Here is a 115,343-nt window from a genome sequence, read left to right on the forward strand (position 1 = left end):
AAGGGGTTTTTATAACTGATTCAAAGCTGAAAGCTTTACGGAACCTCCAGCCTAGCTGGAGGTTTTCTGTGCACAAAAAGGCGAGAATATCTGAGTATTCTCGCCTGATATCACAACAACTGCGCTTATGCGTTATTTAAATAACCCACGCAAGTTATGCGGTTCGCAACGTAAGTATTGAGGTGCAACTTTAATGGTAGCGCCTAATTTAGCCGCCGCATGCCATGGCCATCTTGGGTCATAGAGAATACCACGAGCCAGTGCAATAAAATCAGCCTGCCCAGTGGCAATGATAGCTTCTGCCTGTTCCGGTTCAGTAATCAAGCCTACGGCCATTACTGGGGTTTTTACGGCTTCGCGAACTTTCTGTGCCAATGGCACTTGATAATTCGGGCTAACAGGGATTTGCTGATCCGGCGACAATCCCCCACTGGAAACATGAATATAATCACAGCCTAACATTTCCAATTGCTTTGCCAGCACGATAGATTGCTCAGTATCCCAACCCCCCTTAACCCAGTCAGTGGCTGAAATTCTCACTCCTACGACGATCTTTTTGTCGATGGCTGTACGGATTTCGTGGAATATCTCTAACACCAGCCGCATACGATTTTCCAACGATCCGCCATAATTATCGTCGCGCTGATTTGATAACGGCGATAAGAATTGATGCAATAAATAGCCGTGCGCCGCATGGACTTCAATCAATTCAAATCCTGACTCAACTGCGCGTTTTGCCGCAGCAACGAAAGCTGATTTTATCTCCGTGATACGCTCAATAGAGAGTGCCTGAGGGATATGACGATCACCAAAAGGCAATGCTGATGGCGCAACAGTTTGCCAACCACCTTGATCAGTAGGAAGTTCATTGCCCCCAAGCCAGGGTAGATTAGAAGATGCTTTACGCCCTGCATGCCCCAACTGAATACCCAATTTGACCGGCGAGTAACGGCGAATAGCCTCGACCACTGGACGAAGCGCCTGCGCATGCTCATCATCCCAAATCCCAAGATCTTTATCACTGATGCGCCCTTCTGGCTCCACCGCAGTAGCTTCAAGAATTAGCAAGCTGGCACCAGATAGCCCCAAATTACCTAAATGAATCATATGCCAGTCGGTTGGAAACCCCCACTGCGCCGAATACTGGCACATTGGGGCGACTACAATTCGGTTTTCCAGCGTCAACTCACCCAGCTTTGCCGGAGAAAATAATTGGCTCATACATTTACCCCTAGATTGCTTATTCCCGTGCGGCCTGAGGAGACTGCTGCAACGTCCAGTTCAGTACTTGTGCGGCCAACTGATTGCTAGCCAAACCAAAAGCCTCAACAACTTCGTTCATTTGTGCGCCTTTAATCGGCTGGCGGATTTCAAAATGGCGGGTCGCAATAATTCGACGGTCAGAAATCCTTACCAGACGGGCATCGAAGCTGATTAGCACTTCACTGTTCCCGGCCTGATATACCCCTTGAAACGCCGATAAATCGCCACTCAACTCAACATCAGCCTGAAGGCTGTCATCGTCACTGCTGACGGCGGGAATACGGCCATCAGTGCGGAACTCTTGAATCAGGCGATTACGTACCAAAATAGGTGCAGGATCAGTCCAACGTGAGTTTTTATAGACCGCGATTTCCTGCCCATCTGGCTGAACAGCAATACGTGAGCTATTAATAAACTGATTGGTCGCGGGTTGTGAAACCCGTAATGACCAGTTGACTGTCGGCGCACGCGACGTATTTGCCGCAGGTGGTACGGGCAATAGATAGACTTGTGATACTGGCGCACTGGGCAAAATAGTACAGGCTGACAGTAACATAACCAGCATTGATGCCGTCAATAACCCTGCACCACGGCTAACAACATGCATTACCTTAAGAGATATCATCGAGGCGTAAACTCCTGTGTTCTTTCACGGCCACGCAGCAGAGCCGCAGGGTTTTCTTCCAAACGAGAAACAGCGGCACGCAATGTCGCTAATGTTCGACGTAACTCATCAACAGCCGGCCCGAGCTCATTCATCCCTTGCATACCATTATTGAGTGATGTCTTATTTTCATTGACCAATTTATTGAGGATGATGCTGGTATTTTGCAGCGATGCCATGGTCTTCGCAGCATCATTAACCAACTGTTTCCCCTGACCATCCATCAGTCCATTAGCATTGCGCAGCAGGCGATTAGTTTGAGTTAACGTCTCATTAGCTTGCTTACTGGCCAGCGCCAATTGTTGCAACATGGTACGAATGTCTTGGCGTTGATCAGCCACCGTCTGAGTGACCAGAGAAAGATTATCCAATGTGGTGATTAGGCGCTGTTGGTTATCCGGTGCCAGCAGTTGATTAAGCCGCACTAAGACTTCATTAGCATTGCCCATAAAGTTCTCACCGTTAGCCAGTAACTGACTCATCGGCGACGGAGTGGCGATAATAACAGGTACTTCGCCATCTTTGCTTTCCAGCATGGGGCTGACCTGACTGCTACTACTGAATTGAATATTTGACGTCCCAGTAATGCCCGCAACCGTCAATCGGGCCTGAGTGTCTTCGCGGATGGGAGTGGATGCAGACACGCGGACACGTGCCCAAACCTGATTAGGGTTATCTCGGTCTAGGCGCAACTGAGTGACTTCACCGACTCGAATACCGCTGTACTGCACAGTGCTGCCCTGAGACAGACCACTCACCGGTTCGTTGAAAACGATATCGTACAATTTGAATTGGCGGTCAGAGCCAGCGCCGGTCAGCCACAGGCAGAATAGCAGTGCGCCACTGACCACAATGAGAGTGAACAAACCAATGACAACATGATGGGCACGGGTTTCCATTTACAACCTCTCTTCAATATTCGTCGTTGCCGCCTGATAAGCAGCCCGGCCACGTGGGCCATGAAAATATGCTTGAATCCACTCATCATCCGTCGCGGCGACGTTATCTAAGGTATCAACCACCAACACTTTCTTCTGCGAAAGCACCGCGACACGATCACAAAGGGTATAGAGCGTATCCAGATCGTGCGTGACCAAAAACACCGTCAGATTCAGTGCATCACGCAAGGTGCGAATCAAACTGTCAAAAGCGGCTGCACCAATAGGGTCAAGACCCGCCGTCGGCTCATCAAGAAAGACAATATCCGGGTCTAATGCCAACGCACGAGCCAGGGCTACGCGCTTTACCATGCCACCGGACAGTGACGCGGGATATTTGCTACCCGCCCCCGGCGGTAACCCCGCCAGCGCCAATTTAACCTGTGCCAACTGCTCGGCCTCAGCCCGCGACAAGCCGGCATTTTCGATTAATGGCAAAGCTACGTTCTCTGTCACCGTCAGAGAACTGAATAATGCTCCTCGCTGGAACAACACGCCAAATCGCCGTTCTACCCTCGAACGAGCTTGACCCGATAACGTCATTAAATCTTGGCCAAAAACATGAATCTGCCCATCAGTTGGACGGCGCAGCCCGACAATACTGCGCAACAGCACCGATTTGCCGGTACCCGAACCGCCCACAACCCCCAGAATTTCGCCGCGCTGGACATCCAGGTTCAAATCTTGGTGGACACATTGTTTTCCAAAGCAGTTCACCAGATGACGAATTTGAATAATTGGCTCTTGCGTCATATGGCTTACCATCCCATTTCCATGAAAAATAGCGCCGCGACGGCATCAAGTAAGATCACGACAAAGATTGAATGCACCACACTGGTGGTGGTGTGCACACCAACAGACTCCGCACTGCCGGTCACTTTGAACCCTTCAAGACAGCCAATAATAGCAATCAGGAAAGCAAAGATAGGCGCTTTGCTTATCCCCACAAGAAAATGCTGTAGCCCGTTGCTGTTTTGCATAATCGACAAGAACATGGTCGGTGAAATATCGAGCGTTAAAGCACATACCACCATCCCGCCGAAAATACCGCAAACCATGCCAATAAACGTCAGCATCGGTAATGAAATCAATAGTGCCAATACCCGCGGTAATACCAGTAACTCAACCGGATTCAACCCCAAGGTTTGGATGGCGTCGATCTCCTCATTGGCTTTCATCAGGCCAATTTCAGCCGTAAAAGCACTGGCGGTACGACCCGCCATCAAAATGGCCGTCAGCAGGACAGCAAACTCACGTAGAAAAGAAAAGACAACTAAATCGACAGTAAAAATACCCGCCCCAAAGGTGGTTAATACCGTGGCACCGAGGAAAGCAATGACTGCGCCGACCAGAAAAGTCAGCAACATAATGATAGGAACAGCATTGAGGCCAATTTGCTGAATGTTGGCAATCAGTGAGGTTATTCGCCAACGAGAGGGCCGAAATAGCGTGCCCAACAGCGTTTCAAGTGTCAGGCCGACAAACCCCAGCAACGACTTGAAATCTTGCCATAAATTGTCAACCGAGCGCCCCGTATTCGCCACTAACTCAAGCCAAAATGCCGGTTTCTTGTCTGATGGCTCTGGCGCGATATCCGGTAAAACCTGACTGACCGTCTCCAATAATATCCGACGTTCCTGCGGCAACGTTGGAGCGAGTTCTCGCAGATGGCTAACTCGTTCCTCACCAAGCAGCAGCGCTAACAACGTCGCGCCAGCAGTATCCAGTGCCCCTAATTGGTTGAGATCAAATACGACACCATGAGGCATATTTGACCGTAATTGCGCGACCTTAGGTTCCAGCGCTGTGTAATGCGCCAGCACCCAATCTCCAATAATCGAGACCCGGGCAGGCTGGGCCGAGCTGTCAATATTAAGTTGTGCTGCAAACTGCCGCTCTGTCATAGAGAAAGCCTTACTCTTTATTGGAATACGGTTTTGACATCATCCACATATCAAAAACCAAGCCACCACCTTAAATAGGTATATCACACACTTTAGTCAGAGTAATGACTAAAGAGTAAGGGCTTAAGTGCAAAATATCTCTGTTGGTTGAGTGCCAACGCTAAAGCAGCTTATTGTTGGCATTATCTCCGTTGATTTTTACCCATTGCGATACTTTTTTCCTCGGCATTGAGAACCAAACAACAATAGCGAGCAAGATTAATAGTGCACTGGCGGTGCCTAATACCAAACTGTGTGAGGCGGAAAACGCGAGTTTGGCACTGGTGAGCAAAGCATCATATCCACCAAGATGATTAATCACCTGAATAGTTTCGCTAATAGAAGCGCTGGCTTGCTCAGTCAAACTGGTGGGTAAATCCTCCGGTAACACAATAGAAGCGGTATAAGCCCGCGATAGCATCAAACCAAAGATAGCCACTCCCAATCCTGCACCCAGCTCATAAGCCATGCCTTCGACCGCCCCTGCCGCGCCTGCTTTTTCAGGTGGGGCCGCGCTCATAATTGCCGCAGTAGAGGCCAATAAAGAAGCCTCTATGCTGAAGCCCAACAATATCATCCAGCCCCATGCCTGATAGATCTGCGTGGCAAAATCTGTCCAAGCTAATCCTAGAAAACTTAATGAACTCAATGCAATACCTGCACTTGCCACCGTGCGTAACCCTAACTTGGCCACCAACCAGCCAGAAAGCGGCCCACTCACGCCACTGGCAATCATTAATGGCAGCAAAAATATACCGGCTTCGAGCGGGCTTTTGCCTAGAACAAACTGTAATTCTTGGGTCAGAAGTAATTCAAATCCCACCAGCGTGATCATCGCCGTCATTGCCATGACCATACCGACTGCAATAACTCGCTGGCTTATCAAACGAAAATCAATCATTGGGGCAGATGTGGATAATTGGTGACGAACAAATGCAAATAACATCCCCCCCCCCACGATGGCTGTCAGCGAGGTCGTTATAGGGTCACTTCCCCCTCGCAGCCCGGCTTTGGCGGCATAGACCAGCAGCAAAATAGCCGTAATCAAGACCAATGCTGGAGCTAATTTCCAAGTCTGTTCAGTGCGTATCGGTTGATCAGGAATGACCAGCAGCGTTGCAATCACCACGGCGATAATAATGGGAATATTGATCAGGAATACCGATCCCCAATAGAAATATTCCATTAATAATCCACCGACCAACGGCCCCATCGCCGCACCTACGGTGCCGATAGCAACCCAAATGCCCAAGGCCATGGCGCGTTCACGTTCATCCGTAAAAATATGGCGCACTGCCGATAAAGTTGCCGGCAGGATCATCGCCGCCCCCACCGCTAAGAAAGCGCGCGCGGCGATCAATACCGCCACCGAAGGTGCCAATGCTGCCGCCAGTGATGCCAACCCAAATAGTATTGATCCCAACAAGGCCAGCCGTTTAAAACCAATGCGATCTCCCAGTGCGCCCATTGGCAGCAATAAGCACGCCATCACTAATGAGTATATATCGATGATCCACAACAACTCGCTGCCTGTGGCAGACAGAGCAATCCCCAGCCGGGGAGCCGCGACATGGAGTACCGTTGCATCAATAGAAACAGGGAGATACATCAGAATAATAACGTAGAAAATCATCCACTTTTTAGACATACAAACACGCTCAAATTGGGCATAAATTAATGTTGAACACATGTTCAACACGGCAATAGTAGCGGAAAGTTGAACTGGCGTCCAATTCACCACATAATGGCGAAAATGCTAATAAGTCAGATAAAGGAGCCGCTTTGGCCTATTTAAACCGTGAAGAGCGGCATGACACCATTTTGCAAGCAGCGATGCGGGTTGCGATTACCGAGGGGATGACTGCGACTACCGTGCGGCGAGTGGCCAGTGAAGCAGGCGTTGCTGTTGGGCAAGTTCATCATCACTTTTCATCTGTTTCGCGGCTACGGGCAGATGCTTTTCTCTTGTTAGTTAAGCACTCACTGGCGTCTTTTGTGCTAAACAGCCAAGGCTTACCTGCTCATGAGCGCATGTTACAGGTGCTTGGTTATCCGCAAGATGAAATCTGTCAGCGGGAAACCCGGCTGTGGAATGAAGCCTCCATATTGGCTGAACGGGATGAACTGATTAAAGAGGCTTATGCGGCCTCAATGTCGGACTGGCATCAAGCAACTGTAGAAGTGATACACGCAGGGATTGTCAATAATGAATTCCGCTCAAATATCAACGCCAGTGATATTGCGTGGCGCTTGATTGGGCTGGTCTGTGGTCTGGATGGGCTAACCCAATTTACCGAACTCGGCTTCTCGGAAACCGAGATACTGCGCCATATCGCTGCGATAATGGAAACCGAGTTACTCAATAAATCCTCCATCTAACCCCCATTTTTACCACTATCTCACGCTAACGGCTTTTGCCGGAGATACAGGCTATAATGGCAATTTGTCACCTATCATCCCCATCAATTTATCGATGCTGTAACGGGGATATTTTCTTTTGAGAGCCGATTATGACTCAACACTCTACTGTCGCCGATGTTATCTACTACAACGGCACGATTTACACGGCAGATGCGAATAACCAAGTTTGCAGCGCTATCGCCATAGGTCAGGGCTATATTCTGGCCACCGGCGGTGATGAACTCACCCAGCAGTTTGCTTCCCCAAAGACTCGTCTTATCGATTTAGAGGGCAAATTTATGATGCCCGGCCTTATCGACAGCCATATGCACCCATTTTGGGGCGGGAAACAACTGATCGGTTGCAACCTCAATTATGCCGCGCTAAGTGTTGAGCAGACTCTGGATATCATCCAGAAGCATCTTGATAACGACCCATTTGAGGGTGAAAATGACTGGCTAACCGTCCGTGCTTGGCAACGTCAAGCTATGACGCCGGTTGGTGCCGATATGAGCCGCAGCGCACTGGACTCGCTCAATACCCGCCGCCCGATCGCCCTATTCTCTAATGACTGCCATACGCTGGCGGCTAACAGTCGCGCCCTTGAATTACTGGGGATCGATGAAAACACGCCCGTCCCACCAGATGGCAAAATTGCCCGTGATGCGCAAGGCAAACTCACCGGCATTTTGGAAGATGCACCCGCCATGCGTGCTTTCGACAGCATCCCGTCCGCGACACCGGAAAAGAATGTGCAAATTGCCGCCCATGTGCAGCAAGTGCTGAATGCTCAGGGTGTCACCACCGTGATGGATACGCGCGTATTTGCCGAGCAATTGCTGGCTTTCCGCCGTCTGTATGAGCGCGATGAGTTAACGCTGCGGGTGCTAGGCGCCAAAGAAGTGACACCCGACAGTTTGCAGGGGCCAGAAGATGCCGCGCGGGTGGTGCAAGAAGTGGTGGAATTTGGTCGCCAATGGGGCAGTGAAGAATGGACGCCGGCACCGGGTTTTGCCGTTGACCACCTGAAGCTGTTTATCGATGGTGTGCTACAACCCCCAACGATGACCGCTGCGCTACTGGAGCCTTATCGTGCCAACCGAGGCACACCAGACAAACCCGATTGGCAAGATACTGATCATTATGGTGATCTCTACTTTACTGCACCGGTGGTCAATGCTGTGATTCTGGAGTGCGCACGGGCGGGCCTTCATCCTCATACTCACACGGTGGGTGATGGGGCTATCGAAATGGTATTAGATGCAGTAGAACAGATGCGGGCCGCTATGCCGGGTAAAGATATTCGCCCAGGGTTAGCGCATAACGAGCTGGTTGCTGCTCACCAATATGACCGGTTTGCCAAACTGGGGGCCACGGCAGTGCTTTCTTTCCAATGGGGCGGTTTGCCGGGCGTTCTCATTGATGAAGAGCGTGAAATGTTGGGCGAAACCCGCTTCCAGCATATGGAGCCGGCAGCTCGTTTTCTGGATGCAGGGGCGCGAATCGCTTATGGCAGTGACTGGCCCATTGACCGCTTAGATGAATGGTACAACTTGCAAGTGGGTATGACCCGCCGCGCATGGGGTCTGGACGGAAGTCCCGCAGGCCCACGGCTGGATAATGACCGGGATTTGACCTTGATTGAGACACTGCGTTCGGCCACTATTGATGCCGCCTATATGATAGCCAAAGAGCAATATATTGGTTCTCTGGAAGCGGGTAAATTTGCCGATATTATCATTTTGAAAAATAACCTATTTGAGCAGTCGCCAGAAACGATTTACCAAACTCAAGTGGAATCCACACTGATCGGCGGTAACGTGGTTTATCAAGGCTAATAACCGCAAAATAATCCTGTTCTGGCTCACTGACTTATCTCAGTGGGCCAGTAAAATCAGTGTTGCAAAGTCAGGCCAGAAGGAAGTCATTGGCGTTACCGCTACCCTTGTGGCAAAATCCGCTCCTTTGTGTTTTACAGCTGCATAAAAATGCAGCGTAACGGTGCTTGTTTACACCAGGAGATGATAGGGTAATGCCACAAAATATTCAGCTGCGCAGAGTGCTTAAAACCCCGGCGCTCGTCGCTTTCGGGCTTGCCTACATGGTGCCTTTAGGCGTATTCACCACCTACGGACAGGTGACCGTATTAAGTCAGGGGCATTTACCTATTGCCTATCTGGTCACGGTTGCCACCATTCTGTTTACTGCCCTCAGTTATTGTCGGATGACCAGCGCCATGCCGCTATCAGGTTCTGCTTACTCTTATGTGCAGCGCAGTTTTGGTGGGAAAACCGGTTTTCTGGTGGGTTGGGCTCAAATTTTGGATTATCTGTTCCTACCAATCCTTAATTATTTGGTTTTAGGCATTTTCTTGCACGAGGCGTTTCCGGCCATTCCCGCGCCGGTCTTTATTATTGCGTCTATCGTCAGTGTCAGTCTGTTAAATATTCTTGGCGTGCGTTTGCTCACTTCAGTGAATTTCTCACTGATTGCTGCTCAAATGGTCTTTATCGTCTTATTTATCGCGCTTTCTTTCAGTCAGGCCGATTTAAGCCCGGCGGCATTAATGAAGCCATTGCTGGTGGATGCCGGCGACTTCTCAGGCTTACTCTCCGGTGCCGCCGTTCTGTGTTTGGCCTTCCTCGGCTTTGATGCTATCGCCACAATGGCAGAAGAAGCTCATGACGCTAAACGCACTCTGCCACGTGCCATTTTGTTTACCGTAATAAGTGCTGGGGCTATTTTTATCGCCGTTTCTTATGCCGCGCATTTGGCTTACCCCGACTGGAAATCGCTCATTCCTCATCAAGATACCGCCAGCCTGATTATCTCCGAGCACGTCGGCGGTAAGTGGATGTATAACTTCTTTATGGCCACTTATCTGACCGGTGTTTATGCCTCGGCAATGACCGCGCAAACCAGTGTGTCACGCATCTTCTATGCCATGGGGCGCGAAGGCGTATTACCACGTAAAGTGTTCTTCCATCTGCATCGTAAGTTCCACACACCTTGGCGGGCAATTTTGTTCGTGGCGACTATCTCATTGCTAGCCCTGTTCCTTGACCTGAACTTGGTGGTGTCGATGATCAGTTTTGGTGCACTTGGTGCATTCACTTTTGTGAATTTAAGTGTGGTAAAACATTTTATTATCAATGAGAAACGTCGCGGTGCTAGTGCAATGTTCAAATATGGGCTGCTACCGATGATGGGCTTTGTGATGTCGGTATGGCTGTGGGTTCATCTTGAACAACGCGCGCTTGAGGTAGGCTTGCTGTGGTTGCTCGCAGGCTTTATCTATCTGCTCTGGCTGACCCGCGGTTGGCGTAAATCACCGCCTTCAGTTCATCCGGATGATATTTCCCATCTCATGTGATGAAGAATGTTGCAGTAAAAATGGCCACTCTGAGTGGCCATTTTTATATGGTTCAAAGAACCAAGTGTGATTGGGCCAATACCCTATAGATTTCTTGCTCGGCCCACCGCCTCTCCCAACTGCCAAACGGCCATTGCGTAGTGGGTGCTGTGGTTATAGCGAGTAATGGTGTAGAAGTTTGGTAAACCATACCAATATTGATAACCACTACCGACATCAAGGCGTAATAAACTGGCCTCTTGATATTCACCCAGTGAACTTGTTGGGTTTAACCCTGCTGCTGCCAGCGTTGAAACGGGATATTTGGTTTTAAAGCCATTATCAAGATTGGGCGCTTGTCCGTTTGCAGGTATTGCGACTGTCGCCCCCTTCGTCCAACCATGAGATTTAAAGTAATTGGCCACACTGCCGATGGCATCTACCGGGTCCCACAAATTGATGTGTCCGTTACCATTAAAATCAACTGCATAGCTCTTAAACGATGAGGGCATAAACTGACCATAACCCATCGCACCAGCATAAGAACCTTGCAAACTGAGCGGATCATTACCCTCAGCCCGCGCCATTAGCAGGAAGGTTTCCAACTCACCAGTAAAGTATTCGGCACGGCGCGGATAAGCAAAGGAGAGTGTCGCCAGCGCATCAATAATGCGGGTCTTGCCCATCACCCTACCCCAGCGGGTCTCAACCCCGATGATTCCGACGATAATTTCTGGTGGCACCCCATATATCTCATAGGCGCGTTGCAGCGCATCTTCATATTGATTCCAGAAATTGACGCCATTCTGCACATTATCCGGGGTAATGAATTTGCTGCGATAGCGGTTCCAAGCCCCATTTGGTCCGGAAGGACGGCCTGACGTGGGTGCTTGCTTATCCATCAAACGGATAACCCAGTCCAACTTTTTAGTTTGAGCCAATACATCATGCAATTGCTGGCGTTCAAAACCGTGTTCGCGCACCATTTTGTCAACAAAACGAGCGGTGTCTGCATTATAAGCAAAATCGCCATTTTCCAGATGGCCTACATGTTGCGGCTCCAGCAAGAAACCACTCTGCGTCAGGTTATCTGACGGTGTAGCAGCAGGAGGCGTCGGCTTGCTGCTACAGGCGCAGAGCAAAGTGAATAAAGGGAGAATAACAGCCAAGTGACGCATCAAATACCCATAAATCATGCAAAAAGTGATAGCCATGTTAAGGCATTGTCAGATTAGCACAAACAGGAAAATGCAGTGTTGCCGCGGGTTCTTTATAAAAATTGAGGCATTAGCTCTGTTTGTCGGCACAGATTGCATTATGCTGCTGAAATCATGAATTACGGAGCCGCATCCAATGGATGAAACACATGTCATCATAGTGACCGTCGGGCTATTTGTGCTCACCTTTATTAACCCTGGAGCCAATCTGCTGGTTGTGGTGCAGACGAGCCTCAGTTCAGGTAAAAATGCTGGGTTAATGACGGGGTTAGGTGTGGCGTTAGGCGATGCCATTTATTCGGGGTTGGGGCTATTTGGTATGGCAGCACTAATTGCAGAAGGTGGCATGCTATTCTCGACCATTAAAATCGGGGGCGGCTTATATCTGCTTTGGTATGCCTACAATATGGTGCGGCATCGGCAAGAACTCCATATGGGTATCGAGGCGGTCACCACTACAACAAGGACCCCTTGGTATGTTTTCTTCCGCCGCGGTCTGCTGACTGATTTATCTAATCCACAAACTGTATTATTTTTTATCAGTATTTTCTCCGTCACCCTCACTCCCACCACCCCCGTATGGGCTAAAGTGGTTGCCTGGCTTGGCATCGTGCTCGCTTCGGTTCTGTGGCGGTCATTACTCAGTATGGCGTTCTCGCGCCCCAAAGTACGCCGAGCTTATGGAAAGGTTCAGCACCTACTCAGTGGCATTATCGGTATCGCGGTCGGGGCTTTTGGATTGCGCTTAATTTATGAAGGCATCACCCGCCGCTAACCCACTATTTAATTAACATCACAAAGGTCTTATTTGGGGGCCTTTGTGCTCAAGACGTAGCTGCCGATATTCCAGTATCGTCAATACAATCACCACCAAGTCCAGTAAGGTAATCAAGATTAATAGTACTGAATGGGTAAAGGTATAGCGGTATAGTTGATAGACAATAAATAAGCTGAAAATCACAATGGCCGCCGGATAATAACCCAGTTTTTTACGCCACAAGCCAATGATGACCCACAGCTTAACCACCCCGTGAATGAGCAAATAAAAGGCAGCAAAATGCAGGCTGCTAATGGAAAGGCTTTGTGCTGCATGCAACAAATAATTGGCAATGACATCACCACGACCTTCAATAAATTCAACCTGTGTAATGCGATGTAATAAATTAAGTAAAAACTGCGGAGTGATAAAAAAGGTTAAAATGCCGGACAGAATCTCCATGACAGCCAAAAAGGCTTTCAGCAGCAAACTGACTTCAAAAACAGCATGAATATTTTTCTCGCCAAAGAGATTATGGCGCTCAAAGCGGTTTTTAATATTCCACATCGCGCGGATTCCCTGCATATAAATACGGTAAAGATGATTCGGTACACCATAGAGTAGCAGCTTACGTGGCGCCGGTTAAAGCACCACATTTTCACGATTTACCCGCAAAGCTTGGCGATTTAGAATGTAATCACAGTTTTTAATCCTGTAACCCAAGCATCTTGTGTCTGACTGACGCCCGCTGGCGAGTGCCAGTATTGTAAATCAGGCTGCAATTCCAACCATGACGTTACACGGAAACGATAATAAAGTTCTGCGGTAATGGAATGGCCCGGTACGGGGGAATAACGTGGATTCGCATAGTCAGAGATATTATTGATTTGATTATGATAGCGTTGATTATCTTTATAATGATCACTGAGTTTCACCATTGAAACACCCAGCCCTAACCAGTCCTGTGGTCGGCTATCAAATAGGCCACGATAACGAATACCGGTAGCGGCGGCATAATGCATGTAATTCGTCCGCTGATCAGCCAAGGACATACTGTAGAACACACTTAAGCCGCGGCTGGCATCGTCTTGATGTTTTGTGACCTGCTGATTAAATCCGCCGTAGAAGAACCAAGTATCATTGTGGTAGCGATAACCACCGGGATCAGTAGCACCGGGTGCGCCGGAGACTCCAGTATAAAGATCGCGTTGTTCCGCATTGGTGTATAAAAGCCCCAAGTTATAAATACCGGGCAGGCCCGCCACGGCATGAGTTTTTAACTCCAATTCCAATGGCAATAATAGGCCTTTACTGCCTTTGGTTGACCAACTCCACGCTCTGCCACGGCTTGGTGCTTCTGGATTTTGCTCCATGACCCCAGTTTTTAAGGTGAGGTCATCAGTAAGTTTATATTGCAGCGTGGTCCCCCAATAGTGAACATTCCAGTTAAACCAAGTCAGTGAGTTTGCTGATTTACCACCACATAATCCTAATGTCTGAAAATCACAGGGAATGATTTGGTCAAAATCCTGTACTTTATTCATTAAACCAATTCGCCAATGCAATTTTTGATCAGCGAAACTTCGGGCGAAGGTTAGCCATCCCAAACGAGTAATTGACTGGCCGCCAAAACTTTCCTGCGATAAATCCGTAATGTTGACACGGGGGTCTTGTAATCGATCACGCGTCAGGTTGTTATCATGATTCCGATTAACAATATTCCCTTCAATAACTGCATCTGGGATGCCTGTATATAATTCAAGGTTTTGTTGAAAGGTTAATGAAAATTGATCAATATAAGAAGCTTGTTTGTCATGATTATAACCACCACCTGCGTTATAGGATAATTGACTCAAATAACCGAGTGAGTAATTAAAACCGTGCTCCGATAAAATAGGTCGAATACCTAACATATCCCCCAATAACCCCTCTTGCGGCGGTTCAAAGCCTAACGCTATTCCTTGCCACTCTGGTGTTGGCGGTTCGCTATATTCACCACTGCCGGTTAAACCATCGCTGAACGCTGATGACGAGAATAGAATTGTCGAGGTCAGTAAATAAAATGCAGCAGAATTTATCTGACGAGTCAGATATATAATTGGTTTCATTTTTTTCCCTTTTAGAATAATTAGCGCACCCGATATAAAATAGGTGCGCTATACAACATTAAATATCACTGAATTAACGTTTCAGTTTTTCTCCATTACTCTGGATGACATCGCGATACCAATAGAAGCTCTTCTTACGGCGACGCTCTAATGTGCCATTACCGTTGTCATCGCGATCGACATAAATAAAGCCATAACGCTTGGATAACTCCGCTTTTGAAGCACTGACCAGATCAATCGGCCCCCAACTGGTATACCCCATGATCTCAACACCATCCTCGATGGCCTCGCTCACCTGAACCAGATGATCATTGAGATATTCGATACGGTAATCATCTTCAATATTGCCATTGGCATCAGGCTTATCTTTCGCCCCCAGTCCATTCTCAACAATAAACAGTGGCTTTTGATAACGATCCCACAACTCATTGAGTAAAATGCGCAGCCCATCGGGATCGATCTGCCATCCCCATTCAGAACTGGCAAGATGCGGATTTTGTACCATGCTAAGAATATTGCCTCTGGCCTTACGATTTAATTCTTCGTCAGCAGTCACGCAGCCACTCATGTAATAGCTGAAAGAAATAAAATCGACCGTTTCTTTTAATGCCACCTTATCTTCAGCGGTTATTTCAATGCTAATCCCGTGCTGTTTAAAATAGCGCGCCATATAAGATGGATAATAGCCACGCACCTGTACATCACCAAAGAATAACCATTCACGGTTCTGTTGTAGTGTTTCCAGAACATCGGCAGGTTTACAGGTTAACGGGTACATCAAACCGCCCAATAACATATTACCGATACGGCCATCAGGAATGATTTGGTGTAATGCCGCAACCGCTTTAGCACTGGCGACCAACTGGTGGTGAATCGCCTGATAGATCTCACTTTTACTGCTTGGCTGCTCTAACCCTACCCCTGTGAAAGGGGCATGCAATGACATATTGATCTCGTTGAATGTTAACCACAATTTTACTTTATGCTGATAACGCTGGAATACCGTGCGAGCATAATGCTCAAAAAAACCTATCGTTTTACGATTGCCCCAACCGCCATAATTCTTCACCAGCCCGTAAGGCATTTCATAATGGGACAATGTCACCAGCGGCGTAATATTATATTTCGCCATCTCATCGAATAATCGGTCATAAAATGCCAGACCTGCTTCATTCGGTTGCTGCTCATCGCCTTGCGGGAAAATGCGTGACCAGGCAATAGAGATTCGCAGGCATTTAAATCCCATTTCTGCAAATAACGCGATATCTTGCGGATAGCGATGATAAAAATCGATCGCCACATCTTTGACATAACTGTCACCACTGACTCGTGGAATAATGTCACCGAAAATACCGTATGGCTGTAAATCAGAGGTAGACAGCCCTTTTCCATCTGTTAGATATGCGCCTTCGACCTGATTAGCCGCAATGGCACCGCCCCAAAGGAAATTATCTGGAAATGCATATTTCATTAGTTTTCTCCTGAATCTGAATTAACGGATCACGGTTAATAACGGTGCTTGCTCAGTAATAGACGTCCCTTTGGTACACAGAACATCCTGATAATCTTCACTATTGCTGATAATGATTGGTGTTGTTAGGTCATAACCAGCGGCAGTAATGGCCGCACAGTCAAACTCCAACAACAAGTCTCCGGCGTTAACGCGATCACCCGCCTTAACATGGGCTGTAAAATATTGTCCACCGAGTTTGACGGTATCGATACCTACGTGGATGAGAATTTCAGCCCCCGCATCAGACTCAATACCTATCGCATGATGGGTTTTAAACAGAGAGGCCACGACCCCATTGACTGGCGAAACTACCCGTCCATGCTGTGGAATAATGGCGATCCCCGCCCCCAATAAACCACTCGCGAAAGTGGTATCGCTAACATCGGCTAATGCCAATAATTCACCACGGATAGGGCTGAACACCACTTCACCTAACCCGTTGTGGTTCTCAGTTTTGGATGCGGATTGAGACAAATCATCAGTTTCTACTGTGATAGCTGGAGCTGGCAGGCCAAAAAAGAAGGTACTGACAGCGGCAAAAGCCAATGCGGTTAGAGTACCAATAACCGCGCCCCAGACACTGGCATCAATACCGCCTGAGGGAATTATTTGGGCAAAAGAGAAAATATTGACCAGGCCAAATGAATAGATATATGTCTGGCTATAACCGACAATAACACCCCCTATTGCCCCACCAATACAGCCGAATACAAAGGGTTTTTTCGATGGTAACGTCACACCATAAACAGCAGGTTCAGTGATACCGAATATCCCAGCGGTAAATGCCGAACCAGATAAGGCTTTCATTTTGGCGTCACGAGTCCGTAAAAAGACACCGAGCGTAGCCCCGACCTGCCCCATCACCGCGGGTAATAGCAGAGGTGCCATGGTGTCATAACCCAAAACACTCAGGTTATTAATCATCAGTGGTACCAAGCCCCAATGCAGGCCAAAGATGACACAAATCTGCCATAGCCCCGCCAGTATGCCGCCCGCGACAGGTGGTGCGGCGGAGTAAATCATTTGGAAACCCGCCGCTAATAAATGACTCAGCCACGTCGCCAATGGGCCAATCAGCAAGAAGGTCGCAGGGACGGTGATTGCCAGACACAGCAAAGGAGTAAAGAAGTTTTTAATACTGCTGTGTAAAACGCGGTTGAATCCTTTTTCCAGTCGGCAACTGACCCAAGCCGCTAATATGATGGGAATAACAGATGAAGTGTAATTAATAAAAGTGACCGGAATGCCAAAGAAATAAATGGTGGCAGCATCGGGTTGCCCAGCGGCATTAAATGCAGCGATCATCATGGGGTGTACCAAGGCCCCACCTATTGCCATCGTGATAAAGGGATTGCCGCCAAATTTTTTCCCCGCGGTATAGCCTAATACCAATGGGAAGAAATAAAACAGTGAGTCGCTGGCAGCAAATAAAATCATATAACTGCCACTGGTGGGTTGCAGCCAACCACACACAAGGCTCAGTGCCAAAAAGCCCTTAAGAATACCCGACGCGGCCATGATGCCGAGCAATGGAGTAAAAATTCCCGAAATAATATCGATACTATGACTAAGTAAATTCTCTTTTTGCTGGCTTGGTTGATCACTATTGTTGTCAGTGTCGGATAAATCGGCTTGTTGCAATAAAGCCTGATAGACCTCACTGACATGATTTCCGATAACCACCTGAAATTGTCCACCGCTCTCCACGACCATAATAACGCCCGGATTATTTTTCAGCGCTTGTGCATCTGCCCGCGATGTGTCCTTGAGTTTGAAGCGCAAACGGGTAGCGCAATGGACTACGCTGTTGATATTACTCTTGCCTCCAACTCCGGCGAGGATTTCGCTGGCGACCGTTGTGTATTGCATAATATTTTCCTTCGATGGCGCTATAATTTATTTGGCTAGCTAAGTTCGGGCAAAAAAAAACCTGAATGCACTTCGTACCGCAATGAGGCGATACAAGCACTTTCAGGTTTTGCCTGCCGTTGGCAGTAACAATCCTCTTTTCCTTTTGGCTATTTGAGTGTTATCCCCCCACTGCAACCTATGGAAAACATTCTCTCTTTAACACATTAATCCGGTAAGTTAAAACATTCCCGCCGAACCCTTTCTATATGGATAGTCAAAAACATCAATTCTTCTTTGCTCAAATCCTGCTGATATTGCAATGTCATATGCTGTTGGATCTTAACGGCACAACGGTATGCTTTGGCATAATTCTCTTTTACTGCATCATGTAAAGAATCATCATCACTGGTGACTCCTGTACGCCCCAGCATGCGTTGTGAAAAAAATTTCAGGTGGGTCACAAAACGGTGATAACTCAATCCATCCTCGTCATATTCCAACTTAAATTGGTATTTCACGATATGCAGAATTTCCTGCATAACTTTCGTTACTTGCATCACTTCCGGCATTTCACCGTTCAATTGTGCATTCACTAAATGCAGTGCAATAAATCCGGCTTCATCTTCACGTAACTGCACACCGAGTCGTTGTTCAATGATTTGCAATGCTTCACGCCCCAAAGCAAATTCTTTTGGATACAATCGACGAATCTCCCACTGCAACCCATTAGTAATATCCAAGCCCTGTTTATGCCGCTCAATTGCGTAGAAACAGTGATCAGTGAGTGAGATATAGAGATTATCTTGCAACTTACCCAGCTTGGCAGTTGCCAGCGTAATAATGCAATCGCAAGTAATCATCACTTCCAATGGAATGCAGCTCAGTAACTCGCTCAACCGCGAAACCATTTCGTTATCTTTCAAAGCAAACACTTTTTCTATCAATGTGTTATCCAGCGACTCTCCGGGAGATTTTTGAAAGCCCAGACCACGGCCCATAATCACCTGTTCCTGACCATGCTGATCAAGGACAATAACCACATTATTATTAAGTATTTTAGCAATCTGCATGTGTTAGCCCTGAAAACAAAAAAACCCGATTCAGCAGCATTTATCAAGCTACTCAATCAGGTTTTGCCCGCCATTGACGGTAACAATCCAACTACGGATAAATTAGCATGTTAATGCTGTATCGCAAGCAACGAGAGATAGAAATCGTGATGGAGATCTCCTCTTGCCTCATTTCTCCATTATTAATACGGTACTCAGACAGCTAACTACTCATTTTATATCAACAAGAAAAATTGCTAGATAAAAAAACAAATATATTAAGAGTTTTCTCAAAAAATTAAGTTAAATTAAATAAAAACACAGTCGCTATATAAACAATAATACAACCCTTTCATTTGAGAGTGATTCTTTATTACTCTTAACTAACAATAAATATATTAAATTTATGTATAGGGAATAGTTAATATCTCGCAGTAAGTCATTAATGATTTGCGCCATACGTACATAAATCACCGCTATATTTTCGTTATACCGCCTTAATTGATTTATATCATATGCAAGTAACAAAACATTTCATAAGGTGAGATTCTATCGTCCGACTCTGTATTTTATTTTCGCCAAAATTTTTTATTTTTTCAAAAAAATGTCCTCCGCAAAGGTAATGTCGATGAATAACAATAAAAGACCTATCACCGGCTCACTAAGCCGCCGTGAATTTATTCAAACATCTGCCGCAGTGACCGGGGCTGCGGCAATCGCCGGTTCAATCACCCTTCCTTTCTCAGTGCAAGCCGCGCCAGAACAGGCGACAACATCAACAGAAAAGGAAACCATTAAATATAGTGCATGCTTGGTTAACTGTGGTAGCCGCTGCCCGCTAAAAGTGCATGTCAAGAATGGTGAAATTATTAAAATTGCTAATGAAGCTATTTATGATGATTCCACATTTGGCGAGCATCAAATTCGCCCATGTTTACGGGGGCGCTCAGTAAGATGGAAAACATATAACCCAGACCGGGTGAAATATCCCATGTTACGAGTGGGTAACGTGGGGAAGGTAAATTCAAACGCATTAGTTGGGATGAAGCCACTACTATTGTGGCTGATAATCTGAAAAAAACTATTGCACAGCATGGTAATGAAGCTATTTATTATCAATATGGTTCTGGCTCTACCGGTGCTAATTTGCAAGGCCGCAACGCCTGTAAAAGAATGCTAAGTTTACTGGGCGGTTTTTTAGACCAACACGGCACCTACTCCACAGCGCAAATCAATACAGTAATGCCGTATATTTATGGCGGTGCTGAGGAAACGCTACTGGATGAAATTAAAAACTCAGATTTAGTGGTAATGTTCGGCCATAACTTGGCAGAAACACGAATGTCAGGTGGTGGACAATATATTGAAACAGTCCACGCGCTAGGGAAAAGCAAAGCCAAGGTCATTATTATCGACCCACGCATGACCGACAGTGTGACCACTTTCAATGCCGAGTGGATCCCTATATTCCCCGGAACTGATGCCGCCTTGGTTGCTGCATTAGGTTATGTATTAATTAAAGAAAACCTGACCGATGAGGATTTTCTAGCACAATATTGTGTCGGTTGGGATGCTGCCACACTTCCCGCATCAGCTCCTGCCAATGGTTCTTATAAAGACTACATTTTAGGTCATGGTGCCGATGGGGTAGAAAAAACGCCAGAATGGGCCAGCGAAATAACCGGCATTGATCCCGTGCGTATTATCCAACTCGCCCGCGAATTAGGTAATGCTCGAGCAGCCTGGATTTCACAAGGCTGGGGCATTCAGCGTAGTGCCAATGGTGAGCAGACTGCACGCTCAATTATGATGTTGCCACTAATGACTGGAAATATCGGTCGAGCAGGAACCAATACTGGCGCTTGGGGCGGAAACGTAAAATACCCGGTGCCGGGATTCAGTATTCCTAATCCGGTAAAAACAGCCATCCCCTGCTTTATGTGGACTGACGCTATCTTCCGCGGTACTGAGATGACGGCTAAAAATGCCCATGTGAAGAATAAAGATAAACTTGATACCAATATTAAGTTTATGTGGAACTACGCCAGCAACGTCATTGGTAATCAACATTCTGATTTAAATAAAACTCACCAAATTTTACAAGATGAATCACTGTGCGAATTTATTTTAGTGTGGGAAAACCACATGACAAACTCCGCTAAATACGCTGATTTACTCTTACCTGACGTCACATCGGTTGAATCAAATGACTTGATTGATAACTCTTATGCCAGTGGGGCTTATCACTACGTGACACGGCTACAAAATGCTATCGAGCCGATGTGGGAATGCCGCCCTTCTTATGACGTTTTGGCCGAGATTGCCACTAAATGCGGGATTGGAGACGCCTTTACCGAAGGCCATACCCAGCAAGAGTGGATCGAAATTAGTTATAACAAAATGCGTGAGAAAAACCCGGCGCTACCGACGTTCGAGCAAACCGATGATAAAGGCATTATTGACCGTATTTATGCCGACAGTAACCAATATATCGCATTAAAAAGTTTCCGCGACGATCCGCTAAATAACCCGTTGAAAACCCCCTCAGGTAAAATTGAGATCTATTCAGAAGCACTGGCGACATTAGGAAAAGAGTGGCAACTGGCACCGGGTGACCGTATTACAGCAGTCGCTGAATACTGCCCAACATTTGAAGGGGTTAGTGATATCGACACCATGAAAACCTATCCGCTTCAAATGACCGGTTTTCATATCAAAGGCCACACTCACTCATCCTATTACAACGTGGCAATGCTGCGTGAGGCAGTACCACACCAGTTCTGGATGAACCCGATTGATGCAAAAGCTCGTGGTCTGCAACAAGGCGATATGGTTGAGATTTTTAACGATCGAGGCCGAATCCTTATTGCCGTCAAAATTACCGAGCGCGTGTTACCGGGCGTGATCACTGTGCCGCAAGGAGCATGGCGCAACCTCAACAAAGAGGGCATTGACGTGGGTGGCTGTATCAATACCTTGACGACACTCCGCCCGTCGCCACTGGCGAAAGGCAATCCACAACACACTAACCTCGTTGAAGTTAAACGCGCATAAGGAGTTGAAAAATGAAGCAATATGGATTTTTTGTCGACTCCACTAAGTGCACGGGGTGTAAAACCTGTCAGATCAGTTGCAAGGATGAGAAAAACTTGGAACTGGGGCCGAAACTGCGTCGAGTGTATGAGTATGGCGGTGGTAGCTGGACTCAACAGGGCAATATCTGGGTACAGAATGTCTTTAATTACTATCTGTCCATTGCGTGTAACCATTGTTCGTCCCCGACGTGTGTCACTGGCTGCCCTACCGGCGCGATGCACAAACGTGAAGAGGACGGTTTGGTGGTGGTCAATCAGGATCTCTGCGTTGGCTGCCGCTATTGCGAGATGCGTTGCCCATACGGCGCACCGCAATTTGATGCCAAGAAGAAGTTAATGACCAAGTGCGATGGCTGCTATCAGCGAGTCGCAGAAGGGAAGAAACCGGTTTGTGTCGAGTCTTGCCCACAGCGCGCATTGGATTTCGATGAAATTACCGTCTTAAGAGATAAATACGGCGAAGAAAATGCCATTGCACCTTTGCCGCTTGCCCATCTCACCCACCCGAATCTGGTGATAAAAGCCCATCGTGATGCCAAACCATCAGGTGATACATCAGGCAGTATTCAAAATCCGGCGGAGGTATAAAATGCACGAATTACCTTTGGTATTTTTCACCGTGCTAGGGCAAACAGCCGTCGGGTTGTTTGCTTTAGCACTGTTGAGTCACAAACTCGGCATGACCACCGAGCCGCAACTCAAACAAGCCAATATTATTGGTCTGATTCTGATGCTGGTCGGTTTGGTCATCGGTGCGTTGCATGTAGGACAACCGCTTCGTGCCATGAATATGTTGCTCGGTGTGGGGCGCTCCCCCATGAGCAATGAAATTCTGCTCAGTAGTCTGTTTGTTGCCATGGCCTGCGGCACGGTCTTCTTCTCTGTTATCGTAAAAAAAACAGGGCTGGCGACACTATGCAATGTCGCGACAGTCATCTTTGGGCTGGCTTTCGCTTGGTCAATTACCCAAGTTTATCAACTGACTACCGTACCTAACTGGGATACGTCGTACACCTCTTTACAGCTGTGGATGACGGTATTAGTGGGGGGGGGCGCTTTCGCTATTCTCACCGGCGCACGTCAACTCGGTGCTGTGGCGGTATTAATCGGTGCTATTGTAACATTGGTAAATAAACCCGGTTATTTAAGCTTTCTTGGGCAAAGTTCAGCCGAACTCAGCAGCCAGCAGGCGCTGTTTTGGGGCATTCAAATTCTGCTACTAACGTTGGGCATCTTTGTCGCCGCTGCCGCATTATTGAAAGACAGGATTCCTCGGGCCACATTGGCAGTCAGCGCATCAGCGCTGGTGATCGGTGAATTGGCAGGGCGCATCGCTTTTTATAATCTCTGGCAAGTACCAATGTAATTTAACCTGTTGATTTTAAAACCCAATTAGCCGCCACTTGCGGCGGCTAATCAAAACTTAAATAACCGGGCCGAAAGAGAGAACATGTTGACGTTATTAGACACTACCTTGCCACGCATTCTGGGCGCGTGTTTTTACTACCCACCACAGTCCGCGACGGTGCAGCGTTTGTGGCCATTGTTGCCACACATGGCGGATATTTTTCCATGGACAAACGCTGCAAAAATTACCGGTTATTGTCAGCAGATACCGAATATTACCCCAGAGCAACTGGAATATGATTTCTCGGTGCTATTTGAGGGGCAAGGCGAAATGCCCGCTCCCCCTTGGGGATCCGTTTATCTGGATAAAGAAAATATTCTGATGGGAGGCAGTACACTGCAATATCGTGAATTTCTCTCCCGGCAAGGGCTGGTAAGTCAAAGCACTATCCATGAACCCGAAGATCAATTTGGCTTAATGCTCTTGGCCTGGGTGCATTTACTTGAACATCAACAATTACCTAATCATCAACAAGATGAAGCGGCAATAGTGCTGCTCACCGAGCATTTATTACCTTGGGCATATCGTTATCTTGAGTTAGTTAAAAATGCACAGCTTGAGTATCCGGTTTATCCGCTATTGGCAGAAATTACCGAGTGTTATCTGAAAACGCTGCAAGCCGAGTTGGGCTTATTTCCAGAACCACATGAGTTATATCGGTGATCCAGAAAAAGGGAGGATAAAAAATAAATGGCTAGAGATGAGCGTTATTACAAAGCCTATTTGGAAAGTCGGGTCATCAGCCGCCGCGGGCTATTTCGTGGCTTATTAAAAGGTGCGGCGGGAGACGCCGTGCAGACTACGCCCCCGACGCTGCCTCATCCTATCCTCAAAAACCCATGTCAAAATACGTATATTTATTGCAATAGCTGCACTGATTTTTGTGATAAACAAGCACTGCTATGGCACCCCCGCCAGCCCCCAACATTAATTGACCAACAATGTGATGGTTGTGGCGAATGCGTTGCCAGATGCCCGGCAATGGCGCTGGAAATGTCAGTAATATCACCATCACTCTGCTAATCCTCTCCCTAAATGAATCGACTAAATAGGTAACTCCACCTCGCTGATACCAGTACAATGCCTGCTAACTTAAGTTCTTTGTTCCTACAGGAGTCACCACTTTGTTCCATTACCCTGCCAGTTATACTTTTGATGAAGTCAGCGGCGAATACCATATTCAGTATCGTGACTTTCCTGAATTGGAATCAGTGACCTACTCTCTGGACGATATTGAATTAGAAGCACAAGAAGGGATTAAAAATGGGATCGCCGTTGAGATGGAAGAACGCCGCCCAATTCCTGCGCCATCGCCATTACAAGCAGGTGATATTGCGGTTCATGTCTCCATTCTGGTGCGTTTAAAAGCAGAATTACATAATGCTATTCTCGCCACAAACACGCGTAAAGCCGAGATGGCACGTAAGCTCGGTTTGAGTTTGCCACAAATGGATCGTCTGCTTGATGTGGATTACGCGTCCAAAGTTGAAGTGCTAGAGCAAGCCCTTTATTTACTGGGCTTTGAGGCAGATATCATGGTAAGAAAAATCGATTAAGCACATTGCCACCAACGTCATCGCTTAAATTTAAGTCAAGAGAGTAACAAATTGTTATTAAGCGATAATTTAAAAAAACGTTAATAGCCTCACACTTCAATACATTGACTAACATCTACTGCTATTTAAATGTAGAAGTGTGATCTAATGCATAAAATTACAGTATTGAAAACCGCTCTCTGTTGGGATTACATTAGCGCCATCGACTCGCAGACAGTCACTGAGTGACTCAGGCTGGCGAGATGGCTCCAAGGAGGAGTTGTTCAATGAAATATTTCTTTATGGGTATCTCAATCATGTTAGTGGTTTGGGTTGGCACTTTCATGATGATGGTCGAATAATATTCACTTAAACCATCAATGACCAGACATAGTATAAAGGGCGCATTTGCGCCCTTTATCATTTTTAGCTGAATATCATTTCCCCGGCATCATTCTGCGCAACGTATCATCACGGCGAATATAGTGATGGTAAAGTGCTGCCAGCGCATGAACCCCAATCACGAAATACCCCAAATTGGCGATTAACTCATGGGTCTGTTTTAGCCAAGCACGCGCATCGTCATTTGGCGTCACCCATTGCGGGACTTGCCAACCCAGTAAGAACCAAGTTTTCCCGCCATAAGCCTGCGCTAAAACACCCAATACCGGTAACGATAAAAACATCAGATACAGGCCCCAGTGCAGCATATGTGCGCCCAAAAGTTGCCAGTCAGGTAATTTAGGTGTGATGGCTGGGGTCACATTTCGATGGCGTAGCCAGAGTCGCGCGAGCATGAGCAGCCAGACAGAAATACCAAAATTAAAATGCAGATTTTTTACCAATGTCCGATCTTCATCAGGTACAGCATCACTGAGCAGCATGGCTGAGTACGTCAAAATGATCATCACTAACGTCAACCAATGCAGTGTTATCTGCGGTAATGAATAACGATTTCTCATGGCTGCGCGCTCCGCTATATAGCTAATCGATTAAACCGCGTCTCCCGAGCTGGATTTAGGTTTCAATAAACCATCAGCACGAAACATACTTTTAATCCCACGAACTGCCTGACGGATCCTGTCCTGATTCTCAATCAAAGCGAAACGGACATGGGTATCGCCATAATCACCAAAACCAATCCCAGGTGAGACACAAACTTTCGCCTCTGATAATAAGCGCTTAGCAAACTCTAGTGAGCCTAGATGTGCATAAGGTTCTGGAATTTTGGCCCAGACATACATTGATGCTTTCGGGTTTTCGACCATCCAACCCGCCTCATGTAGCCCACGGACCAAGGCATTACGGCGCTGCCGATACTGCTCAGCAATATCACGCACGCACTGCTGATCCCCCTCCAATGCGGCAATAGCGGCAACCTGCAATGGAGTAAATGTACCGTAATCGTGATAGCTCTTAATTCGCGCCAAGGCATTGACCAATTCTGGATTGCCGACCATAAAACCAATACGCCAGCCTGCCATATTGTAACTTTTCGATAAGGTAAAGAACTCAACCGCAATATCTTTCGCACCGGGGACTTGCATGATTGATGGGGCTTTCCAGCCATCATAGACAATGTCGGCATAAGCTAAATCATGCACCACCAGCACATCATATTGCTTCGCCAACGCCACGACGCGTTCGAAAAAGTCCAGCTCCACGCATTGTGCTGTTGGGTTAGAAGGAAAACCGAGGATCATCATTTTAGGTTTAGGAATGGTTTCTCGAATGGCGCGTTCCAACTCCCCAAAGAAATCAATGCCCTCCGTCAGTGGCACCGAGCGCACTTGCGCTCCAGCAATGACCGCCCCATAAATATGAATGGGATAGCTGGGATTTGGCACCAACACGGTATCACCGTGATCCAACGTCGCCAGCATCAAATGGGCCAGCCCTTCTTTCGAGCCAATGGTAACAATGGCTTCACTTTCGGGGTCAATATCTACTTGATAGCGATCGGCATACCAGCGAGAAATTGCCCTACGCAAACGGGGGATACCACGGGAAGTTGAATAACCGTGAGTATCTTCACGCTGCGCGACGCTGCACATTTTTTCCACAATATGCGGTGGCGTCGGGCCGTCCGGGTTACCCATACTAAAATCGATAATATCTTCTCCACGACGACGCGCGGCCATTTTCAGTTCAGCGGTAATATTGAAGACATAAGGGGGAAGGCGATCAATACGGGTAAAACGACGCTTAGAAGGTTGTTCAGACATAATTTCCTCGAGGATACGTTAGCGCCCGGACCGTCCGAGCGACGCTGACCATCAAATGGTCTGTTTATGAACATATCCCAGCGCTGAATACCTGTCGAGTGGCTGATAACAAATATCTTGCTCATCGGACGTCAGGGCTGTGGAGCAAACTCACGGGCCAGCAACCCCAATACCCAGTCATCACACCACTGCCCACCAAGCCGGTAGTTATCCCGCAAGGTGCCTTCCACCTGAAAGCCACAGCGTTCAAGCACCGCACGCGAGGGGTGATTCCCCACAGTCACCGTGGCTTTCATTTTATGAAACTGGCATTGCTGAAAACCAAATGCCAGTACCGCCATCAGGGATTCTTTAGCAAACCCTTTGCCTTGATAAGACGGCAACATGGCATAACCTACCTCGGCTTGTTGTAGAGGTGACCATTCCGCTAAAAAACCCGTCAACCCCATAGCCTCCCTGCCCTCTTTCTCACGGATAACCAGACATAGCCAGTGGCAGGCAGTCTTCGTCCAAGGCATCAGGCGAGATTCAAATCGTGCGCGGATCTCAGTGATATCCATCGGGTCAGACATATAACGCTGGACCTCGGGGTCTTGATATAAACGCAAAAATAGCGGCCAGTCCTGTTCTACCAGGCTGTCGAGGGTGAGTCTGGGTGTTTTTAGCGAGATAGGATTGCGACTAAACATAGGAATGACTGGCACCCTTTTTCCTTTTATTTTAACAAGTTAGTGACGAAAAGACGTTAAGAAACTAAAGAGGAAATTTTGCTGAAACCTCATCCCTTTATTCTTCTCTATTTTGCTCAAATAATGTTTACCTGAAGATAACAAAAAACAAACAAATGGTCAGCAAAATGCAAACCATTACCGCAGCCTCAACCTACAGCTATCGGAGAATCAGCATTATGGCTTCATTACAAATAGACGATATTCCCGCAGCAATCAAAGCGGTGAAACAGCAATTACGTCAGGCACTACCTGATTATCAGTCGGTCTTCCAAGCTGTAGAAGAAAATATTCGCCAGCAAGTCACTGAAATCCGCCGCAGTTTGGCACAGGGTGAAAGCCCGGTTCCGCGTATTCATGCTGATGATATTATCAATGGCAGAGTCACTGACGAACAAAAAGCACAAATAAAACAGCGGGGATGCTGTGCCATCCTCGGTGTATTCCCTAGGGAAAAAGCGGCGGCATGGAACCGTGAAATCGGCCACTACCTGGAACGTAATAATTTTGTAGAACGTCTGAAAAATGCGGCGGAAGATAACTACTTCGGCACATTAGCTGCCAGCAAGCCACAAATTTACGGTATTTACTGGTCAACACCACAGATTGAAGCCCGTCAGGATCAGCGCATGAATGCGGTGCAAATATTCTTAAATAATTTGTGGCAAACCGATAGCAACGGTAAGCAACACTTTGATGCCAACCGTGTGGTGACCTATGCCGACCGTACACGTCGTCGCCCACCAAAATCATCATCATTGGGCTTGTCACCTCATGTTGACGGCGGCTCAATCGAACGCTGGTTGGACGAAAATTTCCGCCATGTTTATCGTCATGTATTTTCCGGTGAATGGCAAAAATACGATCCCTTTGCCGCTGAAGGTCGCCCACAAGTGCGTGAATTCCCGTCACCCGCCGTGTGTTCAATGTTCCGTACTTTTCAGGGCTGGACGGCGCTCACACCGCAACGTACCCACGCCGGGACCTTAAATGTGATTCCGATAGCAAATGCGATGGCCTATATGTTGCTGCGGGCATTGCAAGACGATGTGGCAGATGATGATTTGTGTGGTGCTGCGCCAGGACGAGCATTATCCACCTCCGAGCAGTGGCATCCTCTTTTAATGGAAGCCATTTCCCCTATTCCAGATCTAGAGGCTGGTGATACGGTATTCTGGCATTGCGACGTAATTCATTCTGTAGAAAACGAACATAACGGGGAGTTTGACAGCAATGTTATGTATATCGCTGCGGCTCCTTGGTGCGAAAAGAATGCCGCCTATCTGCCACGCCAATTAGCCAGTTTTATTGATGGCCGCTCGCCACCCGATTTTGCGGCGGATGACTTTGAAGTCGATTTCACAGGCAGAGCCACTGCTACAAATTTGACCGCCATTGGTAAACAACAATTAGGAATGACAGAGTAGGCTCCCCACCGAATCTGCTGCCGGAAAATCAACTCCGGCAGCATTTTTCTCATCTCTGAAGATAAAATGGTAGTCAGCCGCTATTCTCCCTATAATTAGCCGCTTGTTCGCCCTACGACCCGATTATTTCTCACCTGAGACACCGGTTGTTGCCAAGAGAAAATAGTGTGCACCAGATATTTGAAATGCTACTGGCGGTGTTTGATCGCGCCGCATTGATGTTAATTTGCCTGTTCTTCCTGACCCGCACTCGCCTATTTCGCCAGTTATTGCAAAAAGAAAAACATACGCCATTGGAGCTAGCAGCGGTCACGGCTATTTTCTCGTTGTTTGCTATTTTTGGCACCTATTCCGGCATCAATGTTGAAGGGTCTCTGGTTAATGTGCGGGTGATTGCCGTCATGTCAGGCGGTATTCTCTTTGGTCCGTGGGTTGGAATTATTACCGGGCTAATTGCAGGTTCTCACCGATATTTAATTGATATTGATGGCATTACCTCTGTTCCCTGTTTAATTACCAGTATTATTGCTGGTTTGATGTCGGGCTATATCAATCTAAAAGTCAAGAAAGAGCGGCAATGGAGTATTGGTATTCTGGCCGGTATGATTTGTGAATCACTGACCATGCTCTTGGTGGTTATCTGGGCTAAACCGACAGCTTTGGGTATTGATATTGTATCTAAAATCGCGATTCCGATGATTTTAGGGGCGGTTTGTATCGGCTTGATTGTGTTGCTAGTACAAAGCGTCGAGGATGAAAAAGAGGTCATTGCCGCCCGACAAGCAAAATTAGCCTTGGATATTGCTAACAAAACCCTGCCTTATTTTCGCAATATTAACGGCGAATCCTTGCGCAGTGTGTGTGAAATTATTCGCAACGATATCAAAGCAGATGCGGTCGCCATCACGGATACCCAGACTATCCTAGCTTATGTCGGCGTGGGGGCAGAAACCTACAATATCGGTCATGAAATTATCAGTGACATCACCAAAGAAAGTATCCAACGCGGTAAAATTACTATTCGCAATAATGATGAAGTCCACCGCACGCCACAAATTCATTCGCTTATCATCATCCCACTATGGGAAAAAGGCGAAGTCACTGGTTCACTGAAAATCTATTATTGCCACGCTCATAAAATTACATATTCACTAAAAGTAATGGCGGTAGGTTTATCACAGATAATCTCAACGCAAATTGAGGTTTCTCGCATTGAACAGCTACGTGAAATGGCCAATAAAGCGGAAATGCGCGCACTGCAAAGTAAAATTAACCCGCACTTTTTATTTAATGCGCTGAATGCAATTTCCTCGTCGATTCGCATTAATCCAGATACCGCGCGCCAGTTGATCATCAATTTGTCTCGTTATTTGCGCTACAACCTTGAGCTAAATGATGAGCAAATTGATATTCGCAAAGAATTGCATCAAATTCAGGATTATATCGCCATTGAGCAGGCACGCTTTGGCAGTAAATTGACCGTGATTTATGATATTGATGACGATATTTCACTCAAAATTCCAAGTCTGCTGATTCAACCACTTGTAGAAAATGCCATCGTGCATGGAATTCAGCCCTGTCGTGGTAAAGGTGTGGTGGTTATTGCGGTTAAAGACTGTGGTGACCAGATAAAAATTTCAGTGAAAGATACAGGTAACGGAATTAATCAGGAAACCATTGAGCGTGTGGCAAATAACGAAATGCCAGGCAATAAAATCGGTTTACTGAATGTGCATCATCGGGTGAAATTACTTTATGGCGAGGGTTTACAGATACGTCGGCTAGAGCCCGGCACCGAGATCTCTTTTTATATCAGTAAGAATGGTGGCAAGGTCCATGCAGAACCCAGTATTTCAGCCGGAGTTTAACCTGTGAAAGCAATCATTGTTGAGGATGAATTTCTGGCTCAGGAAGAGCTAAGTTACCTGATCCGCCAGCACAGCGGCATAACCATTGAAGCCACCTTTGAAGATGGGCTTGATGTACTTAAATATCTACAAAATCATCAAGTTGATGCTATTTTTCTCGATATTAATATTCCATCACTCGATGGCGTTTTACTGGCGCAGAACATCAGCAAGTTTACTCATAAGCCTTATATTATTTTTATCACGGCTTACAAAGAGCATGCCGTTGAAGCCTTTGAAATTGAAGCCTTTGATTATATTTTAAAGCCATATCACGAGTCGCGAATTGTGACGATGTTGCAAAAACTGGAAGCTCTGCACAAACGCGATAATCAAAATAATAAAGAGCAGGCCAGTAGCCCCAGTCATCGTTCAGCCGCCCATACTATCAATTTGATGAAAGATGAGCGCATCATCGTCACGGATATCAATGATATTTACTATGCAGCGGCACAAGAGAAGGTCACGCTGGTCTATACTCGACGCGAAGAATTTATTATGCCGATGAATATCACTGAATTTTGTAGCCGCCTGCCGGAAGAGTACTTTTTCCGCTGCCACCGCTCTTATTGTGTGAATTTAGCTAAAATCCGCGAAATTGTCCCTTGGTTTAACAATACCTATATCCTACGACTGAGTGATTTAGATTTTGAAGTCCCCGTCAGCCGCAGCAAGATAAAAGAGTTCAGGCAACTGATGCGCCTTTAAATGCATTTCATTCCTCCCTGAATGCAGCTCATTCCCCTTTCGATCTATAGCCGTTAGCCCGCCCGTATACTGGTTTCATTCGGCGGGCTGATAACACCTCAATACAAGATTTTCGGTGCTCCCTCAGCGCGTAATTTTCTGGCAAACCGACGCTATTGCAATCCACTGTTACAGTCGCAATAGCCCTATTCGGGCCATATGCATTGATGTTTAAGGAGTCCGGCATGAGCAGTAAACCGGTAAATCGTTGGCTAATTGTTGTTGGTACTATCATTGTTCAGATGGGTTTAGGCACTATTTATACTTGGAGCTTATTTAATCAACCTCTTGGGGAGAAATTCAGTTGGTCACTGGGGGCCGTTGCCACCACGTTTTCCATCACCAGCTTCTCATTAGCGATTGCCACTCTGTTTGCTGGCCGTCTACAAGAGCGCATCGGTATCCGTAAACTGACATTGATTTCCGGTATTATTCTCGGCCTTGGCCTGATTGCCAGCTCCTTTGCAACCTCTCTGGGTATGATTTATCTACTAGCTGGTATTGTGGTCGGCTTTGCCGATGGCACTGCCTACATCACCACTTTGTCAAATCTGATTAAATGGTTCCCAGAACGTAAGGGGCTGATTTCAGGGATTTCGGTTGGCGCATTTGGTACTGGTAGCCTGTTGTTCAAGTATGTGAATGCTAGCTTGATTGCCAATCAAGGAGTATCGCTGGCTTTCTTTTACTGGGGTATTATTGTCATGGTGCTGGTCGGGGCAGGGTCATTCCTACTACGCGAGAAGGTAGTCGCACCCCAAGCTGCCAACAGCTTGCAATCTGCATCCGCTGGCCGTGATTTCAGTGTCAAAGAGATGCTGGCAGTGAAAGAGTCTTACTTCCTGTTTATCATCTTCTTCACAGCATGTATGAGTGGCTTATATCTGATTGGTATTGTGAAAGATTTAGGCGTACAACTGGCGGGGATGGACATGGCGATGGCGGCTAATACGGTGTCTGCTATCGCCATATTTAACACCGCCGGGCGCATTATTTTAGGGGCATTATCAGATAAAGTAGGCCGCCTAAGAGTGATCAGTTTTACCTTATTGGTGACGACTCTGGCCGTATCTGTACTGAGTTTTGTTCCACTCACTCACGCGTTATTCTTCTTGTGTGTTGGAGCCATTGCTTTCTGTTTCGGCGGCAATATCACCGTGTTCCCCGCCATTGTTGGTGACTTCTTTGGTCTGAAAAACCACAGCAAAAACTATGGTGTTATTTATCAAGGGTTTGGTTTGGGAGCGCTGGCGGGATCATTTATCGCAGCCCGTCTGGGCGGATATCACGCAACCTTTATCGTGATTGCAGTATTGTCAGTGATCTCTTTGCTGTTAACACTGATAATCAAGCCACCTAAAGGTGCCACTGCCGAGGCAGAAAATGTATCAACTGCCCCAGCAAGAGTGACTGCCAGCAGCCATGCATGACAGCTAATTTAGACACAAAAAAGCAGAACCTTGGTTCTGCTTTTTTTATCAAGTAGTCTAAAAAACTATCCTTGACGTCATTACAAATGAGGGGACTTAAAGAGTGATAATCACTCCCTATTAAACCTTACGTTCCAACGATTAGAGTTCATGCCCTAATTTTTGACGTAGGTACGCTCCGGCCCCCAGCAAGCCGGGCTGTTGATGCGTAATCATGTAAACGGGAATATCCTGCAAGAAATCTTTGAAACGCCCTTTATCTTCAAAAGCACCACGGAAGCCAGAGGCTTTAAAGAACTCCATAAAGCGCGGCACGATACCACCAGCAATATAGACGCCACCAAAGGTACTGAGATTCAGTGCCAGATTACCGCCAAAGCGCCCCATGATCACACAGAACAGTGATAGTGCGCGGCGGCAGTCGGTGCAGCTATCAGCTAAGGCACGCTCAGTCACATCTTTAGGGGCAAGATTCTCTGGTAGGCGCCCATCAGAAATCACAATCGCCCGATATAAATTGATCAACCCCGGCCCGGACAAAACCCGTTCAGCGGAAACATGGCCCAGTTCATGGCGCAACACCGCCAGAATTTGGTCTTCTTCATCACTGTTGGGGGCAAAATCCACATGCCCACCCTCACCCGGCAAGCTTATCCAACGTTTATCCACATTGACTAAATGCGCCACTCCCAACCCTGTCCCCGCGCCATAGACGGCAACAGGCTTACCTGGCTGTGGTGATGTGCCACCAAATTGCAGAATATCCTGTTCTGAAAGCACCGGAATCGCCATTGATACCGCCGTAAAATCATTGATAACTTCTAAATGATTCAGCCCCAAACTTTTCTGCATTGCCGCAATAGAAAATGCCCAAGTATGGTTGGTCATCGCCACCCAATCCCCGGTAATCGGGCAGGCAATGGCAATACAGGCATCAGTGACAGTAACCTGATGTTCTGACAAATATTGCTTAATCACATCTTCCAGACTGTCGTATTCCAGACCTGAATATGTTTGTGCTTGTGATAGTTCGCCCGTCGTCACAGCGCAGAGCGCCAAACGGGCATTAGTGCCGCCAACGTCACCCACCAGGGCATAGCTCGTCATCAGAAACTTCTCCATTACAGGGATTCTTAACTTCAACTACGCTCACTGTAAAATCAGGTTGGAGAAACAACAATCTCATTGCTGTAAACCCTTTCGCTTTGGGATAAAGATCACAAAAAAACGTTTCAGCAGCAGCAAATTGCCGCGACTGAACACGAAAAAGGGGATATCGTTTTGAGGAAATTAGTTCGAGCCACGCCCTTTATCAGACGCTGGGGTCAATGTACTTGACTGGCGGGAACGAATAATCCGCATCCGTAAGCTATCATAGGCCCAGTTGTAACAGACGGTGTATGGCAGGAAGAACAGGAAGAAACCAATCTCCAGTATAAATGCCTGTAACAATGAAACCCCTAATACGAAAGCAGCGATAGGCAAGCCAATCAGGATAAATCCACCTTCAAAGCCCAAAGCATGCAGCACCCGCACCAATGCCGTTTTTGCCACCCGGCTCACTGGCCAGAAGTAGTCGAACAGGCTGTTGTAAATAATATTCCACAGCATCGCCACTGAAGAGAGAATGACGGCCAATGCCCCCATTTGTAAAATAGGACGATCCAACAGCCACGCTGCAACAGGGGCAGAAATAGCCACCGCAATCACTTCAAAACCTACGGCATGAATAACTCGTTCAAAAAAAGATCTGTGATGGACTTGCATAAAACACCTACATAATTAACCGATAATATCTTGTTGATGGTGATTATCATCGTTTTTTAAGATAGATTAAAAATAGAACCCATCGATAAAATAGATAGTTTATGCACTATTCTCCTGAGGCATTAATTGCGTTTGTTGAAGCCGCAGCACTTGGCTCCTTCTCAGCCGCAGCCCGTAAACTTCGTAAAAGCCAGTCAACCATCAGCACTGCTATTGCCAATTTGGAGGCTGATTTGGGCTTGACGTTGTTTGACAGGCAAGCGCGTCAGCCAGTGTTAACTGACCATGGGCGCCGTGTGCTGTCTCATGTGCAGGAGATTCTGGCCGCCAGTGAACGGCTGGATAATTTATCCATTAGGTTGGCCGGTCAGGTTGAAACACGGCTGACGTTTGTCCTCTCTGACACTTATCAACCCACACATCATGAAAGCCTGTTGCGCCGCTTTGAGCAGCGCTACCCCGATATTGAATTTGAGTGTTTGATTGCCGAAGATGACGATGTCATAGATTTGCTACAACTGCGGCGTGCTCATATTGGTGTGGTGGAGGTTCAGTCGCACTATCCGCCGGACATTGCAGCCAGCCGTTTAGCCGCACAAACTGAAATGGCGATATTTGTCCAAGCTGACCATCCGTTAGCGCAGTTTTCCCACGTTCGTCCTGAGCAACTGGCAACCACTCGCCAGCTTCGCCTCAATACATACAACCGCACGGAGCGTAATCAGTCGCAGGGGCTAATGTGGTCAGCGCCGAGTTATTTAATGTTACTGGAAATGGCTGAACAAGGTTTTGGCTGGGCCATTTTACCGCGCTGGCTAGTTGAGCAATATAGTCATAGAAAACTGGTGGCCTTGCCCACCGCCGGCTGGCCAAAGATGATCTCAATTGATGCGGTTTGGTCGAAAAAAAGCCCACCTGGCCCGGCAGGCTATTGGTTATTGGATCAATTGACTGGCAATACCAATACAGATAAATAAACCGTTAAAGCACTGTATTTCGGGCCTGAAGAGATTTAGCGATATTGATAAGTAACTCTGGGGCATCCATTTGTGGTAATACCACTTCGATAAAAGCCAACTGCTCAATATTCTCGATGTCTGCCAGCACCTGCTGCAATTGATCAACCTGAGTTACCGTCGCCGTAAAGGATTCTTTACCCTTAGCTAAGGCTTGTGGTAGCTGTGACCAGTTCCATTCGGCCACATCGTTATAGCGTTGCTGTGGCCCGTTAATCATTCGTTCCACGGTATACCCTTGGTTATTCAAGAGAAAAATAATGGGATTTAAGCCACTGCGCAGCATCGATCCTAGCTCTTGAATGGTTAATTGTGCCGCCCCATCCCCCAACAGCAATATCATTCGCCGCTGAGGTTGCGCCACTTGTGCGCCATAAGCTGCGGGTAAACTAAAACCAATTGATCCCCATAATGACTGAGTGAAAAGGATACATTCTGAAGGTAACGTCAGTGTCGCCGCACCAAAGCAAGAGGTGCCCTGATCCGTCACCACAATATCGTTCGGGCGCAGAAAATGTTGGATGTGATACCAAAATGCCTTTTGATCCAGAATGTTATATTGTGGTGCCTCCAACACTGGATGAGCGATCATGGAGGGTTGCCACTCATCTTGCAGTGATTTGCACAATTGATGCAATACCTCCACAGCGACCACCATGGGGATTTGGTTGAACACTTTTTGCCCAATACGCACCTGTTCTGGTTGGATATCAATACAATTATCCTGGGTAATATGCTGGCTGAATCCGGCAGTAGTGGTATCGACAAACCACACTCCGACGGCGATCAGCACATCAGCCTCTTCGATATATGCTTTGACGTTGGCCTCACTGGCCGCACCAGCATAAGTGCCGATAAACATCGGGTGCGTCTCATCCAATAGCCCTTTTCCCATCAATAACGTTGCATGTGGCAGATCCACCTCCGCCAGCCAGTGACGTAACGGTTGTCGGGCACCAAAACGATCGGCCAGAAAATCAGCTAATAGGGCTATCCGTTGCGCCGACTGCAATTTTTCGCGAGCGGCATCAGTAAATGCCTGCAACGATGTCGGCGATAAGAGAGGTTGCGGCAGAGACAACTCACCCAAAGATGTTGCCACATCAGCTTGTGCAACATCGGCGGGCAGTTGGAGATAAACAGGGCGTCGCTGGCACAATGCTGCCACAAGCAAGCGATCTATTTCGGCTACCGCATTCTTGGCAGTCAAGTTGGCCTGCGCGCAGGTAACCTCTTTTGCCATACGGGCAAAATGACCAAAGTCACCGTCACCTAATGAGTGATGCAGCAATTCTCCCGCCTTTTGTGCATCTAGTGCAGGAGTGCCAACAATATGAATAACAGGAAGATATTCAGCATAACTACCTGCTATTCCATTAATGGCGCTTAACTCTCCGACCCCTACAGTGGTTAACAATGCCGCAGCAGGCATGACACGGGCATACCCATCTGCGGCATACGCCGCATTAAGCTCATTAGCGCATCCCATCCAGTGGATAACGGGATGATTTATCACATGATCAAGAAAATGAAGATTGAAATCACCAGGAACACCAAAGAGATGTCGGACACCTAATTGCGCCAAGCGATCCAGTAAGTAATCCGCCACTTTGTAGCTGCTGACCATAACCATATCAACCTTAATGCTGATTATCGTGAGATAAGTATTAAGCAAAACATAAATATATCTAATATTTTTGAATTATTAATTAGCGCGTACTGTCATCTTTTGCTGACATCCCGACTTCAGTCATAAGCATCATCACGTCAACAAGAGATAACGTGATCTCACTAGCTTACGCAGCGGGTGAACACGCATACACTCAAGTGTCGTTTATTCTCATCAATAAGGGTCATCATGGTCTATCAAGCAGCCTCCTCCCGCTATCAGGAAATGGAGTACCATCGTTGTGGTCGTCATGGGCTATTGCTCCCGGCTATTTCACTTGGACTATGGCATAACTTTGGTGATAGCACGCTGTATGAAAATAGCCGTCATTTGGTTCTCCGAGCTTTTGATCACGGTATTACCCACTTTGATTTAGCCAATAACTACGGCCCTCCCCCCGGATCGGCTGAACTGAATTTTGGTCGTATTTTGCAACAAGACCTGCGCCCTTATCGCGATGAGCTGATTATCTCCTCCAAGGCAGGCTACACCATGTGGCCCGGCCCTTATGGTGATTGGGGTTCTAAAAAATATTTGGTGGCCAGTATCAATCAAAGCTTGCAACGTATGGGGTTGGATTATGTTGATATTTTCTATCACCACCGCCCAGATCCCAATACGCCATTGGAAGAAACGATGGCAGCGCTAGACCTGCTCGTACGGCAAGGTAAGGCACTGTATATCGGCTTGTCTAACTACCCGGCGACACTTATGCGTCAGGCTTGCGAAATTTTGGCGCAACTGGGGACTCCATGTCTGATTCATCAACCCAAATACTCAATGTTTGAGCGCTGGATTGAAGCAGATCTGCAAAATACGCTGGAGGAATATGGGGTGGGTTCCATTGCCTTTTCTCCACTGGCTGGCGGGTTATTAACTGATCGCTATTTGACTGGCATCCCATTGGACTCACGAGCCGCCAGTGACAGTAAATTCCTCAATCCTGAACAACTTACAGCGGAAAAACTGACGAAAGTGCGTCAATTGAATGAGTTGGCATTAGATCGTGGGCAGAAGTTGTCGCAGATGTCTTTAGCTTGGGTCTTACGAGGTGGGCGGGTAACCTCGGCTCTGATTGGAGCCAGTAAAACGAGTCAAATCGATGATGCCGTCGGCATGCTGGCAAATACTGAATTCAGTGAAGCTGAGATAAAAATTATCGAAGACATTTTGGTGTAAACGTTTCCTCTCCTATCATCAAACAGGGGCTAAGTGCCCCTGTTAACGTCCTTTCATCATCCTCACAGATAATTCCTAAATCTTTATTTTACAGTTTTATCCGAATCCCAGCGGGGACCGCACTGTTTAAGATGGTGTCATAGCCATAAGGCCAAATAAGGATGAATGATGATAAAAGCGGCCCTGTTTAAATCGACGCTGTTGAAACTGAGTGTCGTGAGACCGAGAAGAATCAAGCCCTTGCTATTGATAACTATATTAGCTTGGTTCCCTCTCATTCCAATGGCAAATGCCGAGAGTATTGAATTGCTACCCAGTGTGTCTTTGCAAATTGGCGAACAAGACCGCAGTGGTAATTATTGGGATGGTTATGATTGGCGCGACCGGCAGTGGTGGCACAACCATCAAGGCCGAGATTTAGGTGAACGAAACCGCCACGGCCATTACTGGGATGGTCACCGCTGGCAAAATAGAGGTTGGTGGAAAAAGAATTATTACTACCATGAAGGCCGCTACTGGAAATATGACAAGCACGCCAAAAAGCAACATCGCGGTCATGGAAAAGGGCATGGTCATCATCACGACTAAGTCACGTTTGTTGTCAGGCGGGAGTTTGCCCCACCCGCCTTATGGCATCATTGTCTGTCGTTGACTAAAGCAAACCCACAAGCAAGTATGCATTTAATCCAACCACGACCAGCACAATCAGTTTCCCCAAATTCTGAATCAATTTTGAGTTAACCATATCTCCCATCAATTCTTTATTGCCGGTGAAAACCAGCAGTGGCACCAATGCCAGTGCGATACCAAAACTGAGCAATACCTGACTCATAACCAGTATCCGGGTAGCATCTAACCCCGCTAAAATAACAATAAAAGAGGGCAGCATAGTCACCAGACGACGAACCCAAATGGGAATGTAAAACCGCACAAAGCCCTGCATAACCACTTGCCCAGCTAACGTCCCGACCACTGTTGATGAAAGCCCGGCGGCCACTAAACTTAAGCCAAAAATAGTGGCGGCAGCATTCCCCAGCAATGGTTGCAATGTTAAATAGGCTTGTTCAATCTCGGCAATACTGCCGTAACCATTGAAATGAAAAGCTGCTGCGGCTGTTGCCATCATCGCCAGATTGACGAAACCGGCGATGGTCATCGCAATCGCGACATCCAATTTCGTCGACGCATAACGATCCGCTTTAGAGCTCTCCCCTGCCGTTTGCGTCAATGAAGAATGCAGATAGATAACGTGCGGCATAATGGTGGCACCCAATACCCCGGCGGCTAAAAACACCGCATCACGGTTAGGTAAATCTGGGACTAACATCCCTCGCCCTAGCGCTGCAATCTCAGGGCGCGAGAAAATAAGCTCAACAATGTAGGCGGCAGCAACAAACAGCAACAACCCACCGATGACCAGTTCGAGCGGTTTTTGCCCACGGTTTTGCAGCATGAGAATGAGGAATGTTGCGATACCCGTCAGTACCGCCCCTTCCAAAAGAGTGACACCTAAGAGCAATTTAAAGCCGATCGCCGCACCGATAAACTCAGCCAAATCCGTTGCTATTGCGATTATCTCGGCTTGCACCCAGTACGCCCAAACTACGGGACGGGGGAAACGATCTCGAATGTGTTCAGCCAGATTTTTACCCGTTGCAATACCGAGTTTGGCAGAAAGTAATTGGATAAGCATGGCCATGATGTTGGCCCAAACGACTACCCATAAAAGGGTGTAGCCAAATGAAGCGCCCGCTTGAATATTGGTGGCAAAGTTACCGGGGTCAATATAACCAATGGCCGCGATAAAAGCAGGCCCCATCAGGGAGAGCTTAATCCTCCTTGATGTACGGCGGGATGTATCGACAGCACGGCTATTCAACATTCAGTATTACCCTTGGGGAATTTACGGCTACTCTCTGATCACCAATAATAGATAAATGATAATAATTATCAAGCGCATTTAGAACGACAAAACTTATCTCTCTGATAGCCAATACCGCATAATTTGCCGTGCAATAATCTTTTGCGCATTGTTTCTGAAAACCGTGCCAAATCTGACATCGCAGCTTCCAAGACTGGGAGCTACAATTATCCAAGCTCATGGATTAAAACTACCTCTTTAGCATATTATTAACATCCTATTTTTTGTGATCTACCCCACTAATTTGTTTGCATTTATGAAAGTGAATTTCTATATTTGCAGCCTACGTCTCGTTTTTAATGTAGCCGTTACATAAAATGTCCACGAAAATCTAGCCTGCCTCAAATTTGGAGCACATATGTCCCATATTCTGCAGTTTGCGTTGGCCTTGATCGTGGTGGCCATATTAGCTCTGGCTGCCTGTAAAGATCGCAAGAGCATCCGCATTCGGTTTGTTATTCAATTGCTGGTTATTGAAGTGTTATTGGCGTACTTCTTCCTCCATTCGGAAGCTGGATTAGGTTTTGTGAAAGGATTCGCCGGCTTATTCGACAAATTACTCGGATTCGCTGCTACCGGTACTGACTTTGTCTTTGGCAATATGGGGGATAAAGGTCTGGCGTTCTTCTTCCTGAGAGTGCTGTGCCCTATCGTCTTCATTTCTGCCTTAATCGGTATTTTGCAATACATCAAAGTACTGCCGATCGTTATCCGTATCATTGGTACTTTATTGTCCAAAATTAACGGCATGGGCAAACTGGAATCATTCAACGCAGTGAGTTCACTGATTCTGGGCCAGTCTGAAAACTTTATCGCTTATAAAGACATTTTGGGCAAAATGTCCGAAAAACGTATGTACACCATGGCAGCAACTGCAATGTCGACAGTTTCTATGTCGATTGTGGGGGCTTATATGTCAATGCTGGACGCGAAATTCGTGGTCGCGGCACTGGTGCTTAACATGTTCAGTACCTTTATCGTGTTGTCATTAATCAACCCGTATAAAGCTGAAGAAGAAGAAGAGTTACAACTCAGTAACTTGCATGAAGGCCAAAGCTTCTTTGAAATGCTGGGGGAATACATCCTGGCGGGCTTCAAAGTCGCCATTATTGTTGCTGCAATGCTGATTGGTTTTATCGCATTGATTGCTGCTGTAAATGCCTTGTTCAGCCTGCTGTTCGGTATTAGCTTCCAAGGAATCTTGGGTTATGTGTTCTTCCCGTTCGCATGGATTATGGGCGTTCCGGCGCATGAAGCCTTGCAAGTGGGTAGTATCATGGCGACCAAACTGGTTTCTAACGAATTTGTGGCAATGATGGACTTGCAGAAAGTCGCATCAGAACTGTCACCACGTAGTGTCGGTATTCTGTCCGTGTTCTTGGTTTCATTCGCGAACTTCTCTTCTATCGGTATCGTAGCCGGGGCGATTAAAGGTCTGAATGAACATCAGGGGAATGTGGTTTCTCGTTTTGGTTTAAAACTGCTATACGGCTCCACACTGGTGAGCGTATTGTCCGCCTCTATCGCGGGTCTGGTACTCTAATAAGTCGCATCAGAAAGCAGTGAATAAAAAGGCGCTACGGCGCCTTTTTTTACAGCTGCAATTCAAGACCAAACGATTCCCCAAAGTCATTGGCGTTGCAGCAAGGCAGCAAGCGAGCAAGCCCCGATGAGCTAACTCAAGTCAGTGATTCGGGCGCGTGAGCACAGCTAACACCGCTGCAGCGCCAAGACCAAACGATTCCCCAAAGTCATTGGCGTTGCAGCAAGGCAGCAAGCGAGCAAGCCCCGATGAGCTGACTCAAGTCAGTGATTCGGGCGCGTGAGCACAGCTAACACCGCTGCAGCGCCAAGACCAAACGATTCCCCAAAGTCATTGGCGTTGCAGCAAGGCAGCAAGCGAGCAAGTCCCGATGAGCTGACTCAAGTCAGTGATTCGGGCGCGTGAGCACAGCTAACACCGCTGCAGCGCCAAGACCAAACGATTCCCCAAAGTCATTGGCGTTGCAGCAAGGCAGCAAGCGAGCAAGTCCCGATGAGCTGACTCAAGTCAGTGATTCGGGCGCGTGAGCACAGCTAACACCGCTGCAGCGCCAAGGACGAAGGGGAATCACCAATCAATACCCTTCTGCGCCTTAACCCCACAATCAAAAGCATGCTTAACAGGCCGTAATTCGCTGACGGTATCTGCGAGGGCAATGAGATCGCGATGACATGCTCGCCCGGTGATGATGACGCTTTGATTCTTAGGTCGTTCTTTTAACGTGGTTATTATTTCGTCTAGTGCCAAGTAACCGTAAGTGATCATGTAAGTTAACTCATCTAGAATCACGAGATGGTATGACGGGTCGGATAACATTCGACGGCCTTGTTCCCATACCCTCTGTGCTGCGAGGGTATCTGCCACCTTGTCTTGTGTCTCCCAAGTAAAACCGGTTTTCATAATATGAAACTCAACCCCGTTGCGACTCAACAGATTATATTCACCACTTTCCCATGTGCCTTTAATAAACTGAACGACGCCAACTTGCTTATCATGACCAATAGCTCGTGCCGCCGAACCAAAAGCTGCTGTACTTTTTCCTTTACCATTACCGGTAAATACAATGATGATACCGCCCGTTTTAGTCGCTTCAGCAACACGCGTTTCAACCTGTTCCTTAAGATGTTGCTGCCGCTGCTGATACCGTTCTTCGCTCATTGAGATACCCTCCGCGCAAAAGCTAGTGCTGACAACCTGCGCATACTTTCATCTGAATTAGGTCAAAGAATGAGTTACCTTTATCATCAAGCAAAATAAAGGCGGGGAAATTTTCGACTTCCATTTTCCATACTGCTTCCATGCCCAGTTCGGGAAACTCGATACATTCCAGGCTTTTGATATATTCCTGCGCCAAAATAGCCGCAGAACCACCAATGCTGCCTAAATAGAAGCCACCATGCTTTTGGCAGGCTTGCGTGACTTCATGGCTGCGATTACCTTTAGCCAACATCACTAAACTGCCACCATGGGATTGAAAAAGGTCGACATACAAATCCATGCGCCCTCCTGTTGTTGGCCCCATGGAACCTGAAATAAATTCGTCTGGCTTTTTAGCTGGCCCCGCATAATAGACAGGGTGATCTTTCATGTATTGCGGTAATTCCTCTCCTTGTTCCAGACGCTCTTTCAGTTTGGCATGGACAATATCTCGGGCCACAATTAATGAACCATTCAGCGAGACACGCGTAGAGACGGGATAGCCTGAAAGTTGTCGACGAATTTGATCCATCGGTTGGTTTAGATCGATATTCACCACCGTCCCTTCGTTACTTTCCCGTAAGTCTTCGGGGATATATTGCTCAGGATGCCGCTCTAACTTCTCAAGCCATATTCCCTCTTTGTTTATTTTGGCTTTAATGTTTCGATCAGATGAACATGAAATCGCCATACCTATCGGGCAGGAACCACCATGGCGTGGCAAACGAATAACGCGGACATCATGGGCAAAATACTTGCCACCAAATTGAGCACCCAGACCAAATGCCTGAGAAGCTTGAAGCAATTCTTGCTCAAGTTCGATATCACGAAAAGCTCGCCCGTATTCATTACCTTCCATGGGCAAGTTGTCATAATATTTAGTTGAGGCTAATTTTGCCGTTTTCAAAGTTAATTCAGCAGAGGTACCGCCGACGACAAATGCTATATGATAAGGAGGGCATGCCGCCGTTCCTAACTCTCTCATTTTTTCAATTAAAAAAGCAGTCAGTTTTTTCGGCTCCAGCAATGCTTTAGTCTCTTGATACAGTGCTGCTTTATTTGCTGAACCGCCCCCTTTATTAACAAACAGGAAAGAATATTCCGCCCCGGTAGTCGAGAAAATATCAATTTGCGCAGGAAGGTTTGTTCCAGTATTGATTTCGGTATACATATCCAATGCGGCATTTTGTGAATGGCGCAAATTATCATCACGAAAGGTGTTATAAATACCGCGAGACAGTGCTTGTGCATCATCAATATCGGTCCACACTCTCTGGCCTTTTTGGGCAATAATGGTAGATGTCCCCGTATCCTGACAGTTTGGTAAAATGCCCTTAGCTGAAATTTCTGAGTTTCTCAGTAGTTGAAGTGCGACATATTTATCATTTTCGCTAGCTTGAGGATCGTGCAAAATAGCAGCAACTTGCTGTTGATGTGCTGGGCGTAGAAAAAATGAGGCATCATGGAAAGCTTGTTGAGAGACTAATGTCAGAGCCTCTGGTTTCACTCTTAATATTTCTATTCCCGCAATTTTAATAGTCGAAACATACTTATCTGTTAGTAAGTAATACTCTGTTTTATCCTCAGTAAGAGGAAATAGTTCTTGATAGGAAAAACCATTTTTATGCATTATTTTCACTCTATTAACCAAATATAAACAGCAGGCAGAACATACTTGTTATTTATATTGAAAAGGGTTTGAGAAATAACATCTTGAATTGCCATATGCATTACACCTCCATTATTGGCGGGATAAGATAAAAAGCAATTGTTCTATCTGCAATACATAATGTTTTCTAGTGAACAAGTCGGTGACGAAATGATATTTATATACACAATTAAAGCATATTGACCACAATGATTTTTATAAATGTCCGTTTAATAAATTATCAGCTAACCCATGTTCTTTTTAGCTCTTCTTCTTTCGATTTCGCATGTACCCAACGGCTGAATTTTTGCAAACTTCTTAACCCTCTTTTGCCATCTTTATAAGTCAGTACAAAATGATTTCCAGTACTCATCGGCAAATCACAAGGAATAACCATATCACCATTTTCTAAATCCTTATGAATGGCAAAGCGAGGTAATAACGCCACGCCCAAATTAGAGCGAACGGCTGAAATTAGCATTGATAAAAGATCAAATCGCGGCCCCATTCGCACTTTGGGATTGTTCACTCCAGAGAGTGCAAACCAATCATACCAAGAGTCTAAACGAGTCGTTTGATGCAGTAGTGTAAATTCGTCCATCAATTGTTCCGCACGCATAACCTTTTTATCATCGCGCCACAGCATGCGGCTACATACCGGAATCAGTTCTTCTTCAAATAGATGCTCATTTTCTGCCCAAGGGCTGCTGAAATCTTCACGCATAATCGCAGCATCATATTTCAGATTCAAAAAATCTGCAGGTGTCGTGAGAGCAATTAAATTCAGAACAATCTCCGGATGATTCTCATGAAAATCACTAAGATTCGGGATCAACCAATGCGTGCTAAACGTGGGTGTTACTGCTAATTCTAAAATCTGTTGAGTCGATTGATAAGACATAATACTTTGCGTATCCCTTTCCAATTGCTCTAAGGTATCTCTAACTAAGCCAAGATAATAACGCCCTGCATCATTCAGAAATATCCGCTTACGAACATGGTGGAATAGTGAAACGTTAAGTAAATCTTCCAGTGCTGTAATTTGGCGGAAAACGGCACTTTGTGTTAACGCCAATTTTTCGGCTGCTCGAGTATAACTTTCATATTGAGCAACTGCTTCAAATGTCACTAATAAGTCTGTTTTAGGAATTTTGCACCGCATTGTGACTCACCCATTATTTCATGAAATCATTGATTAGATAGCCTGCTATGCCATACCGAGACATTTACATTAGAAATGTAAGACGGATTTTATTTGTTTTTAACATACACAAAATTATATATATAAACATAGCGATCAGCCATTTTTGTGATTGCCCTCATAATTATCAATAACAAATGTAATATTAAAGTTAAAAAACAAAATAATGAATGAAAACATAATTAATAACAATGCAAAAAAAAATAAAATAACAGACTTAAATTTAAAAATTAATATCATATATTATGAAGAGTTCATTCCTAAAAGTGATTAAATAATGGGAGCAAGGTCATGTATCTCATTCTTCTTTTATGGATAATGATGCTGCGCTCAAGCTATACATTAATTTTTAGATAATAAACTCTTACGATTTTAAAAAATCTTATGCCTTCGCTGCTATAAAGGTCGTTCTAATGAGTCTAGGAAAAGTATTATTAGTCGGGGCAGGCCCGGGAGATGCATCATTAATCACCGTGAAAGGGTTACTGGCTATCCGTGAAGCCCAAGTTCTTGTCCATGACCGTTTAGTTAATCTTGAGCTAATTGCTCAAGCACCACCTAATTGCCAAATTATTAATGTAGGAAAAGCCTCAAATCACCATCCGATTCCACAGGAACATATCAACCAAATACTGATCGATCACGCATTAGCTGGTAAAAATGTCGTGCGCCTTAAAGGCGGTGACCCCTATGTATTTGGCCGTGGTGGAGAAGAGGCCGAAAGTCTTTCACACCGTAATATCCCTTTTGAAATAGTGCCAGGCATCAGTTCCTCAATTGGTGGATTAGCCTATGCGGGGATTCCGGTAACCCATCGCCACTATGCTTCCAGTTTTCATGTTGTCACCGGGCATATGAGTCAGGGAAATGAACCACAGAATTGGAATGCATTAGCCCAATTAGACGGCACACTGATTGTGCTGATGGGAATGAGCCGACAAGAGGAAATTTGCCAGCGATTAATCAAAGGAGGCAAATCGCCGGAGACCCCTGCTGCTGCAGTGATGTATGCCAGCCACCAGCAACAAGAAATAGCTAAAGGAACACTGAGCACACTAAAAGATGAGATTGCTCGTAAAAAGGTCCATGCGCCAGCATTGTTAGTCATCGGTGATGTGGTCAATCTTAGCGATGTGCTGGCTTTTACTTCTCATTCAATCGACATCAACCATGAGCCACTCTTGCAAGTCATATAATGCATTGTCCGCAAAAGGGTTATCGTTGTAGGGATTATCATTGTAAGGATACTTTTCATGGCTGAAGCACACTGCCCGGCCTCCTGCGGTGAATTACTCCAGGGGTGGATCTTGGGTGGCGAAAAACTGATTTCCTGCCCGATAAATTGGTACAGCAATGTATCTGTGACACAAGGAAAGCCAGGTCCACGCGAGCGGCCTCGTATGCGCCAAATGGTGAAACAAGTCTTGGCGCACTTTGACCAATCTCCTCTCCTTGCTGAGAATATCTGTATCGAGTTCGAATCAACTATTCCGGTCGCCAAAGGATTAGCGAGCAGCACCGCAGATATTGCAGCGACAGCAATGGCCACCAGCCGTTTGTTGGGCCAACCATTAAGTGATGAGTCACTAGCCCAACTCTGTGTGGCGCTTGAACCGACCGACAGCACTATATTTAAGGATCTCACTCTTTTTGATCACCAAACAGCACAAACCCAGCTCTCATTTCCTTGGCTACCTGACATCGATATTGTATTGCTCGAAAGTTCACAAACAGTGCTAACAGAGGAATTTCATCAACGAAAGCGCCATTCATTGCTGCTGAAACAGGCTCCCTATTTGGTAAAAGCGATGCAACAGTTCCTGTTAGCAAATGAAAGGCGATGTTGTTACACACTTGGAGAAGCAACAACCTTGAGTGCCATCGCCAGTGAGTCACTACTGCCTAAACCCCAGTTCTATCAATTGCTGGATATCGTCGAACACAGTGGCATTTATGGTTTAAATGTGGCTCACAGTGGCAGCGTCATTGGGCTACTGCTTAATCATTGTCAACATGACGTCGAGCGCCTGCTCAGAATGTTGCACCGAAAGCAAATAATTAAAAATTATCCTCGTATGCATTTGGTCAAAATGGTAGCAGGTGGAGTCCGTTAATTAATGTAAGAAGGGTATCTATCTTTCGGATGGCATATTATCAATTTGAGCATGAATATATATTTTTTATATTCAAAAGAACCACCATTAAAATATGATCACTATCACAACTTGAGAAGATAAATAATTTGGCACAGATCACAATTCATCTATAAATATTCACATTGTCAAAAATAACATTTATCCATCCTTATTAACAAAGTGATAGCTGTTATTTTAACAAATTGATTTACAATGAGTTTAATCAACAACAGCATGTAAAAACTAATAAATATTTTTGTTTTACACTTTTTTCAAGATGTCCTGACAATAAATCAATTGTATTTAATTTAATGGAGAAGCACATTAAACAACAATAAAACCCCAGCAAGTCTCCATCGCATTTATAGACCAGGGGAATGAAATACGTCATTACAAAAAATAATATTATTTAATTTCGCGTGGAGAGTGAAATGCTAGGTTTTACTTTCTGCTCACCAAACAAAAATATAGAGACCGTAATCTACATAGAGGGCTTAACATGCAAAATCCAACAATTGTTATTGGCGTCATTGGTGCTGATTGCCATGCTGTTGGTAATAAGGTGCTAGACCGCGTATTTACAATGCACAATTTCAACGTAATTAATCTCGGCGTAATGGTGAGCCAAGATGAATATATTGATGCAGCTATTGAAACCGGTGCTCAGGCCATTGTCATTTCCTCTATTTATGGACATGGCGAGGTAGATTGTATCGGTATGCGCGAGAACTGCATTGAGCGCGGGATTGGTGAAATATTGCTTTATGTCGGTGGAAATTTGGTGATCGGCAAACATGATTTTTCAGAAATCGAAATCAAATTTAAAGAGATGGGCTTTAATCGTGTTTTCGCGCCAGACACAGACTTGGAATTAGTCTGCTCCCTGATGAAAAGTGATATTGACCATGTCATGCAGGCAGAGGAAACAGCCGAGGGCATGCAATGATCAGCGTTTCTATCGATATTGGCTCCACCTGGACGAAAGGGGCGGTATTTGAAGTAGGTGATAATGACAATATTGTTGTGAAAAACTATGCCTTGTCCCCTACAACCCCCCACCACTTAGCTGAGGGGTTCTTTTCTGTATTAAATAAGATTCTGGGTGTTAGCGATGCACGCCCATTATTGGCCTCTGGGAAGGTAAAGATTGATTACTCCTCCTCTGCTAAGGGGGGGCTGTCTGTTGCGGCTATTGGATTAGTGCCCAATATTACGTTGGAATCGGCTAAAGTGACGGCACATTCCGCAGGTGCCAAAGTATCGCAGCATTTTGCCTATAACCTAAATAAGTCAGATGTACGGGCTTTAGAGAAATCACCACCGGACATTTTGTTATTTACCGGCGGCACTGATGGTGGAGACTGCAGCCACGGCTTATTAAATGCCAAACTCTTGGCTCAATCGGATCTTGAATGCGCCATTATTTATGCCGGAAACCGTGATCTGGATGATGAGGTGCAGGACATTCTCGGCAGTAAAGACTTAACCATTGTTGACAACGTCTTGCCCAATCTTGATAGCCCTAATCCGTATGGTGCACGCAAGGCCATTTGTGACATTTTCTTGCATAAAATTGTGAAAGGGAAAGGGTTAGATATTATCGTCGATCAAACCGGCGAAGAACCATTACCCACCCCCTATTCCGTCTTTGAATTAGTTCAGCAAATTCGCCAACACGTGCCCGATTGGGAAACCTTCATGCTGATCGACATGGGGGGAGCGACTACAGATATCTACTCCTCCTACAATAACCACTTACTGCCTGACACGGTCATGCACGGTCTGCCAGAACCACTGATTAAGCGCACCGTCGAGGGTGATTTAGGGATGCGTGTTTCAGCCATCAATGCCGGCGAAACCGGCGCATCCATGATCGACCATTATTTCGCCCATCAACAAACCAAAATTGATGCTTTTCATCACTATTTAAAATACATCACGACCCATCCAGGTTACGTGCCAAGTTCCGATGAAGAGTGCGTATTTGACCAGTTGCTTGCCGGGATTTGTGTCGGATATGCCTCTGAGCGCCATGCGGGTACTAAAACGCAGGTCTGCACCTGTGCGGGCAATATTGACCTGCAACTTGGCCGTGATTTAAGTCTCGTACAAAAAGTCATTGGCACCGGAGGGTGGCTCTCCAGAGCAGATTCATTTGATATCCATAACTGGCTGAAATATCGCGATTTTGATGATAAAGGCAAGCAAGTGCTGCTCCCCAACCAGTTTGAGTATTACAGAGATACGCAAGGTTTACTTCCCCTGCTCGCTAATGTCGCTCGTCGCTTTCCTAAAGCTGCCGCCCAGACTGGCGTTCGAATTTTGAACAAGTGAAAATTGGAGTCATGATGGAACTTCGAAACAAAAAAATATCTTTAGACGATTTTATGTCCGAACGCTTTCAAGTGTTAAAGACTTGGCACACCGGCAAAGATGTTGAAAATTTTGAGGATGGCGTGAAGTATCAGCAGACCATCCCTGAAGCAAAAAACTTCGCCAGAGCGCTGTTTGACGCTGATCGCGACGGGATCACGTTGAGCCAGCCTCGTGCTGGGGTCGCATTAATTGAAGAACATATTGAACTGCTAAGAACGCTGCAAAAAGACTGCGATCTGTTGCCGACCACTATTGATGCTTATACCCGTCTTAATCGTTACGAAGAAGCCGCTGTGGGTATCCAAAAATCCGTTGAAGCCGGTACATCAAAGCTCAATGGGTTACCGGTGGTCAATCACGGGGTAAAAGCCTGTCGCCGCATCACGGAAACCTTATCTAAACCACTGCAAATTCGCCACGGAACACCCGATGCGCGTCTGCTAGCCGAGATAGCCATGGCGAGTGGATTCACCAGTTACGAAGGTGGCGGAATCTCGTACAACATTCCTTATGCAAAACGCGTGACGCTAGAAAAATCCATCCGGGATTGGCAGTACTGCGACCGTTTGATTGGTGTCTATGAAGAACATGGTATTCGCATCAATCGCGAGCCATTTGGCCCGTTGACTGGCACTTTGATTCCACCGTTTGTGTCACATGCCGTCGCTATTATTGAGGGTTTGTTGGCTCTGGAACAAGGAGTGAAGTCAGTCACTGTCGGCTACGGTCAGGTCGGTAATGTGGTGCAAGACATTGCCGCCATCCGTTCTTTACGTGAACTCGCTGATGAATACTTTCATGCTAATGGCTACGAAAACTATGAGCTAAGTACCGTATTCCATCAATGGATGGGGGGGTTCCCAGAAGATGAATCCCGTGCATTTGCGGTTATCTCATGGGGGGCCGCCGTCGCGGGCATGGCCGGCGCGACTAAGGTCATTACTAAAAGCCCACATGAAGCTTATGGCATCCCAACGGCCGAAGCGAATGGTCAAGGACTCAGGGCATCGAACCAAATGCTCAACATGGTTCGTGACCAAAAATTCCCACCTTGCGTTGAAGTTGACCGCGAAATTGCATTGATCAAACGCGAAGTTCGCGCAGTTATGGACAAAGTATTGGAACTGGGGCAAGGCGATATTGCCATCGGCACTGTCCGTGCATTTGAAGCTGGCGTTCTTGACGTACCTTTTGCGCCAGCCACCTGTAACTCCGGCAAAATGATGCCAATTCGTGATAACCACGGTGCCATCCGAGTGTTTGATCCCGGTTCCGTTCCTTTGCCGAAAGATGTTCTCGCACTGCACCATGATTTTGTCGCAGAGCGCGCTAAAGAAGAGGGGCGAACCCCCTCATTCCAAATGATCATTGACGATATTAACGCCGTATCCCACAGCAAATTAATTGGAAGACCATAATGAAAATCAAACATGTATTGTTCACTGCCGGTAATTCATCTTTCTATTTCGATGACCAACAGGCAATAAAAAACGGCGCCAAGCTGGATGGTTTTATCTATCAAGGCACACCTGTCACTGATGGTTTTACCTCTATTCGTCAAGCTGGCGAATGCGTCAACATCCAATTAATGTTAGAAAACGGCGCCGTTGCCGTAGGTGACTGCGCGGCAGTACAGTACTCAGGTGCCGGTGGCCGTGATCCTTTATTTATCGCCGCTAATTTCGTTCCTTTCTTGGAAAAACATATCAAGCCCCTGCTAGAAGGGCGTGATATCAGTGAGTTTCGCCTAAATGCCCGCTTCTTTGATGAAGTAACCATTGAGGGTAAACCACTGCACACCGCTATTCGTTATGGGCTTTCCCAAGCATTGTTGGATGCAACTGCATTGGCAACGGGCCGCTTAAAAGCCGAAGTCATATGTGACGAATGGCACCTGCCACTCGTGGCGCAACCAATTCCGCTGTTTGGGCAAAGCGGTGATGACCGTTATATCGCTGTCGATAAAATGATTCTTAAAGGCGTGGATGTTCTGCCGCATGGCCTTATCAACAATGTTGATGAAAAACTGGGCCGCAATGGGGAAAAACTGCGCGATTACGTCAGTTGGTTGGCAAAACGCGTTACTGATTTGCGGACTAATTCCGATTATAAACCTAACTTACATATTGATGTTTACGGCACGATTGGTTTGATTTTCGATATGGATCCAATGCGGTGTGCGGAATATATCGCCAGTTTACAAGAACAAGCTGGTGAGCTGGATCTGTATATCGAAGGGCCGGTTGATGCCGGCAATAAGCCGGACCAAATCCGATTATTGACTGAAATTACCCGTAACCTAGAAAAACTGGGGTCTTCCGTCAAAATCGTAGCCGACGAATGGTGTAATACCTATCAAGATATTATCGACTTTACTGATGCCGGGAGTTGTCACATGGTGCAGATCAAAACCCCGGATCTGGGCAGTATCCACAACATCGTTGACGCTGTGCTCTATTGCAATAAAAAAGGAATGGAGGCCTATCAGGGCGGGACATGTAACGAAACCGATATCAGCGCCCGCACCTGCGTGCATGTTGCTATCGCCTCTCGCCCAATGCGCATGCTAATTAAGCCGGGAATGGGCTTCGATGAAGGCATGAACATTGTGTTTAACGAGATGACACGTACCATCGCGCAACTGAAAGCAAAGGCAAATTAATATGTCTAAAACCTTTAAGATCCTCTCGCCTACAGCCATTTTGGGATATGGATTTCCAGAAGAGAGTTTTATGAAAGCGATGGAGGAGTCTCCCGATTTAATCGCGGTAGACGCGGGTTCCTCCGATCCTGGCCCTCACTATTTGGGTTCTGGTAAGCCGTTTACTGATCGTGCCGGGGTAAAACGGGATCTCCGTTATATGATAACTGCAGGTGTGAATAACGGAATTCCTGTCGTTATCGGCACGGCGGGAGGTTCAGGTGCCGCGCCACATTTAGAATGGTGTCGCCAGATAATTTTAGAAATTGCTCAAGAGGAATCACTAAACTTTACCTTGGCGGTGATCCCTGCCGACGTGAGTAAAGAAGTGGTCCATGCCGCTCTTGATGCAGGTAAAATTCGGTCGCTGGATTTTGTCCCTGAACTCACCCATGAAGCTATTGATGCAACAACTTATATCGTGGCACAAATGGGGGTTGAGCCTTTTCAGGAAGCGCTGCTTGCTGGGGCACAAGTGGTATTAGGTGGCCGGGCTTATGATCCCGCATGCTTTGCCGCCTTACCTATCATAAAAGGGTTCGATGAAGGTCTGGCGCTGCATTGTGGCAAGATTTTAGAGTGCGCCGCGATTGCTGCAACACCGGGATCGGGTTCTGACTGTGCCATGGGGATTCTGGATGAATCCGGCTTTACGTTGAAAACCTTCAATGATAAACGCCAATTTACTGAAACCTCCGCGGCCGCACATACATTGTATGAAAAATCAGATCCTTACTTCTTACCCGGCCCCGGAGGGATATTAAATCTGTCCGCTTGCCAGTTCAAAGATATGGGGAAAGGGCAAGTTCGCGTCAGCGGATCAGTGCATGAAAGTACCCCCTACACGGTGAAGTTAGAAGGTGCCCGGCCGGTAGGCTATCGTACTATCAGTATTGCCGGTACCCGAGATGCCATAATGATCGCGGATATCGAGAATATTTTGTGCGAAGTCCGCAAAAGCGTAGAGAAAAACCTGAGTATCGCGCCTGATACCGTGCAACTCAATTTCCACCTGTACGGGAAAAATGGCGTGATGGGAAAAATGGAACCCGAGCCTAATACCACCGCTTATGAATTGGGTATTTTGCTCGATGTCGTCGCCCCCTCTCAAGCCATGGCTGATAGCATTTGCTCACTCGCTCGTTCGACGTTACTTCACTATGGCTATATCGGGCGGATTGCAACTGCCGGTAATTTGGCTTTCCCATTCTCACCATCAGATATTCGAGCGGGTCTGGTTTATGAATTTTCCATTTACCACTTAATGGAATATACACCGGAGGTTGCATTTAAATTCGAGCTGGAGAATGTGACAGCAGAAGGAGTGATGGCATGAATATATCAATCATCGAGCTGGCTCATGTCGTCAGATCAAAAAATGCTGGGCCATATGAATTAGTGCTGGATATTTTATTTAAGAATAAAAGTATCTATTCCAGCATTAAAGATTCTGGGCAATTTCAAAAGGAGATAATCGCAAAAATATATAATGTCGAGCCAAAATTCGTCTCTCGTATTATTTGGTTCGACCCAGCGAATGCAGTCAAAATCGTGATGCCACGCCACCTTGTATCTGGTGCCGTGGGTGATACGGATGTTTATGGTGCTCAGCAACATGCGCCTTTATTAAAACTCGAGTTCGATATTTAGTTTTATTAGCGTTAACAGTAAAACACAAACATCCGAATAGCCGGTGCATTGTGATGCCTGATGCACCGTTTCCTTATAGAAATAAAATACAACATCGGTGCCACTATTCAATATTTTATAAAAACGATACCACCCTACTTATAAATGGAATCATTATGAAATCAAAAAATTTGACCACAATGATCATCTTGGGTCTGATAATAGGTATTATTGTTGGGTTTTTAATAAATTCCTTTAGCAGCCCTAACTTTGCCAAATCATACGCATCTGAAATATCGATTTTTACCGATATTTTCCTGCGTTTGATCAAGATGATTATTGCGCCATTAATTATCTCAACCTTAGTGGTTGGGATTGCAAAAATGGGTGACGCCAAAACATTAGGGCGTGTTTTCTCAAAAACATTGTTCCTGTTTATTTGCGCAGCATTCATTTCAATTCTGCTGGGCTTAGTTGTCGTTAACATCTTGAGGCCAGGTGATGGAATCAACTTTGTGGCGGCTACCGCAAGCGCGGTTGATGGTATTGAACCTGTTCCATTCTCCGCAAAAGTATTTATATCGCATGCTATTCCCACCAGTATTATTGATGCGATGGCGCGAAATGAAATCCTGCAAATCGTTGTATTCTCTATTTTTATGGGGATTAGCCTTTCAGCCATTGGTGAAAAAGCGCAACCCATTGTTTCGGTGCTGGAATCACTGGCACATCTGATGTTGAAGTTGACCGGTTATGTCATGCTATTTGCCCCACTGACCGTATTTGCCGCTATCTCAGCGATGATCTCTGAACGTGGTATGGGTGTATTGGTCAGTGCCGGTATATTTATGGGTGAGTTCTATTTCACTCTCGGACTGTTGTGGCTGATTCTGATTGGCTGTTCAATTGTGCTAATTGGCCGTTGTACCCTGCGGTTAATAAAAGGTATCAGCGAACCTGCACTGTTGGCTTTTACCACGTCAAGTTCTGAAGCAGCCTTCCCCGGTACGTTGGAGAAATTGGAGGAATTTGGTGTATCTAACAAAATTTCCAGTTTTGTTCTTCCTATTGGTTATTCCTTCAATCTGGTCGGTTCGATGGCATATTGCTCATTTGCCGTCATCTTTATCGCTCAGGCATGTAATATACATCTGAGCATGGGTGAACAAATCACTATGCTATTAATCCTGATGTTGACGTCTAAAGGTATGGCGGGTGTTCCTCGCGCATCATTAGTGGTTATTGCCGCAACTCTTAGCCAATTTAACATTCCAGAAGCGGGCTTGATTCTGTTAATGGGTGTCGATCCTTTCTTAGATATGGGTCGTTCTGCCACTAACGTGATGAGTAATGCGATTGGTGCGGCATTGGTTGGGCGTTGGGAGGGGGAACATTATGGAGATGGCTGCCGTGGTACGCCCAAAAGTTACACAGAGGTGCAGACCGACGATATCGAGACAGAAACTCTTCTTGCTCAAGAGGCTTTCACTCTCGAAGCGCCAGTAAAATAACAGCGAGTATATATTGACATCACTCTAGAAATACAAAAAACCCGAGTTTCAGTCAGCTTGGGTTTTTTCGTTTTCTGGTTACGTTGAGGTACTTTGAGCCGAATGGGATGACTCGCCCTTCGGGTCAACGCTCGCGCGTTGCTGTCTCGCATCCTCGGCTCGAACCTGAACGCAGGGTCTCACCCACACGAACTGGGTAGTCTGTGATTTCTGAGCTTGGGGGATGTGCTGAGGTACTTGATATAATGGTGGGTCGTGCGGGATGACTCGTCCTACGGACTCGCCCTTCGGGTCAACGCTGGCGCGTTGCTGTCTCGCATCCTCGGCTCGAACCTGAACGCAGGGTCTCACCCACACGAACTGGGTAGTCTGTGATTTCTGAGCTTGGGGGATGTGCTGAGGTACTTGATATAATGGTGGGTCGTGCGGGATGACTCGTCCTACGGACTCGCCCTTCGGGTCAACGCTGGCGCGTTGCTGTCTCGCATCCTCGGCTCGAACCTGAACGCAGGGTCTCACCCACACGAACTGGGTAGTCTGTGATTTCTGAGCTTGGGGGATGTGCTGAGGTACTTGATATAATGGTGGGTCGTGCGGGATTCGAACCTGCGACCAATTGATTAAAAGTCAACTGCTCTACCAACTGAGCTAACGACCCATTATATAATCTGAGAGTAAGAGAAGTGGTGGGCGATACCAGATTCGAACTGATGACCCCCTCCGTGTAAAGGAGATGCTCTACCAACTGAGCTAATCGCCCACTTCTACTACTTTTAATGCTTTAAAATCAATGAGTGATGAGTGGTGGGCGATACCAGATTCGAACTGATGACCCCCTCCGTGTAAAGGAGATGCTCTACCAACTGAGCTAATCGCCCCGCCGTGTTGTTGGAGTCGCATTATAGGGATAGTTCGAAGTGAGTCAACGGTTTTTAAAACGAAAACAATCGTTCGCCGCAAATTTAAACAGGATGCGATATTTATCGCCGCTGCGGACGTTTCTTTAGCCGTATCTGCCAGTAATCATCAATTGCATGCCGGTAACATCGTTGAGGAATTACCACAGGGTGGTAGAATGTCGCCTACTTTTTCGAATTTCGAGCAACTGCCAGCGTCCGCTGGCTGGCGTCGCGTAATAAGGCATCGATCCCAATGAAAATTAAAACCCGCTTTGCACCCAGTCCTACCGGCTATCTTCACGTAGGTGGCGCACGTACCGCGCTTTATTCCTGGTTATTCACCCGTCATTTAGGCGGCGAATTTGTTTTGCGCATCGAAGACACTGATCTCGAGCGTTCAACTCAGGAAGCTATCGACGCCATTATGGACGGTATGAACTGGCTGAATTTGGATTGGGATGAAGGTCCGTATTTCCAAACCAAACGCTTTGACCGCTACAATGCCGTCATTGACCAAATGTTGGAGAACGGCACGGCTTATCGATGCTATTGCTCTAAAGAGCGTCTGGATGAACTGCGCGAAACCCAAATGGCGAATGGCGAAAAACCGCGTTACGATGGCCGTTGCCGCGATAGCCAATGTACTCATGGTGCCGATGAACCTTCAGTGGTGCGTTTTCGTAACCCGCAGGAAGGCTCCGTTATTTTCGATGATAAAATCCGTGGGCCAATTGAATTCAGCAACCAAGAGTTGGATGATTTAATTATTCGCCGTACCGATGGATCGCCAACCTATAACTTCTGTGTGGTCATTGATGACTGGGATATGGAAATTACCCATGTTATCCGCGGTGAAGATCATATCAATAATACCCCTCGCCAGATTAATATTCTGAAAGCATTAGGTGCACCAGTCCCTGAATATGCACACGTCTCAATGATTCTCGGTGATGATGGCAAGAAATTGTCTAAACGCCACGGTGCAGTCGGCGTCATGCAATACCGCGATGACGGCTACCTGCCAGAAGCATTGCTGAACTATCTGGTACGTTTAGGTTGGTCCCATGGTGATCAGGAAATTTTCTCTGTCGCCGAAATGACAGAGCTATTCACCCTTGATGCTGTCAGCAAATCAGCCAGTGCGTTCAATACTGAAAAACTACAATGGCTGAATCATCACTACATCAATAGTCTGCCACCTGAACATGTCGCCGTTCATCTGTCATGGCAGGTTGAACAGTTGGGCATTGATACTCGCAATGGCCCTGAGCTGGCTGAGATTGTTAAACTACTGGGCGAGCGCTGCAAGACACTGAAAGAAATGGCCGAGTCATGCCGTTACTTTTATGAAGAATTTGATGAGTTTGATGCAGATGCAGCGAAAAAACATCTGCGTCCGGTTGCGCGTCAACCGCTTGAAGCGGTCAAAGCTAAACTGGCTGCCATCACTGAATGGACTACTGAGAACGTCCACAACGCCATTCAGGGCACCGCTGATGAGTTAGGTGTAGGTATGGGCAAAGTTGGCATGCCGTTGCGTGTTGCTGTCACTGGCGCAGGCCAATCACCGGGTATGGATGTCACTGTCCATGCCATTGGTCAAGCTCGCTCTCTGGCGCGCATTGACAAGGCACTCGCTTTTATTAGCGAACGCGAAGCCCAGCAATAAATTTGGATTTTTTATACTTAAGGTGGCTTATTCAAGCCACCTTTTTTATGTTTGAACATAACCAACTGAAGTATTTATCATGCTGTTTGCTCGCTGATTTGGCGGCTTTTTCAGCGCTTAACGCGAGAAATTGAATTAGCCGTTGACACTTTTTCAGTGGTTTCATATCATGCGCCCCGTTCACACAATTTATTATGTGCACATTGGGGCTATAGCTCAGCTGGGAGAGCGCTTGCATGGCATGCAAGAGGTCGACGGTTCGATCCCGTCTAGCTCCACCAAACTTTCAGGTTTGATGGCATAGAGATAAATCAGTACGAACAACCACATTTGTGGGGCTATAGCTCAGCTGGGAGAGCGCTTGCATGGCATGCAAGAGGTCGACGGTTCGATCCCGTCTAGCTCCACCACCATTTAAAAAACCGGCTTAGGCCGGTTTTTTGCTTTTCAGTGATGCCATATTCACTCTCCAATTTATCCTTTTCTACTGCTATCCTGTTGACTCTCCGGCGCATTGATTACAGAGGGAAAAGATAATGGACCAGCAGCAACAAATCATCCAATGGCTACGTGCTGACCCCTATCGGATGCGTGCATTGTCTATTGCTCATGAACTAGGACTACATCAGTGGTGTCTAGCGGCAGGATTTGTCCGTAATCTTGTGTGGGATAAACTGCATGGCTACTCTTCACCCACGCCACTCAATGATATTGATTTAGTCTATTTTGATGAAGAAGATGCCAGCGAGCAGCGTGACTTACAGCTCGAGGAACAGTTGCTTAAAACGCTGCCTTTTCAGGGTACATCATTCCCCTGGTCAGTAAAAAACCAAGCCAGGATGCACCTCTATACTGGCCGCTGGCCCTATACCAGCACAGAAGATGCCATCAGCTTTTGGGTGGAAGTCGAAACCGCCATTGGTGCCAAAATAAACAGCAAAGGCGATATTGAATTGATTGCTCCACTCGGTCTGGATGCTTTATTTGCCAGAACTATCACGCTTAACCCCAAAAATGGTGAAATTGATACGTACAATCAAAGGGTCAATAGCAAAGGTTGGTTGCAGCATTGGCCGCAATTACGTTTGGTTGTTTAACTGCGCTAACCTCTGGTTTTATGCTTAAAAAAACAGCGTAGTGATAACCAAGTGATAAGCAAGTGATAAGATTGCGTAAAACCCCCCTTAAACGTTAAGGCTAATCTTCCTCTCACCGATAGTTATTATTCCACCCACGTTTTTCTAAGGAATAATAATGTCGAATACCATCTCTACAGCATCCGTTTCTGTCAGCAGCGGTAGCTCTTCTTCAGATAGCAGCGCGGCGGCACAGATTAAATCTCTTAACCAAGAGATCCAAAAACTGACCGAGAAATTAAGTACCTTAAAAGATTCTGGTTTAACTGCTGATGAACTACAAAAACAGCAGCAACAAATTCAGAGTCAAATTGCCGCGCTACAGGCTCAAATCGCACGTATTGAGGCTAAAGAGGCCGAAAAAACCAAAGAGGGTGATAATAATACCGTGAGTGCGAACGCACCGACCGGTGATGGAGTAAACCGCCCTTCTGCACAGAACCAGATTGACGTTTATATCTAATGGCGTTTGTACCCTACAAAACTAGGGCGATGAACGGAGTAACGCCCATCGCCCTAGTTTAGTCGACCGAATTACCCCTGCTTGAGGGGTTTAACCAAACCATCCAGCCCTTCAATCTTAATTGCCAGCGTCATCTCCATGAGCATCCCCAACTTTCCTTGCGGAAACTCACCTTTGCGGGCAAACCAAAGCAGGTACTCTTCAGGCAGGTCGATTAATACCCGCCCTTGATATTTTCCGAAGGGCATCCGAGTATTGGCTATCTCAACCAGATTCTCTTTTTCCATGTTCCACGCGCCCTCTATTCACCTAATAAACGGATCATTTCCGCTTCATCGATGACTGTAATTCCAAGTTCTTGTGCTTTCGCTAATTTTGAACCTGCTGCTTCACCAGCTATCACCAGATCGGTTTTTTTAGAAACACTGCCACTGACTTTAGCCCCCAGTGCCGTCAGGCGATCTTTAGCTTCGTCTCGCGAAAGGATCGTGAGTGACCCCGTCAACACCACGGTTTTTCCCGCAAACGGACTGTCGATCTCTTCAGCAATAATTTGTTGTGGCTCGGGCCAGCTAATGACTTTTTCGAGCGCTTCGATCACTTTTTGATTGTGCTCTTCATTCAGGAAGTTGATGACGTGCTTTGCCACGACTTCACCGACATCAGGTACACTTTTTAAAGCATCAATATCTGCCGCGCGAAGATTATCCAAATAACGGAAATGAGCGGCTAAATTGGCCGCAGTTGCTTCTCCGACTTCACGAATACCCAAAGCATAGAGGAAGCGTGCAAATGTGGTCTGTTTCGCCTTCTCTAGCGCCGCAATCAGATTTTGCGCAGACTTTGGTCCCATACGGTCAAGACCCGTTAATTTGCCAGCAGTTAATGTAAATAGGTCAGCCGGGTTTTCGACATACTGTTTTTCCACCAATTGTTCGATAATCTTGTCGCCCATTCCCTCCACATCTAACGCCCGACGTGAAACGAAGTGTTTCAGCGCTTCTTTACGCTGCGCAGCACAGAATAAACCGCCAGTACAGCGGGCAACGGCTTCTCCCTCAACTCGCTCAATATCAGAGCCACATACTGGGCAATGGTCAGGGAAAGTGATCTCTTTGGCATCCTGTGGGCGCTGCTCCATCACCACACCCACCACTTGTGGAATCACATCACCAGCACGGCGGACAATCACAGTATCGCCGATGCGCAGACCCAGTCGCTCAATTTCATCGGCATTATGCAGCGTCGCATTACTGACAATCACCCCCGCAACTTGTACCGGTTCTAGACGTGCAACCGGAGTGATAGCCCCAGTACGGCCCACCTGAAACTCCACTTCACGAACTTGGGTTATCTGCTCTTGTGCTGGGAATTTAAATGCAGTTGCCCAGCGAGGTGCTCGCGCCACGAAGCCTAATTGCTCTTGCAGATCGAGGGAGTCAACCTTGATAACCACGCCATCGATGTCAAAACCCAAATCAGCACGGTCTTGTTCAATCTGACGATAAAAAGCAATCACCTGGTCACTACCCGTACACAATTTAACCCGATCACTGACCGGCAACCCCCAGGCTTTAAATTGCATCAGCCGTTGAATATGACTGCGCGGCAGCTCACCGCCATCCAATAACCCCACACCGTAACAGAAGAAAGTTAATGGACGTTTGGCCGTGATTCGTGGATCAAGCTGGCGCAAAGAGCCCGCAGCCGCATTACGCGGGTTGGCAAAAATTTTGCCCCCTTTGCGCCGCGCCTCTTCGTTCAGTTGTTCAAACCCAGCCTGCGGCATGAAAACCTCGCCACGGACCTCAACTCGGCGTGGAATATTATCGCCACGTAGGCGCAGTGGAATCGCTCGGATGGTGCGCACATTCGCGGTAATATTCTCACCAGTGGTGCCATCGCCACGGGTGGCCGCTCTCACCAGCTCGCCCTCTTCATACAATAAACTGACCGCCAAGCCATCGAGTTTTAGTTCACAACAAAATGTCAGCGGTTCTGCCGTTTTCAGCCGATCATGCACCCTTTTATCAAAAGCCAAATAGCTTTCTTCGTCGAAGACGTTATCAAGAGATAACATCGGAACTTCGTGCTTAACCTGCTCAAAGGCATCAAGAGGGGCTGCGCCAACTCGTTGCGTCGGTGAATCGTTGGTAATAAGTTCAGGATGTTGTGCTTCCAGATCGCGTAATTGCTGCATTAAGCGGTCGTATTCAGCATCAGGGATCTCAGGCGCATCCAAAACATGATATTGATGTTCGTGATGGCGCAATGAAGTTCTTAGTTGATTAATTTGCTGAATTATCGATTCCATGGCTCACCATCAAAGATAAAAAACCCCCGGCATGCGGGGGTTCGGGTTAATTCGATTCATTGCGAGGTTACGTTATCAGGCGCTTGCGTTCGCATCCAACACTTCACGAATGCGGGCCTTATACGTTTCCAATTTTTGCGGGGTCATCATGCGGCGTTCATCATCCAGCACCACACCGCCAACATCATCTGCAATACGCTGGGCTGATTGTAGCATTAGCTTGAAGTTCTGATTAGCATCGCCATAAGACGGCACCATCATAAACATTGACACACCCGGCGTTGAGAAATCAGACATGGTATCAGGGTCAAAAGAACCTGGTTTTACCATATTCGCCAGACTGAACAGCACTGGGCCACTGCCTGCAGGGCTAAGGTGGCGATGGAAAATGCCCATCTCACCGAACTGGAAACCAGACTGAAGAACACTCTGTAGCAGCAACTCGCCACCGAGAGCACCACCATGATGAGCGGCAACATGCAGCACCAAAACAGTCTCTTTCAGTTTTTGTGGTTTAACCTCTGGAGCAGGAGCTACCGGCTCTGGTTGTGACTCCACATGCTGTGGTGCCACTTGAGATACGGGTTCCGCCGCATGCTGCGGTTCTGCGTGTCGCGGTTGCGAATAAGACTCCTCAACCGAGCCAAACAAAGGGTCACGCTGGGATTCATGCGGTGGTTGCTCAGCAGAGAGTCCACCCAATAATGGGTCGTCATAATCTGTCTGCACAGAAGCAAAAGGTTTTTGACGTGGTTCCGCCTTAACCTGCACCGGTTGGGTTTCAATATGCTGAATGACCGGCATGTCTTCATCGTCATCATCAATATGATTAAATGAAGGCTTCTCCTGTGGGTGAGCTGTGCGGACGCGCACTTCTCCAACCCCTTCATCGAGATTCTCGATCGGGGTTTCAACACGTTCTTGTTTCGGACGTTTAACTGGGCGATCGCGAAAAAGTGATGAGCGTTCTTTACGGCTGGTCCATAAACCATGCAATAACAACGCTATTATGGCGATCGCGCCAACAACGATTAATATCAGACGCAAATCCTGCATCATTACTATCTCTGTTGTTCCAATACATTGCCACCGCGGCAAACATTCACCCTTTAACTCTATTTCCCAACGAACACAAGTGCAAGTCCGTGCTCAATTTTCTTCGAAGAAAGATGATTATGCTAGATGTTTCGCTTATTTTTTGAACAATATGTGACTATGCAGTGGGAAATCATACCGATATGATACGTAGGTCAATAAGCTAACAGAGAACTCAACGGCATGGCGTATACGCAAAAAGCGGTAAAAAAGGTCAGTGGTATCCATTATTTTGCTCAAGGATGGCAGTTAATTTCCCGCCCAGGTATCCGGCGATTCGTGATTTTACCTTTATTGGTGAATATTCTGCTGATGGGAGGCGCTTTTTGGTGGTTATTCAACCGGATAGGTGACTGGGTTCCTCATTTGATGAGTTATGTCCCGGATTGGTTGCAGTGGCTGAGCTATTTATTATGGCCAGTGATGGTTATTTCGGTGCTACTGGTATTCAGTTATCTCTTCAGCACCCTCGCCAATTTTATCGCAGCCCCCTTTAACGGTTTATTAGCTGAACAATTGGAAGCCAGCCTCACCGGCAAGCCCCTACCCGATACGGGTATCATGGGGATTGTGAAAGATTTGCCGCGCATTATGGCGCGTGAATGGCGTAAATTAGCCTATTACTTGCCACGTGCTGTGGTATTGCTCTTGCTTTACCTCGTCCCTGGTGTGGGGCAAACACTGGCCCCGGTACTGTGGTTCCTGTTCAGCGCTTGGATGTTATCAATTCAATATTGTGATTATCCTTTCGATAACCATAAAGTGAGTTTTCAGCACATGCGCAGTGCATTACGCCAAGATAAAGTCGATAACTTGCAATTTGGTGCACTGGTGAGCTTATTCACTATGATCCCATTCCTGAATCTGGTGATTATGCCGGTTGCCGTCTGCGGTGCCACAGCAATGTGGGTTGATCGCTATCGTGAGCAGTTTATTCAACCATCACGTTAATGTTCCATGGGCGTGCGAGTCACGCCCTTGTTATTGGGATTAAAACTTATTTCTTAATAACATATCGATATACCAATTACTTACTTCCATAGCCATACTGTTAGCGTATGCTTTGAACGTTTCCTACATTTTCATAGAGTTAAAGGACGGGCTATGAGCAAGATATATGAAGACAACTCTTTAACAATCGGCCATACGCCGCTGGTTCGTCTGAACCGTATCGGCAACGGACGCATTTTGGCGAAGGTTGAATCACGCAATCCAAGTTTCAGCGTTAAATGTCGTATCGGTGCCAATATGATTTGGGATGCCGAAAACAAAGGTATCCTGACCGAAGGTAAAGAACTGGTGGAACCGACCAGTGGCAATACCGGTGTTGCACTGGCTTTTGTCGCCGCAGCACGTGGGTATAAATTAACCCTAACCATGCCTGAAACCATGAGCATTGAGCGGCGTAAATTACTGAAAGCGCTGGGAGCAAATCTGGTGCTGACTGAAGGCGCTAAAGGGATGAAAGGGGCGATTGCCAAAGCCGAAGAAATTCAGGCCACTGACCCAGACCGCTATATCATTTTGCAGCAGTTCAGTAACCCGGCAAACCCAGAAATTCACGAGAAAACGACTGGCCCGGAAATCTGGGAAGATACAGACGGTGAAGTGGATGTCTTTGTTGCAGGCGTTGGGACTGGCGGTACACTAACGGGTGTCAGCCGCTACCTCAAAAAGACCAAAGGCAAGGCCATTACCGCCGTTGCGGTTGAGCCAACAGATTCTCCTGTAATCACCCAGGCATTGGCGGGTCAGGAAATTAAACCAGGCCCACATAAAATTCAGGGTATTGGGGCAGGTTTCATTCCGGGTAACCTTGACCTGAGCCTGATTGACCGTGTTGCTTTAGTGACCAATGACGAAGCCATCTCTATGGCTCGCCGTTTGATGGACGAAGAAGGTATTTTGGCCGGTATTTCTTCTGGTGCAGCAGTGGCTGCTGCGGTTAAGCTTTCTGAAGAAGAAGGCTTTACTGACAAAACAATTGTGGTTATTCTTCCCTCCTCGGGTGAGCGTTACTTAAGTACGGCATTGTTTGCAGACTTGTTCACTGAGCAAGAGCTGCAACAGTAATCTTGCTGCCGCACTAAATGCTAAAAAAGCACCCACTCGGGTGCTTTTTTTGTGGCACACTTCAAAGTTTTCACTACATAAAGATTGATTTTACCCTCTGGGTTTAGTATTTAACCGGTCAATTATTTTGATACGCGAAATTAATCACGTATTGAGCGCCTCTCTGGCTGAATCGATTTATCAATTATGCAACACAACAAAAAATGTCATCACCGAATGCTGATTGAAGACATAACGCAAAGAGAGCATTATTCTTAGAAGTAGCAGTTTCGATTTTTGGCCTGAACTCAGGTTATATCGGAAATTGTCTTTGTGACTAACCTGCCGTTGAGGCAAAGTCATGCGCGAGTTGAAAGATGTCGTAATACGCGCACCAATACAGGCTAAAGTTTAGTTTTTACACTAAACTTTAGCTCCACAACATAAATCCAATAAGTTGGGGAAATACAATGTTCCAGCAAGAAGTTACTATTACTGCACCAAACGGTCTGCATACCCGCCCTGCTGCCCAGTTCGTAAAAGAAGCAAAAGGCTTTGCGTCTGAAATTACCGTGACCTCTAACGGTAAAAGCGCCAGCGCCAAGAGCCTGTTCAAACTACAAACTCTGGGCCTGACCCAAGGTACTGTTGTTACGATCTCTGCTGAAGGCGAAGATGAGAAGAAAGCTGTTGAGCATCTGGTAAAACTGATGGCAGAGCTTGAGTAATCACGCGCGCTTTTTGAGTTAACACCAGTCAAGAGTAAGGTAGGGTTATGATTTCAGGCATTTTAGTATCACCGGGTATTGCTTTTGGTAAAGCACTTTTGCTGAAAGAAGATGAGATTGTCATCAACCGGAAAAAGATCTCTGCTGACCAAGTGGAGCAGGAAGTCGAGCGTTTCAAAACTGGGCGTGCCAAAGCGGCTGAACAGTTGGAAGCGATTAAGACCAAAGCTGGCATAAGCCTAGGCGAAGAGAAAGCTGCCATCTTCGAAGGGCATATCATGCTGTTGGAAGACGAAGAGCTTGAGCAGGAAATCATAGCCCTCATCAAAGATGAGCATGCCACTGCTGATGCAGCCGCTTATTCAGTCATTGAAGGGCAAGCAAAAGCCTTGGAAGAGCTGGATGACGAATACCTGAAAGAACGTGCAGCTGACGTACGTGATATCGGTAAACGCTTGCTGAAGAATATTCTCGGTCTGACCATTGTCGATTTAAGCGCAATTCAGGATGAAGTGATTCTGGTTGCCACCGATCTGACGCCGTCAGAAACCGCACAGCTTAATCTGGATAAAGTATTAGGGTTCATCACCGATTTGGGTGGCCGAACTTCCCACACCTCCATTATGGCGCGTTCCTTGGAGTTGCCGGCGATTGTCGGAACAACTGATGTGACCAAACAAGTCAAGAATGGCGACTATTTGATCCTGGACGCGGTAAACAACAAAGTTTATTTAAATCCAACTGCAGATGTGATTGAGCAGTTGAAAGCGGTAAATACTCAGTACATCACTGAGAAAAATGATCTGGCCAAACTGAAAGACCTGCCCGCTATCACCCTTGATGGCCATCAGGTTGAAGTCGTTGCCAACATCGGTACTGTGCGTGATATCGCCGGTGCAGAGCGTAATGGCGCTGAAGGCGTGGGTCTATACCGTACAGAATTCCTGTTCATGGACCGCGACTCACTGCCGACTGAAGAAGAGCAGTTCCAGGCTTATAAAGCCGTTGCGGAAGCCATGGGCTCTCAGGCAGTTATCGTCCGCACTATGGATATCGGCGGCGATAAAGATCTGCCGTACATGAACTTGCCGAAAGAAGAAAACCCATTCTTGGGTTGGCGCGCAATCCGTATTGCTATGGATCGCAAAGAAATTCTGCACGCACAATTGCGCGCAATCTTGCGCGCATCTGCGTTTGGTAAATTGCGTATCATGTTCCCGATGATCATTTCGGTTGAAGAAGTGCGCGAACTGAAAGCAGAACTTGAACTGCTGAAGAGCCAGTTACGTGAAGAAAACAAGGCCTTTGATGAAACTATCGAGGTCGGTGTTATGGTGGAAACACCAGCGGCGGCGGTCATCGCTCGCCATCTGGCTAAAGAAGTTGACTTCTTTAGTATTGGGACAAACGATCTAACTCAGTATACTCTGGCAGTAGATCGTGGCAATGAGCTGATTTCTCATCTCTATAATCCAATGTCGCCATCGGTATTGGGCCTGATCAAACAGGTTATTGATGCATCTCACGCTGAAGGTAAGTGGACCGGTATGTGCGGTGAACTTGCTGGCGATGAACGTGCTACACTGTTGCTATTGGGCATGGGGCTGGATGAGTTCAGCATGAGTGCAATTTCGATCCCACGCATCAAGAAAATTATCCGTAATACGAATTTCGAAGATGTGAAGGTGTTGGCGGAGCAGGCATTAGCTCAACCAACAGCGAAGGAATTGATGGATTTGGTTACCACATTCATCGAAGAAAAAACGCTCTGCTAATTCCACGATACTGGAACGCTGCCCAATATAAATACTTAGGAGAAGATCATGGGTTTGTTCGATAAACTGAAATCATTGGTTTCAGATGATAAAAAAGACAGTGGCACGATTGAGATTGTTGCTCCGCTGTCTGGCGAGATCGTTAACATCGAAGATGTTCCTGATGTTGTATTTGCAGAGAAAATCGTTGGTGATGGGATTGCCATCAAGCCTTCAGGCAACAAAATGGTTGCTCCTGTTGACGGCACCATTGGTAAAATTTTCGAGACTAACCATGCTTTTTCTATCGAATCAGACAGCGGCATTGAGCTGTTCGTCCACTTCGGTATTGATACTGTTGAACTGAAAGGCGAAGGCTTTAAGCGTATCGCTGAAGAAGGCCAGCGCGTCAAGAAAGGTGATGTGGTTATTGAGTTCAATCTGGCCCTGCTGGAAGAGAAAGCCAAGTCTACACTGACTCCGGTTGTTATCTCTAACATGGACGAGATTAAAGAGCTGATTAAGTTGTCTGGTAGTGTCACCGTGGGTGAGACACCAATTATTCGTATCAAAAAGTAATTTTATGCGAATGAAAAACGGCGCCTAAGGGCGCCGTTTTTGTTGACGATGAATATGGAGGTTAATCTGTCGTTATCCATCGTGGCACTCGCAGTGTAATCACCAACCCCCCCTGATCGCCATTTCTTGCGTCAACCTGCCCACCATGTGCCAAAATCACTTTCCGTGTAATTGCCAGCCCCAGCCCATAACCTTTACCAGACATTGCCGACTTGACGCGCACGAATGGGTCAAAAATACTGGAAAGTTTGCTCTCTTCAACACCCGGTCCTTGGTCAGAAACCTGAATCTGATAACTCTTATCACTTTGCGTCAGTGCCACTATGACTTGTTGACCATGGGCAGAAAAACGCAGCGCATTGCGAACAATATTATCAATCGCCCGCCGCATTAGCTCGGCATTCCCTTTAACGGTATAGCCTATTTGTGGTGTGACCTGTAGTAGGATTTCGACTCCCGGCACTTGTGCTTCGTAGCGAGCATCGTTAACCACGACTTTCACTAACTCGTGCAAATCGAAATACTCGTCATCATCAGAAATATCATGGTTTTCAGCACGAGAAAGCGCTAATAACTCACCAATCATCTTATCCAGCCGTTCCGACTCATGCTCAATACGCTGCAATGAGTTCTCAACATTAACGGGATTTTGGCGTGCCAATCCAATGGCTAATTGCAATCGCGCCAATGGTGAACGTAGTTCATGGGAAACATCATGCAGTAATTGTTCACGAGCACTGACTAATGCCTCCAGACGTTCAGCCATTGAGTCAAAATCTCGCGCCACTTCAGTAAGCTCATCATGACGGCGTCGCATAACAGGCAACAGCCGCACTGATAAATCGCCCTGTGCCACTCGCTCAAAACCGGCCCGAAGCTGGCGCATTGGCCGTGTTAGATTCCAAGCCAACAATGCGCTAAAGAACAGCCCCCCCAGCACCCCCATCCAGATCATGGGGATCGGAATGTTCAGAATTTCGCGGCGACTTTCCCCCTCCTGCCGATTGACCTCACGCAAACCATCGATATCGTAACTGATACGATAATTCTGACCATCAGGGCCTTTGACCCATTCCGTGACTTCTCTGCTGTAAAATTCAGGCTCCCGACCTTCAGGCGGTCGCGCGTTATTCAAGGGTTTTTCTGCAACAGGTGGTATCTCGGTGGCCGGCAACACCGAAAAGTGGTTTTTATCGGCCTCAGGCCAGTTTGCAATCATGGTATTTAATGCAGGAAGGCCACCAGACTGAAGTATCGAGGCCGCTGATGCGACTTGTAATTTAGCAATCTGACGAACCATCTCGCGTTCAGGAGGTTCGTGGCGATTACCGTAAAAGGAGAACACCACCCAGAGCATCTGAGTCATTAAAATAAAGGTAAGCCAAAATCCTAATAGGATTTTCCAAAATAACCTTCCGCGCATAGCCTATCTGCTCCACCAATCGCGATTATCTGATGCGATAGCCAATACTACGTACCGTTTCAATGTTTAACGTATTCCCCGGTAACGCCGCGAGTTTCTGTCTAATATTGCTAATGTGCACATCGACACTGCGATCATAGGCTTCACGTGGTCGCCCTAGCCCTTTATCTGATAACTCATCTTTGGTGACGACACGATCGGGTGAACGCAACAGCAATTCCAGCAAATTAAACTCTGAGGCAGTTAGGTCAAATGGCTTACCCTGCCATTCACTGCTTCGGGTTGATGGATTGAGCGTTAAGTCACCCTGAGTAATGACACTGTCATCGGTTGATGACAAATCTGGATGCTCATCAAAGCGGCGTAATACCGCGCGCAGGCGTGCTACTAATTCACGTGGGTAGCACGGCTTTGGCATATAGTCATCCGCCCCCATTTCAAGGCCAATAACCCGGTCAATATTGTCACCTTTGGCCGTCAGCATAATAATTGGCAAACGGCTTTTTTTGCGCACTTGTCGCAAAACATCAATACCACTCATATCAGGCAACATAATGTCGAGGATCAAGGCGGTATACTCCCCGGACAAGGCGCCTTCAATGCCCGCTTTGCCGGTTAATACCAATTCGGCGTTAAACCCCTCGCCACTTAGGTATTCCCTCAACATAGTGCCCAGTTCAACATCATCATCGACTAACAAAATTTTCATGTTTTAACTCTCCTGCCTGATTTCGGCTATTTTCATGCCTATTTAACTCGCGCGCAGCCAGTTTTACTCAATCCTTACATATTCTTGAGTTTCACTTAACTCACACTTTTTGGGTCTTAGCGGTAAATTATCCCCCTGCATTTAGCTTCACCATTCTCTTCATCGTGGTTCAAGGATCTTTGATTGATTATGCAACAGGTTACAGGGTCGAAACGACGCCTTATCTGGCTGGCTACCGTGCTACTGATTGCCGGTGGTGTACTGCTGTTTATAATGATGTCACCCACAGATAAACCCCGGTTTATTACCGCACCCGCAGAAATCCGCACACTGGAACAAACTGTACTGGCTGATGGAACGATTAAGGCAAGAAAACAAGTCACGGTGGGTGCTCAGGTATCAGGGCAAATTAAAGCTCTTCATGTCACCCTAGGACAACAGGTAGAAAAAGGCCAGTTAGTTGCTGAAATTGATGACCTTACTCAGCAAAATGCCCTGAAGGATGCACAAGAGGCTCTGAAAAATGTGCTGGCGCAACGCGCAGCAAAAGTGGCTGCACAGAAAAATAATCAACTGACCTACCAGCGGCAACAGCAAATTCTGGCGAAAGGCCTCGGTGTTCGTGCTGATTTTGACAGCGCGAAAGCAACATTAGACAGCACCCAAGCTGAAATTAATGCGCTGGACGCACAAATTGCGCAGGCCGAAATCGCCGTCAGTACCGCCAAGCTCAATCTAGGCTATACCAAAATCAGCGCCCCCATTGCCGGGACTGTGGTCGCCATTCCTGTCGAAGAGGGGCAAACCGTCAATGCGGTGCAAAGCGCCCCAACCATTATCAAAGTGGCACAACTCGATACCATGACTGTCGAGGCACAAATTTCCGAAGCGGACGTGGTCAAAGTTAAAGCAGGCATGCCGGTTTACTTCACCATTTTAGGGGAGCCGGAAGAGCGATTCAGCGCGACATTGCGAGCCATCGAACCGGCACCGGACTCAATTAATGATGAAACCACCACCACCTCATCATCAAGTAGCAGCTCCAGTTCTTCGACTACCACCGCTATTTACTATAACGGTTTGTTTGATGTCGCCAATCCGAATGGTGCATTACGTATTTCAATGACCGCGCAGGTATATATCGTGCTACAAAAAGCCGAGAACGCCATTGTTATCCCCGCAACAGCGCTGGAAAACGACAATGGGCACTACCGGGTACAAGTGGTGGATGATGGGGGCAAGATCAGTGTCCGTGAGGTGACGGTTGGGCTAAACAACAATGTTGATGCTCAGATACTCTCCGGCCTGCAAGCTGGGGAACAAGTGATTGTCAGTCAGGCAAGTGCCAACACCTCCAACAGTAAGGCCCAGCGTATGGGGCCACCGATGGGGATGTAACAGATGCCAAATCGCAATCAAGGCAAGATTTTACTGCAACTCGATAACGTCAGCCGTTGGTTTATTACCGGGGAAAAAACCACGGGTGAAACCAGAGTTCAGGTACTGAAAAATATCAATCTGACCATTCACCACGGTGAAATGGTAGCGATTGTCGGGGCATCAGGCTCCGGCAAATCCACATTGATGAATATTCTTGGTTGTCTGGATAAGCCGAGTTCAGGCGAATATCTGGTGGCCGGGCGCATTCCTTTGCATTTGGACCCAGATGCATTAGCTGAATTACGTCGCGAGCATTTTGGTTTTATTTTTCAGCGCTACCATTTGCTCAATGATTTAAATGCGCAGGAGAATGTTGAAATTCCAGCAGTATATGCCGGTGTCGAACGTGAAGAGCGCCGCCGCCGAGCAGCCAGCCTACTGTCGCGCCTTGGGTTGGCTGAACGAATGGATTATCGCCCAAGTCAGCTTTCTGGCGGTCAGCAGCAACGGGTCAGTATTGCCAGAGCACTGATGAATGGCGGGGAAGTTATTCTGGCCGATGAACCCACCGGCGCACTCGATACGCACAGTGGGGTTGAAGTCTTAAACATTCTCAAAGAGTTACACCGGCAAGGGCATACGGTGGTCATTGTCACGCATGATATGTCAATTGCAGAACATGCTCAGCGAATTATTGAACTCAGAGATGGCGAGATTATCGCTGACCGGCAAATGCTGCATGCCGAGTCCTCAGAGCGACCACAGAACCGCGGTGATGTTGAGCAACCTCCTGATACAACGAGTAAAACGCCACTCACCCCATGGAAAGCCCAACGCGACCGGCTACAAGAGGCATTCAAGATGGCGGTGCTGGCAATGTCAGCGCAGCGTCTACGCACTCTGCTGACCATGTTGGGGATTATTATTGGTATTGCCTCCGTGGTTTCTGTCGTGGCTCTGGGTAAAGGGTCGCAACAACAAGTTCTGGCAAATATCAACGCAATGGGTACCAGTACATTGGAGATTTTCCCCGGTAAGGATTTTGGTGATATGCGCTCTGCGGCAATTCACACTCTGCGTGCCACCGATGCTGACGCACTGGCACAGCAGGGTTACATTCACAGCGTGACGCCGACGGTGTCTACCAGTACCACTTTGCGTTACGGCAATAAATCGGTCAGTGGCACGGTGAATGGTGTCGGTGAACAATATTTTGTCGTGCGGGGTTATAACATCGCCCAAGGCATGGCCTTTAACCGCACCAGCGTCAATAACTTGATGCAAGAGGTCGTTATCGATGAGAACACCCGCGACAAGCTATTTCCCAATGGTGAAAACCCTATTGGCAAAGTTATCTTACTTGGCTCTCTGCCTTGTCGGGTGATTGGTGTCGCGGCCAAAAAACAGAGTGGCTTTGGCAGCGATGAAAATCTCAATGTGTGGATCCCATACACCACCGCAATGAAGCGCATGCTTGGGCAATCTTATTTGAAAAGTATCACTGTGCGAGTGAACGATGATATCGATCTGGCCAATGCCGAGCAGGGTGTGACCAAGCTACTGACTCAGCGCCATGGAACACAGGATTTTTTCGTTATGAACACCGACAGTATTCGTCAAACTATTGAGAAAACGACATCAACCATGACATTGTTGGTATCGATGATCGCGGTTATCTCATTGGTGGTCGGTGGTATTGGAGTGATGAATATCATGCTGGTTTCCGTCACCGAGCGCACCAAAGAGATTGGTGTTCGAATGGCGGTCGGCGCGCGAGCCAGCGATATTATGCAGCAATTTTTAATTGAAGCCGTGCTGGTGTGTCTGTTAGGCGGTAGCCTTGGTGTGGTGTTATCTCTGGGGATCGGCCTGTTATTTAGCCAATTCAGCACTAACTTCTCGATGATTTACTCCGCGACATCCATTATTACCGCGTTTGTTTGTTCCAGTTTGATTGGTGTGATTTTTGGTTTTTTCCCTGCCAAGCGGGCAGCAGAAATGGATCCGATCAGAGCATTAGAGCGGGAGTAGAATCAGTTATTCGATTAGCTAATATTCAATTTGCTCGCTTCGCCGCTACATGGCGTCAAAAGAGTCGGGCCGCTAGACGGCGGCCCACCACTGGCGGCCGTGTTTCTATCCAAAAACCCCAGTCGATAAATAGCGATCTCCGCGATCACAAATTATTGCTACGATAACCGCATCTGGGTTTTCGGCGGCGATACGTAGTGCTCCAGCCACCGCCCCCCCAGAACTGACACCACAAAAGATCCCCTCCTCCGTGGCTAGGCGGCGCATGGTCTGTTCGGCGTCATCCTGGCTGATATCTAACACCTGATCCACCCACTCAGGGCGAAAAATTCCCGGCATATATTCTGGTGACCAGCGGCGAATCCCTGGAATACTGCTACCTTCAGCCGGTTGCAGACCAATAATAGTGACCTGCGGATTTTGACTTTTCAGATATTGGCTAACGCCGGTAATCGTGCCGGTGGTGCCCATACTGGAGACAAAATGGCTTACTTTTCCTGCAGTTTGCTGCCAAATTTCCGGCCCAGTGCCAGTAAAATGTGCATACGGATTATCTGTATTATTAAACTGATCCAGCACCTTGCCTTGCCCATCGGCTTGCATCATTAATGCCAGATCCCGCGCACCTTCCATACCTTGCTCGCGGCTGACTAAAATTAACTCTGCACCGTAGGCACGCATGGCCGTTTGACGCTCCAGACTCATATTTTCCGGCATCAGCAATTTCAGCCGATATCCTTTCATCGCGGCAATCATCGCCAGCGCAATACCGGTATTCCCACTGGTTGCCTCAATCAACACATCACCCGGTGCAATCTCGCCACGCAGTTCGGCCTGTTGAATCATGGCAAAAGCCGCACGGTCTTTCACCGAGCCTGCCGGATTGTTACCTTCCAATTTGACCCAAATCTGGGCATTCAGCCCTTGGTTCAAGCGTTGCAGTTTTACGAGGGGGGTATTGCCGATGCATTGTTCAAGGGTTGTCACGTTGATTACCTATTAAATACCCCTCCTCCTTGAAGTCGCAGCGGTGTTCGCTGCTCTCACGAACCTGAATCACTTATTTAAATAAGTGATTCAGGATTCGCTCATTAGCTGCCTGGCGGCCACTCCAATGACTTTGGGTATGATTCTGTGTCTACAAAAAAGAAGAAAAACTTATCAGGCGCTTTGGGCTAAAGCAATGGGTTGTAATAATTGATCGCCTGAATATAAGCGAGCATTTAATCCACCGACGTAATAGCGATTGCCGCGTACAGGAGCATCAATATTGCCCTCTGGCAGGACGACACTGATAGGGTCCTGATGCCAACCAATTGGTTGTACAGTCAATTGCCAGAAGTGACCACGCGGGCTAACTTCAAGCACCTGCACTGGCAGTGGGCAGCGATCACTTGATTTTGTGCTGACTTCCATCTCCCATGGACGCAGGAATAAATCGACACTGCCTTGGTGCATTGGTGCAAGATCCAACGGCCAATGGTGGGCACCAATAAACAGTTGTGAACCGCGAATTTCACCGCTCAGGCGGTTAACCTCACCGAGGAATTCCAGCACAAAGCGGGTCGCGGGGTCACGCCACACTTCATCTGGCGTTCCGACCTGTTCGATATTGCCCTGACTCATCACCACCACACGGTCAGCCACTTCCATCGCCTCTTCCTGATCGTGGGTCACAAAAACGCTGGTGAATTTCAATTCTTCATGCAATTGGCGTAACCAGCGGCGCAGCTCTTTACGCACCTGTGCATCCAGCGCACCGAAAGGCTCATCCAGCAGCAAGATTTGCGGTTCAACGGCCAATGCGCGTGCCAAAGCTACGCGCTGTTTCTGACCACCAGAAAGTTGAGAAGGATAACGATTTGCAAGATGACCTAATTGCACCATCTCCAACAATTGTTCCACTTTCTGCTTAATAGCCGCAGCATTGGGACGCTCGCGGCGCGGTAACACGGTTAAGCCAAAGGCGATGTTATCGAACACGGTCATATGGCGGAACAGCGCATAATGCTGGAAAACGAAACCCACGCGCCGATCACGGGCATGCAGCCGGCTGACGTCAGTGCCGTGGAAGCTTAAACGCCCGGCATTTTGATTCTCTAGCCCGGCAATAATGCGCAATAGCGTGGTTTTCCCCGAACCGGAAGGACCAAGCAAAGCCACCATCTGACCAGAAGGAATATCCAGAGAGATGTCGTTCAGCACTTTGGTGCGACCAAAATACTTGCTGATATTATCAATCTCAATGCTCATGCTTTTGCTCCTGTTCAAGACGAACAACTTGGCGCGCTAAACGCCATTGCAGGCCACTTTTCAGAAAAAGGGTCACGATTGCCATCAGCGTCAATAACGCCGCGGCAGTGAATGCCCCGGCAGTATTGTAATCCTGATGCAACAACTCAACTTGCAGTGGCAAGGTGTATGTCTCGCCACGAATAGAACCCGAAACCACCGATACTGCACCAAACTCACCGATAGCACGGGCATTGGTCAGCACGACACCGTATAGAAGTGCCCAGCGAATATTGGGTAACGTCACGCGGCGAAACATCTGCCAGCCTGAAGCTCCGAGCAATACCGCCGCTTCATCCTCTTGGCTACCCTGACTCATCATCACAGGCACCAGTTCACGTACCACAAATGGGCAGGTCACAAAAATAGTGACCAGCACCATGCCGGGCCACGAGAACATTAATTGGATATCGTGAGAATCCAGCCAACCTCCGACGATGCCGTTTGAACCGTAAAACAGCAGATACATCAAACCGGCCACCACGGGTGAAACCGCAAACGGGATATCAATTAACGTCATTAATAACTGGCGACCGGGGAAAACAAATCGGGTCACCAACCAAGCCAGTACCACCCCAAACACCAGATTGACCGGCACGGTAATCAGCGCCACCAACACCGTCAACCAGATGGCATGCAGCATATCGGGGTCAGTTAAATTCTGAACCACCACCTCATACCCTTTCGAGAATGCAGTGATAAAGATCCACACCATCGGGATCACTAACAGCAAAAACGAGAACAACGCACCAATCGCAATGAGTGTCCATTTGCCCCAGTTAATCGGCGGGCGGGCCACACCATTAAACTCCGTGATATCCGCCATCAGTGCCCACCTATCCGCCGACCAAAACGGCTTTGTAACGTGTTAATACCAAACAGCAGCACCAGTGAAACCGCCAGAATGACGGAAGCGATGGCACTGGCTGCCGGGTAATCAAATTCTTGTAAACGGATGAAAATCATCAGCGAGGTGACTTCCGTCTTCCACGCGATGTTGCCAGCAATAAAGATAACGGCGCCAAACTCCCCCAGACTGCGGGTAAAAGATAACGCGGTTCCAGCTAACAGTGCCGGAGCCAGTTCTGGCATCACAACCAGACGGAAACTCTGCCAGCGGCTAGCGCCCAAAGTCTCTGCAGCTTCTTCATATTCCGGCCCCAATTCTTCTAACACTGGCTGTACCGTGCGCACCACAAATGGCAAGCTGGTAAAGGCCATGGCGACGGCAATCCCAAGCCAGGTAAAGGAAACTTTGATACCAAACTCGTTTAACCAAGCCCCATACCAGCCGGTGGTAGAAAACAGGGTTGCCAATGTCAGCCCCGCCACTGCAGTAGGCAGAGCGAACGGCAAATCCATCAAACCATCCAACACACTGCGACCAGGGAATTGGTAGCGAGTCAGGATCCAAGCCATCAACATGCCAAATACCGCATTAAAGACACTCGCCACACCTGCCGCCAGCAAGGTCACTTTATAAGCCGCCACAACCTGAGGGTTGGTAATAACTTCCCAGTATTGCGCCCAACTCATTTGGGCGACCTGCATGACTAATGCGCTGAGGGGTAATAACAAGATCAGGCAAGTGTAAAGCAGGCTGCTCCCGAGACTGAGGGTAAATCCGGGCAGAACCCGTTTACTGGATGCCGACAACATTACTGATGCCCTTTCGCTAACAACTTATCCAACTCACCGCCGGTGACGAAATGGGTGTTCATCACTTGTGGCCAGCTACCAAATTGCTCTTCAACACGGAATAATTTGGTTTCTGGGAATTGGGATTTCGCCGCTTCCATTGCCGCTTTGTCATAAACGCGGTAATTAAAACTGGTGATAACCTGCTGTGCCGCGGGGCTATAAAGGTAAGTTAGGTAAGCTTTGGCTGCTTTTTCCGTGCCATTCTTCTCTACATTCTTATCTACCCACGCGACAGGAAATTCCGCCAGAATATCGACCGGTGGGACAATCACTTCATATTTGTCGCTACCATATTCTTTACGGATGTTATTCACTTCAGACTCGAAACTGATCAGCACGTCACCTAAGCCATGCTCAACAAACGTGGTCGTTGCCCCACGACCGCCGGTATCAAAGACCACTACATTTTTCAGGAAACGTTGCATCCAATCGCGGGTTTTGGCCTCATCCTTGCCATTGGCTTGCTGAGTCGCCCCCCAAGCTGCCAGATAGGTATAACGGCCATTACCTGAGGTTTTAGGATTTGGGAAAACCAATTTGACGTCTTCACGCACTAAATCATCCCAGTTATGAATATTCTTGGGATTGTCTTTACGCACCAGAAAAGCCATCGTGGAGTAGAATGGCGAGCTATTATTCGGCAGGCGGGCTTGCCAATCGGCCGGAATCAAATTGCCACGATCATGCAGAATTTGCACATCCGTCACTTGGTTGTAAGTCACTACATCGGCTTTCAGACCTTGTAAGATAGCTAGCGCCTGCTTAGAAGAACCAGCATGAGACTGTTTAATGGTCAGTTTGTCACCGGGATTTTGTTGTTCCCATTGCTGCTGGAAACCCGGATTCAATGCGGTGAATAATTCGCGGGAGACATCATAAGAGCTGTTAAGCAACTCAGTGGCGCAGGCGGTTGCACTGGTGAAAATTAACGCGCTTAATAAGGCGGCACGAGTTAATCCGTTACGTGGACTTTTCTTCACTGAGTTCTGTTTCATTCTGCACCTTATTCACTGAGTTCATTCACCAAGCATTTATCATTGATTACGAATGATGAGCTTTAATATCTTCAGTGTATTTATAACTAGGCGCATACCTATAACGGTTTTATATACCGTTTAGTGATGTTCAAGTATCAAATGCTCTAAGCCAGTCACAACGCTGGTCGCCAGCCTCTCTAATTTGCTGGCCTTCGCCCATGAAAAAGCCCAGCCAACCTGCACTGGGCATAAAAATGAATTATTTTATTTCTGCACGACAACCGCGGCGGTATTTGGACCAATAGCACCACTGAATGGCTTGCCGTCGATAGCATCTACCATCCGTAAGCCCGACGGACGAATCCAGCGCTGCACACGGGATGGCATGTCAAAACCAATCAGCAGAATAACCACAAATGTCAGACTGAATGAGAGTGAACCCAGTGCGGTTCCGAGACTGAGGTGTTGAGCAATCGATGCCCCCATAATCGGTGCCAATGCTCCGCCCAATGCACCGACGTTATAGGTAAAGCCCAGGCCCGCAGCACGTTGTTCAGTATCAAAGTAGCCCCCAAGCAGTTTTGGCAACAACCCCGCAATCCCCTGCCCCAGCATCTGTTGCAGGAACAATAATCCCCCCAAGAACAAGATGCTGCTGCCCTGAATCGCAAACAGTGGGATTATCAGCAATTGTGAAATCAGCAAACTGGTCACATAAGCCTTACGAGTGCCTAGCCAATCGCCTAGGAAGCCCCCCACACAGCAGCCTACTGCCGCCCCAAAACCACTGAAGAACAACACATTGCCCACAGTGTGTGGGTCATAGCCCAAATCCATTTTCAGGTAAGTTGGCAATAATGCCTGAATCGGCCATGAATAGAGGAAGGCGCAAAATACCACCACCATCAGCATCACACCGGTTGGCCAGCGCTCACCACTGGTTTGAATCATAAAGTAGATAAATATCGCGGCACAAACAATGCCGAGAATCACCACCAGCGGTGTCGATACCATGCCAGTGAAACAGGCATAGAGTGCGGCGGCGGCAAAGATTGTCAGGGCAATATTCAGGTAGCTCAAATGGCTGCGATACAGAATATCCACCATATTGCGGTCTTTCGTCTGCTTCGATTGCTGTTGTTTACTTTGGGCTTTTTCCCAATCCTCGGCTTCTGGCAGATTTTTACGTAACCACAATGCAAAGATAATTGGCAGTAATCCAATGTAGAACAACATACGCCAGCCAAATGCTGGAACCACGTAGCTATAAGCCTGAGCCGCTAATACCGCGCCGATAGAAAAACCAGAAATCAAAAAACCGCTGGCTTTGTTGCGCATATTTTTAGGCCAGCTTTCCATCACGTAGGTGGAACTGGAGCCATACTCCCCGGCCATCCCGATACCAATAATCAGACGGGCGATGAACAGAGTGGTGTAACCCGGAGCTAAACCGCAGGCCAACGTACCGAAGGAAAACAGCACAATACTGGTGATCATCGCCAACTTACGGCCATAACGGTCACCCATGGCCCCAAGCACCAACCCACCAAACCAGCGTGAAATGAAGGCCGCTGAAATCAGGCTGGTCGCTTCAATCAGCGTCAGACCGAACTCTTGTTTAATATCTGTCAGAACCAGAGTAATAAGAACAAAATCAAAACCGTCCAGGGCATAACCGATCCAGGCGGCAATAAATGCCTTCCATTGCGCAGGCGTCAGTTGCTTATACCAACGCAATGGTTTGTCTCCACGAGATTGTACTGAAGTGCTCATATCGTCGCTCTCTCTCCACCACCAGCTAAGTTCACTGGCGGAAACTGTTTTCCTCGCGGCAGGGTTAACCCTAGCAACTGATTGTTTAACAACATTTAATCTGTCACTGCCAGACGGTTCTCGCCACATTTATATTTATGTGGTTTTACTCCAAACTAAATATAACAAAGGAGTAAAACTCCATTTGAGTGTATAAGATCAGCCCGCTATTTCAATCACAATGTGTCTAAAACGTGACAAAGATGGCGAAATGCTGAGGAGAATGAGACTGACAACAGGATGAAGAGGTGTTTACCACTGCGGGCGGAATATCTCCGCCACTGTGGCTAGGTATTGCAGCAGGAAATGTATTACCGGTCATCCATTTTGGCTAACCGCTTGCGTCGTTTTACGCTTAATGCTCTCAGCCTGCGCCGGATCCGCTTTCACCAACAAGGCGTAGATCAGATCCAAAACAAACAATTGTGCGATCTTGGTACCAATGGAATCCCCCTGCAACTGGCCCTGACGGTTGCCGTTAATCAACACATAATCCGCCAGTTCAGTTATGGTGGAACCCATATTGTGCGTCAATGCGACCGTGGTCGCCCCTGCCTGCTTGGCCAATTTTAATGCATGTACCGTTTCAGCCGAAGTACCTGAATGACTGATACCAATTGCGACATCACCGGGACGCATCAATGATGCCTGCATATACATAAAATGGTTATTTGTTGCGGCATCAACTCGCAATCCAATACGCATCAATTTGCCTTTAGCATCTTCTGCGGTGATACCTGATGAACCGACACCAAAAATACAGATACGATCGGCTGGGCGCAGTAACTTGACCACCTGCTCGACACTCTCGATAGAAAGCAAATTGAGCGTCTCTGACAGCACATTATTAATTGCCGATTGCAATTTACTGCCAATTGCCAGCGTATCATCGCCCTCTTGCACATCCGCATCTAACAGACTGTTTTCGCTGTTATGCCGGGTAGCAACTTCAATGGCTAAATCCATCTTGAAGTCCTGAAAGCCTTTATAGCCCAGTGTCCGGCAGAAACGAATAATCGTGGCTTCTCCGGCTTGTGTCAGCGAGGAAAGGTCGGCAATAGAAAGCTGGGTAACATTGGCCGGTTCCGCCAAAATATAAGCGGCAATGCGCTGTGCTGAACGGGTCAGGCTATTTTGCATTGCACCCAAGGCATCAAGGATTTTACCTGGCTTAAAACGGGGAGCACCAGTTTTCACGCGGACACCTCAAGTGAAAGAGAATGGATGGATTGAGGACAGTGGTTCTGGGGCGCATCATTACATAATTGGCCCAGTTCGTGAAGAAAAATGGCAGTGTGATGCGGGGTGAGATCAATAAAAAAACCCCGGGGGGCCGGGGAAGATGTCAAAGATAACGTGCGTTATTATTATATCAAAATCATAAACCTAGCCGGCGCTATAGCAAACTTTTGTGGACTTTTACTACCACCTTCTTGATAGAACCGGAGCCAGTAATCAAGCACCCTGGCTTATGCGGTTCACCCGGTAAAAATACCGCAAACATTCCCGGCAGCATACGTAACTGACTTTTATCTGGAATATCAGCAATCAGTTGGTAGTCATCATCGGCGTGATAAGGTTCAACATGCTCGGTCGGCGTCAGTGTTGAATATTCAATCCCTTCAATGCCACTTATCAATAACTGAACATCAGCATAGGTGCGGTGCATCTCTGCTTTCTTATTTTCAGCCGGCTGAGTATCGAACTCCATCACATTCATGAATAGCAGCTCGCCGTCGATTTCATGACGCCCACAACTTAACGCCGACAGGGGTTGCTCGGCCAAATAAGCTAAAACCCATTGAAGACGTTCAGGTAATACACTAAAAAATGCTGTTTGTGTTAATGATCCGTTGATCATAGCGATCCTCTTATTTTACTTATAATGATAGAGCACCCAGTTATTGGCGGCAGCGTTGGCTGCCACGTCAATGACCCAAGGTATGTCTGGCCCACAATGCCGCACCTAATAACCCGCTATCTTGACGATGATGGGCTGACTGCATTGGCACGCGATAAATTTCTGGCAGAATTTTCTGTGCGCCAATGACTCGCTCTAGATACCCCACAGCCAAACCAACACTGCCCCCCAGAATCACCACTTCCAGATCTAACGCCATTTTCATGTCTGCCAGCATCTGAGCAATCGCCGTCGCAGAGCGATTAATAATATTTTCTGCCTGAATATTGCCAAGCTGTGCCATTTCAAACACTCTGGCGGCGGCAACGGGCTGCTTCCAACCTAAGGTTTCTGCGGCAATCGCCGTGCCGGAAGACACACTTTCGACACACCCCCGACGGCCACAACCACACAGTAAACCGTGGGGGTCAGACAGTGTGTGGCCAATGTGCCCAGCCAACCCACGGTGACCCACCAGCAACTTTTTATTCAAAACAATGCCGCCGCCCACGCCGGTAGATACGGTCACAAACATCATATTGTCGTAATCATCGCTGAGCGCCTGATATTCAGCCCAAGCAGCGGCCTGCCCATCGTTGAGCAACACACAAGGCAATTGTGCAATTGACTGGATGCAGTCTTGTAATGGGAAATCAGCCAACCCGCCTAAATTCGCCGGATTCAGGGCCGTCAGCCGCCCATCATTGATAATGCCCGTTGATGCAACAGCAATAAAATCAACCAGATGTCGATAAGGTGCTATCAAGGTTTCCAGTGCTACTGCCAATTGTTCAGCTCCACCGCGCGGTGTTGCCATTTGCTGACGGCCAATCAACATGCCGCTTTCAGTAACCACCGCGGCCGCAATTTTTGTTCCACCGATATCCAATGCCAACACTTTTCCCATCTGGCGTGACCCTCTTGCACCTGTAATAAATGTAATGATGATGACGAAATGACTATGGCAACTTTTCGCCTTAAACTCCATTGTTATTTTTGCATTGGAGTAAAACTCCCAAATAAATTTAACTGGCCCCCTCCTACCGCCTCAAACCGAAGGGGATAACTCACATTTTGGCGTTCTTAGCATTGCGCCGTACAAATAAAAGATCTAACATAATGGAGTAAAACTTCATTTAAAATTAAAGATCGGAGCTAAAAACCGTGAGCAACCTGACTGCGAGTGATAAAACGATGAGTAACACAAGTAATCTCCGCCACAAGCTCCAGAATGGACTTATCGCCTCTTGTCAGCCCGTCCCTGGCAGTGCTATGGATACACCTGAAATCGTGGCAGCAATGGCAAAGGCAGCACTCGATGGCGGCGCGGTTGGCCTGCGTGTTGAAGGGATTCGCAATATCGAAGCGGTGCGTCGGGTGACCGATGCGCCAATCATCGGCATCATTAAACGCGACCTGCCTGATTCTGAAGTCAGAATTACACCTTGGCTAGAAGATGTAGACGCGCTCAGTGCCGCCGGTGCCAATATTATTGCTTTTGATGCCACTTGCCGCCCTCGTCCGGTTTCAGTTGAAGCCTTATATCAGCGGGTTCGAGCCACAGGCTGCCTGACGATGGCTGATGCCTCCAACATTGAAGATGGTCTGGCCGCATATCGGCTTGGCATCGATTTTATTGGCACGACCCTGTCGGGCTATACCCAAATCACAGTGCCCACTGAGCCGGATCTGGCGCTGGTTAAACAATTATCCCAAGCGGGCTGCCGAGTGATTGCCGAGGGCCGTTATAATTCACCAGCATTGGCCGCAGCGGCTATCTCTGCGGGCGCTTATGCGGTGACTGTCGGATCCGCCATTACCCGAATTGAACACATTTGCGGTTGGTTCTGTGATGCTATTGCAGAACAAACAACGTCAGAACAGATGACTGAAGAACCGGAAACCGCAAAACTGACCGAATACTGATTGCTATCGTACTCAAACTATTGTGACCACCAGGGTCATCTCTCTGATTGATTAAGGACGCGTATGAAAAAGTTAACTGGTTTGATTGCTGCTCCGCACACTCCCTTTGATGAATTGGGTGAAGTTAATTATCCCGTCATCGACCAAATTGCAGAGCATCTGGTCAATGACGGCGTAGAAGGCGTCTATGTTTGCGGTACCACCGGCGAGGGTATTCATTGCTCGGTTGAAGAACGCAAAAAAATTGCAGAACGCTGGGTAAAAGCAGCCCAAGGTAAATTGAGCATTACCTTACATACTGGTGCACTGAGCATCAAAGATGCCGTTGACCTGTCGCGTCATGCTGAAACACTGGATATTTTCGCCACCTCAGCCATCGGCCCTTGCTTCTTTAAGCCGGGTAATCTGGATGATTTAATTGCCTATTGTCAGGCTATCGCGGCTGCGGCTCCATCGAAAGGTTTCTATTACTATCATTCCGGGATGTCTGGTGTGAATTTGGATATGGAACAATTCCTGATTAAAGCAGAATCGAAGATCCCAAATCTGTCAGGAATTAAGTTCAATAATGCGGATTTGTATGAATTCCAACGCTGCCTGCGGGTCAGTGGTGGTAAATTTGATATCCCATTCGGGGTGGATGAACATTTACCGGGCGGGTTGGCAGTCGGTGCCATTGGGGCGGTCGGTAGCACATATAATTATGCTGCCCCACTGTTCCAAAAAATTATTGCGGACTTCAACGCAGGTAATCAAGCCGCCGTTCAGCGCAGTATGGATCAGGTTATCGCGCTTATCCGTGTACTGGTTGAGTTTGGTGGGGTGGCAGCCGGTAAGGCAGCGATGCAATTACACGGTATTGATGCCGGTAACCCGCGTTTACCACTGCGTGCGCTGACCAAAGAACAAAAGCAAACGGTGGTAAACAGAATGCGTGATGCCATCTATCCGGCTTAAAATAAATTAACGCGATGACACAAAAAACAGAAAGGCCGGATATCCGGCCTTTTATTATAGGGACAATAGCTTAGTCAGTGACGGCGCAAAATAATAACTACCGGTCACAGGCTTACTAAAGCCCAGTAACAAATCATGCTTGCCATCAAGTGAACCGAACATGCTCAATAATTGCTGTTCAATATTATGAAGGCGGGCGCAATAAGCAATGAAATACAAACCGTGTTTCCCGCTAGCAGTCCCATACGGCAAGCTTTGACGCAGAATTTTCAACCCTTTGCCATCTTCTTTAAGATCAACCCGACTCACGTGGGAGGTATCCGGACGTTGGTCCGAAGGTAATTCCTCACTATCAGATTTTGTGCGCCCAACAATTTGCTCTTGCTTGTGCTCAGGGATGCGTTTCCATTTTTTCAGGTCATGTTCATAGCGCTGAACTAATATATAGCTCCCTCCGGCATCCTCTTCACCCTCTGCGATCACCGCCACTTCCGGGCGACTGTCGCCTTGCGGATTTTCTGTACCATCAATAAAACCGGTAAAATCACGCTCTTCAACCCAACGGAAGCCATGGGTCTCTTCTTCAACCGCAATAGCATCACCGAAAGCCGCTACAGCAGCTTGCGCAAGGGTAAAGTTAATATCCTGACGCAGTGACTGAATATGAATTAATAAGTCGCGTTGCGTCGCTGGAGCGATCATGGGAGCTTTGCCCAATGGAACAAAAGGTTTCAATTCTTTCGCGCCCTGCCCATTCGACAGGTCATGCCACACATCGGAACCAAAAGCGATAACTGCGCCTAAATGCTCATTAGGAAATTTATTTTTTAATTCTTCTAATGCCTGACAGAATTTTTTGCATCCCTGACGAATGGCATCAAACTCACCTTGCACTTTGGCTTCCATGAAAATGGCAAAACGGCAGTGCTCCAGCAATATGCCACTCTGAACTTCGGTCATATTTTTTCCCCACTAAAAATGAGTATTGGTTATGCTGGGTATCATAGCTGAAGCGATTAAAATAACCTTGCGTCAGCGCAAAATAAAATTGAGCGAGGGAATAGGCTATTGAGAAATATAATAATATTATTAAGGCGCTTAAAATAACTCGCGCCTTAATGAGTAGCTAATCGGAGGGGAATAATATTTATTCGCTTTTAGCGCGCCAAATAATTTTACTCACCTTCCAGCTTTGCAGCGAGTCATCAGAAGGCATTAACCCCTCCGGGCCATGCCAGTCGCCATCAAATAAATAGCTCACATGCGAACTGTCTGGTGCAGCGCATTCGATTTGTGCGGCATCATCACCCGAGCCATGACGACAAACGCCAAAAGCTTTTTTATATAATTTACTAAATGGCGTACCTATCGTCACACCCCATTGACTCGGAATATTTTTATCCATCACGTCGATTCGCTCTACCGTACCTTTCGGCTGGCCAGAGATAACCAACTTAATTTGGTCTTCTTTCATAGCCTGATAGAAAGAAATCAATTTACCATCGTCAGTTGCCATACCACTGCGTAGCCGATAATCCCCTTTCAGACCTTCTTTTATCTCATTTTCACTCAAGGGTGTGCTGGCTGTTATCCCACCGACACCCTTATCAGTAACCTGCATGCTGCTACTGCCGCTGAACCAATTAAGTGGCGACAAACTTGACCAGGAGAAACCGGACATACTCGAGCACCCGGCTAACAACAAAGGGGCACCCAGTAATAACAACCGCACCCCAGAAAATCGTGGGCGAAGATTCATCTAAAGCTCCTTAAAAAAACCACTGCATCCAATAAGCCTTTCTGCAGATAAGGGGCAGAAGCAAAAGAGGGGCAGTTGAAAAAAAGATAACCAGTGATTGGAGTCCACGTAGCTGAAAAAGTGCCATATCCCATCAGGCTTTGATCATTAGAGCCACAATAAACAAACTAAATCAACTCAGGAAAACTAGAGAAAAAACCGTTGATAGGGTTGATAACATAGGTTTTATCCCCATTTATATTCATCGAATCAGGATACTTTGCTGTCGATAATCTGGTGATTAAGCAAGTTCCACCGCCATATTGGTCTAGTATTGGGTAACACGAGGTTAATAAGGCTTTTAATTTCAGATGTCACTATTCATTCATTGAAGGAGCAATAAAATGAAGAAACTTACCTTAGCTGCCGCCTTGGTTATGTTATGCAGCACCCCATTTGTCGCTCAAAGTGCAACAGCTACCGCGCAAGGTGGCTTTGATGGCCCAGCAACAACGCAAACTCAACCAGCCACTCAAGGTGGTTTTTCTGGCCCGAGTGCCAGCAATACAACGGTAGATAAAGTGAAAACCATGCGTGATGACGCCCGCGTCACCCTGCAAGGGAATATCATTGAGCGCCTGGGTCACGATACATATACTTTCCGCGACAGCACCGGCACTATCACGGTGGATATTGATAACAAACGCTGGAAAGGTCAAACCATCACTCCACAAGATAAAGTACAAATCGAAGGGAAAGTCGATAAAGACTGGAATTCTGTTGAAGTTGATGTAAAAAACATCATCAAGATTAAATAATTAAGCCGTGACTCCCGGGTGCTGTAGACATTCAGCACCCGTTATTTATCTTACTCTTGCACTCCTATTTCCCACTGCCTCTCCATCTCTATCCTGCTGAATATTTCACACAAAACACCATAAAAAACAAATATATTAAATTATACAACTACCACACTATGTTTATGAATTGTTTATTTCAACCACAGTAAAAATTTATTACAGTCCAGTTGGTCTGGAATTTACACCCGACAATATATAAAACAAAAAAATTATATATAATGAATAAGGAAAAATAAAAATGGAAAATAATCATCAGGTCGAAAAGGAAAATCCGGCAGCGGCGAAAATCATAAAAGGTAATTATGGAGATACAAATTTCAAAGTAAACTTAAGAGAAAGTCACTATGTTATTAGAGATCCCGGTGGTACTGATACGCTTACCTTTATAGATGCAAAAAAAGAAGATTTAGAGTACTCAGCTAAAGATGGTCGTATCTTCATCCGTGATAAAGCATCTAAAAATGTCGTCACTTTTGATGATATAGGCTGTGCCGGCCGTAAGCAGAATATAGATAAAGCTTATGCTGAGTTTAATTTAACGACTCGTGGAAATAGAGTGAATAGTCACTATGAGAATGCACTAGATATAAATATTAACTATGAGCATAAGTCGTGGGATTTTAATAAAATGCATGGCTTTTATCAGAGAGGGTTAGTACCAGCAAGTATACTTTCTAGATCAACCAATGACGTTATCAGTGCATTAAACGAAAAGATTAGAGTCGCTAAAGAAAATAATGATCAACAAGCTGTAAATGAGTTTACTGCGGAAAAAAACGCATTCTCTCACTATACGTCTCAGTTAATTAATTTAGACATCAATCATGGTGCTGTTATTGAAAAAATAAAAATTGGCGATACTACATATAATGCAAAGGATCTTTTAATTTCTCAACCATTAGGAAAATCACGTACCCATTCTGATCAGAATATTTCCGACATTGTTGATATAACTAAAGTCGAAAAACTTAGAGATAAAGTTAGCGACTATACTCTAGAGGAAATAGAAAAAGCAGAAAGTGATATTGAAGAAGCAAGAATGACTGCGTTTATTAATAATGAAAAATATTCACCAGACACAATGATAGAATATATGGCAGGATTCAAAGACCTCGGCCAAGAGTTAGGAATACAACGTATACCAAACTATTTCGACTTTCAGCCTATGCAGAATATAGCAATGCCAGCAGTACAGTAACATCAAATACCCACTTTCCCTCCAAGAACGAGGGAAAGTTTATTTTCTGTAATACAATCAATACTCTTGATCCACAATCAGCCGTTTGCCCAGCATAATGGTATCTTGTGTCTCGTAATCGAGCTTTTCATACATGCCAATCACTGCGTCATTGTCTTCACGCACCATGATATTGAGCTTCGGGCAGCCGCGGGCGATAAGTTTCTTTTCTAACCGACTGATCAGCGCATTGGCAAAGCCACGACCACGGAAATCAGGGTGGACACCAAGATAATAAGCAGACCCACGATGACCGTCATAACCGCCCATAATAGAGCCGACAATCGCGCCACTGACTTCCGCCACTAAAAATAATTCGGGATCATGATTGAGCTTACGCTCAATATCCATTTCCGGATCATTCCATGGCCGCAGTAAGTCGCAATGCTCCCACAGCAGAATTACTTCTTCAAAATCGCCTTGTTGAAATACGCGGATTTCCATGGATATACGCACCCTTGAGTCAAATAGATATTTTGATTATTACGCAATATTATATCACGCAATAATAAAGTGATATTTGTTGCAGGTACAGCACGTAATAGAACCAGATAAATCTTGTCATGTTCGGCGTTAATCCACACGGAGAGTACAACAATGAGGATAAATCGGGGTATACTTGGCCCCTGAAAATTGCCAGGCCACTAGAACCCTTCTGATGAATTTACCCGATATCGCCCAAATCAAAACCTACCTGCTGGATCTGCAGGATAAAATCTGTGCCGCACTGAGCGAGGCTGATGGCAGCGCTGAGTTCACAGAAGAGAACTGGACCCGTGAAGAGGGCGGGGGCGGCCGCAGTCGGGTATTGATCAATGGGGCCGTATTCGAGCAAGCTGGCGTCAATTTTTCACATGTTTCTGGCGCCACGCTACCGGCATCTGCCACAGCACATCGCCCCGAATTGGCCGGTCGTAGTTTTCAGGCGCTTGGTGTATCGCTGGTTATTCATCCACTCAACCCCTATCTGCCTACCAGTCACGCCAATGTGCGTTTCTTCATTGCTGAAAAGCCCGGCGAAGATCCAGTGTGGTGGTTTGGTGGCGGCTTTGATTTAACCCCGTTCTATGGGTTTGAAGAAGATGCTATTCACTGGCATCAAACGGCCTGGCAATTGTGCCAGCCCTTTGGTGAACAAATTTATCCGCGCTATAAAAAATGGTGTGATGACTATTTTTATATCAAACATCGTCATGAAGCTCGTGGCATTGGTGGGCTGTTCTTTGATGATTTAAATAGCCCCGATTTTGATACCTGCTTTAATTTTGCGCGAGCCGTGGGTGAGGGGTTCCTTGATGCCTACTTGCCGATTGTAGCGCGACGCAAAATGTTGAGTTGGGGTGAGCGCGAGCGCCAGTTCCAACTTTATCGCCGTGGTCGTTATGTGGAGTTCAATCTGGTTTGGGACCGTGGCACCTTATTTGGCTTACAAACCGGCGGGCGTACTGAGTCTATTTTGATGTCACTGCCGCCATTGGTACGTTGGGAATATAATTATCAACCAGCTCCCGATAGCGCAGAAGCGGCACTGTACCGTGATTTTCTGCCTGTAAAAGATTGGTTAACCGCAGGAGAGCAACACTGATGCAAATTTGGGTTGATGCGGACGCCTGTCCGAATGTGATTAAAGAGGTGCTATTTCGTGCCGCAGATCGTACCGGTATGATGGTCACATTAGTGGCTAACCAGCCATTAAAAACGCCCCCTTCAAAATTTATCCGTACGTTACAGGTAGCTTCCGGGTTTGATGTTGCCGATAACGAAATTGTCCAGCGGGTAGAGAAAAATGATCTCGTTATCACCGCTGATATTCCACTGGCGGCAGAAGTGATTGAGAAAGGTGGCATCGCTCTTAATCCCCGTGGCGAGCGCTATACCCCAGATACAATTCGTGAGCGCCTCAATATGCGTGATTTTATGGATACCATGCGCGCCAGCGGCATTCAAACCGGTGGCCCTAATACCTTAAATCAGCGCGATCGCCAGCAATTTGCCAATGAATTGGATAAATGGTTACAGCAAGCCAGCAAAGCCCGCAGCTAAATTTTCTCTCAAAAGTAAAAAACCCGCACAAGGCGGGTTTGATTGGCAACACCTAAAAACAAATCGTTATAAAGGTTGGGTTTGTGCCTCCACCACCGCTAACGCCACCATATTCACGATGCGGCGCACTGAAGCAATCTGCGTCAGAATGTGGACTGGTTTCGCCACCCCCATCAGTACCGGCCCGACAGTTACCCCCTCGGAAGAGGTTACGCGCAGCAGGTTATAACTGATTCTCGCCGCTTCCATATTCGGCATAATCAGGATATTCGCAGCTCCTTTCAGTGGGCTGTCTGGCATCAAGTCATGGCGAATACTGGGAACAAGTGCTGCATCACCATGCATTTCACCGTCAATTTCTAGCTCCGGTGCCATCTGATTGACCAATTCCAATGTTCGGCGCATTTTACGTGCGGCTGGACAATCCGAGGAGCCAAAACTTGAATGTGATAATAATGCGACTTTTGGCTCGATCCCGAAGCGGCGTACGGTTTCAGCAGCCATTAAGGTAATTTCAGCCAATTGCTCTGGCGTTGGATCATCATTGACATAGGTGTCTGCGATAAAGGTATTGCCGCTTGGTAGCAGCAGCGCATTCATCGCCCCCGCCACATGCGCTCCTTCACGGAAACCGAACACTTTTTCAACCACATCATAATGTTCATGATAGCTACCGATAGTCCCACAAATCATCGCATCGGCTTCCCCGCGATGTACCATGATAGAACCTATCAGGGTTGGGTTGCCAATCACCGCGCGGCGGGCCTGTTCTTGTGAAACTCCTCGGCGTTTCATGATTTGATAATATTCGTGCCAATACTCATTAAAGCGCGGGTCAGACTCATTATTCACCACTTCAAAGTCTTTCCCGGCAGTAATGTGCAGGCCGAGTTTCTTCAGCCGCGTCTCAATCACGCTTGGGCGACCAATCAAAATAGGATAAGCCAGCCCCTGAGAGACCAGCTCTTGAGTCGCATGTAATACCCGCTCCTCCTCCCCTTCCGCCAATACCACCCGTTTCATCTCTTTCTTCGCCTGAGAGAAAATGGGTTTCATAAACAGATTGGTTTTATAGACGAACTCTGTCAGTTTCTCGATGTAAGCACTAAAGTCGGTAATCGGACGTGTGGCCACCCCTGAATCCATCGCCGCTTTTGCTACTGCCGGAGCAATTTTTACAATCAAGCGCGGGTCGAACGGCTTAGGAATAATATATTCTGGACCGAAGGACAGGTCTTGCTCACCATAAGCTGATGCCACGACATCGCTCTGTTCTGCCAAAGCCAAGTCAGCTATGGCATGTACGCAAGCCAGTTTCATCTCTTCATTAATAGTGGTGGCCCCCACGTCTAATGCGCCACGGAAAATAAACGGGAAGCACAGCACGTTGTTGACCTGATTCGGATAATCCGAGCGGCCAGTGCAGATAATCGCATCTGGACGGACGGCCTTTGCCAATGGCGGCAGGATTTCAGGTTCCGGGTTTGCCAGCGCCAAAATCAGCGGGCTAGCTGCCATGGTTTTCACCATATCTGGCGTTAATACACCCGGGCCGGAGCACCCCAGGAAGATATCGGCACCGGGAATAGCGTCACCCAAGGTGCGCTGACCATTATCTTTAATCGCGTAAGCCGCCTTGGTTTGTTCCATATTGGCTTCACGGTCTTGATAAATCACGCCTTTAGAATCACAGACAGTAATATTTTCGTGCTTTAACCCCAGCGCAACCAACAGATTCAAACAAGCAATAGATGCCGCGCCAGCCCCGGAAACGACCAGCTTCACATCACTGATATTTTTCTTCACCACTCGCAGGCCATTGAGCACCGCAGCAGTACAGATAATCGCCGTGCCATGTTGATCGTCGTGAAATACCGGGATCTTCATACGTTCACGCAATTTCTGTTCAATATAGAAACATTCCGGCGCTTTAATATCTTCCAGATTAATGCCGCCAAATGTCGGTTCTAACGAGGCGATAATATCAATCAGTTTGTCTGGGTTGTGCTCATCGACTTCAATATCGAATACATCAATGCCGGAGAATTTCTTAAACAGAACCCCCTTCCCCTCCATGACCGGTTTACCTGCCAACGCGCCAATATTCCCCAGCCCCAGCACTGCGGTGCCATTTGAAATAACCGCCACCAGATTACCACGCGCCGTGTATTTATAAGCTGCCAAAGGATCAGCAGCAATTTCCAGACAAGGGGCAGCAACACCCGGAGAATATGCCAGCGCCAAATCCCGTTGGGTCGCTAGCGGTTTGGTTGGCGATACCTGAATTTTTCCGGGGGTTGGATATTGGTGAAAATCAAGCGCGCTCTGTTTTAATTGTTCGTCCATCGTAGGTTCCCTTTGATTTTATGCTTTGAGGTGGAACGACCAGTATAGTGAGTGATTTATCACAATCTATGAAGCAGGGCATACTCTGCATAACATTTTTGCAGCAATAGGGGGATTTAATTATCAAAAAGGGAAAATGGACAACAACAGGGAATGAAATGCCGCTCAAATAGCGGCAATAGACTTCGGAAAAAAGCTAGTTAAACCAATGATGAATTTGAGCGTACTGTAAAAGCATAATAGTTTTGCCATCTTTAATTCGGCCATCCGTAATCATCGCAATGGCGTCAGCAAAAGGCAGTTCAACCACCTCAATCACTTCATCTTCCACACCAACATCATCGGTGACTTTTTGCTCTGGATGATATTCCGCAGCAAAGAAATGGATAATTTCAGTCACTCCGCCCGGAGACATATAAGCTTCGAACAGCTTCTGTACCTTATCAACCTGATATCCCGTCTCTTCTACAGCTTCACGGCGAATACACTCTTCTGGCGAATCGTTATCCAGCAAACCGGCACAAGCCTCCAGTAACATCCCGTCAGGATTCCCATTCACATAGGTTGGCATGCGGAATTGCCGGGTGAGCACCACCGTACCTTTGTCGCGGTTATACAGCAGAATAGTCGCACCGTTACCTCGGTCATATACTTCGCGAATTTGTTGTACCGAGGTGCCATTATCCGATTTTAAATCAAAGGTATATTTGTATAACTTAAACCAGTTTTTAGATAACAATTGGCTGTGAATATTTTCGATTTTGACTGACATAGGGCCTTCTTTATCTGGCTAATAATAATTAGCGAATGGCATCAAATAATTTTTGGTGACGGCGATTATTAGCCAGTTTAGCTAGCTCATGATCATCAAGAGCATCCATTATTTGCTCATAAAGCTTTGCGGGTACGCAATAGAAGGCGGGCTGATTGCGGTTGAGAATCGCAACAGGGAATCCGGCCCCCGCATTGACGGTTGCCATTGGGTTCTTTTTCAATTCACTGACACTTGCGCTAATGTCCGTCAAAATTATGCTTGGCATAAATTACCTAAAAAGACCTGTTAACAGGTCTAATTATGAGAAGAACAATCCAATATTGCAATAAAAAACGCCCTGCCAACATCGTGTCGACAGGGCGTTTGATTCGGGTGAGCGAGCGCAGCTAACACCGCTGCGGCACCAAGAACTAAGGATAAATCCAACGTCATGGGTGTTGCAGCAAGGCAGCCAGCAAACTCATCCCGATGAGCTGACTCAAGTCAGTGATTCGGGTGAGCGAGCGCAGCTAACACCGCTGCGGCACCAAGAACTGAGGATAAATCCAACGTCATGGGTGTTGCAGCAAGGCAGCCAGCAAACTCATCCCGATGAGCTGACTCAAGTCAGTGATTCGGGTGAGCTAGCGCAGCTAACACCGCTGCGGCGCCAAGAACTAAGGATAAATCCAACGTCATGGGTGTTGCAGCAAGGCAGCCAGCAAGCTCATCCCGATGAGCTGACTCAAGTCAGTGATTCGGGTGAGCGAGCGCAGCTAACACCGCTGCGGCGCCAAGGACGAAGGATTTTAGAAACCGGTTGGAACATCCTTCATATCCGGCAACTTATGCGCAATACCTTTATGGCAATCAATACAGGTTTTGCCTTCGGCAATGGCGGTGTTGTGCATTTTGGCTGCGACGGTTTTTTGGGCGGTGAAGTCCATGTTGTCGAAATTATGGCAGTTGCGGCATTCTTGCGAACCGTTGGCTTTCATCCGCGCCCACTCATTTTCAGCCATTGTTAGGCGATGGGCCTCAAATTTCTGCGGCGTATCAATCAGCCCAAAGGTTTTGGCATATAACTCTTTACTGGCTTTGATTTTACGCACCATTTTCGGCCCCCACTCATGGGGAACATGGCAATCAGGGCAAGTTGCTTTCACGCCACTGCGGTTGCTGTAGTGGATGGTGCCCATATATTCCTGATAAACATTGTCTTTCATTTCATGGCAGCTAATACAGAATTTTTCGGTATTGGCCATCTCCATGCCGGTATTAAAACCGCCCCAGAAAATGATGCCACTGACAAAGCCAATGAGCAGTAAAGTCCCGAGCGCCAGTCGACTAGGCCGACGCCACCACTGCCATATCCGTCGAATAACACCGGGTTTTTTAGTCTCGTTCATGTTTTATTCTCACAATAGCTATCTCGCTTATTGACCAAAGCCAGGAGCTGGCTGGAAGCTGTTCCCGACAATGGGTGCCGCGTCGGTTTGTGGCACATGGCATTGCAAGCAGAAATAGCGGCGCGGAGACACTTCACTCGATACTTTGCCGTCGCGGTCAATAAAGTGAGTCGGACTGACGCGCGGCGCACCGGTGGTACGGTAATGTTCAACACCATGGCATTGCAGGCAGCGATTGGTATTTTTGCTGATCTGATAGCCATCTACGCTGTGTGGAATAAGCGGTGGTTGGTTAACATAGTTGAGAGCCATCCGTTGTTGCTGTTTTGGCATTTTCACCTTGCCTTCCGCTGTAGCAGAGACTTCTGGTGATTGACTTAAATCCATCTCGACATTGCTGGCCGCATTAACCACACCGGCCATCACCAATACCGCCAGTAGCGATATGATGGATAAAAATCGGCGGTTTAATGATTTAAAAATCTGGTTATTCATTATTTTCTCCTGAAAGACACCGTCTTTTCCTGAGCATCCCTGGATAATTTCTATAGAGACTGGCAAAGCCCGCCCCGTAGGGCAGGCTCCCGAATTACGCGACTACCCGAGCCAATTTCACTGCACATTTCTTGAAGTCAGTTTCTTTGGATAAAGGATCGGTGGCATCCAGCGTCAGGTTATTGACCAACTGGGCCGCATCGAAGAATGGCATATACACCAGACCTTGCGGCGGACGGTTACGGCCCCGAGTTTCCACCAGCGAGATAACTTCACCACGGCGTGAAATCACCTTCACTTTGTCACCACGTCGTAAATCGCGGGCTTTGGCATCCAGTGGATGAATGAATAACACCGCTTCCGGGAAAGCACGATGTAGCTCAGGGACTCGGCGCGTCATTGAGCCGGTATGCCAATGCTCCAGCACACGCCCCGTAGAGAGCCACAGGTCATACTCCTCATCCGGGCTTTCAGCGGCAGGTTCGTATGGCAACGCAAAAATCACCGCTTTGCCATCCGGTTTGCCATAAAAGCGCACGTCTTCACCTTTCGGCACGAAGGGATCAAAGCCTTCGCGGTAGCGCCAGAGCGTCTCTTTACCATTGACGACTGGCCAGCGTAGGCCGCGCTCTTGATGATAAACATCGAAAGGTGCCAGATCATGGCCATGACCGCGGCCAAAATCGGCATACTCTTCAAACAGACCTTTTTGAATGTAGAAACCAAAATCACGAGCTTCATCGTTCAATTGATCTGCTGGGATTTCACTGAGTGGATATTTGTTCACCACGTTATTGGCAAACAGCACGTCATACAGCGTTTTACCGCGGTACTCTGGTTTTTTATCTACCAACTCGGCAGGCCATACCTCTTCAACTTTGAAGCGTTTGGCGAACTCCACCATCTGCCACAAGTCAGATTTAGCTTCACCTGGTGCAGGAACTTGCTGACGCCAGAATTGAGTGCGACGTTCAGCATTACCATAAGCCCCCTCTTTCTCGACCCACATTGCGGTTGGCAAGATAAGGTCAGCGGCCAGCGCGCTGACTGTTGGGTAGGGATCGGAAACCACAATAAAGTTACGCGGGTCACGCCAGCCCGGCATACGCTCTTCATTGATATTTGGCCCGGCCTGCATGTTGTTATTACACATCACCCAATAAGCGTTAAGTGTGCCATCTTTCAGCGCCCGGTCTTGTGCCACAGCATGTAAACCGACTTTCTCTGGGATTGTACCTGCGGGCAGTTGCCACTTGGTTTCGGCTATCTGGCGATGTTTTTCGTTGGTGACCACCATGTCTGCTGGCAGACGATGAGAGAAAGTCCCCACTTCACGTGCAGTCCCACAAGCGGAAGGTTGACCGGTCAAAGAGAAAGGCCCAGAGCCGGGCTTAGAAATTTTGCCCGTTAACAGGTGCAGGTTGTAGCACATGTTATTGGCCCAAACTCCACGGGTATGCTGGTTGAAGCCCATGGTCCAGTAGGAAACCAATTTAACGTTTGGATCAGCGTACAGCTGTGCCAATGACTCCAGCTGGTCTTCCGGCACCCCGCTCATTTTGGCGGTTTTTTCCAGCGTGTACTCGGCAACAAAAGTTTTGAAATCATCAAAACTCATTGGCTCAGAGGCATCACTACCGGGGTTTTTGGCTGCTTTTTCCAGTGGATGAGTTGGCCGTAGACCATAGCCAATATCGGTTGCGCCACGGCGGAAATTCACATGGCGGTCAAGGAAGCCCTGATCAACCGCATTATTTTGAATAATGTAGTTGGCAATGTAATTCATGATGACCAGATCAGTCTGAGGGGTAAAGACAATCGGGTTATCTGCCAACTCAAAGCTGCGGTGTTCAAACGTGGAGAGCACGGCAATTCTGACATTGTCATTGGTCAGACGACGGCTCGTCATACGTGACCACAAGATAGGGTGCATCTCCGCCATATTGGAGCCCCAGAGCACAAAGGCATCTGCTTCTTCAATATCATCGTAACACCCCATTGGTTCATCCATACCAAAGGTACGCATAAAGCCCACAACCGAAGACGCCATGCAATGACGTGCATTCGGATCGAGGTTATTCGAACGGAAGCCTGCTTTGAGTAGTTTTGATGCGGCATACCCTTCCCACACCGTCCACTGGCCTGAGCCGAACATTCCCACGGCGGTCGGGCCTTTTTCTTTCAGGGCATTTTTGAATTTCAGCTCCATGATATCAAAGGCTTTCTCCCAACTTATTGGAGTAAAATCACCTTCTTTATCATATTGACCGTCTTTCATTCGCAGCAGAGGTTGTGTCAGGCGGTCTTTGCCGTACATGATTTTAGGCAGGAAATAGCCTTTTACGCAGTTCAACCCACGGTTGACCGGTGAATCCGGGTCACCTTGTGATGCCACGATACGGCCATTTTGCGTCCCGACGAGGACACCACAGCCAGTACCACAGAATCGGCAAGGTGCTTTATCCCATTTTATTGCATTTGTTGTCTCGCCCACGGCAGCCTTGGCGACAGTGGGTATGGTCAATCCGGCTGCGGCTGCCGCAGCAACTGCGGCATTGGCCTTCATAAAATCCCGGCGACTGAGTTTCATGGCATTTCCTCACCTTGCTGATCCTGCTGGTGATACACCAGCGATACAGCCAGCACACCATCCAGATTACGTGCTGACTCAATATAATTCAGGAGCACGTCTGAGCGCGCCGCCTGCATAACCACCACCAACTTACCCAAAGCGGCATCACTGGTCGGTATTTCTGTTCCCGGAATCGCTAGCAAGCTGTCGGTTAGCTGCGCAATGCGCGCAGGTTTGGCCTGCACTACCAATCCACAGACATGCCACTCTTTATCGTCCATCTTCACTCCGGGTGAGGGTTACTGCCTGAACGGGACAACTGGGTACACAGGCACCGCAGCCGGTACAGGCAGGAAGGTCTAATTCGGGCTGAGCAATACCATTCAGACGTGGACGAAATCTAATCGCCCTAGTTTCACAACTGTCCTGACAACTGCGACATTCAATATTGTGAAAAGGTAAACAGCGGTCCGAGATGTTAATTTTAAGTGACCAGGCAGCCAGATCCGTCGAGGTAAAAACACCCGCTTTACAGACCTGCACACAGGCTTGGCAAAAAGTGCACTCAGCACGTTGGAAATCTATTTCGGGGAATCCACCACTACCTGCCACCAATACGCCGGTTTCACAGGCAGCAACACAGTCATGGCAACGAGTACAACCGGCTATAAAATCAGCTTCTAAGACCGACCAAGGGGGGCGGGTCGCTGTGGGTTGCTGTTTACCCGCTTGCCAAAAACCAGTCAGCAATTTACGCCGTGATAAATCAGTCATGCTGATATCCTTAACATCTGCTGGCGCGCCCGCGAGTAGCTATGAAGACTGTTCACTTAAGTCCAAATATTTATATCGGACTAATGGTAATGATTATTGTTTATATAATAGGAGAATTTCCCCAGTGTTTGTGTATTAGATACAGAATAATGAGTAATAAAATAATTACTCTTTAGGGTTAATCGGGGGGAGATATTGAGCAAGATCAATTAATTTAGTGGTTATTAGCGAGTTTTCTCGCTGTTAAATCTATTTGCGTTATTACATTTTTTATATAACGATTTGCTTAATGAGAATCGCTATCAAAAGAAAACCGTCATTTGATAATTATTTCCTCAGATAAAGTGGTGCGGCGGAATGACTTCGCCCTGAATTTAACACAACCACACTTCCTTTTCGCGGGTATAAATAGAGATCTGTCGGGAACCCTTTTATACTACGCAAGAGAATTACAGCAAGAAATCAGTGAGACTACGGTACACTTTGATCGTGGTTTAACTAACTATGATGGATAAAATGGTCTGCCAAATTAACGGCCCTAAATAATCCACGTTCAACAGCCAGACATTTAATGCTATCGGTTACAGGGACATTACTTATCATGACCAAAAGTCACACTATCATGATCGTTGACGATCATCCCCTAATGCGCCGTGGTATTAGGCAGTTACTTGAGCTGGATAGCAACTTTGACGTTGTTGCTGAAGCCAACTGTGGTAGCGATGCCATTACCAAAGCGGCGGAATGTCAGCCAGATGTCATTCTGCTCGATTTGAATATGAAAGGCATGACCGGGCTGGACACCTTGAAAGCTTTGCGTGACAAAGATATTGATGCGCGAATCATTGTTCTAACCGTTTCTGATGCGCGCAGTGATGTGTACGCCATGATAGACGCAGGCGCCGACGGATATCTGCTCAAAGACAGCGAACCGGAAATATTGCTGGAAAATATCCGCCATGCTGCAAAAGGTGAAAAAGTATTCAGTGAAGAGGTCGCGCAGTATTTATCTTCTCGTCACGAACAGGTAAACCCATTTGCTGAATTAACCGAACGCGAATTAGATGTACTGCAAGAAGTCGCGCGTGGGATGTCCAATAAACAAGTCGCCTTTGAGTTACACATTTCGGAAGAAACCGTAAAAGTGCACATCCGTAATTTATTACGTAAGCTGAATGTGCGTTCACGTGTAGCAGCAACTATCATGTTTTTGGAAAATAAAAAATATTAAAACCCGTACTGTTATTTAATGGCTGGCGAACTATTTGGTTGTTCAATAGCCGCTAAAATAAGATTATGGTTATCGTATACCCATCTTTTATTTAATGGCCCCCAGCCCTCCAACTGGTAAAAACCGGCATTATTGCGCGCCCCTTGCTGCACAAATGTCAGTGTGACCCCCAAACCCGGTAGCGCTTTCAACACATCTTGAATTGTTCGCCGCGGCCAGCCGGTCAATTCCATCAAACGCGGCACATTGAGCGAATCATCACCACGGCTGATTAACCAACAAAGATAGAGACGGCGGGCAAATACCGGATTAAGTTCCATAACACTTTCCTCAGTTGAATCACTACTCATTAGTCTATACCTAAAGCCATTGAAGTTGCAGTTAGCCTCCAACAAGCCCAAGTCCGAAAAGGGTATTTGATGCCTGCCAAAATACCGCTTTACCACTCTTTTCTCTATTGATGTGAATTAACTCGGTTATATCGATGTTTTTTACAGGTTCTCCTTATTTTCTTCACGTTTTATGCCGCATTCCCGCGTAAAGTGCACAGTGGATTCTGCTGTATCTAATTTTGATCTTTCTTTATAGAGGCTGGCACTGCATGGCAAACTTTTTCATCGACCGCCCGATTTTTGCTTGGGTCTTGGCGATAATTTTGTGTCTTACTGGCGCATTAGCAATCTCAACCTTGCCTGTTGAGCAATATCCAAATCTGGCGCCACCCAATGTGCGCATCAGTGCCTCATACCCCGGAGCCTCAGCACAAACACTGGAAAACACCGTCACACAGGTCATCGAACAAAGTATGACGGGCTTGGATAATCTGCTGTATATGTCATCACAAAGCAGTAACTCTGGCAGTGCATCCATCACCCTGACTTTTCAGGCCGGTACTAACCCTAATGAAGCGATGCAGCAGGTTCAGAATCAATTGCAATCTGCTATTAAAAAACTCCCCCAAGATGTGCAGCAGCAAGGCGTTTCGGTCTCTAAATCGGGCGATAACACGTTGATGATGGTGGCATTTGTTTCCACCGACGGCAGCATGGATAAACAAGATATTGCCGACTATGTCGCCAGTAATTTACAAGACCCTCTTAGCCGTATTGAGGGGGTGGGTAGCATTGATGCTTTTGGTTCGCAATATGCCATGCGTATCTGGCTGGACCCCAATAAACTCAATAATTACCAACTGACTACGCAGGATGTTGTCACCGCGATCCAATCACAGAATAGCCAGATAGCGGTGGGGCAATTAGGCGGAACCCCCTCTGTAGATAACCAGGCACTGAATGCCACCATTAATGCTCAAGCACAATTACAAACACCAGAGCAATTCCGGGAAATCACGCTGCGTGTCAATCAGGATGGGTCACTGGTCACTTTGGGAGATGTCGCCAAAATTGAGATGGGGGCAGAGAAGTATGACTATCTGAGCCGTTTTAATGGGCAAGCGGCATCCGGTATGAGCATCAAACTGGCATCAGGCGCCAATGAGCTACAAACTGATGAATTGGTTAAAGCGCGTATTGCCGAGTTAACCCCTTTCTTTCCGCATGGCCTTGAAGCCAAAATTGCTTATGAAACCACCCCTTTTGTTAAAGCCTCCATCAAGGACGTGGTCAAAACACTGCTGGAAGCCATCCTATTGGTTTTCCTGGTGATGTATCTGTTTTTACAAAACTTCCGTGCCACGTTGATCCCGACGATTGCCGTCCCGGTCGTGCTATTAGGGACTTTCGCAATACTGTCGGCATTCGGTTTTAGTATCAATACACTCACCATGTTCGCCATCGTGTTGGCCATCGGCCTATTAGTTGACGATGCTATCGTGGTGGTGGAAAACGTTGAGCGCGTGATGAGTGAGGAAGGGCTTGATCCGCGCGAGGCTACCCGTAAATCTATGGGGCAAATTCAAGGTGCTCTGGTGGGTATTGCACTAGTACTGTCAGCCGTATTCATCCCCATGGCTTTCTTCGGAGGAACGACCGGGGCTATTTATCGCCAGTTCTCTATCACTATTGTGTCAGCCATGGTGCTCTCCGTATTAGTCGCGCTGATTCTCACCCCTGCACTGTGCGCTACCATGCTAAAGCCCATCAAACCGGGGCATCATCACGCCAAGCGCGGTTTCTTTGGCTGGTTTAACCGCATGTTTGACCGCAGTGCCCACCGCTACGAGCGGGGGGTTGCTCGTGTTTTACACCACAGTTTACGCTATATGCTGCTGTATTTATTGCTCTTGGGTGGATTGGCGCTGCTGTTCATCAAGCTGCCGACCTCTTTCTTGCCCTTAGAAGACCGAGGCGTCTTTATGGCACAAGTGCAGCTTCCTGTCGGATCAACGCAGCAACAGACGCTGAAAGTGGTCGAGAAGGTGGAGAACTACTTTCTGACAGAAGAAAAAAATAATGTTCTGTCGGTATTTTCAACGGTAGGTTCCGGCCCCGGTGGTAATGGACAAAACGTAGCGCGCTTGTTCATTCGGCTGGCGGATTGGGATCAACGCACAGACAGCGACGACTCCTCTTTTGCGATTATTGAACGCGCCACCAAGGTCTTTAATAAAATAGCCGAGGCGCGAGTGTCCGTCAGTAGCCCGCCCGCCATTTCAGGTTTGGGTGGCTCATCCGGTTTTGATATGGAATTACAAGATCACGGCGGTTTAGGCCACGATAAATTAATGGCAGCCCGCGACCAATTGTTGCAAATGGCATCCAAAGACCCAGCGCTCACCCGAGTACGACATAATGGGTTGGATGATAGCCCACAATTGCAGATCGATATCGATCAACGCAAAGCACAGGCGCTAGGGGTGTCATTGGATGATATTAATAACACGCTCAAAACCGCGTGGGGTTCAACTTACGTCAATGACTTTGTAGATCGTGGCCGAGTGAAGAAAGTTTATGTTCAATCAGAAGCCACCGCCCGCATGTTGCCGGAAGACGTCAATAAATGGTTTGTGCGCAATAAAAGCGGCGGCATGGTGCCTTTCTCTGCATTTTCGACCACGCGTTGGGAATATGGCTCACCACGGCTGGAGCGCTATAACGGCTATTCCGCGCTGGAAATCGTTGGCGAGGCTGCTCCGGGAGTCAGTACCGGTACTGCCATGAATGTGATGGAAAATTTGGTCAAACAGTTGCCAAATGGCTTCGGGCTGGAGTGGACAGGAATGTCTTATCAAGAGCGGCTATCCGGTTCACAGGCTCCTGCCCTATACGCAATTTCGCTGTTGGTGGTGTTCTTATGTCTGGCAGCATTGTATGAGAGTTGGTCAATCCCCTTCTCTGTGATGCTGGTTGTCCCCCTTGGGGTCATTGGGGCGGTTGCCGCAACCTGGATGCGCGGCCTGGAAAATGACGTTTATTTCCAAGTGGGGTTGTTGACTATCATCGGGCTATCGGCCAAAAACGCCATCTTGATTGTCGAGTTTGCCAGTGAGTTAAATAATAGGGGCAAAGATCTGGTGGAGGCGACACTGGAAGCCTCTCGTCAGCGCTTAAGGCCCATTCTGATGACGTCACTGGCATTTATCTTTGGTGTATTGCCAATGGCCATCAGCCAAGGAGCGGGTTCTGGCAGCCAGCATGCCGTCGGTACAGGTGTGATGGGTGGCATGATTTCCGCGACGGTATTGGCCATTTTCTTTGTGCCTTTGTTCTTTGTCTTGGTGCGCCGCCGCTTCCCTGGCCGACCACCACGCGCTAAAGAGCAAAAATAAGCAGCTTACAACGGTATTGGAGCGGTAACTTATCCCTTGCGGCTCCAAGAATGAAGGGCATAAAAAAGGCAGACACCTTAATTGGTCTCTGCCTTTCTGCGAGCGATAACTCGCCCCTGGTATATCGATAAAACAACAAAAAGATAATTATTCTTACTGCTGGTTTATTCGCTTATGCCTTACGCAGCATAGCATCGATAAACTCTTTCCACGTGCTTAACTCAAATTCAACCATAACATCCTCTCTAATTATCGCGATCAATTATACGCCTATTTTTTGAACAGTCAAAACGGAAGGCAGGCTTATGCCATCGCGAAAATGAGATCTATCGCTGATATATTGAAATTGACCGACTTACGGAGTAGCGTGCTGAGATATACGAGGGTAAACGCCATTTCTGACATAATCCGTTGTTGGCAAAATGCAGAGCAAAACCATGAAACACTCCATTGATTCGCTAAAAGAACTGGGCCGTTATGATGATGCGGTGGCCATGGCGCAAAATTTACTGCGCAGCTCACCTGACAACCCCAGTCTGCTGTATAAAATTGCCTCTCTTTATGATGTGCAAGGGTTGGAACTGCAAGCTATCCCTTTCTATCGTGCTGCTATTGAGCACCATTTGGCGGGTATTGAGCTACAGGAAGCCTATCTAGGGCTGGGCAGTACTTACCGATCTCTGGGGTTATATCAGGCGTCATTAGACACATTTGACGCGGCATTAGCTCATTTCCCACAGGCGAAAGAGATAACCTTATTTCGGGCGATGACCTTATACAATCTAGGTGAAACCAAAGAGGCAGTCGCTGCATTATTGATATTGCTGGCTGACACCTCAAATCATCAAGAAATCAGCCTCTACCAAAAAGCGATTCGCCAATACGCTGCTGACCTTGACCGTATAAGCTAATCCTTCAGACGGCAGATGTACGTTTAGCGGCTCATCTGCTCATAGCTGTCTGGATTCAAACCCCATTTTCCCGCATTATGGGCAAATAGCTCGGCCAGCCTTATCAGTGGCTGGCCTGATTTGCCATTCTAGCCGAGAGACTATTTTTCCATGTCAGATAATCCAGCAACCCCATCATTGCGCCTTTATGGCATTAAAAATTGTGACACCATAAAAAAGGCCCGCCGCTGGCTGGAAGAACAAGGTATCGCCTATCAGTTTCACGATTACCGTGCAGATGGATTGAGTGACGCGCACCTACAACGTTTTATCGATAAGCTGGGTTGGGAACCACTGCTCAATACTCGCGGCACCACTTGGCGGAAATTGCCGCAAGATCAGCGTGATGCAATTACCGATGCACAAGCTGCCAAAGTCCTGATGTTAGAGCAGCCCGCGATAATCAAACGCCCGCTGTTAGAAGCCACGAATGGCGAGATGCTACTCGGCTTCAATATTGAAAGTTACCAAGACTTTATACATAACCAAACCGCTATTGAGGTGCAATAACATGTTCTGTCCGGTAATCGAACTGGCCCAACAACTGATTAAACGCCCGTCACTTAGCCCTGACGATGCGGGCTGCCAAGAGATCATGATTCAGCGCCTGGAAGCTATCGGCTTTACCGTCGAACCCATGAATTTTGGCGACACCCTCAATTTCTGGGCATGGCGCGGCGAAGGGGAAACACTGGCGTTTGCTGGTCATACTGACGTAGTACCTACCGGTGATGAAAAACAGTGGACCACTCCCCCTTTTGAACCCACCATTCGCGACGGTATGCTCTACGGTCGAGGGGCTGCCGACATGAAAGGTTCACTGGCTGCTATGGTCGTTGCTGCTGAACGTTTTGTTGCCGCACACCCCGACCATAAAGGCCGATTGGCATTTATGATTACCTCCGACGAAGAAGCCAGAGCGATTAACGGCACCGTGAAAGTCGTTAACGCCCTGATGGCACGTAATGAGCGGCTGGATTATTGTCTGGTTGGCGAACCATCAAGTACTGAGCGTGTCGGTGATGTCGTCAAAAATGGCCGTCGTGGTTCAATTACCGCTAACTTGCATATCCACGGTATTCAAGGACATGTGGCCTATCCTCATCTGGCAGATAACCCGGTTCACCGTGCGATGCCAGCCCTCAATGAGCTGGTGGCAACCCAATGGGATGAAGGCAACGAGTTCTTCCCTGCAACCAGCATGCAAATCGCAAACCTGCATGCCGGTACTGGTAGCAATAACGTGATTCCCGGCGAGTTCTATGTTCAGTTCAACTTCCGCTTCAGCACTGAGTTGACCGACAGCATGATCAAGCAGCGGGTTGAAGCATTATTGGAACGTCATCAACTCAATTATACTTTGGAGTGGGTGCTGTCCGGCCAACCGTTCCTGACTGCACGCGGCGCATTGGTGGATGCCGTGGTTAACGCCGTTGAGCATTACGCTGAAATAACACCGCAGTTATTAACCACCGGTGGCACTTCAGATGGTCGTTTTATCGCCTTAATGGGAGCACAAGTGGTTGAACTTGGCCCGGTCAATGCCACCATCCATAAAGTGAATGAATGCGTCCACGCCGCTGATTTACAGCTACTCAGCAGGATGTATCAGAGAATCATGGAGCAACTTATCGCATGATAACCCCGCAGATGCTTACCGGGCGCTCAACAGACCATTTGGTGGTATTGACGGGTAACCATCGGATGCAGCCTGAAGCGGTGGCCGCTTTTCTGTCCATGCAACAGGCAGCAAAAGTGGCGGGTTTTAATTTGCAACCTGCCAGCACTTTTCGTGATTTTGACCGCCAATTAGCTATCTGGAATGGTAAATTTCGCGGCGAGCGACCAGTATTAGATAAAGACAGCCAACCAATAGACGTTTCTCAACTTGACGCTGCGGCGCGTTGTGAAGCCATTTTGCGCTGGTCAGCACTACCGGGAGCCAGCCGCCACCATTGGGGCAGTGATTTGGATATTTATGACCCATCACTGTTACCTGCGGAGGCAAAACTCCAACTGGAGCCGTGGGAATATTTGTCAGGTGGCTATTTTTACCCGCTAACCCAATGGCTTGATACCCATATGGATGAGTTTGGTTTTTACCGGCCCTTCAATGAAGACACCGGCGGTGTCGCGGCAGAACCTTGGCATCTGAGTTATCGCCCTCTGGCAAAAACAGCAGAACATTTATTGACCCCAGCAATTCTGCTGGAAGCCTGGCAGTCACAGGATGTGGCAGGCAGTGAGTGGCTTACCCGCCATTTACCTATGATATTTTCACGCTTTATAGGAAATAAACCATGCATTGGCTAGCAGATTACTGGTGGATAGTCCTTATCCTTCTGGTGGGCATTATTTTAAACGGCATCAAAGAGTTACGCCGACTTGACCATAAGAAGTTTTTAAGCAATAAGCCGGAGTTACCCCCACACCGTGATAATAATGCACAGTGGGACGACGACGACGATTGGCCGGATAAAGACAAGAAAAAGTAAGTAGGCGACGTAAAGCGAAGGGGCCACCCTTCGCTAACACTCATTACTTCTCTGCAATATCCTGATGCAGTCGGGCAATAGCGCGTTCCAACATCGGTTGATTAATGCCATGCCCAGTATTGGCATCTAAATCCAGCGTTGCCTGATTGCCTAATGCCATTAAACTGCTGACTGCGGCTTTGGCATGCTCAACCCGGATGACCCCATCCAGCTCTCCGTGAATCAGATGAATCGCCACATCCGTGATTGGCTGTTGCGGCAGAGTGGCGAAACGGCCGCTAAATCCGATAACCTGCCCTGCTAATTGAGGCTGTGCTTTCACCCCCTCCAAGGACATGATTGTCCCTTGTGAGAAGCCTACTAACGTCGTTTGCTGTGCACTCAGGCCACTTTGCTGCTGCCAATGATGCACAGTAGCAATGAATTGCGGCATCACTTCATCAACACGCCCTTGACGGCCTTCTTCAGTGATTCCTTGTACTGAAAACCACTGCCGACCACTGCCCATGCCACTGGCAAAAGGCCCATCAATACTAACCACCAGCGCCTGAGGAAAAGCGTGTGCAAAGTGACTCCCTACCGGAGCCATTCCAGCCGCGCTATCGCCAACCCCATGAAACAATAAAATTAATTGTTCTGGTTTTGTCGGTTGCTGCACCACGATATTCTTCTGACTCATTACTGGGCCTTTTATGGTTAAGTGTTAATAAAATGACTATACGCTGTTGGTTTGGTAGGGATATTAGGTTTTATTGATGAAGTTGGTGGGAATTATTGATGATCAGTGTTGATGAGCATGGTATTGGTTTCGGTTGATATCGGTTCAGATGATCCGGTTAGGTTGACATAAGATGAGCAACGACCTGCCCTCCTATACCTCAACCAAATCACCGACATAACGAGCTAACCCACTCCCTCATTAACCCCACCTTAATAACATCAACTGCCGCCATCCCCTGCGCGGCCTCTTGCCGCCACTGAGCCATCAATGCCTTGCGACCTGAAATCCCTAAATGTTTAACAATTTCTGCTGACGGCCTCCTCTGTTGCAAATATTGCCGTAATGCCACAAGAGGTAACTCTGTCTGCAATAACAATCGCTGCAAAGCAGGTAGAGTGGCTTCCAATGAACGGAAAGCAAAAGCAAATCCGGCAAGTTCTCGCCAGTCGTCATCGTTTAGGGAAGTATCAACAGATTTTGGCAGTGACAGTGATAATGGCGTTTCCAGATCAATCCATGGCTGTAACCAATACCAATCACGCACTAATTGTTGTCGTGCTGAGTCACAGAGAGATTGCCCTGCGCGACTCAATGGCAATATCGCCATCGCAGCATAACAGCCACTACTGGCTTCTCGGTGGCTACCAATACGCACCAGATAAAAACCGCAGGCACGCCAGAATGCCTCTAACTCTGTGGTATAGCCAAAGCTGACCGAAAGAAAATCAAGTGTGTCCTGTTGCGCACGCGCCAGTTGTGCAGTGATCATCTGCCGGGCAATCCCTTGATGCCGCCACAATGGCGCTACCGCCACCCGGCTAATACGTCGCGATAACAACATGGGGGCCTGCCATTGCCCACTATGAGCGGCCAGTGATTGGGCGACCAAACTGCCCTTAGGTCGCCGCCTGCCAGCCCACACATCCTGTGCTAGCTCACTTTTCAATCCCCCCTCATCCACCAGCCACAAGGCACCAATCACGGAATCTGCCGCTTTCGCCGCTGAGAAATGCATTCCCGGCGCATCCATCAAACGTCGAAGATCAAGAGGGGTGGTGCGGTAATGTGCACTGGAAAGTAGGCCATAGAAGTGGCGCAATAATTCAGGATTGTCCTGCCAAACGCGCTGCTCACAGGGGAGGATGTCAATCGGTGCATCAAGAGAGTTGGCCGTAGGCAGTTCATCATTAAATAGCATGATGTCATCCACTATGTGCTCCAGCGGATCGTGCCGCGCCCAACGAATCGGATCCGTCAGTGTTAAGTGGTGCCAATCACTCAACGTGGCGCAAAATTTCAACAAGAAGCCGCGCCCAGTCCCCTCATACCCTTGCACTGTGGTGGTTAACAATGCCCGTGGGAAGTAAGCCAAAAGCGCCGATAAGAGGGCGGTCGGGATAGCGGCGGCTTCATCAATCAATAACCAATCAACTTCACTGACATCATTTTTCTGGCAATGATCCAATAGCGCGTCCGGTGCCCAAAAGTGTGTTCGGCTCCCCGCGCGCTGGCTTAATACTTGAGTCGCTGCTTTACCCGGCCCGGTGACCCAGCAGGTGCCCGGCCATTGTGCCACCAGCATTCCGGCGAGTGTCGACTTCCCTCGGCCTCGGGCCGCCGTCAGCACCCAGACGCCACTTTTTGCCTGCATTAAGCGCTCAAGAATGTCGTGCTGTTCCGCGGTTGGTGAGCCATCGGGCGGTTGCCAGGCTGGATGAGATTGTCCCGCAGGCAAGGATAATGGCTGCCCCTGTTGCCATAAAACCACATCAGGATCAGCCAAAATTTGGTGCTGTACATGATGGATAAAATTCGGTGTGGCAATAGGTATGCCCTGCTCGCTCCAGCGCAAGCTGTCACTGTCGGGCAGATGCGGCCAATGACTCCACTCGGGTACTAGCAGCACCAGCCAACTACCCGCCTGTAATGTGCCAGCCAACACCGCCAGCGCTTCAGTATTCAAGCCATCAGTGGCATCAAATACGGCATGCAACCACTCCTGACCCAGCAATGTTTTCGCCGCTGTCGGGCGGATGCCATTAACACTGTCAGGGAGGGCCTCCCCCATCCATAACCAATCCCCTGACAACTCACGCAGCACCAGAGCCTGCTGTCGTGACCAGTCTGCATGGCCACTGAGCACCAATAAACGCCGGATCCCCTGCTGCGCCATCAATGATTGGAGGGCGGCAATCGACTGATAGGGAATACTTTCATGGTTCACGCTAGGATTTTCCGATCACCAACGACAGCAGCCCAGCGGCAATCAACGGCCCGACTGGCACACCGCGGAATAGCGCCACCCCCAAAACCGTTCCGACTAATAAGCCCGCTACCACTGACGGCTGATGCGTCATTAACGAGACACCGCGCCCACCAAGCCAAGAAACTGCCACACCGACGACGATCGCTAAGATCGACTTCCATTGAATAAAGGAGTGCAATACTTCGCTAGCACTGATTTTTCCACTGGCAATCGGCGTCATCACGCCAATGGTCAATATCAAGATACCGATGGTTAAACCATACTTTTCTATCCACGGGAAAAACTGATTCAGCGGGGTAATACGAACAGCAATGAGTGCCAGAATGGCTAGTGTAACAGTCATGTTATGGCTGATGATGCCAAGGGCTGCCAGCACTAACAGGATGAGTAAAGTTGGGTCGAGAGCGGCCATGGTTATCCCTGCCTTACAATAAAATGCCGGCGGCGAATGCGCCGGCAAAAAGTGGTCTTATGATAGTCTCTGCTGGGTTGAGGTTCTAGCGCTATTCACGGCTGGCAAAGGTGTTGCAGCTGTTAGGATCACCACTGTCAAAACCACGTTTAAACCAAGCATAACGCTGTGCTGAAGTACCATGAGTGAAGCTGTCTGGTACAACACGCCCGGTACTTTGTTGCTGTAATCGATCATCACCAATGGCCTGAGCAGCATTCAGGGCTTCTTGTAAGTCCCCCACTTCCAGCACATTTTGCGCTTCCATGGCTTTCCCCCACACACCAGCAAAACAGTCCGCCTGCAACTCCATTTTCACCGACAAGCGGTTAGCTTCAGCCTGAGATGCACCTTGCTGCTGTTGGCGCACTTTAGTATCAATCCCCATCAAATGCTGCACATGATGCCCAACTTCATGCGCAATGACATAAGCCTGAGCGAAGTCACCGTCTGCTCCCAGTTTATTTTTCATATCTTCATAAAAAGAGAGATCGATATACACCGTGCTGTCCGCCGGGCAATAAAATGGCCCCATAACCGACTGGCCTGTACCACAACCGGTGCGAGTGGCGCCACGGTACATCACCAATTTCGGCTCCTGATATGCGCGCCCCATCTTTTGGAAAATAGGTTTCCAGGTGTCTTCAGTATCCGCCAGCACCACCGAGGTAAATTTGGCATATTGGTCATCTTTCGCACTGACAGAACGTGGTGGACTTTGCTGTGTTTGGCTTTGTGACATTGGGTCACTGCCATTTAATAACGGTGTCAGATCAACGCCATAGTAACCCGCAACCAGCACCACAATTAGAATAACCAGACCGCCTTTGCCACCAATGGGGGGGCGAAAACCCCCGCCGCCGCCTGATGAATTACCCCGTCTGTCTTCCACATTGTCACTTTCACGACGACCTTGCCAACGCATAGCTGTACTCCCAAAGATATTCCTTACACATTATCGTAGGAAATCTATGGAGCTAATACCATTAAAAGAGAAAATGATCAGTATTCAGGGGGGAGATTTGGCATTTTTGAAGGGAGATAGAGATTACCTCCCTTAAACATGAAAACGTAATCGATTGCGCGGTTAGTCTAATTTTACGCCGATACGGTGTGCAACTTCCTCGTAGGCTTCAATCAAACCACCCAAACTTTGACGATAACGGTCTTTGTCCATCTTGTTCAGGGTATTCTTATCCCACAAACGGCTACCATCTGGTGAGAATTCATCACCTAAAACGACTTCACCCTTGAACAAACCAAATTCCAATTTAAAGTCCACCAAGATTAAATCCGCATCATCGAAGATTTTGCTCAGTACGTCATTGGCCAAATAGCTCAGTTCTTTCATCCGTGCCAATTGTGCTTCTGTCGCCCAACCGAAGGTTTTGCAGTAAGACTCATTGACCATCGGGTCATGCATGGCATCGTTTTTCAAAAACAGATCAAACAGCGGAGGATTCAGCGGCAAGCCTTCTTCAATACCCAGGCGTTTAACCAAAGAGCCAGCAGCGCGGTTGCGAATCACACACTCAACCGGGATCATTTCCAGTTTTTTCACCAGCACTTCTGTATCTGACAGCAAACCTTCCATTTGGGTAGGAATCCCGGCTTCTTCCAATTTAGCCATAATGAAATGGTTAAATTTGTTATTCACCATGCCTTTACGATCAAACTGCTCAATGCGCTGACCATCCAGTGCTGACGTATCGTTACGGAACTCCAATACCAATAGGTCAGGATTTTCGGTGGTATAGACGGTCTTCGCCTTGCCACGATACAACTCAGCTAGCTTTTGCATCTTATTACTCCAGTAATGTGAAAGTGTAACTTGCCATAAAATGAATAAGCCCTAAATAATTCGAGTTGCAGGAAGGCAGCAAGAGAGAAAACCCCGATGAGCTTACAAAGTCAAGTGATTCGGGTGATTGAACGCAGCCAACGCACATGCAGCTTGAAGTACGACGGGATTAAAGGGGCCGAAGCCCCTTTGGTTTTATTTGGTACTTGTTGCACTTGTCTGGCTAAGTGCCGCCTGGAACACAGCTACCAGTGCATCATTCTGCGACTGGGTGAGTGTCTGCCCTTTAGGGCCGATGAACTGTAAGCTACTGCGGTTATCAAGGTCACCGACTTGCAACTTATAATCACCCTCTGGCAATTCTGGATCTTTAGCACCTAGCGCATCCCAACTGCTGCTGCTCATCGATTTAACGGTAACGTTAATCGTACCCAGTGGACGGCTGCGATCTGTCACTTTCATACCGACTTTTTCAAGTGCGGCTGGCAGACGTTCCCACAGCACAGCATAAGGTGCGCGAACAATCAGTTGCGGTAAACCGGTATCATCGCTGCCACTTTGAACATCTAACGCGCCGACTCGACGAGCCGCTTGGTTGCTTTCGCTATCAGAACGAACTTTATCCA

At 47.3% G+C, this 115,343-nt stretch carries 104 protein-coding genes, 5 tRNA genes, 3 other RNA genes and 1 pseudogene (1 of these 113 running past the window's edge); 53 read left to right on the forward strand and 60 right to left on the reverse strand.

Going from position 1 to position 115,343, the window contains the following annotated elements; genetic code table 11:
• Positions 1 to 132: 132 nt before the first annotated feature.
• The 6 genes from HUZ92_RS11825 to HUZ92_RS11850 form a co-directional block, all read right to left on the reverse strand.
• Positions 133 to 1,221, reverse strand: coding sequence for an NADH:flavin oxidoreductase/NADH oxidase (locus HUZ92_RS11825; RefSeq protein ID WP_050140326.1), 1,089 nt, complete (start codon positions 1,219 to 1,221; stop codon positions 133 to 135).
• Between the two features lie 19 nt (positions 1,222 to 1,240).
• Positions 1,241 to 1,888, reverse strand: coding sequence for an ABC-type transport auxiliary lipoprotein family protein (locus tag HUZ92_RS11830; RefSeq protein WP_145579453.1), 648 nt, complete (start codon positions 1,886 to 1,888; stop codon positions 1,241 to 1,243).
• The gene (locus HUZ92_RS11835; RefSeq protein ID WP_050101493.1) at positions 1,885 to 2,826 is read right to left on the reverse strand and encodes an MlaD family protein; all 942 of its coding nucleotides are present in this window, start codon (positions 2,824 to 2,826) and stop codon (positions 1,885 to 1,887) included. Before HUZ92_RS11835 ends, HUZ92_RS11830 begins: the two co-directional genes overlap by 4 nt.
• Positions 2,827 to 3,630 carry an ABC transporter ATP-binding protein gene (locus HUZ92_RS11840; protein WP_050101491.1) on the reverse strand — a complete coding sequence of 268 codons (804 nt, stop codon included), beginning with the start codon at positions 3,628 to 3,630 and terminating at the stop codon, positions 2,827 to 2,829.
• A complete protein-coding gene (locus tag HUZ92_RS11845; RefSeq protein ID WP_145579452.1) occupies positions 3,624 to 4,769 on the reverse strand; it encodes an MlaE family ABC transporter permease in 1,146 nt (381 codons plus the stop codon). The genes HUZ92_RS11840 and HUZ92_RS11845 overlap by 7 nt, the downstream gene beginning before the upstream one ends.
• 160 nt (positions 4,770 to 4,929) lie before the next feature.
• Positions 4,930 to 6,456, reverse strand: coding sequence for an MFS transporter (locus HUZ92_RS11850; RefSeq protein WP_072086767.1), 1,527 nt, complete (start codon positions 6,454 to 6,456; stop codon positions 4,930 to 4,932).
• Positions 6,457 to 6,590: 134 nt separating this feature from the next.
• Between HUZ92_RS11850 and HUZ92_RS11855 the strand changes: the two genes are divergently transcribed.
• The 3 genes from HUZ92_RS11855 (at position 6,591) to HUZ92_RS11865 (ending at position 10,581) form a co-directional block, all read left to right on the forward strand.
• Positions 6,591 to 7,187, forward strand: coding sequence for a TetR family transcriptional regulator (locus tag HUZ92_RS11855; RefSeq protein WP_145579451.1), 597 nt, complete (start codon positions 6,591 to 6,593; stop codon positions 7,185 to 7,187).
• A gap of 131 nt (positions 7,188 to 7,318) precedes the next feature.
• A complete protein-coding gene (locus HUZ92_RS11860; RefSeq protein WP_128451888.1) occupies positions 7,319 to 9,046 on the forward strand; it encodes an amidohydrolase in 1,728 nt (575 codons plus the stop codon).
• A gap of 194 nt (positions 9,047 to 9,240) precedes the next feature.
• The gene (locus HUZ92_RS11865; RefSeq protein ID WP_050296384.1) at positions 9,241 to 10,581 is read left to right on the forward strand and encodes an APC family permease; all 1,341 of its coding nucleotides are present in this window, start codon (positions 9,241 to 9,243) and stop codon (positions 10,579 to 10,581) included.
• 83 nt (positions 10,582 to 10,664) lie between these two features.
• On the opposite strand, the gene mltB is transcribed toward HUZ92_RS11865, so the two are convergent.
• Positions 10,665 to 11,738 (reverse strand): lytic murein transglycosylase B, encoded by a 1,074-nt coding sequence (mltB, locus tag HUZ92_RS11870; protein WP_174846829.1) that lies wholly within the window; start codon positions 11,736 to 11,738, stop codon positions 10,665 to 10,667.
• A gap of 175 nt (positions 11,739 to 11,913) precedes the next feature.
• Here mltB and HUZ92_RS11875 point away from each other — a divergent pair, with 175 nt between their 5' ends.
• On the forward strand, positions 11,914 to 12,552 hold the full coding sequence (locus HUZ92_RS11875) for a LysE family transporter (RefSeq protein ID WP_050101484.1): 639 nt from the start codon (positions 11,914 to 11,916) through the stop codon (positions 12,550 to 12,552).
• Between the two features lie 18 nt (positions 12,553 to 12,570).
• Here the strand turns inward: HUZ92_RS11875 and HUZ92_RS11880 are convergent, their stop codons facing one another.
• The 5 genes from HUZ92_RS11880 to licT form a co-directional block, all read right to left on the reverse strand.
• Positions 12,571 to 13,101: a DUF2127 domain-containing protein gene (locus HUZ92_RS11880; RefSeq protein WP_050296385.1), complete on the reverse strand. Its 531-nt coding sequence runs from the start codon at positions 13,099 to 13,101 to the stop codon at positions 12,571 to 12,573.
• A gap of 119 nt (positions 13,102 to 13,220) precedes the next feature.
• On the reverse strand, positions 13,221 to 14,642 hold the full coding sequence (locus HUZ92_RS11885; protein WP_050101482.1) for a carbohydrate porin: 1,422 nt from the start codon (positions 14,640 to 14,642) through the stop codon (positions 13,221 to 13,223).
• 73 nt (positions 14,643 to 14,715) lie between these two features.
• Positions 14,716 to 16,113 (reverse strand): glycoside hydrolase family 1 protein, encoded by a 1,398-nt coding sequence (locus tag HUZ92_RS11890; RefSeq protein ID WP_050101481.1) that lies wholly within the window; start codon positions 16,111 to 16,113, stop codon positions 14,716 to 14,718.
• 21 nt (positions 16,114 to 16,134) lie between these two features.
• The gene (gene bglF, locus HUZ92_RS11895) at positions 16,135 to 18,024 is read right to left on the reverse strand and encodes a PTS beta-glucoside transporter subunit IIABC (protein ID WP_050101480.1); all 1,890 of its coding nucleotides are present in this window, start codon (positions 18,022 to 18,024) and stop codon (positions 16,135 to 16,137) included.
• Between the two features lie 206 nt (positions 18,025 to 18,230).
• Positions 18,231 to 19,076 carry a BglG family transcription antiterminator LicT gene (gene licT, locus HUZ92_RS11900; protein ID WP_050101479.1) on the reverse strand — a complete coding sequence of 282 codons (846 nt, stop codon included), beginning with the start codon at positions 19,074 to 19,076 and terminating at the stop codon, positions 18,231 to 18,233.
• Between the two features lie 607 nt (positions 19,077 to 19,683).
• Between licT and HUZ92_RS11905 the strand changes: the two are divergent.
• The 7 genes and pseudogenes from HUZ92_RS11905 to ypdK all read left to right on the forward strand — a co-directional run bounded on the left by HUZ92_RS11905 (position 19,684) and on the right by ypdK (position 25,455).
• A pseudogene (locus tag HUZ92_RS11905) lies at positions 19,684 to 22,109 on the forward strand (DmsA/YnfE/YnfF family dimethyl sulfoxide reductase).
• A gap of 11 nt (positions 22,110 to 22,120) precedes the next feature.
• The gene (locus HUZ92_RS11910) at positions 22,121 to 22,738 is read left to right on the forward strand and encodes a DMSO/selenate family reductase complex B subunit (protein WP_050101478.1); all 618 of its coding nucleotides are present in this window, start codon (positions 22,121 to 22,123) and stop codon (positions 22,736 to 22,738) included.
• A gap of 1 nt (position 22,739) precedes the next feature.
• Positions 22,740 to 23,516: a dimethyl sulfoxide reductase anchor subunit family protein gene (locus HUZ92_RS11915; protein ID WP_050101477.1), complete on the forward strand. Its 777-nt coding sequence runs from the start codon at positions 22,740 to 22,742 to the stop codon at positions 23,514 to 23,516.
• An 84-nt stretch (positions 23,517 to 23,600) separates the two neighbouring features.
• A complete protein-coding gene (locus HUZ92_RS11920) occupies positions 23,601 to 24,221 on the forward strand; it encodes a TorD/DmsD family molecular chaperone (RefSeq protein WP_050101476.1) in 621 nt (206 codons plus the stop codon).
• Positions 24,222 to 24,248: 27 nt separating this feature from the next.
• Complete coding sequence (locus tag HUZ92_RS11925) at positions 24,249 to 24,581, forward strand: 4Fe-4S binding protein (RefSeq protein ID WP_072086765.1); 333 nt, start codon at positions 24,249 to 24,251, stop codon at positions 24,579 to 24,581.
• A 101-nt stretch (positions 24,582 to 24,682) separates the two neighbouring features.
• The gene (locus HUZ92_RS11930) at positions 24,683 to 25,114 is read left to right on the forward strand and encodes a type II toxin-antitoxin system HicB family antitoxin (protein WP_050101474.1); all 432 of its coding nucleotides are present in this window, start codon (positions 24,683 to 24,685) and stop codon (positions 25,112 to 25,114) included.
• Positions 25,115 to 25,380: 266 nt separating this feature from the next.
• A complete protein-coding gene (gene ypdK, locus HUZ92_RS11935) occupies positions 25,381 to 25,455 on the forward strand; it encodes a membrane protein YpdK (RefSeq protein WP_098057507.1) in 75 nt (24 codons plus the stop codon).
• Positions 25,456 to 25,530: 75 nt separating this feature from the next.
• On the opposite strand, the gene HUZ92_RS11940 is transcribed toward ypdK, so the two are convergent.
• The 3 genes from HUZ92_RS11940 to HUZ92_RS11950 form a co-directional block, all read right to left on the reverse strand.
• A complete protein-coding gene (locus HUZ92_RS11940) occupies positions 25,531 to 26,055 on the reverse strand; it encodes a cytochrome b (RefSeq protein WP_050101473.1) in 525 nt (174 codons plus the stop codon).
• Between the two features lie 30 nt (positions 26,056 to 26,085).
• Positions 26,086 to 27,318 (reverse strand): alanine transaminase, encoded by a 1,233-nt coding sequence (gene alaC / locus HUZ92_RS11945; RefSeq protein WP_050101472.1) that lies wholly within the window; start codon positions 27,316 to 27,318, stop codon positions 26,086 to 26,088.
• Between the two features lie 131 nt (positions 27,319 to 27,449).
• The gene (locus HUZ92_RS11950) at positions 27,450 to 28,007 is read right to left on the reverse strand and encodes a GNAT family N-acetyltransferase (protein WP_050101471.1); all 558 of its coding nucleotides are present in this window, start codon (positions 28,005 to 28,007) and stop codon (positions 27,450 to 27,452) included.
• 218 nt (positions 28,008 to 28,225) lie between these two features.
• Between HUZ92_RS11950 and HUZ92_RS11955 the strand changes: the two genes are divergently transcribed.
• The 4 genes from HUZ92_RS11955 to HUZ92_RS11970 all read left to right on the forward strand — a co-directional run bounded on the left by HUZ92_RS11955 (position 28,226) and on the right by HUZ92_RS11970 (position 33,557).
• Positions 28,226 to 29,473, forward strand: a complete 1,248-nt coding sequence (locus HUZ92_RS11955) for a DUF1479 domain-containing protein (protein WP_145525548.1) — start codon at positions 28,226 to 28,228, stop codon at positions 29,471 to 29,473.
• 167 nt (positions 29,474 to 29,640) lie between these two features.
• Complete coding sequence (locus HUZ92_RS11960; RefSeq protein WP_050101470.1) at positions 29,641 to 31,341, forward strand: sensor histidine kinase; 1,701 nt, start codon at positions 29,641 to 29,643, stop codon at positions 31,339 to 31,341.
• A gap of 3 nt (positions 31,342 to 31,344) precedes the next feature.
• Positions 31,345 to 32,088 (forward strand): LytR/AlgR family response regulator transcription factor, encoded by a 744-nt coding sequence (locus tag HUZ92_RS11965; RefSeq protein ID WP_145579450.1) that lies wholly within the window; start codon positions 31,345 to 31,347, stop codon positions 32,086 to 32,088.
• A gap of 224 nt (positions 32,089 to 32,312) precedes the next feature.
• Positions 32,313 to 33,557, forward strand: a complete 1,245-nt coding sequence (locus HUZ92_RS11970; protein ID WP_050140316.1) for an L-lactate MFS transporter — start codon at positions 32,313 to 32,315, stop codon at positions 33,555 to 33,557.
• A gap of 141 nt (positions 33,558 to 33,698) precedes the next feature.
• Here HUZ92_RS11970 and glk read toward each other — a convergent pair whose 3' ends face one another.
• Complete coding sequence (gene glk / locus HUZ92_RS11975) at positions 33,699 to 34,664, reverse strand: glucokinase (protein ID WP_145579449.1); 966 nt, start codon at positions 34,662 to 34,664, stop codon at positions 33,699 to 33,701.
• 183 nt (positions 34,665 to 34,847) lie between these two features.
• Positions 34,848 to 35,324, reverse strand: coding sequence for a multidrug/biocide efflux PACE transporter (locus tag HUZ92_RS11980; RefSeq protein WP_050101466.1), 477 nt, complete (start codon positions 35,322 to 35,324; stop codon positions 34,848 to 34,850).
• A 101-nt stretch (positions 35,325 to 35,425) separates the two neighbouring features.
• Here HUZ92_RS11980 and HUZ92_RS11985 point away from each other — a divergent pair, with 101 nt between their 5' ends.
• Complete coding sequence (locus HUZ92_RS11985) at positions 35,426 to 36,301, forward strand: LysR family transcriptional regulator (protein WP_050101465.1); 876 nt, start codon at positions 35,426 to 35,428, stop codon at positions 36,299 to 36,301.
• A 4-nt stretch (positions 36,302 to 36,305) separates the two neighbouring features.
• Here HUZ92_RS11985 and HUZ92_RS11990 read toward each other — a convergent pair whose 3' ends face one another.
• The gene (locus HUZ92_RS11990) at positions 36,306 to 37,967 is read right to left on the reverse strand and encodes an alpha-keto acid decarboxylase family protein (protein WP_050296390.1); all 1,662 of its coding nucleotides are present in this window, start codon (positions 37,965 to 37,967) and stop codon (positions 36,306 to 36,308) included.
• A 231-nt stretch (positions 37,968 to 38,198) separates the two neighbouring features.
• On the opposite strand from HUZ92_RS11990, the gene HUZ92_RS11995 reads away from it, so the two are divergent.
• Together HUZ92_RS11995 and HUZ92_RS12000 are read left to right on the forward strand one after the other, a co-directional pair.
• Entirely contained in the window at positions 38,199 to 39,188 is a 990-nt protein-coding gene (locus HUZ92_RS11995) for an aldo/keto reductase (RefSeq protein ID WP_050101464.1), read from the forward strand.
• 168 nt (positions 39,189 to 39,356) lie between these two features.
• A complete protein-coding gene (locus tag HUZ92_RS12000; RefSeq protein ID WP_072086763.1) occupies positions 39,357 to 39,776 on the forward strand; it encodes a DUF2502 domain-containing protein in 420 nt (139 codons plus the stop codon).
• Positions 39,777 to 39,840: 64 nt separating this feature from the next.
• Here HUZ92_RS12000 and HUZ92_RS12005 read toward each other — a convergent pair whose 3' ends face one another.
• Positions 39,841 to 41,070 (reverse strand): Nramp family divalent metal transporter, encoded by a 1,230-nt coding sequence (locus tag HUZ92_RS12005; protein ID WP_050101463.1) that lies wholly within the window; start codon positions 41,068 to 41,070, stop codon positions 39,841 to 39,843.
• Between the two features lie 397 nt (positions 41,071 to 41,467).
• On the opposite strand from HUZ92_RS12005, the gene HUZ92_RS12010 reads away from it, so the two are divergent.
• The gene (locus HUZ92_RS12010) at positions 41,468 to 42,652 is read left to right on the forward strand and encodes a NupC/NupG family nucleoside CNT transporter (RefSeq protein ID WP_050101462.1); all 1,185 of its coding nucleotides are present in this window, start codon (positions 41,468 to 41,470) and stop codon (positions 42,650 to 42,652) included.
• Positions 42,653 to 43,219: 567 nt separating this feature from the next.
• On the opposite strand, the gene cobO is transcribed toward HUZ92_RS12010, so the two are convergent.
• The 3 genes from cobO to HUZ92_RS12025 all read right to left on the reverse strand — a co-directional run bounded on the left by cobO (position 43,220) and on the right by HUZ92_RS12025 (position 46,659).
• The gene (cobO, locus tag HUZ92_RS12015) at positions 43,220 to 43,810 is read right to left on the reverse strand and encodes a cob(I)yrinic acid a,c-diamide adenosyltransferase (protein WP_145579448.1); all 591 of its coding nucleotides are present in this window, start codon (positions 43,808 to 43,810) and stop codon (positions 43,220 to 43,222) included.
• Between the two features lie 22 nt (positions 43,811 to 43,832).
• Positions 43,833 to 45,479, reverse strand: a complete 1,647-nt coding sequence (locus HUZ92_RS12020) for a fumarate hydratase (protein WP_050140707.1) — start codon at positions 45,477 to 45,479, stop codon at positions 43,833 to 43,835.
• Positions 45,480 to 45,738: 259 nt separating this feature from the next.
• Positions 45,739 to 46,659: a LysR substrate-binding domain-containing protein gene (locus HUZ92_RS12025; RefSeq protein WP_050101459.1), complete on the reverse strand. Its 921-nt coding sequence runs from the start codon at positions 46,657 to 46,659 to the stop codon at positions 45,739 to 45,741.
• A 452-nt stretch (positions 46,660 to 47,111) separates the two neighbouring features.
• On the opposite strand from HUZ92_RS12025, the gene cobA reads away from it, so the two are divergent.
• The 9 genes from cobA (at position 47,112) to HUZ92_RS12070 (ending at position 57,050) form a co-directional block, all read left to right on the forward strand.
• A complete protein-coding gene (gene cobA / locus HUZ92_RS12030; protein WP_145525438.1) occupies positions 47,112 to 47,894 on the forward strand; it encodes a uroporphyrinogen-III C-methyltransferase in 783 nt (260 codons plus the stop codon).
• Between the two features lie 57 nt (positions 47,895 to 47,951).
• A complete protein-coding gene (locus HUZ92_RS12035; RefSeq protein WP_145579447.1) occupies positions 47,952 to 48,812 on the forward strand; it encodes a GHMP family kinase ATP-binding protein in 861 nt (286 codons plus the stop codon).
• 520 nt (positions 48,813 to 49,332) lie between these two features.
• Positions 49,333 to 49,779, forward strand: a complete 447-nt coding sequence (gene glmS, locus HUZ92_RS12040; RefSeq protein ID WP_050101456.1) for a methylaspartate mutase subunit S — start codon at positions 49,333 to 49,335, stop codon at positions 49,777 to 49,779.
• Complete coding sequence (gene glmL, locus HUZ92_RS12045) at positions 49,776 to 51,167, forward strand: methylaspartate mutase accessory protein GlmL (RefSeq protein ID WP_050101455.1); 1,392 nt, start codon at positions 49,776 to 49,778, stop codon at positions 51,165 to 51,167. Before glmS ends, glmL begins: the two co-directional genes overlap by 4 nt.
• Before the next feature lie 14 nt (positions 51,168 to 51,181).
• Positions 51,182 to 52,627: a methylaspartate mutase subunit E gene (locus tag HUZ92_RS12050; RefSeq protein WP_050101454.1), complete on the forward strand. Its 1,446-nt coding sequence runs from the start codon at positions 51,182 to 51,184 to the stop codon at positions 52,625 to 52,627.
• Positions 52,627 to 53,871 (forward strand): methylaspartate ammonia-lyase, encoded by a 1,245-nt coding sequence (locus HUZ92_RS12055; RefSeq protein ID WP_050101453.1) that lies wholly within the window; start codon positions 52,627 to 52,629, stop codon positions 53,869 to 53,871. The genes HUZ92_RS12050 and HUZ92_RS12055 overlap by 1 nt, the downstream gene beginning before the upstream one ends.
• Position 53,872: 1 nt before the next feature.
• Positions 53,873 to 55,246, forward strand: a complete 1,374-nt coding sequence (locus HUZ92_RS12060; RefSeq protein WP_050140705.1) for an acyclic terpene utilization AtuA family protein — start codon at positions 53,873 to 53,875, stop codon at positions 55,244 to 55,246.
• A complete protein-coding gene (locus HUZ92_RS12065; RefSeq protein ID WP_050101451.1) occupies positions 55,243 to 55,560 on the forward strand; it encodes a DUF4387 domain-containing protein in 318 nt (105 codons plus the stop codon). Before HUZ92_RS12060 ends, HUZ92_RS12065 begins: the two co-directional genes overlap by 4 nt.
• Positions 55,561 to 55,715: 155 nt before the next feature.
• On the forward strand, positions 55,716 to 57,050 hold the full coding sequence (locus HUZ92_RS12070) for a dicarboxylate/amino acid:cation symporter (protein WP_050140703.1): 1,335 nt from the start codon (positions 55,716 to 55,718) through the stop codon (positions 57,048 to 57,050).
• 91 nt (positions 57,051 to 57,141) lie between these two features.
• Here the strand turns inward: HUZ92_RS12070 and HUZ92_RS12075 are convergent.
• From HUZ92_RS12075 to HUZ92_RS12100, 6 genes are all read right to left on the reverse strand, one after another.
• Positions 57,142 to 57,253, reverse strand: a non-coding RNA gene (locus tag HUZ92_RS12075) — RtT sRNA.
• A 43-nt stretch (positions 57,254 to 57,296) separates the two neighbouring features.
• Positions 57,297 to 57,421: non-coding RNA, RtT sRNA (locus tag HUZ92_RS12080), on the reverse strand.
• Between the two features lie 43 nt (positions 57,422 to 57,464).
• Positions 57,465 to 57,589, reverse strand: a non-coding RNA gene (locus HUZ92_RS12085) — RtT sRNA.
• Positions 57,590 to 57,632: 43 nt separating this feature from the next.
• A tRNA-Lys gene (locus HUZ92_RS12090) sits at positions 57,633 to 57,708 on the reverse strand.
• Positions 57,709 to 57,734: 26 nt separating this feature from the next.
• Positions 57,735 to 57,810 (reverse strand) — tRNA-Val (locus HUZ92_RS12095).
• 42 nt (positions 57,811 to 57,852) lie between these two features.
• Positions 57,853 to 57,928: transfer RNA gene (locus HUZ92_RS12100), tRNA-Val, on the reverse strand.
• Between the two features lie 274 nt (positions 57,929 to 58,202).
• On the opposite strand from HUZ92_RS12100, the gene gltX reads away from it, so the two are divergent.
• The 5 genes from gltX (at position 58,203) to HUZ92_RS12125 (ending at position 61,217) form a co-directional block, all read left to right on the forward strand.
• Positions 58,203 to 59,618: a glutamate--tRNA ligase gene (gene gltX / locus HUZ92_RS12105; RefSeq protein ID WP_050101841.1), complete on the forward strand. Its 1,416-nt coding sequence runs from the start codon at positions 58,203 to 58,205 to the stop codon at positions 59,616 to 59,618.
• Between the two features lie 205 nt (positions 59,619 to 59,823).
• Positions 59,824 to 59,899, forward strand: a tRNA-Ala gene (locus tag HUZ92_RS12110).
• Positions 59,900 to 59,952: 53 nt separating this feature from the next.
• A tRNA-Ala gene (locus HUZ92_RS12115) sits at positions 59,953 to 60,028 on the forward strand.
• Between the two features lie 126 nt (positions 60,029 to 60,154).
• The gene (locus tag HUZ92_RS12120; protein WP_050295781.1) at positions 60,155 to 60,715 is read left to right on the forward strand and encodes a nucleotidyltransferase family protein; all 561 of its coding nucleotides are present in this window, start codon (positions 60,155 to 60,157) and stop codon (positions 60,713 to 60,715) included.
• Positions 60,716 to 60,872: 157 nt separating this feature from the next.
• A complete protein-coding gene (locus HUZ92_RS12125) occupies positions 60,873 to 61,217 on the forward strand; it encodes a FlxA-like family protein (protein ID WP_050140701.1) in 345 nt (114 codons plus the stop codon).
• Between the two features lie 71 nt (positions 61,218 to 61,288).
• On the opposite strand, the gene HUZ92_RS12130 is transcribed toward HUZ92_RS12125, so the two are convergent.
• The 3 genes from HUZ92_RS12130 to zipA all read right to left on the reverse strand — a co-directional run bounded on the left by HUZ92_RS12130 (position 61,289) and on the right by zipA (position 64,590).
• Positions 61,289 to 61,504 carry a DUF3820 family protein gene (locus HUZ92_RS12130; protein WP_050101836.1) on the reverse strand — a complete coding sequence of 72 codons (216 nt, stop codon included), beginning with the start codon at positions 61,502 to 61,504 and terminating at the stop codon, positions 61,289 to 61,291.
• A 14-nt stretch (positions 61,505 to 61,518) separates the two neighbouring features.
• On the reverse strand, positions 61,519 to 63,531 hold the full coding sequence (ligA, locus tag HUZ92_RS12135) for an NAD-dependent DNA ligase LigA (protein ID WP_145525490.1): 2,013 nt from the start codon (positions 63,529 to 63,531) through the stop codon (positions 61,519 to 61,521).
• Positions 63,532 to 63,606: 75 nt separating this feature from the next.
• On the reverse strand, positions 63,607 to 64,590 hold the full coding sequence (gene zipA, locus HUZ92_RS12140) for a cell division protein ZipA (RefSeq protein ID WP_050101832.1): 984 nt from the start codon (positions 64,588 to 64,590) through the stop codon (positions 63,607 to 63,609).
• 219 nt (positions 64,591 to 64,809) lie between these two features.
• On the opposite strand from zipA, the gene cysZ reads away from it, so the two are divergent.
• From cysZ to crr, 5 genes are all read left to right on the forward strand, one after another.
• Positions 64,810 to 65,577, forward strand: a complete 768-nt coding sequence (gene cysZ / locus HUZ92_RS12145; RefSeq protein WP_050101831.1) for a sulfate transporter CysZ — start codon at positions 64,810 to 64,812, stop codon at positions 65,575 to 65,577.
• A gap of 153 nt (positions 65,578 to 65,730) precedes the next feature.
• Entirely contained in the window at positions 65,731 to 66,699 is a 969-nt protein-coding gene (gene cysK, locus HUZ92_RS12150; protein ID WP_050101829.1) for a cysteine synthase A, read from the forward strand.
• Between the two features lie 449 nt (positions 66,700 to 67,148).
• Positions 67,149 to 67,406 carry a phosphocarrier protein Hpr gene (gene ptsH, locus HUZ92_RS12155; RefSeq protein WP_004712628.1) on the forward strand — a complete coding sequence of 86 codons (258 nt, stop codon included), beginning with the start codon at positions 67,149 to 67,151 and terminating at the stop codon, positions 67,404 to 67,406.
• Positions 67,407 to 67,453: 47 nt separating this feature from the next.
• Positions 67,454 to 69,181 (forward strand): phosphoenolpyruvate-protein phosphotransferase PtsI, encoded by a 1,728-nt coding sequence (ptsI, locus tag HUZ92_RS12160; RefSeq protein WP_050101827.1) that lies wholly within the window; start codon positions 67,454 to 67,456, stop codon positions 69,179 to 69,181.
• A gap of 48 nt (positions 69,182 to 69,229) precedes the next feature.
• Positions 69,230 to 69,739, forward strand: coding sequence for a PTS glucose transporter subunit IIA (gene crr / locus HUZ92_RS12165; protein ID WP_004392561.1), 510 nt, complete (start codon positions 69,230 to 69,232; stop codon positions 69,737 to 69,739).
• A gap of 61 nt (positions 69,740 to 69,800) precedes the next feature.
• On the opposite strand, the gene HUZ92_RS12170 is transcribed toward crr, so the two are convergent.
• Both HUZ92_RS12170 and HUZ92_RS12175 read right to left on the reverse strand, forming a co-directional pair.
• The gene (locus HUZ92_RS12170; RefSeq protein ID WP_145579797.1) at positions 69,801 to 71,162 is read right to left on the reverse strand and encodes an ATP-binding protein; all 1,362 of its coding nucleotides are present in this window, start codon (positions 71,160 to 71,162) and stop codon (positions 69,801 to 69,803) included.
• 25 nt (positions 71,163 to 71,187) lie between these two features.
• Complete coding sequence (locus tag HUZ92_RS12175) at positions 71,188 to 71,871, reverse strand: response regulator transcription factor (RefSeq protein WP_050101824.1); 684 nt, start codon at positions 71,869 to 71,871, stop codon at positions 71,188 to 71,190.
• Between the two features lie 189 nt (positions 71,872 to 72,060).
• Here HUZ92_RS12175 and HUZ92_RS12180 point away from each other — a divergent pair, with 189 nt between their 5' ends.
• Positions 72,061 to 73,269 (forward strand): efflux RND transporter periplasmic adaptor subunit, encoded by a 1,209-nt coding sequence (locus HUZ92_RS12180; protein ID WP_145579798.1) that lies wholly within the window; start codon positions 72,061 to 72,063, stop codon positions 73,267 to 73,269.
• 3 nt (positions 73,270 to 73,272) lie between these two features.
• A complete protein-coding gene (locus HUZ92_RS12185; RefSeq protein WP_050101820.1) occupies positions 73,273 to 75,282 on the forward strand; it encodes a MacB family efflux pump subunit in 2,010 nt (669 codons plus the stop codon).
• Between the two features lie 105 nt (positions 75,283 to 75,387).
• Here HUZ92_RS12185 and cysM read toward each other — a convergent pair whose 3' ends face one another.
• The 9 genes from cysM to HUZ92_RS12230 form a co-directional block, all read right to left on the reverse strand.
• A complete protein-coding gene (gene cysM, locus HUZ92_RS12190) occupies positions 75,388 to 76,269 on the reverse strand; it encodes a cysteine synthase CysM (RefSeq protein WP_145579799.1) in 882 nt (293 codons plus the stop codon).
• Between the two features lie 174 nt (positions 76,270 to 76,443).
• Positions 76,444 to 77,535 carry a sulfate/thiosulfate ABC transporter ATP-binding protein CysA gene (gene cysA / locus HUZ92_RS12195; protein ID WP_145579800.1) on the reverse strand — a complete coding sequence of 364 codons (1,092 nt, stop codon included), beginning with the start codon at positions 77,533 to 77,535 and terminating at the stop codon, positions 76,444 to 76,446.
• Positions 77,525 to 78,400 (reverse strand): sulfate/thiosulfate ABC transporter permease CysW, encoded by an 876-nt coding sequence (gene cysW, locus HUZ92_RS12200; RefSeq protein ID WP_050101815.1) that lies wholly within the window; start codon positions 78,398 to 78,400, stop codon positions 77,525 to 77,527. The genes cysA and cysW overlap by 11 nt, the downstream gene beginning before the upstream one ends.
• Positions 78,400 to 79,233 carry a sulfate/thiosulfate ABC transporter permease CysT gene (cysT, locus tag HUZ92_RS12205; RefSeq protein WP_050083455.1) on the reverse strand — a complete coding sequence of 278 codons (834 nt, stop codon included), beginning with the start codon at positions 79,231 to 79,233 and terminating at the stop codon, positions 78,400 to 78,402. The genes cysW and cysT overlap by 1 nt, the downstream gene beginning before the upstream one ends.
• On the reverse strand, positions 79,233 to 80,270 hold the full coding sequence (locus HUZ92_RS12210; protein ID WP_145579801.1) for a sulfate ABC transporter substrate-binding protein: 1,038 nt from the start codon (positions 80,268 to 80,270) through the stop codon (positions 79,233 to 79,235). The genes cysT and HUZ92_RS12210 overlap by 1 nt, the downstream gene beginning before the upstream one ends.
• A 246-nt stretch (positions 80,271 to 80,516) precedes the next feature.
• Positions 80,517 to 82,025 (reverse strand): MFS transporter, encoded by a 1,509-nt coding sequence (locus tag HUZ92_RS12215; RefSeq protein ID WP_050101811.1) that lies wholly within the window; start codon positions 82,023 to 82,025, stop codon positions 80,517 to 80,519.
• Between the two features lie 357 nt (positions 82,026 to 82,382).
• A complete protein-coding gene (locus HUZ92_RS12220) occupies positions 82,383 to 83,204 on the reverse strand; it encodes a MurR/RpiR family transcriptional regulator (protein ID WP_457853268.1) in 822 nt (273 codons plus the stop codon).
• A gap of 256 nt (positions 83,205 to 83,460) precedes the next feature.
• Positions 83,461 to 83,925, reverse strand: a complete 465-nt coding sequence (nanQ, locus tag HUZ92_RS12225) for an N-acetylneuraminate anomerase (RefSeq protein WP_145579802.1) — start codon at positions 83,923 to 83,925, stop codon at positions 83,461 to 83,463.
• Positions 83,926 to 83,992: 67 nt separating this feature from the next.
• Entirely contained in the window at positions 83,993 to 84,871 is an 879-nt protein-coding gene (locus HUZ92_RS12230; RefSeq protein ID WP_050295784.1) for an N-acetylmannosamine kinase, read from the reverse strand.
• 287 nt (positions 84,872 to 85,158) lie between these two features.
• Between HUZ92_RS12230 and HUZ92_RS12235 the strand changes: the two genes are divergently transcribed.
• Positions 85,159 to 85,890, forward strand: coding sequence for an N-acetylmannosamine-6-phosphate 2-epimerase (locus HUZ92_RS12235; protein WP_128451399.1), 732 nt, complete (start codon positions 85,159 to 85,161; stop codon positions 85,888 to 85,890).
• Between the two features lie 63 nt (positions 85,891 to 85,953).
• On the forward strand, positions 85,954 to 86,847 hold the full coding sequence (locus tag HUZ92_RS12240) for a dihydrodipicolinate synthase family protein (RefSeq protein WP_050101804.1): 894 nt from the start codon (positions 85,954 to 85,956) through the stop codon (positions 86,845 to 86,847).
• 54 nt (positions 86,848 to 86,901) lie between these two features.
• On the opposite strand, the gene HUZ92_RS12245 is transcribed toward HUZ92_RS12240, so the two are convergent.
• Together HUZ92_RS12245 and HUZ92_RS12250 are read right to left on the reverse strand one after the other, a co-directional pair.
• Complete coding sequence (locus HUZ92_RS12245) at positions 86,902 to 87,807, reverse strand: Dyp-type peroxidase (RefSeq protein ID WP_050101802.1); 906 nt, start codon at positions 87,805 to 87,807, stop codon at positions 86,902 to 86,904.
• A 187-nt stretch (positions 87,808 to 87,994) separates the two neighbouring features.
• Positions 87,995 to 88,606 (reverse strand): RpoE-regulated lipoprotein, encoded by a 612-nt coding sequence (locus tag HUZ92_RS12250; RefSeq protein ID WP_050101800.1) that lies wholly within the window; start codon positions 88,604 to 88,606, stop codon positions 87,995 to 87,997.
• A gap of 383 nt (positions 88,607 to 88,989) precedes the next feature.
• On the opposite strand from HUZ92_RS12250, the gene HUZ92_RS12255 reads away from it, so the two are divergent.
• Positions 88,990 to 89,403 carry a YgiW/YdeI family stress tolerance OB fold protein gene (locus tag HUZ92_RS12255; RefSeq protein WP_050101798.1) on the forward strand — a complete coding sequence of 138 codons (414 nt, stop codon included), beginning with the start codon at positions 88,990 to 88,992 and terminating at the stop codon, positions 89,401 to 89,403.
• Between the two features lie 280 nt (positions 89,404 to 89,683).
• Positions 89,684 to 90,643: a hypothetical protein gene (locus HUZ92_RS12260; RefSeq protein ID WP_145579803.1), complete on the forward strand. Its 960-nt coding sequence runs from the start codon at positions 89,684 to 89,686 to the stop codon at positions 90,641 to 90,643.
• Between the two features lie 57 nt (positions 90,644 to 90,700).
• Here HUZ92_RS12260 and HUZ92_RS12265 read toward each other — a convergent pair whose 3' ends face one another.
• Positions 90,701 to 91,126 (reverse strand): GNAT family acetyltransferase, encoded by a 426-nt coding sequence (locus HUZ92_RS12265; RefSeq protein WP_050101795.1) that lies wholly within the window; start codon positions 91,124 to 91,126, stop codon positions 90,701 to 90,703.
• Positions 91,127 to 91,340: 214 nt separating this feature from the next.
• On the opposite strand from HUZ92_RS12265, the gene hemF reads away from it, so the two are divergent.
• Both hemF and HUZ92_RS12275 read left to right on the forward strand, forming a co-directional pair.
• A complete protein-coding gene (gene hemF, locus HUZ92_RS12270) occupies positions 91,341 to 92,267 on the forward strand; it encodes an oxygen-dependent coproporphyrinogen oxidase (protein WP_050101793.1) in 927 nt (308 codons plus the stop codon).
• Positions 92,267 to 92,725, forward strand: a complete 459-nt coding sequence (locus tag HUZ92_RS12275; RefSeq protein ID WP_050101791.1) for a YaiI/YqxD family protein — start codon at positions 92,267 to 92,269, stop codon at positions 92,723 to 92,725. Before hemF ends, HUZ92_RS12275 begins: the two co-directional genes overlap by 1 nt.
• Positions 92,726 to 92,791: 66 nt before the next feature.
• Here HUZ92_RS12275 and maeB read toward each other — a convergent pair whose 3' ends face one another.
• The 8 genes from maeB to napF form a co-directional block, all read right to left on the reverse strand.
• A complete protein-coding gene (gene maeB, locus HUZ92_RS12280; RefSeq protein WP_050101789.1) occupies positions 92,792 to 95,071 on the reverse strand; it encodes an NADP-dependent oxaloacetate-decarboxylating malate dehydrogenase in 2,280 nt (759 codons plus the stop codon).
• A gap of 196 nt (positions 95,072 to 95,267) precedes the next feature.
• The gene (gene nudK / locus HUZ92_RS12285) at positions 95,268 to 95,843 is read right to left on the reverse strand and encodes a GDP-mannose pyrophosphatase NudK (protein ID WP_050101787.1); all 576 of its coding nucleotides are present in this window, start codon (positions 95,841 to 95,843) and stop codon (positions 95,268 to 95,270) included.
• 28 nt (positions 95,844 to 95,871) lie between these two features.
• Positions 95,872 to 96,111, reverse strand: a complete 240-nt coding sequence (locus HUZ92_RS12290) for a type II toxin-antitoxin system Phd/YefM family antitoxin (protein ID WP_050140691.1) — start codon at positions 96,109 to 96,111, stop codon at positions 95,872 to 95,874.
• A gap of 523 nt (positions 96,112 to 96,634) precedes the next feature.
• A complete protein-coding gene (gene napC / locus HUZ92_RS12295) occupies positions 96,635 to 97,234 on the reverse strand; it encodes a cytochrome c-type protein NapC (protein ID WP_050101442.1) in 600 nt (199 codons plus the stop codon).
• Positions 97,235 to 97,261: 27 nt separating this feature from the next.
• Entirely contained in the window at positions 97,262 to 97,729 is a 468-nt protein-coding gene (napB, locus tag HUZ92_RS12300; RefSeq protein WP_050101441.1) for a nitrate reductase cytochrome c-type subunit, read from the reverse strand.
• 94 nt (positions 97,730 to 97,823) lie between these two features.
• The gene (gene napA, locus HUZ92_RS12305) at positions 97,824 to 100,319 is read right to left on the reverse strand and encodes a nitrate reductase catalytic subunit NapA (RefSeq protein WP_050101440.1); all 2,496 of its coding nucleotides are present in this window, start codon (positions 100,317 to 100,319) and stop codon (positions 97,824 to 97,826) included.
• Positions 100,316 to 100,582, reverse strand: coding sequence for a chaperone NapD (gene napD / locus HUZ92_RS12310; RefSeq protein ID WP_050101439.1), 267 nt, complete (start codon positions 100,580 to 100,582; stop codon positions 100,316 to 100,318). Before napD ends, napA begins: the two co-directional genes overlap by 4 nt.
• On the reverse strand, positions 100,572 to 101,075 hold the full coding sequence (gene napF / locus HUZ92_RS12315) for a ferredoxin-type protein NapF (protein ID WP_050101438.1): 504 nt from the start codon (positions 101,073 to 101,075) through the stop codon (positions 100,572 to 100,574). Before napF ends, napD begins: the two co-directional genes overlap by 11 nt.
• 601 nt (positions 101,076 to 101,676) lie before the next feature.
• On the opposite strand from napF, the gene narL reads away from it, so the two are divergent.
• Entirely contained in the window at positions 101,677 to 102,306 is a 630-nt protein-coding gene (gene narL / locus HUZ92_RS12320; RefSeq protein WP_050101437.1) for a two-component system response regulator NarL, read from the forward strand.
• An 11-nt stretch (positions 102,307 to 102,317) separates the two neighbouring features.
• Here the strand turns inward: narL and HUZ92_RS12325 are convergent, their stop codons facing one another.
• Positions 102,318 to 102,626 carry a winged helix-turn-helix domain-containing protein gene (locus HUZ92_RS12325; protein WP_050101436.1) on the reverse strand — a complete coding sequence of 103 codons (309 nt, stop codon included), beginning with the start codon at positions 102,624 to 102,626 and terminating at the stop codon, positions 102,318 to 102,320.
• 281 nt (positions 102,627 to 102,907) lie between these two features.
• On the opposite strand from HUZ92_RS12325, the gene acrD reads away from it, so the two are divergent.
• From acrD to HUZ92_RS12355, 6 genes are all read left to right on the forward strand, one after another.
• Positions 102,908 to 106,033, forward strand: a complete 3,126-nt coding sequence (gene acrD, locus HUZ92_RS12330; protein WP_050140689.1) for a multidrug efflux RND transporter permease AcrD — start codon at positions 102,908 to 102,910, stop codon at positions 106,031 to 106,033.
• A gap of 437 nt (positions 106,034 to 106,470) precedes the next feature.
• Complete coding sequence (locus HUZ92_RS12335; protein WP_050101434.1) at positions 106,471 to 106,944, forward strand: tetratricopeptide repeat protein; 474 nt, start codon at positions 106,471 to 106,473, stop codon at positions 106,942 to 106,944.
• Between the two features lie 150 nt (positions 106,945 to 107,094).
• Positions 107,095 to 107,493: an ArsC family reductase gene (locus HUZ92_RS12340; protein WP_050101433.1), complete on the forward strand. Its 399-nt coding sequence runs from the start codon at positions 107,095 to 107,097 to the stop codon at positions 107,491 to 107,493.
• A gap of 1 nt (position 107,494) precedes the next feature.
• The gene (gene dapE, locus HUZ92_RS12345) at positions 107,495 to 108,622 is read left to right on the forward strand and encodes a succinyl-diaminopimelate desuccinylase (protein ID WP_050101432.1); all 1,128 of its coding nucleotides are present in this window, start codon (positions 107,495 to 107,497) and stop codon (positions 108,620 to 108,622) included.
• A gap of 11 nt (positions 108,623 to 108,633) precedes the next feature.
• Entirely contained in the window at positions 108,634 to 109,296 is a 663-nt protein-coding gene (locus tag HUZ92_RS12350; protein WP_174846830.1) for a M15 family metallopeptidase, read from the forward strand.
• Positions 109,284 to 109,478, forward strand: a complete 195-nt coding sequence (locus HUZ92_RS12355) for a YpfN family protein (protein ID WP_050101430.1) — start codon at positions 109,284 to 109,286, stop codon at positions 109,476 to 109,478. Before HUZ92_RS12350 ends, HUZ92_RS12355 begins: the two co-directional genes overlap by 13 nt.
• A 43-nt stretch (positions 109,479 to 109,521) precedes the next feature.
• Here the strand turns inward: HUZ92_RS12355 and ypfH are convergent, their stop codons facing one another.
• The 6 genes from ypfH to bamC form a co-directional block, all read right to left on the reverse strand.
• On the reverse strand, positions 109,522 to 110,157 hold the full coding sequence (gene ypfH, locus HUZ92_RS12360; protein WP_145579804.1) for an esterase: 636 nt from the start codon (positions 110,155 to 110,157) through the stop codon (positions 109,522 to 109,524).
• A gap of 208 nt (positions 110,158 to 110,365) precedes the next feature.
• On the reverse strand, positions 110,366 to 112,372 hold the full coding sequence (locus HUZ92_RS12365) for a tRNA(Met) cytidine acetyltransferase TmcA (RefSeq protein WP_174846831.1): 2,007 nt from the start codon (positions 112,370 to 112,372) through the stop codon (positions 110,366 to 110,368).
• 52 nt (positions 112,373 to 112,424) lie between these two features.
• Complete coding sequence (locus HUZ92_RS12370; protein ID WP_050101428.1) at positions 112,425 to 112,877, reverse strand: DUF441 domain-containing protein; 453 nt, start codon at positions 112,875 to 112,877, stop codon at positions 112,425 to 112,427.
• 91 nt (positions 112,878 to 112,968) lie between these two features.
• A complete protein-coding gene (gene ypfJ / locus HUZ92_RS12375; RefSeq protein WP_050101427.1) occupies positions 112,969 to 113,841 on the reverse strand; it encodes a KPN_02809 family neutral zinc metallopeptidase in 873 nt (290 codons plus the stop codon).
• A gap of 162 nt (positions 113,842 to 114,003) precedes the next feature.
• The gene (gene purC / locus HUZ92_RS12380; protein WP_050101426.1) at positions 114,004 to 114,717 is read right to left on the reverse strand and encodes a phosphoribosylaminoimidazolesuccinocarboxamide synthase; all 714 of its coding nucleotides are present in this window, start codon (positions 114,715 to 114,717) and stop codon (positions 114,004 to 114,006) included.
• Between the two features lie 195 nt (positions 114,718 to 114,912).
• Positions 114,913 to 115,343, reverse strand: the end of a protein-coding gene (bamC, locus tag HUZ92_RS12385; protein ID WP_145579805.1) for an outer membrane protein assembly factor BamC. The gene runs 628 nt beyond the window's last position; 431 of the gene's 1,059 nt are visible here — the last part of the coding sequence; the start codon falls outside the window, past its right edge; it ends in the stop codon at positions 114,913 to 114,915.

The sequence above is a fragment of the Yersinia vastinensis genome (assembly GCF_902726565.1).
Lineage (GTDB): Bacteria > Pseudomonadota > Gammaproteobacteria > Enterobacterales > Enterobacteriaceae > Yersinia > Yersinia vastinensis.

What these genes read in the sequence shown, in the direction of transcription:
- HUZ92_RS11825 (WP_050140326.1), bottom strand. Translation starts at nt 1,221, where the DNA reads ATGAGCCAATTATTTTCTCCGGCAAAGCTGGGTGAGTTGACGCTGGAA.
- HUZ92_RS11830 (WP_145579453.1), bottom strand. Translation starts at nt 1,888, where the DNA reads ATGATATCTCTTAAGGTAATGCATGTTGTTAGCCGTGGTGCAGGGTTA.
- HUZ92_RS11835 (WP_050101493.1), bottom strand. Translation starts at nt 2,826, where the DNA reads ATGGAAACCCGTGCCCATCATGTTGTCATTGGTTTGTTCACTCTCATT.
- HUZ92_RS11840 (WP_050101491.1), bottom strand. Translation starts at nt 3,630, where the DNA reads ATGGTAAGCCATATGACGCAAGAGCCAATTATTCAAATTCGTCATCTG.
- HUZ92_RS11845 (WP_145579452.1), bottom strand. Translation starts at nt 4,769, where the DNA reads ATGACAGAGCGGCAGTTTGCAGCACAACTTAATATTGACAGCTCGGCC.
- HUZ92_RS11850 (WP_072086767.1), bottom strand. Translation starts at nt 6,456, where the DNA reads ATGTCTAAAAAGTGGATGATTTTCTACGTTATTATTCTGATGTATCTC.
- HUZ92_RS11860 (WP_128451888.1), top strand. Translation starts at nt 7,319, where the DNA reads ATGACTCAACACTCTACTGTCGCCGATGTTATCTACTACAACGGCACG.
- HUZ92_RS11865 (WP_050296384.1), top strand. Translation starts at nt 9,241, where the DNA reads ATGCCACAAAATATTCAGCTGCGCAGAGTGCTTAAAACCCCGGCGCTC.
- mltB (WP_174846829.1), bottom strand. Translation starts at nt 11,738, where the DNA reads ATGCGTCACTTGGCTGTTATTCTCCCTTTATTCACTTTGCTCTGCGCC.
- HUZ92_RS11875 (WP_050101484.1), top strand. Translation starts at nt 11,914, where the DNA reads ATGGATGAAACACATGTCATCATAGTGACCGTCGGGCTATTTGTGCTC.
- HUZ92_RS11880 (WP_050296385.1), bottom strand. Translation starts at nt 13,101, where the DNA reads ATGTGGAATATTAAAAACCGCTTTGAGCGCCATAATCTCTTTGGCGAG.
- HUZ92_RS11885 (WP_050101482.1), bottom strand. Translation starts at nt 14,642, where the DNA reads ATGAAACCAATTATATATCTGACTCGTCAGATAAATTCTGCTGCATTT.
- HUZ92_RS11890 (WP_050101481.1), bottom strand. Translation starts at nt 16,113, where the DNA reads ATGAAATATGCATTTCCAGATAATTTCCTTTGGGGCGGTGCCATTGCG.
- bglF (WP_050101480.1), bottom strand. Translation starts at nt 18,024, where the DNA reads ATGCAATACACAACGGTCGCCAGCGAAATCCTCGCCGGAGTTGGAGGC.
- licT (WP_050101479.1), bottom strand. Translation starts at nt 19,076, where the DNA reads ATGCAGATTGCTAAAATACTTAATAATAATGTGGTTATTGTCCTTGAT.
- HUZ92_RS11910 (WP_050101478.1), top strand. Translation starts at nt 22,121, where the DNA reads ATGAAGCAATATGGATTTTTTGTCGACTCCACTAAGTGCACGGGGTGT.
- HUZ92_RS11915 (WP_050101477.1), top strand. Translation starts at nt 22,740, where the DNA reads ATGCACGAATTACCTTTGGTATTTTTCACCGTGCTAGGGCAAACAGCC.
- HUZ92_RS11920 (WP_050101476.1), top strand. Translation starts at nt 23,601, where the DNA reads ATGTTGACGTTATTAGACACTACCTTGCCACGCATTCTGGGCGCGTGT.
- HUZ92_RS11925 (WP_072086765.1), top strand. Translation starts at nt 24,249, where the DNA reads ATGGCTAGAGATGAGCGTTATTACAAAGCCTATTTGGAAAGTCGGGTC.
- HUZ92_RS11940 (WP_050101473.1), bottom strand. Translation starts at nt 26,055, where the DNA reads ATGAGAAATCGTTATTCATTACCGCAGATAACACTGCATTGGTTGACG.
- alaC (WP_050101472.1), bottom strand. Translation starts at nt 27,318, where the DNA reads ATGTCTGAACAACCTTCTAAGCGTCGTTTTACCCGTATTGATCGCCTT.
- HUZ92_RS11950 (WP_050101471.1), bottom strand. Translation starts at nt 28,007, where the DNA reads ATGTTTAGTCGCAATCCTATCTCGCTAAAAACACCCAGACTCACCCTC.
- HUZ92_RS11955 (WP_145525548.1), top strand. Translation starts at nt 28,226, where the DNA reads ATGGCTTCATTACAAATAGACGATATTCCCGCAGCAATCAAAGCGGTG.
- HUZ92_RS11970 (WP_050140316.1), top strand. Translation starts at nt 32,313, where the DNA reads ATGAGCAGTAAACCGGTAAATCGTTGGCTAATTGTTGTTGGTACTATC.
- glk (WP_145579449.1), bottom strand. Translation starts at nt 34,664, where the DNA reads ATGACGAGCTATGCCCTGGTGGGTGACGTTGGCGGCACTAATGCCCGT.
- HUZ92_RS11980 (WP_050101466.1), bottom strand. Translation starts at nt 35,324, where the DNA reads ATGCAAGTCCATCACAGATCTTTTTTTGAACGAGTTATTCATGCCGTA.
- HUZ92_RS11985 (WP_050101465.1), top strand. Translation starts at nt 35,426, where the DNA reads ATGCACTATTCTCCTGAGGCATTAATTGCGTTTGTTGAAGCCGCAGCA.
- HUZ92_RS11990 (WP_050296390.1), bottom strand. Translation starts at nt 37,967, where the DNA reads ATGGTCAGCAGCTACAAAGTGGCGGATTACTTACTGGATCGCTTGGCG.
- HUZ92_RS11995 (WP_050101464.1), top strand. Translation starts at nt 38,199, where the DNA reads ATGGTCTATCAAGCAGCCTCCTCCCGCTATCAGGAAATGGAGTACCAT.
- HUZ92_RS12000 (WP_072086763.1), top strand. Translation starts at nt 39,357, where the DNA reads ATGATAAAAGCGGCCCTGTTTAAATCGACGCTGTTGAAACTGAGTGTC.
- HUZ92_RS12005 (WP_050101463.1), bottom strand. Translation starts at nt 41,070, where the DNA reads ATGTTGAATAGCCGTGCTGTCGATACATCCCGCCGTACATCAAGGAGG.
- HUZ92_RS12010 (WP_050101462.1), top strand. Translation starts at nt 41,468, where the DNA reads ATGTCCCATATTCTGCAGTTTGCGTTGGCCTTGATCGTGGTGGCCATA.
- cobO (WP_145579448.1), bottom strand. Translation starts at nt 43,810, where the DNA reads ATGAGCGAAGAACGGTATCAGCAGCGGCAGCAACATCTTAAGGAACAG.
- HUZ92_RS12020 (WP_050140707.1), bottom strand. Translation starts at nt 45,479, where the DNA reads ATGCATAAAAATGGTTTTTCCTATCAAGAACTATTTCCTCTTACTGAG.
- HUZ92_RS12025 (WP_050101459.1), bottom strand. Translation starts at nt 46,659, where the DNA reads ATGCGGTGCAAAATTCCTAAAACAGACTTATTAGTGACATTTGAAGCA.
- cobA (WP_145525438.1), top strand. Translation starts at nt 47,112, where the DNA reads ATGAGTCTAGGAAAAGTATTATTAGTCGGGGCAGGCCCGGGAGATGCA.
- HUZ92_RS12035 (WP_145579447.1), top strand. Translation starts at nt 47,952, where the DNA reads ATGGCTGAAGCACACTGCCCGGCCTCCTGCGGTGAATTACTCCAGGGG.
- glmS (WP_050101456.1), top strand. Translation starts at nt 49,333, where the DNA reads ATGCAAAATCCAACAATTGTTATTGGCGTCATTGGTGCTGATTGCCAT.
- glmL (WP_050101455.1), top strand. Translation starts at nt 49,776, where the DNA reads ATGATCAGCGTTTCTATCGATATTGGCTCCACCTGGACGAAAGGGGCG.
- HUZ92_RS12050 (WP_050101454.1), top strand. Translation starts at nt 51,182, where the DNA reads ATGGAACTTCGAAACAAAAAAATATCTTTAGACGATTTTATGTCCGAA.
- HUZ92_RS12055 (WP_050101453.1), top strand. Translation starts at nt 52,627, where the DNA reads ATGAAAATCAAACATGTATTGTTCACTGCCGGTAATTCATCTTTCTAT.
- HUZ92_RS12060 (WP_050140705.1), top strand. Translation starts at nt 53,873, where the DNA reads ATGTCTAAAACCTTTAAGATCCTCTCGCCTACAGCCATTTTGGGATAT.
- HUZ92_RS12065 (WP_050101451.1), top strand. Translation starts at nt 55,243, where the DNA reads ATGAATATATCAATCATCGAGCTGGCTCATGTCGTCAGATCAAAAAAT.
- HUZ92_RS12070 (WP_050140703.1), top strand. Translation starts at nt 55,716, where the DNA reads ATGAAATCAAAAAATTTGACCACAATGATCATCTTGGGTCTGATAATA.
- gltX (WP_050101841.1), top strand. Translation starts at nt 58,203, where the DNA reads ATGAAAATTAAAACCCGCTTTGCACCCAGTCCTACCGGCTATCTTCAC.
- HUZ92_RS12120 (WP_050295781.1), top strand. Translation starts at nt 60,155, where the DNA reads ATGGACCAGCAGCAACAAATCATCCAATGGCTACGTGCTGACCCCTAT.
- HUZ92_RS12125 (WP_050140701.1), top strand. Translation starts at nt 60,873, where the DNA reads ATGTCGAATACCATCTCTACAGCATCCGTTTCTGTCAGCAGCGGTAGC.
- HUZ92_RS12130 (WP_050101836.1), bottom strand. Translation starts at nt 61,504, where the DNA reads ATGGAAAAAGAGAATCTGGTTGAGATAGCCAATACTCGGATGCCCTTC.
- ligA (WP_145525490.1), bottom strand. Translation starts at nt 63,531, where the DNA reads ATGGAATCGATAATTCAGCAAATTAATCAACTAAGAACTTCATTGCGC.
- zipA (WP_050101832.1), bottom strand. Translation starts at nt 64,590, where the DNA reads ATGATGCAGGATTTGCGTCTGATATTAATCGTTGTTGGCGCGATCGCC.
- cysZ (WP_050101831.1), top strand. Translation starts at nt 64,810, where the DNA reads ATGGCGTATACGCAAAAAGCGGTAAAAAAGGTCAGTGGTATCCATTAT.
- cysK (WP_050101829.1), top strand. Translation starts at nt 65,731, where the DNA reads ATGAGCAAGATATATGAAGACAACTCTTTAACAATCGGCCATACGCCG.
- ptsH (WP_004712628.1), top strand. Translation starts at nt 67,149, where the DNA reads ATGTTCCAGCAAGAAGTTACTATTACTGCACCAAACGGTCTGCATACC.
- ptsI (WP_050101827.1), top strand. Translation starts at nt 67,454, where the DNA reads ATGATTTCAGGCATTTTAGTATCACCGGGTATTGCTTTTGGTAAAGCA.
- crr (WP_004392561.1), top strand. Translation starts at nt 69,230, where the DNA reads ATGGGTTTGTTCGATAAACTGAAATCATTGGTTTCAGATGATAAAAAA.
- HUZ92_RS12170 (WP_145579797.1), bottom strand. Translation starts at nt 71,162, where the DNA reads ATGCGCGGAAGGTTATTTTGGAAAATCCTATTAGGATTTTGGCTTACC.
- HUZ92_RS12175 (WP_050101824.1), bottom strand. Translation starts at nt 71,871, where the DNA reads ATGAAAATTTTGTTAGTCGATGATGATGTTGAACTGGGCACTATGTTG.
- HUZ92_RS12180 (WP_145579798.1), top strand. Translation starts at nt 72,061, where the DNA reads ATGCAACAGGTTACAGGGTCGAAACGACGCCTTATCTGGCTGGCTACC.
- HUZ92_RS12185 (WP_050101820.1), top strand. Translation starts at nt 73,273, where the DNA reads ATGCCAAATCGCAATCAAGGCAAGATTTTACTGCAACTCGATAACGTC.
- cysA (WP_145579800.1), bottom strand. Translation starts at nt 77,535, where the DNA reads ATGAGCATTGAGATTGATAATATCAGCAAGTATTTTGGTCGCACCAAA.
- cysW (WP_050101815.1), bottom strand. Translation starts at nt 78,400, where the DNA reads ATGGCGGATATCACGGAGTTTAATGGTGTGGCCCGCCCGCCGATTAAC.
- cysT (WP_050083455.1), bottom strand. Translation starts at nt 79,233, where the DNA reads ATGTTGTCGGCATCCAGTAAACGGGTTCTGCCCGGATTTACCCTCAGT.
- HUZ92_RS12210 (WP_145579801.1), bottom strand. Translation starts at nt 80,270, where the DNA reads ATGAAACAGAACTCAGTGAAGAAAAGTCCACGTAACGGATTAACTCGT.
- HUZ92_RS12215 (WP_050101811.1), bottom strand. Translation starts at nt 82,025, where the DNA reads ATGAGCACTTCAGTACAATCTCGTGGAGACAAACCATTGCGTTGGTAT.
- HUZ92_RS12220 (WP_457853268.1), bottom strand. Translation starts at nt 83,204, where the DNA reads ATGCAAAATAGCCTGACCCGTTCAGCACAGCGCATTGCCGCTTATATT.
- nanQ (WP_145579802.1), bottom strand. Translation starts at nt 83,925, where the DNA reads ATGATCAACGGATCATTAACACAAACAGCATTTTTTAGTGTATTACCT.
- HUZ92_RS12230 (WP_050295784.1), bottom strand. Translation starts at nt 84,871, where the DNA reads ATGGGAAAAGTGTTGGCATTGGATATCGGTGGAACAAAAATTGCGGCC.
- HUZ92_RS12235 (WP_128451399.1), top strand. Translation starts at nt 85,159, where the DNA reads ATGAGTAACACAAGTAATCTCCGCCACAAGCTCCAGAATGGACTTATC.
- HUZ92_RS12240 (WP_050101804.1), top strand. Translation starts at nt 85,954, where the DNA reads ATGAAAAAGTTAACTGGTTTGATTGCTGCTCCGCACACTCCCTTTGAT.
- HUZ92_RS12245 (WP_050101802.1), bottom strand. Translation starts at nt 87,807, where the DNA reads ATGACCGAAGTTCAGAGTGGCATATTGCTGGAGCACTGCCGTTTTGCC.
- HUZ92_RS12250 (WP_050101800.1), bottom strand. Translation starts at nt 88,606, where the DNA reads ATGAATCTTCGCCCACGATTTTCTGGGGTGCGGTTGTTATTACTGGGT.
- HUZ92_RS12255 (WP_050101798.1), top strand. Translation starts at nt 88,990, where the DNA reads ATGAAGAAACTTACCTTAGCTGCCGCCTTGGTTATGTTATGCAGCACC.
- HUZ92_RS12260 (WP_145579803.1), top strand. Translation starts at nt 89,684, where the DNA reads ATGGAAAATAATCATCAGGTCGAAAAGGAAAATCCGGCAGCGGCGAAA.
- HUZ92_RS12265 (WP_050101795.1), bottom strand. Translation starts at nt 91,126, where the DNA reads ATGGAAATCCGCGTATTTCAACAAGGCGATTTTGAAGAAGTAATTCTG.
- hemF (WP_050101793.1), top strand. Translation starts at nt 91,341, where the DNA reads ATGAATTTACCCGATATCGCCCAAATCAAAACCTACCTGCTGGATCTG.
- HUZ92_RS12275 (WP_050101791.1), top strand. Translation starts at nt 92,267, where the DNA reads ATGCAAATTTGGGTTGATGCGGACGCCTGTCCGAATGTGATTAAAGAG.
- maeB (WP_050101789.1), bottom strand. Translation starts at nt 95,071, where the DNA reads ATGGACGAACAATTAAAACAGAGCGCGCTTGATTTTCACCAATATCCA.
- nudK (WP_050101787.1), bottom strand. Translation starts at nt 95,843, where the DNA reads ATGTCAGTCAAAATCGAAAATATTCACAGCCAATTGTTATCTAAAAAC.
- HUZ92_RS12290 (WP_050140691.1), bottom strand. Translation starts at nt 96,111, where the DNA reads ATGCCAAGCATAATTTTGACGGACATTAGCGCAAGTGTCAGTGAATTG.
- napC (WP_050101442.1), bottom strand. Translation starts at nt 97,234, where the DNA reads ATGAACGAGACTAAAAAACCCGGTGTTATTCGACGGATATGGCAGTGG.
- napB (WP_050101441.1), bottom strand. Translation starts at nt 97,729, where the DNA reads ATGAATAACCAGATTTTTAAATCATTAAACCGCCGATTTTTATCCATC.
- napA (WP_050101440.1), bottom strand. Translation starts at nt 100,319, where the DNA reads ATGAAACTCAGTCGCCGGGATTTTATGAAGGCCAATGCCGCAGTTGCT.
- napD (WP_050101439.1), bottom strand. Translation starts at nt 100,582, where the DNA reads ATGGACGATAAAGAGTGGCATGTCTGTGGATTGGTAGTGCAGGCCAAA.
- napF (WP_050101438.1), bottom strand. Translation starts at nt 101,075, where the DNA reads ATGACTGATTTATCACGGCGTAAATTGCTGACTGGTTTTTGGCAAGCG.
- narL (WP_050101437.1), top strand. Translation starts at nt 101,677, where the DNA reads ATGACCAAAAGTCACACTATCATGATCGTTGACGATCATCCCCTAATG.
- HUZ92_RS12325 (WP_050101436.1), bottom strand. Translation starts at nt 102,626, where the DNA reads ATGGAACTTAATCCGGTATTTGCCCGCCGTCTCTATCTTTGTTGGTTA.
- acrD (WP_050140689.1), top strand. Translation starts at nt 102,908, where the DNA reads ATGGCAAACTTTTTCATCGACCGCCCGATTTTTGCTTGGGTCTTGGCG.
- HUZ92_RS12335 (WP_050101434.1), top strand. Translation starts at nt 106,471, where the DNA reads ATGAAACACTCCATTGATTCGCTAAAAGAACTGGGCCGTTATGATGAT.
- HUZ92_RS12340 (WP_050101433.1), top strand. Translation starts at nt 107,095, where the DNA reads ATGTCAGATAATCCAGCAACCCCATCATTGCGCCTTTATGGCATTAAA.
- dapE (WP_050101432.1), top strand. Translation starts at nt 107,495, where the DNA reads ATGTTCTGTCCGGTAATCGAACTGGCCCAACAACTGATTAAACGCCCG.
- HUZ92_RS12350 (WP_174846830.1), top strand. Translation starts at nt 108,634, where the DNA reads ATGCTTACCGGGCGCTCAACAGACCATTTGGTGGTATTGACGGGTAAC.
- HUZ92_RS12355 (WP_050101430.1), top strand. Translation starts at nt 109,284, where the DNA reads ATGCATTGGCTAGCAGATTACTGGTGGATAGTCCTTATCCTTCTGGTG.
- ypfH (WP_145579804.1), bottom strand. Translation starts at nt 110,157, where the DNA reads ATGAGTCAGAAGAATATCGTGGTGCAGCAACCGACAAAACCAGAACAA.
- HUZ92_RS12365 (WP_174846831.1), bottom strand. Translation starts at nt 112,372, where the DNA reads ATGGCGCAGCAGGGGATCCGGCGTTTATTGGTGCTCAGTGGCCATGCA.
- HUZ92_RS12370 (WP_050101428.1), bottom strand. Translation starts at nt 112,877, where the DNA reads ATGGCCGCTCTCGACCCAACTTTACTCATCCTGTTAGTGCTGGCAGCC.
- ypfJ (WP_050101427.1), bottom strand. Translation starts at nt 113,841, where the DNA reads ATGCGTTGGCAAGGTCGTCGTGAAAGTGACAATGTGGAAGACAGACGG.
- purC (WP_050101426.1), bottom strand. Translation starts at nt 114,717, where the DNA reads ATGCAAAAGCTAGCTGAGTTGTATCGTGGCAAGGCGAAGACCGTCTAT.